103 protein-coding genes, 2 tRNA genes and 3 rRNA genes (2 of these 108 only partly in view) are annotated in these 111398 nt (G+C 61.5%); 52 read left to right on the top strand and 56 right to left on the bottom strand.

Features of this window, described 5'->3' with window-relative positions:
• Positions 1 to 782 carry the 5' portion of an MIP/aquaporin family protein gene (locus tag OZ911_RS22780; protein ID WP_016488788.1) on the bottom strand. 70 nt of this gene lie to the left of the window's left edge, so 782 of the gene's 852 nt are visible here — the first part of the coding sequence; its start codon is at positions 780 to 782; the stop codon falls past the left edge of the window.
• A gap of 303 nt (positions 783 to 1085) precedes the next feature.
• Between OZ911_RS22780 and ybaK the strand changes: the two genes are divergently transcribed.
• Positions 1086 to 1556 carry a Cys-tRNA(Pro) deacylase gene (gene ybaK, locus OZ911_RS22775; RefSeq protein WP_016488787.1) on the top strand — a complete coding sequence of 157 codons (471 nt, stop codon included), beginning with the start codon at positions 1086 to 1088 and terminating at the stop codon, positions 1554 to 1556.
• A 34-nt stretch (positions 1557 to 1590) separates the two neighbouring features.
• Here ybaK and OZ911_RS22770 read toward each other — a convergent pair whose 3' ends face one another.
• Both OZ911_RS22770 and argF read right to left on the bottom strand, forming a co-directional pair.
• On the bottom strand, positions 1591 to 2700 hold the full coding sequence (locus tag OZ911_RS22770; RefSeq protein ID WP_016488786.1) for an ABC transporter ATP-binding protein: 1110 nt from the start codon (positions 2698 to 2700) through the stop codon (positions 1591 to 1593).
• Positions 2697 to 3617: an ornithine carbamoyltransferase gene (gene argF, locus OZ911_RS22765; protein WP_016488785.1), complete on the bottom strand. Its 921-nt coding sequence runs from the start codon at positions 3615 to 3617 to the stop codon at positions 2697 to 2699. The genes OZ911_RS22770 and argF overlap by 4 nt, the downstream gene beginning before the upstream one ends.
• 374 nt (positions 3618 to 3991) lie before the next feature.
• Between argF and OZ911_RS22760 the strand changes: the two genes are divergently transcribed.
• Together OZ911_RS22760 and grxD are read left to right on the top strand one after the other, a co-directional pair.
• Complete coding sequence (locus OZ911_RS22760) at positions 3992 to 6100, top strand: molybdopterin-dependent oxidoreductase (RefSeq protein WP_060520013.1); 2109 nt, start codon at positions 3992 to 3994, stop codon at positions 6098 to 6100.
• A 91-nt stretch (positions 6101 to 6191) separates the two neighbouring features.
• A complete protein-coding gene (grxD, locus tag OZ911_RS22755) occupies positions 6192 to 6527 on the top strand; it encodes a Grx4 family monothiol glutaredoxin (RefSeq protein WP_016488783.1) in 336 nt (111 codons plus the stop codon).
• Positions 6528 to 6584: 57 nt separating this feature from the next.
• Here grxD and bfr read toward each other — a convergent pair whose 3' ends face one another.
• Together bfr and OZ911_RS22745 are read right to left on the bottom strand one after the other, a co-directional pair.
• A complete protein-coding gene (bfr, locus tag OZ911_RS22750) occupies positions 6585 to 7058 on the bottom strand; it encodes a bacterioferritin (protein ID WP_016488782.1) in 474 nt (157 codons plus the stop codon).
• A 201-nt stretch (positions 7059 to 7259) separates the two neighbouring features.
• The gene (locus OZ911_RS22745; protein WP_016488781.1) at positions 7260 to 7478 is read right to left on the bottom strand and encodes a bacterioferritin-associated ferredoxin; all 219 of its coding nucleotides are present in this window, start codon (positions 7476 to 7478) and stop codon (positions 7260 to 7262) included.
• 224 nt (positions 7479 to 7702) lie between these two features.
• Here OZ911_RS22745 and OZ911_RS22740 point away from each other — a divergent pair, with 224 nt between their 5' ends.
• Positions 7703 to 8305: a peroxiredoxin gene (locus OZ911_RS22740; RefSeq protein WP_012273884.1), complete on the top strand. Its 603-nt coding sequence runs from the start codon at positions 7703 to 7705 to the stop codon at positions 8303 to 8305.
• Positions 8306 to 8464: 159 nt separating this feature from the next.
• Here the strand turns inward: OZ911_RS22740 and rnt are convergent, their stop codons facing one another.
• Together rnt and pyrC are read right to left on the bottom strand one after the other, a co-directional pair.
• A complete protein-coding gene (gene rnt, locus OZ911_RS22735; RefSeq protein ID WP_217435874.1) occupies positions 8465 to 9112 on the bottom strand; it encodes a ribonuclease T in 648 nt (215 codons plus the stop codon).
• A gap of 23 nt (positions 9113 to 9135) precedes the next feature.
• Positions 9136 to 10182 carry a dihydroorotase gene (pyrC, locus tag OZ911_RS22730; protein WP_016488778.1) on the bottom strand — a complete coding sequence of 349 codons (1047 nt, stop codon included), beginning with the start codon at positions 10180 to 10182 and terminating at the stop codon, positions 9136 to 9138.
• Positions 10183 to 10312: 130 nt separating this feature from the next.
• Here pyrC and OZ911_RS22725 point away from each other — a divergent pair, with 130 nt between their 5' ends.
• Both OZ911_RS22725 and OZ911_RS22720 read left to right on the top strand, forming a co-directional pair.
• Positions 10313 to 11266 (top strand): flagellar protein MotY, encoded by a 954-nt coding sequence (locus tag OZ911_RS22725; protein WP_016488777.1) that lies wholly within the window; start codon positions 10313 to 10315, stop codon positions 11264 to 11266.
• A 185-nt stretch (positions 11267 to 11451) separates the two neighbouring features.
• Positions 11452 to 12669 carry an argininosuccinate synthase gene (locus OZ911_RS22720; RefSeq protein WP_016488776.1) on the top strand — a complete coding sequence of 406 codons (1218 nt, stop codon included), beginning with the start codon at positions 11452 to 11454 and terminating at the stop codon, positions 12667 to 12669.
• Between the two features lie 70 nt (positions 12670 to 12739).
• Here OZ911_RS22720 and OZ911_RS22715 read toward each other — a convergent pair whose 3' ends face one another.
• Positions 12740 to 13222: a hypothetical protein gene (locus OZ911_RS22715; protein WP_016488775.1), complete on the bottom strand. Its 483-nt coding sequence runs from the start codon at positions 13220 to 13222 to the stop codon at positions 12740 to 12742.
• Between the two features lie 369 nt (positions 13223 to 13591).
• Between OZ911_RS22715 and OZ911_RS22710 the strand changes: the two genes are divergently transcribed.
• The gene (locus tag OZ911_RS22710) at positions 13592 to 14215 is read left to right on the top strand and encodes a response regulator transcription factor (RefSeq protein WP_016488774.1); all 624 of its coding nucleotides are present in this window, start codon (positions 13592 to 13594) and stop codon (positions 14213 to 14215) included.
• 55 nt (positions 14216 to 14270) lie between these two features.
• On the opposite strand, the gene OZ911_RS22705 is transcribed toward OZ911_RS22710, so the two are convergent.
• The 7 genes from OZ911_RS22705 to metG all read right to left on the bottom strand — a co-directional run bounded on the left by OZ911_RS22705 (position 14271) and on the right by metG (position 19957).
• Positions 14271 to 14447 carry a PA3496 family putative envelope integrity protein gene (locus OZ911_RS22705; protein ID WP_016488773.1) on the bottom strand — a complete coding sequence of 59 codons (177 nt, stop codon included), beginning with the start codon at positions 14445 to 14447 and terminating at the stop codon, positions 14271 to 14273.
• 103 nt (positions 14448 to 14550) lie between these two features.
• Positions 14551 to 15189, bottom strand: coding sequence for an endonuclease III (nth, locus tag OZ911_RS22700; protein WP_023048365.1), 639 nt, complete (start codon positions 15187 to 15189; stop codon positions 14551 to 14553).
• A 4-nt stretch (positions 15190 to 15193) separates the two neighbouring features.
• On the bottom strand, positions 15194 to 15718 hold the full coding sequence (locus OZ911_RS22695) for an Rnf-Nqr domain containing protein (protein ID WP_016488771.1): 525 nt from the start codon (positions 15716 to 15718) through the stop codon (positions 15194 to 15196).
• The gene (locus OZ911_RS22690) at positions 15711 to 16313 is read right to left on the bottom strand and encodes an RnfABCDGE type electron transport complex subunit G (protein WP_016488770.1); all 603 of its coding nucleotides are present in this window, start codon (positions 16311 to 16313) and stop codon (positions 15711 to 15713) included. Before OZ911_RS22690 ends, OZ911_RS22695 begins: the two co-directional genes overlap by 8 nt.
• Positions 16310 to 17284: an RnfABCDGE type electron transport complex subunit D gene (locus OZ911_RS22685; protein WP_023048366.1), complete on the bottom strand. Its 975-nt coding sequence runs from the start codon at positions 17282 to 17284 to the stop codon at positions 16310 to 16312. Before OZ911_RS22685 ends, OZ911_RS22690 begins: the two co-directional genes overlap by 4 nt.
• Complete coding sequence (locus tag OZ911_RS22680; RefSeq protein ID WP_023048367.1) at positions 17281 to 17829, bottom strand: Rnf-Nqr domain containing protein; 549 nt, start codon at positions 17827 to 17829, stop codon at positions 17281 to 17283. Before OZ911_RS22680 ends, OZ911_RS22685 begins: the two co-directional genes overlap by 4 nt.
• A gap of 88 nt (positions 17830 to 17917) precedes the next feature.
• Positions 17918 to 19957 (bottom strand): methionine--tRNA ligase, encoded by a 2040-nt coding sequence (gene metG, locus OZ911_RS22675; protein WP_023048368.1) that lies wholly within the window; start codon positions 19955 to 19957, stop codon positions 17918 to 17920.
• A gap of 158 nt (positions 19958 to 20115) precedes the next feature.
• Between metG and apbC the strand changes: the two genes are divergently transcribed.
• A complete protein-coding gene (gene apbC, locus OZ911_RS22670) occupies positions 20116 to 21210 on the top strand; it encodes an iron-sulfur cluster carrier protein ApbC (RefSeq protein WP_023048369.1) in 1095 nt (364 codons plus the stop codon).
• 185 nt (positions 21211 to 21395) lie between these two features.
• On the opposite strand, the gene OZ911_RS22665 is transcribed toward apbC, so the two are convergent.
• A complete protein-coding gene (locus OZ911_RS22665) occupies positions 21396 to 21605 on the bottom strand; it encodes a cold-shock protein (protein WP_016488765.1) in 210 nt (69 codons plus the stop codon).
• Positions 21606 to 21933: 328 nt separating this feature from the next.
• Here OZ911_RS22665 and dcd point away from each other — a divergent pair, with 328 nt between their 5' ends.
• Entirely contained in the window at positions 21934 to 22500 is a 567-nt protein-coding gene (gene dcd / locus OZ911_RS22660; protein ID WP_003258001.1) for a dCTP deaminase, read from the top strand.
• A 94-nt stretch (positions 22501 to 22594) separates the two neighbouring features.
• Entirely contained in the window at positions 22595 to 22822 is a 228-nt protein-coding gene (locus OZ911_RS22655; RefSeq protein ID WP_016488764.1) for a hypothetical protein, read from the top strand.
• A 6-nt stretch (positions 22823 to 22828) separates the two neighbouring features.
• Here OZ911_RS22655 and pdeM read toward each other — a convergent pair whose 3' ends face one another.
• The 7 genes from pdeM to OZ911_RS22620 form a co-directional block, all read right to left on the bottom strand.
• Positions 22829 to 23479 carry a ligase-associated DNA damage response endonuclease PdeM gene (gene pdeM / locus OZ911_RS22650; RefSeq protein WP_023048370.1) on the bottom strand — a complete coding sequence of 217 codons (651 nt, stop codon included), beginning with the start codon at positions 23477 to 23479 and terminating at the stop codon, positions 22829 to 22831.
• Positions 23476 to 25938 carry a ligase-associated DNA damage response DEXH box helicase gene (locus tag OZ911_RS22645; RefSeq protein WP_023048371.1) on the bottom strand — a complete coding sequence of 821 codons (2463 nt, stop codon included), beginning with the start codon at positions 25936 to 25938 and terminating at the stop codon, positions 23476 to 23478. The genes pdeM and OZ911_RS22645 overlap by 4 nt, the downstream gene beginning before the upstream one ends.
• A gap of 66 nt (positions 25939 to 26004) precedes the next feature.
• Entirely contained in the window at positions 26005 to 27120 is a 1116-nt protein-coding gene (locus OZ911_RS22640; RefSeq protein ID WP_070086455.1) for a succinylglutamate desuccinylase/aspartoacylase family protein, read from the bottom strand.
• A gap of 134 nt (positions 27121 to 27254) precedes the next feature.
• A complete protein-coding gene (locus OZ911_RS22635) occupies positions 27255 to 28913 on the bottom strand; it encodes an ATP-dependent DNA ligase (protein WP_016488760.1) in 1659 nt (552 codons plus the stop codon).
• The gene (locus OZ911_RS22630) at positions 28910 to 29926 is read right to left on the bottom strand and encodes a ligase-associated DNA damage response exonuclease (protein WP_016488759.1); all 1017 of its coding nucleotides are present in this window, start codon (positions 29924 to 29926) and stop codon (positions 28910 to 28912) included. The genes OZ911_RS22635 and OZ911_RS22630 overlap by 4 nt, the downstream gene beginning before the upstream one ends.
• Positions 29927 to 30033: 107 nt before the next feature.
• Positions 30034 to 32475, bottom strand: a complete 2442-nt coding sequence (locus OZ911_RS22625) for a penicillin acylase family protein (RefSeq protein WP_070086456.1) — start codon at positions 32473 to 32475, stop codon at positions 30034 to 30036.
• Positions 32476 to 32578: 103 nt separating this feature from the next.
• The gene (locus OZ911_RS22620; RefSeq protein WP_016488757.1) at positions 32579 to 33919 is read right to left on the bottom strand and encodes an aminotransferase-like domain-containing protein; all 1341 of its coding nucleotides are present in this window, start codon (positions 33917 to 33919) and stop codon (positions 32579 to 32581) included.
• A gap of 172 nt (positions 33920 to 34091) precedes the next feature.
• Here OZ911_RS22620 and OZ911_RS22615 point away from each other — a divergent pair, with 172 nt between their 5' ends.
• Genes OZ911_RS22615 through OZ911_RS22600 form a run of 4 tightly spaced genes read left to right on the top strand, consistent with a single transcriptional unit; the run spans position 34092 to position 37697 of the window.
• Positions 34092 to 34805 (top strand): serine O-acetyltransferase, encoded by a 714-nt coding sequence (locus OZ911_RS22615; protein ID WP_023049356.1) that lies wholly within the window; start codon positions 34092 to 34094, stop codon positions 34803 to 34805.
• Positions 34802 to 35590 carry an alanyl-tRNA editing protein gene (locus OZ911_RS22610; RefSeq protein ID WP_016488755.1) on the top strand — a complete coding sequence of 263 codons (789 nt, stop codon included), beginning with the start codon at positions 34802 to 34804 and terminating at the stop codon, positions 35588 to 35590. Before OZ911_RS22615 ends, OZ911_RS22610 begins: the two co-directional genes overlap by 4 nt.
• Positions 35587 to 36798, top strand: a complete 1212-nt coding sequence (locus OZ911_RS22605) for an MFS transporter (protein WP_016488754.1) — start codon at positions 35587 to 35589, stop codon at positions 36796 to 36798. The genes OZ911_RS22610 and OZ911_RS22605 overlap by 4 nt, the downstream gene beginning before the upstream one ends.
• Positions 36795 to 37697, top strand: a complete 903-nt coding sequence (locus tag OZ911_RS22600; RefSeq protein WP_023049357.1) for a pyridoxal-phosphate dependent enzyme — start codon at positions 36795 to 36797, stop codon at positions 37695 to 37697. Before OZ911_RS22605 ends, OZ911_RS22600 begins: the two co-directional genes overlap by 4 nt.
• 24 nt (positions 37698 to 37721) lie before the next feature.
• Here OZ911_RS22600 and OZ911_RS22595 read toward each other — a convergent pair whose 3' ends face one another.
• The 4 genes from OZ911_RS22595 to OZ911_RS22580 are packed head-to-tail and all read right to left on the bottom strand — an operon-like array spanning position 37722 to position 39394.
• A complete protein-coding gene (locus OZ911_RS22595) occupies positions 37722 to 37925 on the bottom strand; it encodes an SEC-C metal-binding domain-containing protein (RefSeq protein ID WP_019471879.1) in 204 nt (67 codons plus the stop codon).
• A gap of 7 nt (positions 37926 to 37932) precedes the next feature.
• Positions 37933 to 38418, bottom strand: a complete 486-nt coding sequence (locus tag OZ911_RS22590) for an LEA/WHy family protein (RefSeq protein WP_031312595.1) — start codon at positions 38416 to 38418, stop codon at positions 37933 to 37935.
• A 2-nt stretch (positions 38419 to 38420) separates the two neighbouring features.
• Entirely contained in the window at positions 38421 to 38897 is a 477-nt protein-coding gene (locus OZ911_RS22585; RefSeq protein ID WP_016488750.1) for a YchJ family protein, read from the bottom strand.
• Between the two features lie 2 nt (positions 38898 to 38899).
• A complete protein-coding gene (locus tag OZ911_RS22580; RefSeq protein WP_024717443.1) occupies positions 38900 to 39394 on the bottom strand; it encodes a DUF6231 family protein in 495 nt (164 codons plus the stop codon).
• A 159-nt stretch (positions 39395 to 39553) separates the two neighbouring features.
• On the opposite strand from OZ911_RS22580, the gene OZ911_RS22575 reads away from it, so the two are divergent.
• The 4 genes from OZ911_RS22575 to OZ911_RS22560 all read left to right on the top strand — a co-directional run bounded on the left by OZ911_RS22575 (position 39554) and on the right by OZ911_RS22560 (position 42179).
• Positions 39554 to 40246 carry a PA1041 family peptidoglycan-binding anchor lipoprotein gene (locus OZ911_RS22575; RefSeq protein WP_016488741.1) on the top strand — a complete coding sequence of 231 codons (693 nt, stop codon included), beginning with the start codon at positions 39554 to 39556 and terminating at the stop codon, positions 40244 to 40246.
• An 88-nt stretch (positions 40247 to 40334) separates the two neighbouring features.
• Entirely contained in the window at positions 40335 to 41054 is a 720-nt protein-coding gene (locus OZ911_RS22570) for a PA1041 family peptidoglycan-binding anchor lipoprotein (protein WP_016488740.1), read from the top strand.
• Between the two features lie 98 nt (positions 41055 to 41152).
• On the top strand, positions 41153 to 41428 hold the full coding sequence (locus OZ911_RS22565; RefSeq protein WP_016488739.1) for a DUF1145 domain-containing protein: 276 nt from the start codon (positions 41153 to 41155) through the stop codon (positions 41426 to 41428).
• Positions 41421 to 42179, top strand: coding sequence for a collagen-like triple helix repeat-containing protein (locus OZ911_RS22560; protein ID WP_070086457.1), 759 nt, complete (start codon positions 41421 to 41423; stop codon positions 42177 to 42179). Before OZ911_RS22565 ends, OZ911_RS22560 begins: the two co-directional genes overlap by 8 nt.
• 102 nt (positions 42180 to 42281) lie before the next feature.
• Here OZ911_RS22560 and OZ911_RS22555 read toward each other — a convergent pair whose 3' ends face one another.
• Entirely contained in the window at positions 42282 to 42746 is a 465-nt protein-coding gene (locus OZ911_RS22555; protein WP_016488737.1) for a CopD family protein, read from the bottom strand.
• A gap of 97 nt (positions 42747 to 42843) precedes the next feature.
• On the opposite strand from OZ911_RS22555, the gene dinG reads away from it, so the two are divergent.
• The 5 genes from dinG (at position 42844) to pdxH (ending at position 50304) form a co-directional block, all read left to right on the top strand.
• Entirely contained in the window at positions 42844 to 44988 is a 2145-nt protein-coding gene (gene dinG, locus OZ911_RS22550) for an ATP-dependent DNA helicase DinG (protein ID WP_023048791.1), read from the top strand.
• Between the two features lie 80 nt (positions 44989 to 45068).
• A complete protein-coding gene (locus tag OZ911_RS22545; protein WP_070086458.1) occupies positions 45069 to 47303 on the top strand; it encodes a beta-galactosidase in 2235 nt (744 codons plus the stop codon).
• Between the two features lie 109 nt (positions 47304 to 47412).
• Positions 47413 to 48558 carry an EstA family serine hydrolase gene (locus OZ911_RS22540; protein WP_016488734.1) on the top strand — a complete coding sequence of 382 codons (1146 nt, stop codon included), beginning with the start codon at positions 47413 to 47415 and terminating at the stop codon, positions 48556 to 48558.
• 99 nt (positions 48559 to 48657) lie between these two features.
• Positions 48658 to 49638 carry an OmpA family protein gene (locus tag OZ911_RS22535; protein WP_016488733.1) on the top strand — a complete coding sequence of 327 codons (981 nt, stop codon included), beginning with the start codon at positions 48658 to 48660 and terminating at the stop codon, positions 49636 to 49638.
• Positions 49639 to 49656: 18 nt separating this feature from the next.
• Positions 49657 to 50304, top strand: coding sequence for a pyridoxamine 5'-phosphate oxidase (pdxH, locus tag OZ911_RS22530; RefSeq protein WP_016488732.1), 648 nt, complete (start codon positions 49657 to 49659; stop codon positions 50302 to 50304).
• Positions 50305 to 50343: 39 nt separating this feature from the next.
• Here the strand turns inward: pdxH and OZ911_RS22525 are convergent, their stop codons facing one another.
• Positions 50344 to 50577: a hypothetical protein gene (locus OZ911_RS22525; RefSeq protein WP_016488731.1), complete on the bottom strand. Its 234-nt coding sequence runs from the start codon at positions 50575 to 50577 to the stop codon at positions 50344 to 50346.
• 147 nt (positions 50578 to 50724) lie between these two features.
• On the opposite strand from OZ911_RS22525, the gene OZ911_RS22520 reads away from it, so the two are divergent.
• A complete protein-coding gene (locus tag OZ911_RS22520) occupies positions 50725 to 51189 on the top strand; it encodes an outer membrane lipoprotein (RefSeq protein WP_009684613.1) in 465 nt (154 codons plus the stop codon).
• Positions 51190 to 51258: 69 nt separating this feature from the next.
• Here OZ911_RS22520 and nhaA read toward each other — a convergent pair whose 3' ends face one another.
• The 8 genes from nhaA to OZ911_RS22480 form a co-directional block, all read right to left on the bottom strand.
• Positions 51259 to 52434 (bottom strand): Na+/H+ antiporter NhaA, encoded by a 1176-nt coding sequence (nhaA, locus tag OZ911_RS22515; RefSeq protein ID WP_016488730.1) that lies wholly within the window; start codon positions 52432 to 52434, stop codon positions 51259 to 51261.
• A gap of 251 nt (positions 52435 to 52685) precedes the next feature.
• The gene (locus OZ911_RS22510) at positions 52686 to 54293 is read right to left on the bottom strand and encodes an NAD(P)/FAD-dependent oxidoreductase (RefSeq protein WP_023048583.1); all 1608 of its coding nucleotides are present in this window, start codon (positions 54291 to 54293) and stop codon (positions 52686 to 52688) included.
• 103 nt (positions 54294 to 54396) lie between these two features.
• Positions 54397 to 55071 carry a COG3650 family protein gene (locus OZ911_RS22505; RefSeq protein ID WP_016488728.1) on the bottom strand — a complete coding sequence of 225 codons (675 nt, stop codon included), beginning with the start codon at positions 55069 to 55071 and terminating at the stop codon, positions 54397 to 54399.
• Positions 55072 to 55307: 236 nt separating this feature from the next.
• Positions 55308 to 56009 (bottom strand): ABC transporter ATP-binding protein, encoded by a 702-nt coding sequence (locus OZ911_RS22500; RefSeq protein WP_003254879.1) that lies wholly within the window; start codon positions 56007 to 56009, stop codon positions 55308 to 55310.
• Between the two features lies 1 nt (position 56010).
• Complete coding sequence (livG, locus tag OZ911_RS22495) at positions 56011 to 56778, bottom strand: high-affinity branched-chain amino acid ABC transporter ATP-binding protein LivG (protein WP_016488727.1); 768 nt, start codon at positions 56776 to 56778, stop codon at positions 56011 to 56013.
• Positions 56775 to 58031, bottom strand: coding sequence for a high-affinity branched-chain amino acid ABC transporter permease LivM (locus OZ911_RS22490; protein ID WP_016488726.1), 1257 nt, complete (start codon positions 58029 to 58031; stop codon positions 56775 to 56777). The genes livG and OZ911_RS22490 overlap by 4 nt, the downstream gene beginning before the upstream one ends.
• On the bottom strand, positions 58028 to 58951 hold the full coding sequence (gene livH / locus OZ911_RS22485; RefSeq protein WP_008097482.1) for a high-affinity branched-chain amino acid ABC transporter permease LivH: 924 nt from the start codon (positions 58949 to 58951) through the stop codon (positions 58028 to 58030). The genes OZ911_RS22490 and livH overlap by 4 nt, the downstream gene beginning before the upstream one ends.
• A 185-nt stretch (positions 58952 to 59136) precedes the next feature.
• Positions 59137 to 60252 (bottom strand): branched-chain amino acid ABC transporter substrate-binding protein, encoded by a 1116-nt coding sequence (locus OZ911_RS22480; protein WP_023048582.1) that lies wholly within the window; start codon positions 60250 to 60252, stop codon positions 59137 to 59139.
• 359 nt (positions 60253 to 60611) lie between these two features.
• Here OZ911_RS22480 and OZ911_RS22475 point away from each other — a divergent pair, with 359 nt between their 5' ends.
• Together OZ911_RS22475 and OZ911_RS22470 are read left to right on the top strand one after the other, a co-directional pair.
• Positions 60612 to 60923, top strand: a complete 312-nt coding sequence (locus OZ911_RS22475) for a DUF2288 domain-containing protein (protein WP_016488723.1) — start codon at positions 60612 to 60614, stop codon at positions 60921 to 60923.
• Positions 60924 to 61093: 170 nt separating this feature from the next.
• Positions 61094 to 61981, top strand: coding sequence for an NAD(P)-dependent oxidoreductase (locus tag OZ911_RS22470; protein WP_023048581.1), 888 nt, complete (start codon positions 61094 to 61096; stop codon positions 61979 to 61981).
• On the opposite strand, the gene OZ911_RS22465 is transcribed toward OZ911_RS22470, so the two are convergent.
• A complete protein-coding gene (locus OZ911_RS22465) occupies positions 61881 to 64145 on the bottom strand; it encodes a putative bifunctional diguanylate cyclase/phosphodiesterase (RefSeq protein ID WP_016488721.1) in 2265 nt (754 codons plus the stop codon). The genes OZ911_RS22470 and OZ911_RS22465 overlap by 101 nt on opposite strands.
• Positions 64146 to 64438: 293 nt before the next feature.
• Positions 64439 to 67285, bottom strand: coding sequence for an RNA polymerase-associated protein RapA (rapA, locus tag OZ911_RS22460; RefSeq protein WP_268968478.1), 2847 nt, complete (start codon positions 67283 to 67285; stop codon positions 64439 to 64441).
• Positions 67286 to 67447: 162 nt separating this feature from the next.
• Between rapA and OZ911_RS22455 the strand changes: the two genes are divergently transcribed.
• From OZ911_RS22455 to OZ911_RS22425, 7 genes are all read left to right on the top strand, one after another.
• Positions 67448 to 68143 (top strand): M949_RS01915 family surface polysaccharide biosynthesis protein, encoded by a 696-nt coding sequence (locus OZ911_RS22455; RefSeq protein WP_016488719.1) that lies wholly within the window; start codon positions 67448 to 67450, stop codon positions 68141 to 68143.
• 63 nt (positions 68144 to 68206) lie between these two features.
• Entirely contained in the window at positions 68207 to 68536 is a 330-nt protein-coding gene (locus tag OZ911_RS22450; RefSeq protein ID WP_016488718.1) for a hypothetical protein, read from the top strand.
• 67 nt (positions 68537 to 68603) lie between these two features.
• Positions 68604 to 68765, top strand: a complete 162-nt coding sequence (locus tag OZ911_RS22445; protein ID WP_016488717.1) for a hypothetical protein — start codon at positions 68604 to 68606, stop codon at positions 68763 to 68765.
• A gap of 135 nt (positions 68766 to 68900) precedes the next feature.
• Positions 68901 to 69017: a cytochrome c oxidase subunit CcoM gene (gene ccoM, locus OZ911_RS22440; protein ID WP_016488716.1), complete on the top strand. Its 117-nt coding sequence runs from the start codon at positions 68901 to 68903 to the stop codon at positions 69015 to 69017.
• Positions 69018 to 69232: 215 nt separating this feature from the next.
• Positions 69233 to 71221, top strand: a complete 1989-nt coding sequence (locus OZ911_RS22435) for an FUSC family protein (protein ID WP_024717441.1) — start codon at positions 69233 to 69235, stop codon at positions 71219 to 71221.
• On the top strand, positions 71208 to 71414 hold the full coding sequence (locus OZ911_RS22430; RefSeq protein WP_016488714.1) for a DUF1656 domain-containing protein: 207 nt from the start codon (positions 71208 to 71210) through the stop codon (positions 71412 to 71414). Before OZ911_RS22435 ends, OZ911_RS22430 begins: the two co-directional genes overlap by 14 nt.
• A 12-nt stretch (positions 71415 to 71426) precedes the next feature.
• Positions 71427 to 72296 (top strand): efflux RND transporter periplasmic adaptor subunit, encoded by an 870-nt coding sequence (locus tag OZ911_RS22425; protein ID WP_023047377.1) that lies wholly within the window; start codon positions 71427 to 71429, stop codon positions 72294 to 72296.
• Positions 72297 to 72441: 145 nt separating this feature from the next.
• On the opposite strand, the gene OZ911_RS22420 is transcribed toward OZ911_RS22425, so the two are convergent.
• Positions 72442 to 73200, bottom strand: a complete 759-nt coding sequence (locus tag OZ911_RS22420) for an SDR family NAD(P)-dependent oxidoreductase (RefSeq protein ID WP_024717440.1) — start codon at positions 73198 to 73200, stop codon at positions 72442 to 72444.
• Positions 73201 to 73311: 111 nt separating this feature from the next.
• On the opposite strand from OZ911_RS22420, the gene OZ911_RS22415 reads away from it, so the two are divergent.
• Together OZ911_RS22415 and OZ911_RS22410 are read left to right on the top strand one after the other, a co-directional pair.
• Positions 73312 to 74229 carry a LysR family transcriptional regulator gene (locus OZ911_RS22415; protein WP_060520066.1) on the top strand — a complete coding sequence of 306 codons (918 nt, stop codon included), beginning with the start codon at positions 73312 to 73314 and terminating at the stop codon, positions 74227 to 74229.
• 159 nt (positions 74230 to 74388) lie between these two features.
• Positions 74389 to 74712, top strand: a complete 324-nt coding sequence (locus OZ911_RS22410; protein ID WP_023047378.1) for a DUF2025 family protein — start codon at positions 74389 to 74391, stop codon at positions 74710 to 74712.
• 34 nt (positions 74713 to 74746) lie between these two features.
• Here OZ911_RS22410 and OZ911_RS22405 read toward each other — a convergent pair whose 3' ends face one another.
• The 4 genes from OZ911_RS22405 to OZ911_RS22390 are packed head-to-tail and all read right to left on the bottom strand — an operon-like array spanning position 74747 to position 79567.
• Positions 74747 to 77332, bottom strand: coding sequence for a bifunctional diguanylate cyclase/phosphodiesterase (locus OZ911_RS22405; protein ID WP_023047379.1), 2586 nt, complete (start codon positions 77330 to 77332; stop codon positions 74747 to 74749).
• Positions 77333 to 77383: 51 nt separating this feature from the next.
• The gene (locus OZ911_RS22400) at positions 77384 to 78457 is read right to left on the bottom strand and encodes a diguanylate cyclase (RefSeq protein WP_024717439.1); all 1074 of its coding nucleotides are present in this window, start codon (positions 78455 to 78457) and stop codon (positions 77384 to 77386) included.
• Positions 78458 to 78464: 7 nt separating this feature from the next.
• Positions 78465 to 78674 (bottom strand): hypothetical protein, encoded by a 210-nt coding sequence (locus OZ911_RS22395; protein WP_139138834.1) that lies wholly within the window; start codon positions 78672 to 78674, stop codon positions 78465 to 78467.
• The gene (locus tag OZ911_RS22390; RefSeq protein WP_016488707.1) at positions 78671 to 79567 is read right to left on the bottom strand and encodes a formate/nitrite transporter family protein; all 897 of its coding nucleotides are present in this window, start codon (positions 79565 to 79567) and stop codon (positions 78671 to 78673) included. The genes OZ911_RS22395 and OZ911_RS22390 overlap by 4 nt, the downstream gene beginning before the upstream one ends.
• Before the next feature lie 457 nt (positions 79568 to 80024).
• Between OZ911_RS22390 and OZ911_RS22385 the strand changes: the two genes are divergently transcribed.
• From OZ911_RS22385 to OZ911_RS22320, 14 genes are all read left to right on the top strand, one after another.
• Positions 80025 to 81561: ribosomal RNA gene (locus tag OZ911_RS22385) — 16S ribosomal RNA — on the top strand.
• An 85-nt stretch (positions 81562 to 81646) separates the two neighbouring features.
• A tRNA-Ile gene (locus tag OZ911_RS22380) sits at positions 81647 to 81723 on the top strand.
• A 24-nt stretch (positions 81724 to 81747) separates the two neighbouring features.
• Positions 81748 to 81823 (top strand) — tRNA-Ala (locus tag OZ911_RS22375).
• Positions 81824 to 82067: 244 nt separating this feature from the next.
• Positions 82068 to 84960, top strand: a 23S ribosomal RNA gene (locus tag OZ911_RS22370).
• Between the two features lie 134 nt (positions 84961 to 85094).
• Positions 85095 to 85210 (top strand): 5S ribosomal RNA (gene rrf / locus OZ911_RS22365).
• The 16S, 23S and 5S rRNA genes sit together here with 2 tRNA genes alongside, the layout of an rRNA operon.
• A 354-nt stretch (positions 85211 to 85564) precedes the next feature.
• Positions 85565 to 87208, top strand: a complete 1644-nt coding sequence (locus tag OZ911_RS22360; RefSeq protein WP_268968476.1) for an acetolactate synthase large subunit — start codon at positions 85565 to 85567, stop codon at positions 87206 to 87208.
• A 654-nt stretch (positions 87209 to 87862) separates the two neighbouring features.
• Positions 87863 to 88759 carry a nitrilase family protein gene (locus OZ911_RS22355; protein WP_023047843.1) on the top strand — a complete coding sequence of 299 codons (897 nt, stop codon included), beginning with the start codon at positions 87863 to 87865 and terminating at the stop codon, positions 88757 to 88759.
• Between the two features lie 10 nt (positions 88760 to 88769).
• Entirely contained in the window at positions 88770 to 89924 is a 1155-nt protein-coding gene (locus tag OZ911_RS22350; RefSeq protein WP_023047842.1) for a hypothetical protein, read from the top strand.
• Entirely contained in the window at positions 89921 to 90910 is a 990-nt protein-coding gene (locus OZ911_RS22345) for an asparaginase (protein ID WP_023047841.1), read from the top strand. The genes OZ911_RS22350 and OZ911_RS22345 overlap by 4 nt, the downstream gene beginning before the upstream one ends.
• A 91-nt stretch (positions 90911 to 91001) precedes the next feature.
• Positions 91002 to 91553, top strand: a complete 552-nt coding sequence (locus OZ911_RS22340) for a UPF0149 family protein (protein ID WP_016488699.1) — start codon at positions 91002 to 91004, stop codon at positions 91551 to 91553.
• 166 nt (positions 91554 to 91719) lie between these two features.
• Positions 91720 to 92349 (top strand): glutathione S-transferase family protein, encoded by a 630-nt coding sequence (locus OZ911_RS22335; protein WP_016488698.1) that lies wholly within the window; start codon positions 91720 to 91722, stop codon positions 92347 to 92349.
• Between the two features lie 27 nt (positions 92350 to 92376).
• Complete coding sequence (locus tag OZ911_RS22330; protein WP_016488697.1) at positions 92377 to 94413, top strand: pyridoxamine 5'-phosphate oxidase family protein; 2037 nt, start codon at positions 92377 to 92379, stop codon at positions 94411 to 94413.
• Between the two features lie 88 nt (positions 94414 to 94501).
• The gene (locus tag OZ911_RS22325; RefSeq protein WP_070086852.1) at positions 94502 to 95398 is read left to right on the top strand and encodes a LysR family transcriptional regulator; all 897 of its coding nucleotides are present in this window, start codon (positions 94502 to 94504) and stop codon (positions 95396 to 95398) included.
• A gap of 157 nt (positions 95399 to 95555) precedes the next feature.
• Positions 95556 to 96851 carry an MFS transporter gene (locus OZ911_RS22320; protein ID WP_016488695.1) on the top strand — a complete coding sequence of 432 codons (1296 nt, stop codon included), beginning with the start codon at positions 95556 to 95558 and terminating at the stop codon, positions 96849 to 96851.
• 133 nt (positions 96852 to 96984) lie between these two features.
• On the opposite strand, the gene OZ911_RS22315 is transcribed toward OZ911_RS22320, so the two are convergent.
• The 8 genes from OZ911_RS22315 to OZ911_RS22280 all read right to left on the bottom strand — a co-directional run bounded on the left by OZ911_RS22315 (position 96985) and on the right by OZ911_RS22280 (position 105058).
• Positions 96985 to 97854 carry an aldose 1-epimerase gene (locus tag OZ911_RS22315; RefSeq protein WP_016488694.1) on the bottom strand — a complete coding sequence of 290 codons (870 nt, stop codon included), beginning with the start codon at positions 97852 to 97854 and terminating at the stop codon, positions 96985 to 96987.
• 24 nt (positions 97855 to 97878) lie between these two features.
• Complete coding sequence (locus tag OZ911_RS22310) at positions 97879 to 98802, bottom strand: EamA family transporter (RefSeq protein WP_016488693.1); 924 nt, start codon at positions 98800 to 98802, stop codon at positions 97879 to 97881.
• Positions 98803 to 98956: 154 nt separating this feature from the next.
• Positions 98957 to 100237 (bottom strand): TRAP transporter large permease, encoded by a 1281-nt coding sequence (locus OZ911_RS22305; RefSeq protein WP_016488692.1) that lies wholly within the window; start codon positions 100235 to 100237, stop codon positions 98957 to 98959.
• Positions 100238 to 100765, bottom strand: coding sequence for a TRAP transporter small permease (locus tag OZ911_RS22300; RefSeq protein WP_003254832.1), 528 nt, complete (start codon positions 100763 to 100765; stop codon positions 100238 to 100240).
• A 66-nt stretch (positions 100766 to 100831) separates the two neighbouring features.
• The gene (locus tag OZ911_RS22295; protein WP_016488691.1) at positions 100832 to 101803 is read right to left on the bottom strand and encodes a TRAP transporter substrate-binding protein; all 972 of its coding nucleotides are present in this window, start codon (positions 101801 to 101803) and stop codon (positions 100832 to 100834) included.
• A gap of 64 nt (positions 101804 to 101867) precedes the next feature.
• Complete coding sequence (locus OZ911_RS22290; RefSeq protein WP_016488690.1) at positions 101868 to 102749, bottom strand: glucurono-1,5-lactonase; 882 nt, start codon at positions 102747 to 102749, stop codon at positions 101868 to 101870.
• A gap of 25 nt (positions 102750 to 102774) precedes the next feature.
• The gene (locus OZ911_RS22285) at positions 102775 to 103581 is read right to left on the bottom strand and encodes an NAD-dependent epimerase/dehydratase family protein (protein WP_023047838.1); all 807 of its coding nucleotides are present in this window, start codon (positions 103579 to 103581) and stop codon (positions 102775 to 102777) included.
• A 238-nt stretch (positions 103582 to 103819) separates the two neighbouring features.
• Complete coding sequence (locus tag OZ911_RS22280) at positions 103820 to 105058, bottom strand: OprD family porin (RefSeq protein ID WP_004577198.1); 1239 nt, start codon at positions 105056 to 105058, stop codon at positions 103820 to 103822.
• Positions 105059 to 105777: 719 nt separating this feature from the next.
• Between OZ911_RS22280 and OZ911_RS22275 the strand changes: the two genes are divergently transcribed.
• Complete coding sequence (locus tag OZ911_RS22275; RefSeq protein ID WP_023047837.1) at positions 105778 to 106017, top strand: type II toxin-antitoxin system RelB/DinJ family antitoxin; 240 nt, start codon at positions 105778 to 105780, stop codon at positions 106015 to 106017.
• Positions 106007 to 106294 (top strand): type II toxin-antitoxin system RelE family toxin, encoded by a 288-nt coding sequence (locus OZ911_RS22270; protein ID WP_023047836.1) that lies wholly within the window; start codon positions 106007 to 106009, stop codon positions 106292 to 106294. The genes OZ911_RS22275 and OZ911_RS22270 overlap by 11 nt, the downstream gene beginning before the upstream one ends.
• Before the next feature lie 301 nt (positions 106295 to 106595).
• Here OZ911_RS22270 and OZ911_RS22265 read toward each other — a convergent pair whose 3' ends face one another.
• The gene (locus OZ911_RS22265; RefSeq protein ID WP_023047835.1) at positions 106596 to 107132 is read right to left on the bottom strand and encodes a BRO-N domain-containing protein; all 537 of its coding nucleotides are present in this window, start codon (positions 107130 to 107132) and stop codon (positions 106596 to 106598) included.
• A 424-nt stretch (positions 107133 to 107556) separates the two neighbouring features.
• Between OZ911_RS22265 and OZ911_RS22260 the strand changes: the two genes are divergently transcribed.
• A complete protein-coding gene (locus OZ911_RS22260) occupies positions 107557 to 108030 on the top strand; it encodes a hypothetical protein (protein WP_134792775.1) in 474 nt (157 codons plus the stop codon).
• A gap of 86 nt (positions 108031 to 108116) precedes the next feature.
• Here the strand turns inward: OZ911_RS22260 and OZ911_RS22255 are convergent, their stop codons facing one another.
• From OZ911_RS22255 to OZ911_RS22245, 3 genes are all read right to left on the bottom strand, one after another.
• The gene (locus tag OZ911_RS22255) at positions 108117 to 109367 is read right to left on the bottom strand and encodes a ribonucleotide-diphosphate reductase subunit beta (RefSeq protein WP_016488688.1); all 1251 of its coding nucleotides are present in this window, start codon (positions 109365 to 109367) and stop codon (positions 108117 to 108119) included.
• A gap of 505 nt (positions 109368 to 109872) precedes the next feature.
• Positions 109873 to 110007, bottom strand: coding sequence for a hypothetical protein (locus OZ911_RS22250; RefSeq protein WP_023048542.1), 135 nt, complete (start codon positions 110005 to 110007; stop codon positions 109873 to 109875).
• 139 nt (positions 110008 to 110146) lie between these two features.
• On the bottom strand, positions 110147 to 111398 hold the end of the coding sequence (locus OZ911_RS22245; protein WP_016488686.1) for a ribonucleoside-diphosphate reductase subunit alpha. The gene runs 1628 nt beyond the window's last position; only the last 1252 of its 2880 coding nucleotides appear in the window; the start codon falls outside the window, past its right edge; its stop codon occupies positions 110147 to 110149.

Genomic DNA, 111398 nt, shown 5'->3' with positions numbered 1-111398 from the left:
TTGCGGGCAATCAGGCCGCGATAGGTCGCGGCACCCAGGCAGGCGCCAAGGATCGGTGCGAACACCGGAACCAGGAAATACGGTATGTCCCGACCGCCAGTGAAGGCGATTTCACCCCAACCGGCCAGGAAGGTCATGAGTTTTGGCCCGAAATCGCGGGCAGGGTTCATGGCAAAACCGGTCAGCGGGCCCATGGCGCTGCCGATCACCGCGATCAGCAGGCCGATCAGCAGCGGGGCCATGGCGCCACGTGGCAGGCCGTTGTTGTCGTCAGTCAGGGCCATGATCACGGCCATCAGGATAGCAGTGATCACTACTTCAACCAGGAACGCCTGGCCGGTGGACAGCGACGGGTGCGGGTAGGTGGAGAACACCGAGGCCAGCTCCAGGCTGGCTTCGCTACCGCGCAACATCGCATGGGCCTGTTCGAAATCGAAGAACAGATTGCTGTACAGGGTGTAGACCAGCGCCGCGCCACAGAACGCGCCGCATACCTGGGCCAGCATGTAGAAGGGCAGCTTGCGCTTGTCGAAACCGGCGAACAGGGTGAGGGCGATGCTCACCGCCGGGTTCAGGTGCGCGCCGGAAATGCCGGCCGTGAGATAGATCGCCATGCTTACGCCGACGCCCCAGATGATGCTGATCTCCCAAAGGCCGAAACTGGCGCCGGCGACCTTGAGCGCGGCAACACAGCCGGTGCCGAAGAAGATGAGCAGGGCAGTGCCGAGAAACTCGGCCAGGCATTGGCTGGACAGCGTGGGTTGGCGTAGAGCAGTCGTCATGTATGACCTCGTTTTTTTTGTTGTGAGGCGCGTGGCGCTCGACAGCAAAGCCCGGTGTCGATCCCCATTGACCCCGGGCAGATACAGGAAACGCACCTTAAAAGTGCGCCATTTGTTCAGATGCGAAAAAATATAGACAAGAAACGCTGATGTCAAAGGTCGAAAGTGAACGACCAGTCACGAAATGGCCCGTAAAATCAGCCGCGGATCCCCGTACTAGAGGCGCGCGATTGTGGTGCGCTGGCTGGGATGTGGGATTTGTCCTAAAGTAGCCGCCGAGCCGTCCCAGACCGGAGCCTTTGCATGACCCCCGCCCTAGACCTGTTGAAGAAGCATCGCGCCGAACACCGTGTGCACAGTTATGAGCATGACCCCAAGTCGGCTTCTTACGGTCTGGAGGCAGCGGAAAAGCTTGGCCTGGACCCGCAGCAAGTGTTCAAGACCTTGTTGGCGAGCAGCGAGAAAGGGGAGTTGCTGGTAGCGGTGGTGCCTGTGGTGGGTACCCTGGACCTCAAAGCCTTGGCCCACGCTGCCGGGGTAAAGAAATGCGAGATGGCAGACCCGGCGGCGGCGCAGCGGGCTACGGGTTATCTGGTAGGTGGGATCAGCCCGTTGGGGCAGAAGAAGCGCCTGCGCACCTTTATTGATGACTCGGCGCAAAATTTTGCAACTATCCATGTCAGCGCCGGTAGGCGCGGGTTGGAAGTGGAGTTGGCGGCGGCGGTGCTGGCCGAGCATACCCAGGGCAAGTTTGCCGGGATCGGCAGAGGCTGAGATCTGGGCCGCAAAGCGGCCCAGGAATCTGCAATCAGGTCGCGGAACTGTACCGACGCACGCCATTCTCCTGCTGCGGCAACTGCGCCGCAACGCTGCCAGGCACCGGGAACAGCACCAGGTGATCAGCTTGCACCTCAATCCCCACATCCTCACCGACCTCATGGTCGTTATGGCTAGGGAAGATTGCTTCCAGCTGGCTGCCGGTCGGCAATTGCAGGCGGTACAGGGTCGATGCCCCCAGGAAGCTCTTGCCGATGATGTTCGCCTGCAGCGCGCTGCCGGGTGCATGCACGATATCGTCGGGGCGCAGCAGCACGTCCACCGAACTGCCGGGCGCCATGATGTAGGCACGGTTGCCGCGCAGTTCACCCAGCTCGGTATTGACGGCCTCGTGGCTGCTCATCTGGCCACGGATGAAGTAGCCCTGGCCAATGAAGCTGGCCACGAACGGCGTCTGTGGTTCGTGGTAAAGGTTGTAGGGCGTGTCCCACTGCTCCAGGCGCCCCTCCTTGAACACACCGACCTGATCGCTGACGGCAAAGGCTTCTTCCTGGTCATGGGTAACCAGGATGGCGCTGGTGCCACGGCTTTTGAGGATATCGCGAACCTCATGGCTCAGGCGCCGACGCAACTCCACGTCAAGGTTGGAGAACGGCTCGTCGAGCAGCAGCAACTGCGGTTCAGGCGCCAGCGCGCGGGCCAGGGCGACCCGTTGCTGCTGGCCACCAGACAGCTCATGCGGGTAACGCCCGCCCAGGCCCCCCAGCTTGACCAGTTCGAGCATCTCTTCGATGACGGCGGCCTGGCGTGGGTGCTTGGCGATGCCAAAGGCAATGTTCTGCGCCACGGTCAGGTGCGGGAACAGCGCGTAGTCCTGGAACACCATGCCGATGCGGCGCTTTTCCGGGGCCAGTGTGAAGCCAGCGCGGGAAATGACCTCGCCGGCCAGCTGGATCTCGCCTTCATGCACCGGTTCGAAACCTGCAATGGCGCGTAGCGTGGTGGTTTTCCCGCAACCGGATGAACCCAGCAGGCAACCGATGTCGCCTGCGTTCAGGTGCAGGTTGAGGTTCTGGACGATGCGCTGGTCGCCGTAGCCGCAGGCGAGGTTGCGCAGGTTGAGCAGTAGGGGTTGACTCATGCGTGGTGGTAAGCCGGTTCTACAAGAAATTCGAGAAGCGCCTTCTGTGCATGCAGGCGGTTTTCAGCCTCGTCCCAGGCGACCGAACGTGGGTCGTCGAGCAGGTCCTGGCTGATTTCCTCGCCACGGTGGGCGGGCAGGCAGTGCATGAAGAGGACATCGGGTGCCGCCAGGTCGAGCAGTTCGCGGGTGACCTGGTAAGGCGCGAAATGCGCCAGGCGCCGTGCAGTTTCCTCCTCCTGCCCCATGGAAGTCCAGACATCGGTAACCACAAGGTGTGCGCCACGCACGGCTTCCTTGGCATCACGGATGATCTGTACGCGGTCACCGCCCAGCGCCATGAAGCGCTGATCCGGCTCGTAGCCTTCTGGGCAGGCGATGCGCAGCTGGAAATCGAACTGCCTGGCGGCCTCGATGTAGGAGTTGCACATGTTGAAGCCATCGCCGATCCAGGTCACGGTCTTGCCCTGGATCGAGCCGCGGTGCTCGAGGAAGGTCTGCATGTCGGCCAGCAGTTGGCACGGGTGCGACTCGTCGGACAGGCCGTTGATCACCGGTACGCGCGATTTGGCGGCGAACTCGGTCAGGGTGCTGTGGGCGTGGGTACGAATCATCACCACATCGACCATGCTCGACAGCACGATGGCGCTGTCACCGATCGGCTCGCCACGGCCCAGCTGGGTGTCGCGTGGCGACAGGAAGATGGCCTGGCCGCCCAGCTGGATCATGCCAGCCTCGAACGACACGCGGGTACGGGTCGAGGATTTCTCGAAGATCATGCCCAGCACGCGGTTCTTCAGGGGCTCGAACAGCACGCCTCGTTTGCGCAGGTCCTTCAGCTCGATGCCGCGGCGGATCACCCCGAGCAATTCGTCGGTGGTGAAGTCCAGCAGGGAGAGAAAGTGCCTAGCGCTCATGATTGACTACCTTATCTGCAACGGTATGCAGGTCGACCGTATGGTTTTTTTTGACAACGGGATTGACCTGCGGCGTAAGCCGCACGGGGCGGACGAAAATAGGGAAAGGCGCAATACTATAAGTAAATGTCGCCTGAAGCCAAGGGGGAACAGCGGCCTGATTGCAAAGGGTGTTGCAAAGGGTGTCTTCACCCGGCGGCCTGTGCTGTTTTTTATTTGCTACACGAGGTTGTACAGGGCTTGCTGGCAATTTGGCAAATGGCTGTCGCAAATCGTGTGCCTGATGTCGGTGGATTCACGCGGCGAAGGGCGCTGGCGGGGGGCTGGGACCGGGCGCATAGTCACTGTTCGACAACAACAAGGCAGAGGCGGCCATGACCAAGACCCTGCATCACCGTGCCTGTCACCTGTGCGAAGCAATCTGCGGGTTGAACATCGAAGTCAGCCATGAAGCTGACGGGCAGGCGCTAATCAGCTCGATCAAGGGCGACCCCCAGGACCCGTTCAGCCGTGGCCACGTCTGCCCCAAGGCCGTCGCCTTGCAGGACATCCAGAACGACCCTGACCGCCTGCGCCAGCCCCACAAGCGGGTAGGGGAGCGCTGGCAGGCCATCGGCTGGGACGAGGCCTTTGCCCTGGCCGCCGAAAAGTTGTGGGCGGTCCAGCAGGCTCACGGGCGCAATGCCGTGGCGGTCTACCAGGGCAACCCAAGCGTGCACAACTACGGTTTGATGACCCACAGCAACTACTTCCTCGGCCTGCTCAAGACACGCAACCGTTTCTCGGCCACCTCGGTGGACCAGCTGCCACAACACCTGGTCAGCCACCTGATGTATGGCCATGGCCTGCTGCTGCCGATTCCGGATATCGACCACGCCGACTTCATGCTGATTCTTGGCGGCAACCCGCTGGCCTCCAACGGCAGCATCATGACCGTGCCCGATGTGGAAAAGCGCCTCAAGGCCCTGCTTGGCCGGGGCGGGCGCCTGGTGGTGGTGGACCCTCGGCGCAGCGAAACGGCGGCCATGGCCGATACCCACCTGTTTATCCGCCCGGGCGGAGATGCGGCCTTGTTGTGCGGCCTGCTCAACACCCTGTTCGAGGAAGGCCTGGCGCAAGGTTCGCACTTGCCGATCAACGGCCTGCAGCAGGTGCGCGAAGCGCTTGCACCGTTCAGCGCCGAAGCCATGAGCACGCACTGCGGTATTGCCGCCACGCAGATTCGCCAGCTGGCACGGGACTTCGCCGCGGCAGAAAAAGCCGTTTGCTATGGCCGCATGGGCGTTTCGACCCAAGCCTTCGGCACCCTCTGCCACTGGCTGGTGCAACTGATCAACCTGGTAACCGGCAACCTCGACCGTGAAGGCGGCGCTTTGTGCACCGAGCCCGCTGTCGACCTGGTGGCTGCCACCTCCGGCGGCCATTTCAACGCCTGGCAGAGCCGGGTGTCGGGCTTGCCCGAGTACGGCGGCGAGCTGCCTGTGGCGGCCCTGGCCGAAGAGCTGCTTACACCGGGCGAAGGGCAGGTTCGCGCCTTGGTGACAGTGGCCGGCAACCCGGTGCTGTCCACGCCTAACGGCCGTCAGCTGGATGCGGCACTGCAAGGCCTGGAGTTCATGCTCAGCATCGACCTCTACATCAACGAAACCACGCGCCATGCCGACCTCATCCTGCCGTCCACGTCGTCGCTGGAAAACGACCACTATGACAGCACCTTCAATTTGCTGGCCGTGCGCAACGTCACCCGCTTCAACCGGGCGATTCTGGCCAAGCCGGACGGGGCGTTGCACGACTGGGAGATCTTCGTCGGCCTGGCCCAAGCGTTTGCCAGGCGTGCCGGGCTTGAATTGAAGCCGACCTTGGCACCTGCGCAGATGATCGATCTGGCCTTGCGCAAGGGGCGCTATGGCCAAGCAACACCTTGGCGCCTTTCCCTCGCAACACTGGACGATCATCCGCACGGCCTGGACCTGGGCCCTTTACGCAGCAACCTTGCTGCACGCCTGGCGACTGCCAGTCAGGCTGTCGAGGCCGCACCCCAGGTGTTGCTGGACGACCTGCGCCGGCTGACGCAACTGGCACCTCCTGTACCGGGTGAACTGCTGCTGATCGGCCGCCGCCATGTGCGCAGCAACAACTCGTGGATGCACAATTTCCACCGTCTGGTGAAAGGCAAACCACGGCATCAGCTGTTGATGCACCCGCAAGACTTGCAGCAACGGCAACTACAGGACGGCCAGCGGGTGCGTATCCGCTCGCGTACGGGTGATCTCGAAGTCGAGGTGCAAGCCTGCGAGGACATGATGCCCGGTGTGGTCAGCCTGCCCCATGGCTACGGTCATGCTCGTCAGGGTGTGCACCTGCAGATCGCCCAGGCGCAAGCCGGCGTGAGTGCCAACGACCTGACCGACGAGCGCTTTCGCGACCCGGTGTCCGGCAACGCTGCGCTCAATGGCGTACCTGTGCAGGTGGAGGCCGCGTAAGGAACAGTAAGGCCGAGCACGCTGCTCGGCTTTCCGTTACAATGCGCCACCGTGCCGACAACAGCGTCGCAAAGTTAAGCCGAGGTGCTACATGGATATCATCGAAACGATCAAAGAGCAGATTGCCAACAACACCATTCTGCTTTACATGAAAGGCTCGCCGAATGCCCCGCAGTGCGGGTTCTCGGCCAAGGCATCGCAAGCTGTGATGGGTTGTGGCGAGAAGTTCGCCTACGTCGACATCCTGCAGAACCCGGAAATCCGTGCCAACCTGCCCAAATATGCCAACTGGCCGACCTTCCCGCAGCTGTGGGTAGCCGGCGAGCTGGTTGGCGGTAGCGATATCATGCTGGAAATGTTCCAGAACGGCGAGCTGCAGACCCTGATCAAGGACGCTGCTGCCAAAGCCAAGGCTTCCGAAGCCTGATTTTCCGGCAAGCATAAAAAAACCCGCTGATCGCGGGTTTTTTTATGGGGCGAATATTTACTCTTCGCCCATCTGCGACTGCAGATAATTTTCGATGCCGATCTTGTCGATCAGACCCAGTTGGGTTTCCAGCCAGTCGATATGCTCTTCCTCGGATTCGAGGATATCTTCGAGCATGTCACGCGAGCCGAAGTCGCCAGCGGTTTCGCAATGGGCAATGGCTGCCTTCAGGTCGGCCAGGCCTTTCTTTTCGAGCTTCAGGTCGCACTCGAGCATTTCCTTGGTGTGCTCGCCGATCAGCAGCTTGCCCAGGTCCTGAACGTTGGGGATGCCTTCGAGGAAGAGAATACGCTTGATCAATTTGTCAGCGTGCTTCATCTCATCGATGGATTCCTTGTACTCGTGCTTGCCGAGTTTGTTCAGGCCCCAATCTTCATACATGCGTGCGTGCAGGAAGTACTGGTTGATCGCGACCAGCTCGTTTCCGAGGATCTTGTTGAGATGCTGGATGACGCTTACGTCGCCTTTCATTTCGGGTTCCTGCCCTGTAGAAGTGTGCCAATACAGTGAAGTTTGAGCCCGATACTTAAGAGTGTCAAACCTAAGTTATTGAATAATAAGTGAAAATTAATAGGAATAAGAATGTTTGTGAACCGCGTTGGAGCGCTAACTTATTGAATTTAAGGCATAAAAAAACCGGACACAGGGTCCGGTTCTTGGAATCAGGGGCTTTCAGGCTGCGGTAAATTCCACGGGGTAAGGCAGGGCTGCCTGGCTGACCTGCAGCTCGGTCAGGGTCTCGCGGACCACTTCCTTGGCCAGGCAGGCGCATTTGCCACACTGGCTTGCGACATTGGTCGCGGCTCGCACTTCCTTGTAACTGCAGCATCCTTCATAGATCGCATCGCGGATCTGTCCGTCGGTGACGCCGACACAAAGACACACATACATAAGGGCTGACCATCGCGGGTTGAGTCGATGGATGGGAGCTTAATGTGAATGAGAATGCTTGTCAAAGTGCTTTCTGAAAAGGCCGTGCTTGAGCGACCGGTGGTTGTCTGCCTGATGGATTCGGCCTGTCATCAGAAGCCGTGTATGATGGTCGGCCTTTGTTGGATGTCGGGCAAGCCCGTCTGGCCCGGCAAACGGTTTTTCACCCTCATCAGGAGATTACAATGAGCGTACTCGTTGGTAAGAAAGCCCCCGATTTCACCGTTCCAGCCGTGCTGGGCAATGGCGAGATCGTCGACAGCTTCAACCTGGCTTCGGCCATCAAGGGCAAGTACGGCCTGGTGTTCTTCTACCCGCTGGACTTCACCTTCGTCTGCCCGTCCGAGCTGATCGCCCTGGACAACCGCATCCCTGACTTCCAGGCGCGCAACGTCGAAGTGATCGGCGTGTCGATCGACTCGCACTTCACCCACAACGCCTGGCGTAACACCCCGGTCAACAACGGCGGCATCGGTCAGGTGAAGTACACCCTGGCTGCCGACATGACCCACGAAATCTGCAAAGCCTACGACGTAGAGTCCGAAGGCGGCGTGGCCTTCCGTGGCGCCTTCCTGATCGACACCAACGGTGTTGTACGCTCGCAGATCATCAACGACCTGCCACTGGGCCGTAACATGGACGAGCTGCTGCGCTTGGTCGACGCCCTGCAGTTCCACGAAGAGCACGGCGAAGTCTGCCCTGCCAACTGGAAAAAAGGCGACAAAGGCATGAACGCTTCGCCAGAAGGCGTTGCTGCCTACCTGAGCGAGAACGCCGGCAAGCTGTAATTGCCGCTCGCATAAAAAAACCGGCCCTCGTTGGCCGGTTTTTTTATGCCGTTCTGTGCCGGCCTCTTCGCGGGCGCGCCCACTCCCACCGATTCTCTGCATGCCTGACGGCAAAGGTGAACCTGTGGGAGCGGGCATGCCCGCGAATGCTTTTGCAGTTCAATCGTTGAAGTCGCGCCAGCCGCCCATCTCTTTCCAGCGGTTGACGATGCCGCAGAACAGCTCGGCCGTCTTCTCGGTGTCATAACGCGCCGAGTGCGCCTCACGCCCGTCGAAGTCGATGTCCGCGCTCTGGCAGGCACGCGCCAGCACGGTCTGGCCATACGCCAAGCCCGCGAGGGTAGCGGTGTCGAAGCTCGAAAACGGGTGGAACGGATTGCGCTTCAGGTCGTTGCGCGCCACCGCCGCATTGAGGAAGCCCAGGTCGAAGCTGCTGTTGTGGCCGACCAGGATCGCCCGCTTGCAGCCATTGGCCTTGAGTGCCTTGCGTACACCGCGGAAGATATCGGTCAGCGCGCTTTCCTCGCTAACAGCCATGCGCAGCGGGTGGTCCAGCTTGATGCCGGTGAACTCCAGTGCGGCGGCTTCGATATTGGCGCCCTCGAACGGTTCCACTCGGTGGAAGTAGGTGTGTTCGGGGAACAGGAAGCCTTTCTCGTCCATGCCGATCGTGACGGCGGCAATTTCCAGCAGCGCATCGGTGGCGCTGTTGAAACCACCAGTCTCCACATCCACCACCACCGGCAGGTAGCCGCGGAAGCGCTCGGCCATCGGGTGGCGCGAACCGCTGCTGCCCTGGGTGTCCATGTCGTCTTCGTAGAGGTCTTCGCTCACGCGTTTTCCTCCAGCAGGCGCCAACGTAGTTTTTCACCGGCGCGCAGCGGGATCACGGTCTGCTCGCCAAACGGCAGGCTGTCCGGGGCGGTCCATTCTTCACGCACCAGGGTAATGGTGTCGGTGTTCGCTGGCAGGCCGTAGAAGGCAGGACCGTGCAAGCTGGCAAAGCCTTCGAGCTTGTCCAGCGCGTTACGCTGTTCGAACGCTTCGGCGTACATTTCGATGGCCGCGTATGCGGTGTAGCAACCGGCGCACCCGCAGGCGGCTTCCTTGGCGTGACGGGCGTGCGGTGCCGAGTCGGTGCCCAGGAAGAACTTCGGGTTGCCGCTGGTGGCCGCGTCCAGCAGCGCCACCTGATGGGTGTTGCGCTTGAGGATCGGCAGGCAGTAGAAGTGCGGGCGAATGCCGCCAACCAGCATGTGGTTGCGGTTGTACAGCAGGTGCTGTGCAGTGATGGTCGCGCCGACGTTGGCCGGGGCCTCGGTGACGAACTGAGCGGCATCGCCGGTGGTGATGTGTTCGAACACCACTTTCAGCGTCGGGAAGCGCTCGACCAGACGACGCATGTGCTCGTCAATGAAGCGCTTCTCGCGGTCGAACACGTCGATCTCGCTGCGGGTTACTTCGCCATGCACCAACAGTGGCATGCCGACTTCCGCCAGCGCCTCGATGGCCGGGAAGATGTTGTCGATGCTGGTCACGCCCGAGTCGGAGTTGGTAGTGGCGCCGGCCGGGTACAGTTTGGCGGCGTACACGATGCCGCTGGCCTTGGCCGCGCGGACATCCTCGGGGCTGGTGCGGTCGGTGAGGTACAGCACCATCAGCGGCTCGAAGCGGCTGCCGGCAGGGCGGGCGGCCAGGATGCGCTCACGGTAGGCACTGGCCTCGTCGGCATTACGCACCGGAGGAACCAGGTTTGGCATGATGATGGCACGGGCAAAAGTGCGCGCCACGTCGCCAACGGTGTGGGGCAGGACGGCACCATCGCGCAGATGGATGTGCCAGTCGTCGGGGCGCAGGAGGGTCAGGCGATCGGACATTGGGGATTCCAGGCGGGTCGAACTCAAGCCCCAATGCTACCGGAAAAGCCTGGGGCGAGCACGGCTATCAAGTTTTCCGGCCAGCGTCCGATAGCCTGCAGGTAAGCCGTCAGAATTTGTGGAGCCGCCCGTGCGCCAGCGTTACCTCACCCTGTTGACCCTGTTCGCCAGCCTGCCGGCCGGTGCACTGACTTTTCAGACGCGCATGGAAAATATTGCCTGGAAGGTCGAGGGCGACCCGTTCGAGTGCCGTCTGATCCAGCCGATAGAAGGTTTTGGTAGCGGTGAGTTCGTGCGTCGGGCAGGTGAACAGCCCGTTTTTCAGCTACGTTCGGACAACAATGTACTGGGTGCAGGTACAGCCAGCCTGCTGGCGGCGGCGGCGCCGTGGCAGCCTGGGCGGGGTGATATCAACCTGGGCAACGTGCGGATGGCCCGCACCGGTGTGCTGTTCAGTTCTTCCCAAGGCCAGGCCAGCCGCCTGATCAACGGCTTGCTCGACGGGCGTAGCACAGTGGTGCGCAACTACACCGGTGAGGCCGGAAGGCCAATTGAGGTACGCGTTCTGCCGGTCAGCTTCGCCAAGGCCTACAGCGACTATCTGGTCTGTGCCGGCAAGCTGCTGCCTATGAATTATGATCAGGTGCGCCAGACCCAGGTGGGTTTCCCCGGGGGCGGCACCGAGCTGGACGCGTCGGCGCGTGCACGGCTGGATGTGATCCTGGATTACATCAAAGCTGACCCGACGGTGAACCACATCGAGCTCGACGGCCACTCCGACAACAGTGGCAACCGCCTGACCAACCGAGACCTGTCGCGCCGTCGTGCGCTGGCTGTGGCTGATTACTTCAAGGCCCATGGATTGACTGAAGAACAGATCACGGTGCGCTTCCATGGCGAGCAGTACCCGTTGGTGAAGAACAACAGTGCGGCCAACCGGGCACGCAATCGCCGGGTAAACATCGAGCTGGATCGGGTTTCGGTGGTTGAGAAACCTGTGGAAAAACCGGCTGAGCCAGCGGCGCCTGCCGCCCCAGCACCAGCCAACCCGGCTGCTGCCGCGCCGGGGGCGAAGGCACCCTGAGATCGGGGGGGGCCTTCAGGTGTTTGCCACGACATTTCCAGCGCCTGTGAGATGGTCATGCATACCCCCGTCGCCCTTCCGACAGTTCTTGTCGCTTTGTCGTCAGAAGCTGTCGCCCCACTGTAAATTTTTCCGCAAGGCCGTTAGAATCGACCCCTTTCCGTACAACCCCGTGGAGTGATGGCATGGCGGACGTAAAAAAGGTCGTACTGGCGTATTCCGGCGGCCTTGATACTTCGGTGATTCTCAAGTGGCTGCAGGATACCTATAACTGCGAAGTGGTGACCTTCACCGCTGACCTGGGTCAGGGCGAAGAGGTCGAGCCGGCCCGTGCCAAGGCCCAGGCAATGGGTGTTAAAGAGATTTACATCGACGATCTGCGCGAAGAGTTCGTGCGTGATTTCGTGTTCCCGATGTTCCGCGCCAACACCGTCTACGAAGGCGAGTACCTGCTGGGTACTTCCATTGCCCGCCCGCTGATCGCCAAGCGCCTTATCGAAATCGCCAACGAAACCGGCGCTGACGCCATTTCCCATGGCGCTACTGGCAAAGGCAACGACCAGGTTCGTTTCGAACTGGGTGCATACGCCCTGAAACCAGGCGTCAAGGTTATCGCCCCGTGGCGTGAGTGGGACCTGCTGTCCCGCGAAAAACTGATGGACTACGCCGAAAAGCATGGCATTCCGATCGAGCGCCACGGCAAGAAGAAGTCGCCGTACTCGATGGACGCCAACCTGCTGCACATCTCCTACGAAGGCGGTGTCCTGGAAGATACCTGGACCGAGCACGAAGAAGACATGTGGCGCTGGAGCGTCTCGCCTGAGAATGCCCCGGACCAGGCCACCTACATCGAGCTGACCTACCGTAACGGTGACATCGTTGCCATCGACGGCGTCGACAAGAGCCCAGCCACCGTTCTGGCCGATCTGAACCGTATCGGTGGTGCCAACGGCATCGGCCGCCTGGACATCGTCGAGAACCGTTACGTCGGCATGAAGTCGCGTGGCTGCTACGAGACCCCTGGCGGTACCATCATGCTCAAGGCCCACCGTGCCATCGAGTCGATCACCCTGGACCGCGAAGTCGCTCACCTGAAAGATGAGCTGATGCCGAAGTACGCCAGCCTGATCTACACCGGTTACTGGTGGAGCCCGGAGCGTCTGATGCTGCAGCAGATGATCGACGCCTCCCAGGTCAACGTGAATGGCGTAGTGCGCCTGAAGCTGTACAAGGGCAACGTCACCGTGGTCGGCCGCAAGTCGGATGACTCGCTGTTCGATGCCAACATCGCCACCTTCGAAGAAGATGGCGGCGCGTACAACCAGGCGGACGCTGCCGGCTTTATCAAGCTGAACGCTTTGCGCATGCGCATTGCTGCCAACAAGGGCCGTTCGCTGCTCTGATTGCTGGCGCGTGTCTTGAAAACCCCGGCTTAGGCCGGGGTTTTTTATGTGCTCAGAAAAGTTTGGGCATTCAGTGCTCGTCGTTCACGACGTGGCCATCAAGTGCACTGATGGACAGCTGCGCACATTGACGTCTGTCCAGGTTGCAAAAGCGCCAGGTTCGCGCCGGTAGGGGAGGTTGGGCAAGTGCAGAAAGCAGTTGCTGCTCCATCATGCGATTGGCGTCGGGGCCGGAAAACATGAATGTGACAGGCTCCCCTTGAACTGCTTCGCGGGCACCGTCGGCCATTGCAGGCGTGGCCACGCTATTTTCAGCCAGCGTGGTGCCGTTCGCCGCCCTGTCGGATGATGGACTGTAGAACGACTTGTAGTTGAAATTGAGCGTCAGGAAGAACAGCGCAGTCAGAAAGAATGGGAAACCCACCAGAAACCAGGTGTAGAGCTTCTGGCTAGACTCGCTAAGAAACGGAAGTGTGGCAAGGGCAGAGGCTTCGATTATCCCCGCGAAGATGGCAATGATCGTCAGCGGGGCGACAGGTTGTGCTTGGGTCATTTGGGCCGTCTCCAGCAGTTTTAGCCATCTTTACCTACCGTTGCGCTCAACTAAATACCGGATTGATTTCCGGGCGAGGAATAATCGCCAAATAGCCCGATAGCTCGGACTTTTCACCTTTTTCGAATTGGCTCTTTCTTCAAGTGAGCGTCAGTTTTCAACTGGTGCGCACCTGCAGCCCAATGCTACCGTCAGTTTGGGAATAAAGATTTTAGTTGTTACAACTATCGCCGTTATTTGTAGGAAATTTCTCTAACTTATGTAGGTTTCATCTGCTCATGAGTTTCGCCGAGAATTCGCCGCGCCATCGGGCGCCCTGTCGGTTATCGTGGCGTGCCAAAGCAAAAATAATGAATCAATGGATATCGCATGAATAAAGTGCTTATCGTGGATGATCATCCGGTCATACGCCTGGCCGTGCGCATGCTGATGGAGCGGCATGGGTACGACGTCGTGGCGGAGACCGACAATGGGGTGGCTGCACTGCAACTCACTCGGCAACACTTGCCGGATATCGTGGTGCTCGACATTGGAATCCCCAGGCTGGATGGCCTGGAGGTTATTGCGCGCATGGCCACTTTCAGCCCAGGCAGCAAGGTGCTGGTGCTGACGTCGCAGGCTCCCGGCAACTTCTCGATGCGCTGCATGCAGGCGGGGGCATCGGGTTACGTCTGCAAGCAGCAGGAACTCACCGAGCTCCTGAGCGCCATCAAGGCCGTGTTGTCGGGTTACAGCTACTTCCCCAATCAGGCCCTCCATGCGTCGCGTGGCAGGGGAGGGGGGAGCGAGACGGATATGGTAAACCGTCTCTCGGCGCGCGAGATGACGGTGTTGCAACAGCTGGCGCGGGGGCGCTCGAACAAGGAAATTGCCGACAGCATGTTCCTCAGCAACAAGACGGTCAGCACCTACAAGTCCCGCCTGTTGCTAAAGCTCAATGCGCGGTCGCTGGTTGACCTGATCGAGCTGGCGCAGCGGCAAGGGCTCAACTGACTGCCGGCCCGCAAAGCCTCCATTCAGGAGGCTTTGCCAGTGCTCCGCAGCCGCACTACAGGTCGTAGTCGAAATCGGCCAGCTGCTTTTGCAGGCGCCGTTCTTCCAGCATGTTGTCGATGGTGCGGCGTTTGCTCAGGTTGGTCTTGGCGATCTCCACCTGGGGTTCCGCTTCATCTTCTGTGGCAACAAAATCATCTTCGATCGACAGTTCGTCTTTATCGGTGCTCATGAGTCGCTCCAAGCCAAGGGGCCATTGGCCGTCCTTATAACCAGAAAGCAGACGTCGGTAAAAAAGATTTTTTCAATCGCTCGAGTGGTTTCAAGCTATCGGCTCAATCGTCGCTGGTCTTATGCTTGTATTCGCACAAGTCCTCGATCCGGCAACTGCCACACCTTGGCTTGCGTGCCTGGCAGACATAGCGCCCGTGCAGGATCAACCAGTGATGGGCATCGAGCAGGTAATCCTTTGGCACGAACTTGACCAGTTTCTTCTCTACCTCCAGCACCGTCTTGCCTGGCGCAATGCCTGTGCGGTTGCTGACCCGGAAGATATGGGTATCCACGGCCATGGTTGGTTGGCGGAATGCAGTATTGAGCACCACGTTGGCGGTCTTGCGGCCAACGCCGGGCAGTGCCTCCAGGGCTTCGCGGGTCTGCGGCACCTGGCTGCCGTGCTGCTCTATCAGCATGCGGCAGGCTTCGATGACGTTCTTGGCCTTGCTGTTGTAAAGCCCGATGGTCTTGATGTATTCGCTCACGCCCTCAACGCCCAGGGCATAGATGGCCTCCGGGGTGTTGGCGACAGGGAACAGGCGGGCGGTGGCCTTGTTGACGCCGACGTCGGTGGATTGCGCGGACAGCGTCACGGCGACCAGCAGTTCGAACGGCGTGGTGTAGGCCAGTTCGGTCTTCGGGTCGGGGTTGTCTTCGTGCAGCCTGCGAAAGATCTCCAGGCGTTTGGCGGCATTCATGAAATCAGCGCTTTCCTTGACGACGTGGGTGGGCGGGGCCCGGACGCAGGCGATTGTACAAGGCCAGCAGCAGTCCGAGCAGTAGCAGTGCGCCGGGGGCCAGGCTGGCCAGGTGCAGGCCGGCCAACTGGGCCAACCCTTGGCGGCTGGCACCGAGCAGCAGGCAGATGGCAAGCATGGCACCAAGGTGCCTGACCAGCAGGCGCCAGCGCCCCTGGCTGGGTAGCAGGTGGTCGTAAACCAGGCATTGCAGGCAAAGCAGCGCAGGATAGTGGCCCAGGGCAATGGCCAGTGGCAGTAGCCACGCACGCAGGGCCAGTTGCAGGCAACTGGCCAGGGCGGCCAACAGCAGCAGGCTTGCCAGCATGTACGCCCAGGTGGCCAGCCGCTGGCGCAAGGGCGCCAGCAGTAATTGGTGCAGCGTGCTCATCAGTATCGCGCACACGCCAATGGCGGCGCCCTCTCGCAGTGTGCCGGTGGCGCCAAGCACGGGCACAAGGCTTGCGGCCAGCCAGTAGACGCTATTCATGCGTGGGGGCCTCCAGCAGCAAGTTGCGCTGCTCATCGAAATAGCTCAGGCCTTCCTGCAACGCTGTGATCACTGCCCGTGAAGTCACGGTTGCGCCGGCCAGTTGGTCAAAGTCACCGTGGTCCCGCTTCAGCGCCCAGTGGTCGCCCAGCTGACGGTTGGCAAACTGCCCCAACCAGTGCACCTGCGGGTCTCCCAGGCGTGCGCCCAACCCTGGGGTTTCCTGCTGCTCGACCACTTGGCTACCGATCAGGCGGCCGTCTGTGCCGATGGCAATGCTCAGCACGATCGGCCCGGCATACCCTTGGGCTTGGGTGATCAGGATGATGGCGGTTGGCTCGCCTGCTCGCGTTGCGCGGTAAGCTGCCAGGATACGACTGTTTGGCCGCTGTGCGGCGGGCATGGCCAGGGGGGTGTCCAGTGGCTGGTTGTCGTAACTGCCTTCAGGCAGCACCGCCAGCCGCTGGCGGCTTTGCAGTTGCTTCTCGGCGCTGGCGACGGCAGTACTGGTCCATTGTCGCCATGCCAGTGTGACAGACACAGCCAGTGCCACGGTTAGCAGCAGCAGGCCTGCATCCCGCGCCAGGCGGCTCATCGGGTGGCCTGCTGATGCAGCAGGGCCAGGCGCTCAAGGCTCGGTGCCATGAGGTTCATCAGCAGGATGGCGAAAGCTGTGCCATCCGGGTAGCTGCCCCAAGTGCGAATCAGGTAGATCAGCAGCCCTGCTCCTAAGCCGAAGCCCAGCTTGGCCCACTCATTTTTTGGGCCGGAGACGGGCTCGGTGGCAATGAAGAACGCCGCCAGCATGGTCGACCCGGAGAACAGGTGCAGCAAAGGTGAGCCATTGGAATCCGACCCCGAACCGTTCCAGCCCAACAAACTGAACACGAACAGCCCTGCCAGCAAGCCCGCGGGCGCATGCCAGCTGATCACCTTGCGCTGCAGCAGGAACAGGCCGCCGAGCAGGAACGCCAGGTTGGCCCATTCGCTTTCCCTCCCGCCAATACTGCCAAAACCTGGGTGACTGGCGAATAGCTCATCAATGGTGAGGCTGCGGTTGTGGCGCAGGCCATCGAGCAGCGTAGGGCTGGCCCAGGCATCAATGTGCTCGCTACCCGCAAATGCCTGCTGCAGGCTTTCCATCAGGCCCGGTGCAGGCCCCGGCCAATGGTTCATGTGCAACGGGAAGCTCAGCAGTACAAAGGCATAACCGACCATGGCCGGGTTGAACAGGTTGCGGCCGACACCGCCAAAGGCCTGTTTGCCGATACCGATGGCAACGCTTGTGGCGACCACCGGCAACCACCATGGCGCCAGGGTAGGAAGTGCGCACGCCAGCAACACAGCGGTCACCAGAGCGCTGCAGTCGTCTAACGCCGGCTTCAGTGCTTGCCCGCGCATTGCCAGCAGCAGGGTTTCGCACAGCAAGGCGGCGCTGGTGCAGAGCAACAGGTTCACCAGAAAACCCCAGCCATGGAGCCACAGCAGCGTCAGCAGGCCAGGTACGCAGGCCAGCAAGACCAGGCCCATGCTGGTGCGTAGTCGCGGGTCAGGGCTGGTATTCATTGCGCAAACAACCCATTGAAACCGGATAACGCCATGGCCATTACCCCGGCACCGATCAATTCGATGGGCAGGCCGCGCAGTACGCCGGGGATATCGGCATGGGCACTGCGCTGGCGCAGGTCGGCGAGCAAGGCCAGCGCCAGCCAGAAGCCGCCACCGCCCAGCAGGCCTAGCAGCAGTGTGGCTGGCCAGGTGCTGTCGTCGCTGGCCAGCCGCAGCGCCAGCCCCAGCGCTGCGCTGTTACTCAAGAGCAGTGCTGGCAACCCCGTTACGGGCCAGTTCGGGCGCCATTTGGCCAGCAGCCATGGCACGCCCCAGGCGAGCAGCGCCAGCCAGGGCAACAATACGAAAAGGGCAAGGTCGTGGATGTGCAATGGAGCAAGCACCCCTCGCACCAGCAACTGAGCACCGATCACGCCCAGCGCAATGCATAGCGCGCAGGCCAGGCCATGCACATGCAGGTGCAGCCTGGAGACTGATGGTTGCAGCAGGCACAGGTGATTGACCAGGGCGGCGCTGATCAGGACCAGGATGTAGTCGCTCATGAGATGACGATAGCCGGGAATCATGGTGATTGTCCGGCAATCAAGGCGCAGAGGGAACTGCCCCGGCACAAAGGCCGGGGCAGGGCTGTTACTTGATGCGCTGGCCTGGCTTGGCGCCGCTGTCCGGGCTCAGCAGGTAGATTTCTTCACCGCCAGGGCCGGCCGCCATGACCATGCCTTCGGACACGCCAAAGCGCATCTTCCGTGGCTTGAGGTTGGCTACCATCATGGTCAGGCGGCCTTCCAGCTTGGACGGGTCAGGGTAAGCCGACTTGATACCGGAGAACACGTTACGGCGCTCGTCACCGATGTCCAGGGTCAGTTGCAGCAGCTTGTCGGCACCTGCCACCGCTTCGGCCTTGACGATCAGTGCCACGCGCAGGTCAACGGCAGCGAAGGTGTCGAATTCGATTTCTGCCGACAGTGGGTCCTTGCTCAGCTCGCCGTTACCCGCCGGGGCCTTGGCTTCGGCGGCCAGCAGGTCCTCCTTGCTGGCTGCGACCATGGCTTCGACCTTGGCCGGTTCGATGCGGCTCATCAGTGCCTTGAACGGGTTCAGCTGGTGGTTTTCCAGGCGCGACTGGTGGTCGTTCCAGGCCAGCGGGGCAACGTTGAGGAAAGCCTCGGCGTCGGCAACCAGCACGGGCAGCACTGGCTTGAGGAAGATCACCAACTGACGGAACAGGTTGATGCCCTGGGCGCAGATGGCCTGTACTTCATCCTGCTTGCCTTCCTGCTTGGCCAGCGACCACGGTGCTTTGTCGGCGATCCAGGCGTTGGCGCGGTCGGCCAGCGCCATGATCTCGCGCATGGCGCGGCCAAAATCGCGGCCTTCGTAGGCTTCGGCGATCGACGGGGCAGCGGCCAGGAAGGCCTCGGTCAGCTCAGGTGCGGCATCGCCGGCCACCATCACGCCTTCATTGCCTTTGTGGATGAACCCGGCGCAGCGGCTGGCGATGTTGACCACCTTGCCCACCAGGTCGGAGTTGACCTTCTGCACGAAGTCTTCCAGGTTCAGGTCCAGGTCGTCGACGCCACGGCCCAGCTTGGCTGCGTAGTAGTAACGCAGGTATTCCGGCTGCAGGTGGTCAAGGTAGGTGCGGGCCTTGATGAAGGTGCCGCGGGACTTGGACATCTTGGCGCCGTTTACGGTCAGGTAGCCGTGCACGTTGACCGCAGTCGGCTTGCGGAAACCGGCGCCTTCGAGCATGGCGGGCCAGAACAGGGCGTGGAAGTTGACGATGTCCTTGCCGATGAAATGGTACAGCTCGGCCTTGGAGTCTTCTTTCCAGAAGGCGTCGAAGTCCAGCTCGGGGCGGCGTGCGCACAGGTTCTTGAAGCTGGCCATGTAGCCGATTGGCGCGTCCAGCCATACGTAGAAGTACTTGCCTGGTTCGCCCGGGATTTCGAAGCCGAAGTACGGCGCGTCACGTGAGATATCCCACTCCTGCAGGCCGGAGTCCAGCCATTCGGCGAGTTTGTTGGCCACGGCGTCCTGCAGGGTGCCGCTGCGGGTCCACTGCTGCAGCATCGCCTGGAAGTCTGGCAGCTTGAAGAAGAAGTGCTGTGAATCACGCAGTACCGGGGTGGCCCCGGAAATCGCCGACTTGGGGTTCTTCAGCTCGGTGGGCGCGTAGGTCGCGCCGCATTTTTCACAGTTGTCGCCGTACTGGTCTTCGGCCGCGCACTTGGGGCAGGTGCCCTTGATGAAGCGGTCGGCCAGGAACATGCCCTTTTCCGGGTCGAAGTACTGGGTTACCGAACGGGTGGCGATGTGCCCGGCTTCACGCAGGCGCGTGTAGATCAGGCTCGACAGTTCGCGGTTTTCTTCGCTGTGGGTGGAGTGGAAGTTGTCGAACTCCACCAAAAAGTCGGCGAAGTCGCCGCTGTGCTCGGCCTGAACGTTGGCGATCAGCTGTTCCGGGGTGATGCCTTCTTTTTCGGCGCGCAGCATGATGGCCGAGCCATGAGCGTCGTCGGCGCACACGTAGATGCACTGGTTGCCGCGCATTTTCTGGAAGCGTACCCACATGTCTGTCTGGATGTACTCGAGCATATGGCCAAGATGGATGGATCCATTGGCATAGGGCAAGGCGCTGGTGACGAGAATCTGACGTGGCTCGGACATGGTGGCTCGGCTACTTATCTGGCGACGGGGTAAAAATAAGGATGATCGGCCACTATAAAGGGCTGGCGAAGATATTTCACCCCGCATGCGCATCTGCTGACGATTGACGGGTTAGGATAGGCGCCTGTTCTACATCAAGTTTGCCAATGGGAGTCTCCATGAGTGCCGTCACCCGTGCCGCCGTTGAAGGCGTGCTTCGCCAGTACACCGACCCTTATCTGAACCAGGACCCGGTCAGCGCCGGTTGCGTGCGCGCCATCGATATCCAGGGCGGTCAGGTCAGCGTGCAGTTGCAGTTGGGGTATGCCGCCGGGCTGTTCAAGAACGGCTGGGCCCAGGTGCTGCAGACCGCCATCGGCAACCTCGAGGGCGTCAGCAGCGCCCAGGTGTCGATCGATTGCCAGGTGGCCGCGCACAAGGCCCAGGCCCAGGTACCGGCCATGGCCAACGTCAAGAACATCGTCGCCGTGGCCTCGGGCAAGGGTGGGGTGGGCAAGTCGACCACCGCGGCCAACCTGGCCTTGGCCTTGGCCCGCGAAGGCGCGCGGGTGGGTATTCTCGATGCCGACATCTATGGCCCAAGCCAGGGCGTGATGTTCGGTATCGCTGAAGGCACCCGCCCACAGATCCGTGAGCAGAAGTGGTTTGTGCCGATCAAGGCCCATGGTGTGGAAGTCATGTCCATGGCGTTCCTCACCGACGACAACACGCCGATGGTCTGGCGAGGCCCGATGGTCTCCGGTGCGCTGCTGCAACTGGTGACCCAAACCGCCTGGGACGACCTGGATTACCTGGTGATCGACATGCCGCCGGGTACCGGCGATATCCAGCTGACGCTGGCGCAGAAAGTGCCGGTGGCCGGCTCTGTGATCGTCACCACTCCGCAGGACCTGGCGTTGCTGGATGCCAAGAAGGGCGTGGAGATGTTCCGCAAGGTCAACATCCCGGTGCTCGGCGTGGTCGAGAACATGGCCGTGCATATCTGTTCAAACTGTGGTCATGCCGAGCATCTGTTCGGCGAAGGCGGTGGTGAGAAGCTGGCGAGCCAGTATGGCGTCGACCTGCTGGCCTCGCTGCCGTTGTCGATGCTGATCCGCGAGCAGGCCGACAGCGGTAAGCCCACGGCGATTGCCGAGCCGGAAAGCCAGATTGCCATGGTCTATCAGGAACTGGCCCGCCAGGTGGGTGCACGCATCGTACTGCAGGAAGCAGCCGCACCGGCGATGCCGAGCATTACCATCAGCGAAGACTGACGCATTTCCTGTGGGAGCGGCCTTGTGCCGCGAAAGGGCCGCAAAGCGGCCCCGGCAATATGTGGTTGGATCACCTATCTTGGGGGTGCTTCGCACCCCTTTCGCGACACAAGGCCGCTCCTGCACAGGCATAAAAAAACCCGCCAGAAGGCGGGTTTTTTTGAAAGCTAGGAAGCGAGATCGACTTAGGCGATCTGAACTTCTTCAGCCTGCATGCCTTTCTGGCCGCGGGTAGCGACGAAAGTAACAGCCTGGCCTTCTTTCAGGGTTTTGAAGCCGTCAGCTTGGATGGCTTTGAAGTGCACGAACAGGTCGTCACCCGACTGAGGGGTGATGAAGCCGTAGCCTTTCTCATCGTTGAACCACTTAACGGTACCGGATTGGCGATTGGACATTTTTCTGTCTCCTTGGACAATTTAATAACGGTCAGGAAAAACCCTGCCCGGGACTGAGCGCAAAGAGAGCAGAAAATTCAGCGATGGGCCGATCAGGATCGTGCATCAAACTAGAGATTCTCGGTGTCACGTGCAGCACAGTGGCGTCACCTTACCCCACTTTCCGCAACCTGCCAATGGTCTGGAGAAGCTTTAGGCAAATTCGGATCGACGGCGGCTGCAGCCTCCGCCCGGCGCGGGATGCGGCATAGAACTTTAACCTGCGCGCCGGGACCGGTAAGATGCGCCTCACGATTTTTACCACGCAACTCTTCAGGACACCCCCGCCATGAGCATCAAATCGGACAAGTGGATTCGCCGCATGGCGCAGGAACACGGCATGATCGAACCGTTCGTCGAGCGCCAGGTGCGCGGCGAACAGGACAGCCGGGTCATTTCCTTCGGTGTTTCCAGCTACGGCTACGACGTGCGCTGCGCCGACGAATTCAAGGTTTTCACCAATATCAACTCGGCCACCGTCGACCCCAAAAACTTCGACGCCGGCAGCTTTGTCGATATCAAGAGCGACGTGTGCATCATCCCGCCGAACTCCTTCGCCCTGGCCCGCACTGTCGAGTATTTCCGCATTCCGCGTGACGTGCTGACCATCTGCCTGGGCAAGAGCACCTACGCCCGCTGCGGCATCATCGTCAACGTCACCCCGCTCGAGCCCGAGTGGGAGGGCCACGTGACGCTGGAGTTCTCCAACACCACCACGCTGCCGGCGAAAATCTACGCCAACGAAGGCGTGGCACAGATGCTGTTCCTGCAGTCGGACGAAGAGTGTGAAGTGTCCTACAAGGACCGTGGCGGCAAATACCAAGGCCAGCGCGGCGTTACCCTGCCACGTACCTGAACCGACAAACGCGGGGAATTACCCGTGGCTTTGGCACTCCAACGCTGTAATGCCGATGCGCATGATGCGTATCGGCTTACGTCAGGAGCAGCCAATGAAACTCCATCCCGCAATCAGTGCCAAGCTGGCAGGCCTGCAGCCCAACCACGTCGGGTTGTTGCCCTGGTCACTGCTGGCGCACCCGCTGCCGATGCAGGCGGGGGGCGTGCCGCACCAGCCTGGTCCCGATACGCCACAGCCCCCGCAGCCAGGCGATACACCTCTTACGGAGCCAGGCGAACCCACCTTGCCTGACGAGCCGCCTCCGGCGCCTGTCGCCTGAGCGCATTTACACCGGCCAGACGCGCCCCGCGCCAGACAGGTAGATCTTGCTGGCGTCGGCTGGCGTAATTTCCCAGCCACCGGTGAATTCACCAAATGCCGGCAGCAGGCTCACGCGGGCATCGATCAGGAAGCAAGGCAGGCGCAGTCGTTGGCGAGCCTTGCCGCGCAGGACGAAGACCGGGTGAACATGGCCTGCCAGCACCGGATGGGTGGGGTGTGGTTGAGGTTCGTGCTGTAGCGCGAACGGTTCCAATAGCCAAGGTTCATCTTGCACTTCAATGCGCAGCGAAGCGGGGGGATCGCCTGCGTTGCGATCATGGTTGCCGCGTATCAGGACTATTTGCAGATTTGCATGCCGTTCCCGCCAATCATGCACCTTGGCCAGTGTCGCCGGGGCGCGTGCCGTTCGGGCATGCAGAAAATCGCCCAGAATGATCAGCAGCTCACAGTCATAAGCCCCCAGCAGGCTATCAAGCCGCGCGAGTGTGGCCTGCGTGGTGCCGCGTGGTACCGGCTGATGGAGGGCGCGGTAGCTGGCGGCCTTGCCGATGTGCACGTCTGCTACCAGCAGAGCGCGGCGGGCAGGCCAGTAGATGGCTTTGTCGGGGAGCAGCCAGAGCGTTTGGCCACAGTGGGTGATGGGCTGATGATTCATGGTTCAGTCGGGCCCATTGACGCAGCGCTTTCCAGCTCAGCCACCATTCGCGCAATCCGGTCCGCCAGTTTTTCGGTGCTCAGCGTCTCGCGCATGCCTTCCACGAGCAACGCAAATGCCAACGGTCCCGGCCGCTTCAACATACGCAGGTCCAAGCGCAGGCTGCCCATTTTCAGCAATTGCTGATGCAGCCGGTCAATTTCCAGCTCCTCTCTCAGCACCTCGTCCCGCGCCTGGCCCAGTAGCAGGTTGTCAGCGTCATGCTTGCGGAAAACCTCGTAGAACAGCCCACTGGATGCCTGGATCTGCCGGGTACTTTTCTGTGCTGCCGGGTATCCGCCAAAAACCAGCCCGGCGATCTGGGCGATCTCACGAAAACGCCGCAACGCCATTTCTCCCGCATTCAGGCTAGCCAATACATCCTCCAGCAGGTGTTCGGTAGCAAGCGCCTGCGGCAAGTACGCTGCCCAGTCCACGGTGCCAGGGCTGAGCAGCTCGAACCCATAATCGTTGACGGCAATCGATACCGACAGCGGCTGCACGCGGCTGACCCGCCACGCAATCAGGTTGGCCAGGCCCAGATTGGCCATGCGCCCGGCAAACGGGTAAAGGAACAGGTGCCAACCCTGGCGGGATTTGAACGTCTCGGCCAGCAGCGTGCCTGTCGTGGGCAACGCCGACCATTGAGCCTGTAGCGCCAGCAGCGGGCGCACCGCGCGCATCTCCGGGCCCTCGAAGCGCTCATGGGCTGCGGCATCGAGTTGTTCAACCAGCGCGTCGGCCAGTTCGCTGGAGAGCGGCATGCGCCCGCCATTCCAGCGCGCCACCGCAGCCTTGCGCGCAGTACTGCGACGCACATAGGCCGTCATGTTTTCCACCCGTACCAGTTCCAGCACTCGCCCGCCAAATACCAGCGTATCGCCCGGGCGCAGGCGGGCGATGAACGCTTCTTCGACACTGCCCAGCGTTTTGCCCCCGCCGCCCTTGCTCCAGTATTTCAACTGCAGGTGGGCATCACTGACAATGGTGCCGATGCCCATGCGGTGACGGCGCGCCAGGCGTTCACTGGCCACGCGATAGGTGCCGTCCTCCTGGCGTTCAACACGCTGGTAATCAGGGTAGGCGCTGAGTGAGCCTCCGCCGTGGCAGACGAAGTCCAATGCCCATTGCCACTGGTTGTCGCGCAACTCGGCGAACGCCCAGGTGCTGCGCACTTCGGACAGCAATTGTGCTGCGCGAAAACCACTGCCCAAGGCCATGCTGACCAGGTGCTGCACCAGGACGTCCATGCACAGGCGTGGCGAGAAGCGCGCTTCAATGTGCCCGGCTGCCAGTGCCTGGCGGGCTGCTGCTGCTTCCACCAGTTCCAGGCTGTGAGTAGGCACCAGGGTTATTCGCGAGCGACGCCCCGGTGCATGACCGGAGCGACCGGCCCGCTGCATCAGGCGGGCAATACCCTTGGCCGAGCCGATCTGCAGCACCCGCTCCACCGGTAAAAAGTCCACGCCAAGGTCCAGGCTGGACGTACAGACCACTGCCTTCAGGCTGCCCTGCTTGAGGCTGCGCTCGACCCAGTCACGGGTGTCCCGGGCGAGCGAGGCATGGTGCAGGGCAATCAGCCCGGCCCAATCGGGGCGGGCGTCAAGCAGGGCCTGGTACCACAGTTCGGCCTGGGCACGGGTGTTGGTAAATACCAGGCAACTGGCACTGGCGTCGATCTCATGGCTGACCTGCTCGAGCATCTTGAGGCCCATGTGCCCGGCCCAGGGGAAGCGGTCAATCGCCGCCGGCAGCAGGGTATCAACCTGCAGCGCCTTGTCCTGGCGGCCCTGCACCAGCAGGCCACCTTGTGGCAGGAGTACCTCCAACGCGTGTTGCAGGTTGCCCAGCGTGGCAGAGAGACCCCAGGTGGGCAGCCCGGGGTGCCACCGGCGCAGGCGGGCGAGGGCCAGTTGCAGTTGTACCCCGCGCTTGTTGCCCAGCAGTTCGTGCCATTCATCCACCACCACCAGGCGCAGCGTGGCGAAGTCTTCGCGGGCCTGTGCCCGGGTCAATAGCAAGGTGAGGCTTTCGGGGGTGGTCACCAGTACACTGGGCAGGCGCCGTGCTTGCCGGGCGCGTTCGGCGCTGCCAGTGTCGCCGCTGCGCACCCCTATGCTCCAGGGCAGCTCGAGCTCATCAACGGGCGCTTGCAAGGCACGGGCAGTGTCGGCGGCCAGGGCTCGCATGGGTGTCACCCATACCACCTGCAGAGGTACAGGTTGGCGGCCCTGTGGCAGGGCCTTGAACGCACGTAGCGCGGCGAGCCATACCGCGTAGGTCTTGCCTGCGCCGGTACTGGCATGTAACAGGCCAGACTCGCCACGTTCCACGGCTGCCCAGACACGTCGCTGGAAAGCGAACGGCTTCCAGCCGCGTTTGGCGAACCAGGCATTGGCAAGGTCAGTGGCGGTGGGCATGAGGCAGTGGTCCGTCCAAGGTTGTGCTTCTACAGACCAGCCGCCAGTGGCAATGGTTTTACCGAATCAGTTGCCCAGCAGATAGCCGCTGCGGCATACCTGCTCGCCGGCCACATGGGCGATGACCATGCCCGCGGTTGCCATGCGCCGCACGCTGCGGGCGTACAACAGGCCTGGCTGGCTGTTGCGTACGGCGGTCACCCGGTCGCTGAGCGGGTCGATGATTTCTGCGATCAACTGACCGGCTTCCAGGTGCTGCCCTGGTTTGGCGTGATACACCAGCAAACCGCCCAGTGGCGTCGACACCGGCTCGACAGCAGCCAGCGCAGTGGCGGGGTTGAGCAAGGCCGGCAAGGCGGGGCTGGTGCCCTCGATAACACCCGCGTGGGTCAGGAAGTCGATTATCGCCTGGCAATCCTGGCTGGCCAGGTCATGGCTGACATCGGCCTGGCCACGCAGTTCGACAGTCACCGAGCAGCAGCCCAGCGGGATAGGGAAGCGCTTGCCGAAGCGTTGCTGCAACTGCCACCAGACCAGGCTGAAGCATTCGTCGAACGACTGCCCGCCCGAGTCGGTGGCCAGCAGGCTGGCCTGGGCGCCCAGGTAGCGGGCCAGCGGCTCGATCTGCTGCCAGGCGTCGGGCGTGGTGTACAGGTGCTCGACCGCCTCGAAATCGCAATGCAGGTCCAGCACCATGTCGGCGTCGCAGGCCAGGCGCTGCAGGATCAGGCGCTGCGCCTGCAGGGGCGTGCGGGCCGGGTGTGCCTCCAGCCCTCGGCGCAGGTATTCGCGAATCAGCGCAACGTTATGCACCGGGTCCTGAGTCAGGTGTGTTTCGATCTGGTCGCCAATGGTGTCCGACAGGTCGACGAAGTTGCGGTTGAAGTTTTCGCCGCTTTGCAGTTCGAAGCGCCCCAGTGGCGCATCCAGCAGCACTTGTTCCAGGCCGACCGGGTTGGCCACCGGTACCAGGACGATTTCACGCTGCAGGCGGCCCTGTTGTTCAAGTGCCATCAAGCGGTGTTTGAGGTGCCAGGACACCAGCATGCCTGGCAGCTCGTCGGCGTGCAGCGAGGCCTGGATATAGACCTTGCCGCCACCACGGGGGCCGAAGTGAAAGCTGTGCAGTTGGCGGGTGATGCCCGGAACGGGTGAGAGCAGGTCGTGGGTTGAATGGTGCATGGCGGTCCTGGATGCGTGGCGAATACGGTCTGCGACACGGGTCGGCTCAAAGATAGAAGCATAATTTTTGGCCTTGCGCCTGCATCGCTTTCGCTCCGTTGATCGCACTGGCTTCTTCGCGGGCCAGAATTGCCTCAGGCCAGCAATGCCTGCAAGGTTGCCAGGTCATCCGCCTCTTCCACCGGCTTGTCCAGCCGCCAACGCAGCATGCGTGGAAAGCGCACGGCGATGCCGCTTTTGTGGCGCTTCGATAAAGCGATGCCTTCAAAGCCCAGTTCGAACACCAGCGTCGGCGTCACGCTGCGCACCGGGCCGAAGGTTTCCACCGTGGTCTTGCGAATAATGGCGTCGACCTTGCGCATTTCTTCGTCACTGAGGCCGGAGTAGGCCTTGGCAAAGGGCACCAGTGCGCGGCCCGGTGTGCCGGCCGGTGCATCCCATACGGCAAAGGTATAGTCGCTGTACAGGCTGGCCCGCCGACCGTGGCCGCGCTGGGCGTAGATCAGCACGGCATCGACGCTGAACGGGTCGATCTTCCACTTCCACCAGGTGCCCATGTCCTTGGTGCGCCCCACGCCGTACAGGGCTTCACGCTGCTTGAGCATCAGGCCCTCGACACCCAGGCTGCGTGATTGCTCGCGCTGGCGGGCGAGGTCAGCCCAGTCGGGGCCTTCGAGCAGGGGCGAAAGCAGCACCGGGGCCAGTGGGTGGTCTTGTACCAACTGTTCCAGCTGCCGGCGGCGTTCGTGCTGCGGCCGGTTGCGCCAGTCCTCGCCTTGCCACTCCAGCAGGTCGTAGGCTTGCAGTACCACCGGTGCATCGCTCAGCAATTTCTTGCCCAGTGTCTTGCGGCCGATGCGCTGCTGTAGCAAAGCAAAGGGCTGTACCGCCAGTTCAGCGGGGGTATCGCCTGGCTTCCATACCAGGATTTCACCATCCAGCACGACGCCATCGGGTAACGTCTGCGCCAGGCTGTGCAGCTCGGGGAAGCGATCGGTGACCAGCTCCTCACCACGCGACCAGACCCACAGCTGGCCTTCTCGTTTGACCACCTGGGCGCGGATACCGTCCCATTTCCACTCGATTTGCCAGGCGCTAGGTGGCCCGAGCAGTGCGTCGAACTGTTCGGTTGGCGCTTGCAGCGGGTGCGCCAGGAAGAACGGGTAGGGCAGGCCGCCGCGCTGGCTGTGTTCATCGGCCGACTCGGCGGCAATCAGCTTTTCATAGCTGGCGGGCGTGGGGCGGTGGCTGATATCGGTGTAGCCGACCATCCGCTGGGCGACGCGTTTGGCGTCCAGCCCGGCCAGTTGCGCCAGGGCACGGGTGACCAGCAGCTTGGACACGCCTACGCGAAAACTGCCAGTGATCAGTTTCAGGCACAGCATCAGGCTGGGGCGGTCCAGCTGCGCCCACAGCGGCTGCAGGCGCTGTTGAGCCTGCTCTGGTGGTAGCCCGCGCAGGGGCAGCAAGTACTGCTCCACCCAGGTGGCAAGGCCTTCATCGCTGCCCTCGGCGTGGATGGGCAACAACAGCGAAATGGTTTCGGCCAGGTCACCCACTGCCTGATAACTTTCTTCGAAGAGCCAGTCCGGTAACCCGGCCCTGGCCATTGCCTGTTCGCGCAACAGGCGAGTGGGCACCAGCTGGCGTGGGCGTCCGCCGGCCAGAAAGTACACGGCCCAGGCCGCATCTGCGGCGGGAGCACTGGCGAAATACTCGCGCAGCGCCTCTAGCTTGGCGTTGCTGGAAGTGGTCGCATCCAGGCGCAGGTACAACGTGGCGAAGGCTTTCATAGTGTGGGTTCGGTAGTGATAACGTCGTCCTCGTCGCCGTATTCGGTGGCGAAGGCGCGGGCATCAAGGCCTTGCTCGTTGAGGTAGCGCACCAGCACGTTGACCGAGCCGTGGGTGACCATCACCCGTTCGGCGCCCGTCTGGCCGATGGCCCACAGCAGGCCGGGCCAGTCGGCATGGTCCGAGAGCACGAAGCCCCGGTCTACGCCGCGGCGCCGGCGGGTGCCGCGCAGCAGCATCCAGCCACTGGCGAACGCATCGCTGTAGTCGCCGAAGCGGCGCATCCAGCTGCTGCCGCTGGCCGAGGGGGGCGCCAGGACCAGCGCCTGGCGCAGCAAAGGGTCGTTGCGCGGTATATCGCCGGCATAGCGCGTTTCTGGCAGGTGTACGCCGGCGTCCCGGTATACCCGGTTGAGGGGTTCGACGGCGCCATGAACGAGGATCGGGCCGAGGCTGGGGTCCAGCCCATGCAGAATCCGCTGGGCCTTGCCGAAGGCATAGCAAAACAGCACGCTGGCCTTGCCCTGTTCGCTGTTGGCCCGCCACCAGGCATTGATGCCGGCGAAGATGTCGGCCTGGCTGGGCCAGCGGTAGATTGGCAGGCCAAAAGTGGATTCGGTGATGAAGGTGTGGCACGGCACCGGTTCGAAGGGTGTACAGGTGGCATCGGGCTCAACCTTATAGTCACCTGAGGCGACCCAGACTTGGCCCTGATGCTCCAGGCGCACCTGCGCCGAGCCCAGCACATGGCCGGCCGGGTGCAGGCTCAGGGTCACGCCATGGTGTACCAGGCGCTCGCCGTAAGGCAGGGTCTGCAAGTTGATGTCTTGGCCCAGGCGGCTACGCAGGATGCCGGCGCCGGGGCTGGCGGTCAGATAATGGCCATTGCCGGTGCGTGCATGGTCACCGTGGCCATGGGTGATCACGGCGCGGTCCACGGGCCGCCAAGGGTCTATGTAGAAATCACCGGGCGGGCAGTAGAGGCCTTCGGGGCGGGCGATGACGAGGTCCATGGCATGGGCGCCGGTTTGGAGTTACCAGTTAGGAGCCATGCTGGAGAGAGGAAGTTCGACCGAGAATGGTTGGGGCTGCCAAGCAGCCCCGAAAAAGGCGATGGCGTTTATTTGCCGGGCACCAACGTGAGCCGCGGGTTGCCATATGCCCTGCCAAAATTCTGCGGCTGTAGCGGCAGGTTCATGAAGCGCCCTTTGAACCACGCATCCAGCCCGTCACTGTAATGTGCGCTGGCCGGGTTGCCCGACTGCCCGCTGCTGGTCAGCACCTGCAAAGGTTCGGCCTGGCCGAAGTCGACGATCATCCGCGCCGAGGCCGGCAGGCGGGTGTCGAAGTCGCTGCCCCAGGCGTACGGCGTGAGTGCCAGGGTAGTGAGGTCGCCGCCTGCCGCCAGCGGCGAACGGCTGGTGGCATCGCCCAAACCATGATAGGCCGGTGCCGGCCAGCGGTATTGGTGCAGCTTGCCCCACTGCCAGGCGCGGCGGTCTGCGCCCAGTTGTGCGGTGCCGGCATCCACCGCGCCAGCCAGGCTGCGGGCGAGGATGGTGGGCTTGTCTTCTTTCTGCGGGGTGCTGCGGTCATCCCAGAACGGGCTGTCATCGCGACCGAGCAAGTGATCGGCCTGCGCCGAGAAGGACAACCGTGCATTGTTGACGAAGGCCTGCCAGGCCGGGCCGGACTCCGGGCCAAGGTCGTCGAGGAACGTCTGTCGTGCCACTTCCTGAAGGAACAGCTCATACAGCGCTGCATCAGCCGACACCGTGCTCAGACGGCCGTCGAACGCCTTGAGCCGGGCCAGCGCATCTTTGGCCTTGTCGCGCTGGGCGGCGGGCAGCGCATCGATCGCCTGCTTCAGTGGCTGGGCCATGCCGGGGGCATCGAACATCTGCTTGAGCTTGCCGGCCAGCAGGGTCACCTGGTCGTTCTGCATTGCCATCAGGCTGCGGCTGTCGTGGCGGCCATTGCCGGCCAGCTGGGCCAGGCGCTCAGCGCGTTCCGGGTAATACCAGGTGCTGGACAGCTGCATGCCATAGCCTCGCGGCAGGCTGCGCTGGTTGGCGTGGCCGATCCAGCCGGCAGGTGGGTCCTGGTCGTAGGGGTGCAGCATCGGGTCGGCATAGCCGTCCCAGTCATAGCGCCCGTCCCAGCCGGGCGAGGGCAGCAGGCCCTGGCCTTCACGGCGATTGGGGTAGCGGCCGCTGACCTGCCAGCCGATGTGTTCAGGTTCGGCGAAGACGAAATTGAGGGCAGCAGCAGTCACTTCACGGGTACTGTCGAAGGCGCGCTCCACGTTCTTGGCCCGGGTCAGGTCAAACAGCGCATCCAGGCTGCGGTCGCCCTTGAACTGCGGCAGGTTCAGCGCCAGGCCCAGGCGGGCGTTGTCGGGTTGGGCCAGCACGGTGCCATGGCGAGTGTCGTACATCACCTCGCGCAGCGGGCGCTGGCCACGGACAAAGAAGGTTTCGCTACGGGCGCGGGCCGGCAGCCATTTGCCATCGGCCAGGTAACTCAGCTGGTTGCCCTGACGTCGCAGTTGCTCCAGGTACAAGTCCTGGTTGTCGGCCATCACGGCGCTGCTGCTCCAGGCCAGCTTGCCGTTGTAGCCGGCCAGCACGATTGGCAGGCCGGGTAACGACAGGCCGGCGACCTGGTACTTGCCAGTGTGGATTTGCACCGGGCTCAGGGCCCAGGCGGCACGGCTGTCGCTGGCCAGCAGGCTCTTGCCACTGCGGCTGCGCTGCGGCCCCAGCGCCAGGTTGGCCGAGCCCGGGCTGCCGAGCAGGCCAAGGTCGGCCAGTTTCTGGCTGGCGGCCGCCAGTGCGTGAAGGCCCGGCAGCTGGCTGGCCAGGTTCAGGCCCTTGAGCTTGTCCACTTCGCCTTGAGCCAGTGGCTCATCCGGGGCGCCGGGCAGCAGCCAGGCCAGTTTGTCACTGCCGGCCTTCTCTGCCAGGGTCAGGGCGCTCAGTTCTTCCTGCAGGTTCACCGACTGGCTGAACGCGTACAGGCAGAAGATCAGCGCCGAGTCCTCAGGCTTCCAGTATTCGGGGCGATAGCCACTGTTGGCCAGACCGGCCGGCAACTTGTCGCGGTAGCGGAACAGGTAGGCGTTGACCCCGCGTGCATACACTTCGAAGAAGCGCTTGAGCCGTGGCGATGCGTCGGCGTATTGCTGGGCGGCGCTCTGCTTGAGGTTGGCAGCGCGCATCAGGCGGTCGATGTCCAGCGCGTCGCTGCCGGCCAGTTCGGCCAGGCGACCCTGGGCGAGCAGGCGCATGGCAACCATCTGTTCGATGCGGTCGCCGGCGTGCACATAGCCCAGACTGAACAGCGCATCATGGAAGCTGCTGCTTTCGATCAGCGGCGCGCCCATCGCGTTGCGGCGCACCGAGACGTTTTGCGCCAGGCCCTTGAGTGGCTGCACGCCGCTGGTCGGTGGCACGCTGTCCTGGTGGCCGCCCGTCTGGCAGCCGGCCAGCCCGAGCATACCGAGCAGCGTTGCGGCGGTTGCAAACCGCAGGCGTAAGGGAGGAAAGGCGGGGGCGGCCATGACAAGGGCTCCTGCAAGGCGAGGCGGGTTTCGAAAGGCGCTAAGGTAGTAAGCGCGCAGGCGCCATGCAAGGTCCTATGTCGGTTTATTTACCTGCGCAGGCTCAAACGTTGAAGTGGTCTGCCAGCGTGTCGGAAAAATGCGTGCAGTTGATGCGCGCATAGCGCCGGTAGTCACGGGTGACTGCGAACGCAGAGCCGGGCATCAGCAGGATCTTGTTCTGCTCCAGTTTGCGTACCAGAGGTTGCAGGTCTGGCAGGTCCGGGTGATAGACCCAGAGGAACATGCCCCCTTGCGGCGCGATCTCGAACTGCCAACCGCGCTCAAGCAACAAGCGTTGGGTCTGAACTTGTTGCCGTATCAGGCGCTGCTGCACATCCTTCATATGCCGGGCATAGGTGCCATCCGACAATATGGTGTTGACGAATCGCTCGCAAAACGCAGGCACGGCTACGCAGGTCAGCAGTTTCAGGCGGGTGAGGGGTTCTATCAGGTCTTGCGAGCAGGCGATGAAGCCCACGCGTAACGAGGCGGACAGGCATTTGGAAAAACTGCCGATGTAGATGACCCGGTCAAGGTTGTCCAGTTCGGCGAATGTCTGGCGCACGGCAGGGCTGAAGTCGCCATATACATCATCCTCGACCACGTAGAACTCGTGCTCCACTGCCAGGCGCAGCACGCTGAAGGCGTTGTGCGGGCTGATGTTGCTGCCGGTGGGGTTGTGGAAGGTGCTGTTGCAGAAAAACGCCTTGACCTTGTGCCTGGCCAGGTGGCTTCTCATTTCCTCCACGTCCGGCCCGTCCTGGGTCCGCCGAATGCCGACAACGTGCCCGCCCGCCAGCTGGATCAGCTTGATCAGGTTGCCGTTGCCCGGCTCATCGACGAAAACGTGGTCGCCTGGCTTGATCAGCAAGCGGGCGACCAGGTCCAGGCCTTGGGTAGCGCCTAGCGTCGTCAGCAACTGGTTGGGGCGGGCTTCGACACGGGTCAGCCGTTTCATGTGCACACACAGCTGTTTGCGCATGGGCAGGTAACCCTGGATATCGCCATATTCTGCCAGCGAACTTTGCTCCAGCCGCGCCGTGCGCCGAATCGCCTTGGCCAGCAGTTCGGTGTCCCGCCATGCGGGGGGCAACCAACCGCTGCCCAGTTTGGTGTAGTGCTGGCCGCCTTGCAGCAGACGGAACAGCGGGTCTCCGGCCATGCACTCGGGCTCGTGGATCACGCTGGTTTGCCGGGTGCGGTTTGCGACGAAGTAACCGCGACCGGGCGAGGCCGTCAATACACCTTCGCTGACCAGCTGGGCATAGGCCGATACGACGTCGTGGTAACTGAAGTCGACCGCTGCTGTCAGCTTGCGAATGGAGGGCATGCGTTGCCCGGGCAACCATTCGCCTGCATCCAGGCGTTGTTTTAACAGGTGATGAAGGCTGCAGGGGTTCATGGCAGGTCCGAAACCGTTAGAAAAAAAAGCCTAACAGTTAACGGAAATGCTTGTCGACTGTTCGTTTGCTAATGGCCAGTACATGCCACTATCCCCTTGTCGGAACTTTCGGCTGCCAGCAACGGCGGCACTTTTAACGTCTGTGCAGACCAGATAACTGGATATCAAGCCCATGCAGATTATGGACATGCAATCAGCCGTCATTGCCAGGCTTCCTGTGCCTGACGAACTGGCCTCATTCAAAGTTGTGAAAAACCTTGTGACCTCGGCGTTATTGGAGTGCTGCTCAATCGATGAGTTCGAGGCACTTGTTCAAACATCAGTGATTGAAAGTGTTTCAGAACAGGCGCATGCCGATTTACAGGCCTTTGCCCAGAAAGACCCGGCTGCTGGCCGTGACCTGGTGTTCATTGCAAGGACCTATACCTCTTATTCTGCAGTTCTGCATTATCGGCTTGCCCATTGGATATATAACAATACTGCTTCTACCTACGGCGCTGGTGGCCAATGCCTGGCCGCGATGATCTCCAGGCGCGGGAAAATGCTCTCGGGTGCGGAAATCCATTTCCGCAGCCGTATCGGTGCGCGTTTCATCATCGATCACGGCATGGGCACCGTCATTGGTGAAACCTCGACCATTGGTGACGATTGCTACGTGCTGGGCGGCGTCACGCTGGGCGCTCGCGGCATCAGCGACAACCCTTCGAGCCCTCGCCATCCAACCCTCGGCAACCGGGTCCAGATCGGCGCTTTCGCCAGTGTACTCGGCGCTATCCATGTGGGTGACGGCGCCTTTATAGGGCCTGGCTGCATTGTTACAAAAGACGTACCTGCGGCTGCCCGGGTGCAGGTTAAAACATCATTGCAGGTGGTACTGGAATCATGAATGCTCTGAACTATGAAGTGCTACGCAATACTGAAAAGCTGTATTACAAAGACCAGTATCTGGCGGGCGCAAGTACGCAAGTAACGCGGGTGCACAGTGACGGTATCGAGTTGCAAAGTACCGTGGCCTATCCAGAAGGTGGTGGCCAGGAGGCAGACGTCGGCACCATTGAACTACCGATCGGTACCGTGCGCTTTGTCTGGGTAAAAAAACTTTATGGCAGCCCTATTCGCCTGGAAGGTTTCAAGGGCGGAAAACTGGGCGGCATCATTATTCACAGCCTGCACCCTGATGACTTGCATCTGCTGGACGAAGTCACCGTTGGCATGCCGGCCCGCGTCACTATCGATACTGAACGGCGCGAACGGTTGACGCTGTCTCACAGTGCCAGTCACTTCCTGTATGCCGCGGCGATCAGCCTGCGAGAAGAATTGAAACAGTGGACCATCGGCTGCCACATCAAGGAAGACTCTGCGCGGTTCGATTTTCTGGTTGAGGACGCCTTCACTGCCGAAGACGTGGTTGAGATAGAGCGGCGTGCAAATGAGCTGATCGCCTGCAATGCGCCCATCGAGCACTACGCGGTGCAGGGCCTGGAAGACGCGCGGTTGTGGACCTACAACGGCATCGAAATCCCGTGTGGCGGCACACACCTTGAGTCGCCTGGTCGCATCGGGCGCCTATCCGTGCGGCGCAAACGCCTGGGCAAGGGCAAAGAGCGGCTGATCTGTGTGTTCCCGGATGCCGAAATCGATCTGTCCACCTATCACGAGCCTGCACTATGAACAGCACACTCCCGCGGCGGACCTACCTGTACTTCAGCGCACAGTCGATCAACCTGACGACCGCCGTCATGTCCGTGACCATGGCCGCCATTGTCGGTGCGGCCTTGGCACCCGCTGCTGCGTGGTCCACCGTGCCCTACGGGTTCCAGTTCCTGTGCCTGATGCTGGCGACCTACCCCGTCTCCAGGTTGATGAGCCGTATCGGTCGCAAGAAGGCCTTCATGCTGGGGGCGATCCCTTTGGCGGCTTCTGGTATCAGCGGTTATCTGGCTGTGGAGTACCAGCAGTTCCAGCTGCTGGTGTTGAGCCATTCGGCGTTGGGCGTGTATATCGCCTTTGCCAACTTCAACCGCTTCGCGGCCACTGACAATCTGGCCCAGAGCCTCAAGCCCAAAGCCCTTTCACTGGTTGTGGCGGGGGGCGTGATTGCCGCAGTGGTGGGGCCGACACTGACCGAATGGCTCAGGGACGTTGGCGGGTACCCGCTGTTTTCGCTGTGTTATGCCTCGTTTGTTGGCCTGGCGGTGATTTCGCTGATGATTGCCGTTTGCCTGCCCAACGATGCCGGCACCGCCAAGGCTCGTCAGCACGCGGAAAAATCGGCCACTCCCCGCGCCGAACCGTTCAGCCCGGCCGTGAAAGTTGCCATGGCGGTGGCGGCACTGAGCTACGGGATCATGAACCTGCTCATGATTCAGGCATCGATGCACATGAAACACATGCATGAGGACTTCTCTGACGTGCGCCTGGCAATCCAGTGGCATGTGGTAGCCATGTTTGCACCGTCGTTTTTCACCGGCGCAATCATCCAGAAGCTGGGCATCAAGACCACTATCTGTGCCGGGTTGGCCCTGTTGATCGGATGCTCGGCGCTGAATATCTGGTCGCACAGCTACGCCATGATGACCCTGGCGCTGATTGCCCTCGGGCTGGGCTGGAACCTGACCTATGTGGGCGGCGGCGCATTGCTGGCCCAGGCGCTGCAGAACAGCCCGGCAGCGATGCAGATGCAGGGCAAGAACGACTTGGCCATTGCCATATTGGCAACCGTCGGAGCCTTCAGCCCCTCACTGTTGCTGAGCACGGTTGGCTGGGATGGCACCAACGCTATCTGCATGGCCCTTTGCATCGGTTTGCTTTTCGCCACTGCTGGCCTGCTGCAGAACAAGGCCTGCCTGCACACTTCCATGGAAGGTAGCCGCAAATGAGCGAACTCATCAGCGTCAGCGAACGCATCTACACCAAACTGGAAATGAACAACCCAGGCGGTAGCCACAAGTACCGGGCAGCCCGGCTCATCGTGGAACATGCCTTGCGCAATGGCGACATCATCCCAGGTGTGACGACGGTCATCGAAAAAACCGGTGGCAGTTTCGGTTTCGGCTTGCTGGCGGCCTGCCACAAATACCAGGTTGCCGTGGAGCTGGCGGTAGGGCTTGGCTTCAGCCAGACCAAACGGGACTTGCTGGAGTGTTTTGGTGCCAGGCTGATCGGCAAGGAATTGCTGGTGGCCGGTGCCACGCCCAAGGATGTCGTGATGCATCACCTGGATAACCAGGTCGCGCTGGGCAAGTCCTATTTCTATACCGATCAATTCAACAACCCGGTGGGCATTGAAGCCCATCGTTACCAGACGGCCAGCGAACTGGCCGTGCAATTGACCAACGTCGGGGCTGGGCGGGAAATCCTGTTTGTCGGCTGCGCCGGCACTGGCGCAAGTTTTACAGGTATTACCCTGGGGCTGAAGGACCACGGTTTCGAGGTGTCGACGGTGTTGGTCGACCCCAGCGGTTGTGATTCAAGGGCGGGTGTGTTCACCGACCATCGCTTTGAAGGCATGGCGGTGGGTGTTTGCCCACCCTTCATGGACTGGTCGCTGGTGGACGAACGGGCTCAGGTGCAGCACGCCGAAATGCTGGCCGCACAGCGCTGGTTCTACATGCAAAGTGGCATTTTCGTGGGGAATACCGCCGCAGCCTGCCTCGCTGTTGCCCAGCGCATGGCACAGCACCCGCGGTATGCCGCGACCACCCTGGTCACCATCGCCTATGACGCGGGGCTCTGGTACCAGGACTTGCTGGGGGCGACCCGGCGAAAGGCCGCGTAGCAGGTTTTTAATCGAGCCAGTCGATCAGGCGCCGTGGCACTTCTTGAACTTTTTCTCGCTACCGCAAGGGCAAGGGTCGTTACGGCCAACGTCCTTCAGGGCGTTGCGTACCGGCTCCTGGTGGCCGTGGTTGCAGTGCGGGCCGTGTACATGGCCATGATCGTGGTGGTGGTCATGATCATGGTCGTGGTTGCAGTCAGGGCCATGAACGTGAGGTTGTTGGGACATTGCAGGGTTACTCCGGGATGTGATCGCCGGGGATTATCTCACCACTGCGCGATAAGTGCAGGTCCCGATGGATGAGCAGCCCGGTCGCCAGCTCGCCCTGCAGGGTGTAATGCAGCGGCTGCTTGCTTCTGAGCAGCTTGGCCAGTGGCTTGAGGTGCTGCCACAGGTTGGTTCGCGCGGTAATCTTGAAGGTGCGTCGGGCGTGCCCGCCCACGCTGCGCCATACGCTGGCTTCATCCTGTACCAGCAGCAGGTCGTTGAGGCGTATTGCATACGACAGGTTGCGGATGAACAGGCGGCTGTCATTGGGGTTGTCGACCCGCACGTGCAGCACGAACTCTTGCTCCAGCAACCTGGCCTTGACCGTTTCGACCTCGATCAGGTGCACTTCGGGTTCGCGCCAGTCGTCACCCCCCCAACTGGCGCAGCCCGCCAGCAACGCCAGGCATGCCATCAGGGTGCAGGGCATTAGCAGACGGGCGCGGGTCATCATGGTCAGCTCCCCACGTAACTGGCGCAGCATTTCTTGAACTTCTGCCCGCTGGCGCAAGGGCAAGGGTCGTTACGCCCGGCCTTCAGCCCGACCGTAGGGTCGATGAAGTACCAGCGCCCGGCATGCTGGACGAACGCCGAACGTTCACGGTGCTGGTGATCGCCATCCTGGTCGTGCCAGCGTGCGGTGAAGGTGACAAACCCGTGCTCCGGCTGGCCGCCCAGCACTTCGGCGCCTTCCACCTCCAGCCCCAGCCAGGTGCTCTGGGCGCTCCAGGCAGCCATGGCGGCTTTGTCCAGGTCGGCTTGCTGGGCCGGCAGGGTGGTGGCGACCAGGTAGTCGACCAGGCCCAGCACGTAGGCACTGTAGCGTGAGCGCATCAGCGCCTGGGCATCGGGTGCCGGGGTGCCGGCATGGTAATGCCCGCAACAGGCGTCGAGCAGGTTGCCACTGCCGCAAGGGCAGACCGAGACACTCATCATCACCACCAGTACTTGCCGAAGTTTTCAGGATTGGCCCAGAACCGGGCGTTGAGCCAGTCCGGGACCTGCTTGTAGTCATGTAGATCATAGGTGAACAGGCTTAATACCTGCTGGTCACGGCGGAATTTCTCGCTGGCCGACAGGGCCAGGGCAAAGAAGTCAGTATCTTGCCAGCCGCAGGCGGTCAGGTCGGTCAGCACCGCGACCCGGCTGGCATTGAGGTTGCGAATGCCGCCGAGCAGTTCCAGGCCGGTGCGCTTGGGCAGGTGTTCCAGGCAGTCCACCAGCACCGCCAGGTCAAAGCGTTGTGCCGCCAGTTCGGCCGGCAGCGGGCCCGGGGCTGCAGTGGCAATAGTCACCTGGGGGTGCGCCTGGGCGAAGGCATCCAGCGCCGGAAAGCGCGTGCCGACCAGCAGCAGGCGTTGTGGGGTGAAGCGTTCGAGCAGGGCCGCGAGGGCCTGCTGCGGGGTGCGTTGGGAAAAACCGTCGGTCATTGCCAATCCTCGTTCAAGTCGTCCAAGACTAGCGGGCTGCGGCGTGCGGGCAAAGAGGCTTGTGACCATGTCGTGGCTTATTGCTGGCAGGGTTCGAATGCCCGGTCTTTACTCCCAGAGATCGGCCTTATGCCGATTCCCCCTAGGAGAAGCAATGAAATGAGCATAGTACGCACAGCGTTACCCCTGGTACTGCTCACCAGTGTGTTGACTGGTTGTGCAGGTTTGCAGAAAACCGACTGGCCGAAATGTGCCGCCGTCGGGGGTGTAGGTGGCGCCGCATTGGGCGCTATTGAAAGTTCCAGCTGGGCTGGCTGGGGTGCGTTGTTGGGCGGTGGCCTGGCGGCGGGCTATTGCTGGGCCCATGGCGATGGTGACGAGGATGGCGACGGCGTGCCGGACAGCCGTGACAAGTGCCCGGGCACACCCCGTGGTGTGCAGGTCGATGCCAACGGCTGCCCGCCTGAGCCGGTAGCAGTGGTGGAGGAAGTGGTGGTGCAGAAGGAAGAGGTCATCGTCATCCGCGATGTGCACTTCGAGTTCGATTCTGCACGCCTGACCGCCCGTGACAAAGAGCGCCTCAACACCATTGCCACGCGCCTGAAGCAGGAAGCGCCCTCCGCCCGCCTGAGCGTCAGCGGCCATACCGACAGCGTTGGCTCCGATAGCTACAACCAGAAACTGTCCGAGCGTCGGGCCCACTCGGTGACCGATTACCTGGTCGAGAGCGGTGTACCGCGCAGCAGCTTCGTTTCGGTGGTCGGCGCTGGTGAAACCCAGCCGGTGGCGGACAATGCCACGGCCGAGGGGCGTGCCATGAACCGCCGTACCGAAATCAAGATCCAGCGGTAGACGGTGTGCGCCCGTGCCTTGAGCAGTGGCACGGGCGCGTCTTCATGCCGGTCAGCCGTTCGTGGCCAATGACACAGGAGCATTCAGCATGAGTGTGACGTCGAAGGCGGCGCTGCCGCTGTTGGTGGCTGCCAGCCTGCTCGCGGGCTGTGCAACCCACAGCGATGGTGGCGCGCCGCTCAACCAAAGGACCTGGCCCATCTGCAGCCTGCTGGGAGGCCTGGTCGGGGGCGGCCTGGGCGCTATTGAAAGCTCCACTTGGGCCGCAGGTGGCGGCGCTCTGGGCGCCATTGCCGGGGGGTTGATCTGTTACGCCCAGGACGGTGACGAAGATGGCGACGGCATTTTCGACCGCCGCGATCATTGCCCCGATACTCCCGCCAACACTGCAGTCGACCATATGGGTTGCCCGCTGAAGGAGTACCCCGCAGCGCCGCCTGCCACTGTACCTGAGCCCTCGCCGGAGGTGATCATCCTCGATGACAACGGCGCGGTGATGTTTGCCTTCGATTCCGCCGACCTGACCTCGGCGGCGCAGCAACGGCTGCAAGGCCTGGTGGCGAAACTCGACTCACCGACCATCGCCAAGGTGAGCGTGATCGGACACACCGACAACGTGGGTTCCGACAGCTACAACCAGGCGCTTTCCGAGCGCCGTGCCAGCAGCGTTGCCGAGTACCTTATCAGCCAGGGCCTGGAACCGGGCAAGGTCACCAGCCAGGGCCGTGGAGAAAGCGAGCCTGTCACTGATAACGAAAGCGAGGAGGGCCGCGCGCGCAACCGACGAGTGGAGCTGCACCTCAACTGAGCGGTGCTGGCGCCTGCCTTGGCATTGCAGTTAATGTTGGTCGCATGGCCCGCTCGAACGGGCTGTCTCGACAAAACAACAATTTATAGGGGCGGGGTATGAAGTTCATCCTGGGCCTGGGCAAGGTTCTGACGGTCGCTTTCTGGGGTGTGGTGTTGTTCAATCAATTGATGCCACAACCTTTGCCCTTCAATCTGTTGATCAATGCCGCCGGCATCGTCCTGTTCAGCTTGCACCTCCTCGAAGTGCTGTTCTTCAATGGCAGCTTGCGTGGGCGCAGCCACCGCTGGTTCGACCGTTTGCAGATCCTGTTGACGGGTATCTTCCATGTCATGTCCATTCCCCGTGCGCAGGAGGCGCCCCGAAATGCGTAATTTGATGTTGCTGGCCATGTTGGCCGCTCCCTTGGCCCAGGCTGAAAGCCTGGAAGTCGCCGCCAATTCCATGCTGCGCCTGCCCGACAAGTCGGCCAGCGTGCATTTCACGCACCTGCGTGTCGCCGATGCGGCAACCCTGCTGCTGCCAGCCTCGCTTGCGCAATTGACGGTCGATCACCTGGAACTGGGCCGTGATGCGCGTATCGCCATTGCACCCTCCGACAGCCCCCTGGTCATCGAGGCGCGTAGTGCGAGGTTGGGTGAAGGCAGTGAATTCAGTGCCCCCGGAGCGGCGGGTAGTTATCAGCGGGCAGCTCGGCCAGGCCGCAGCCTGGACCTGAAACTGGCTGAAGTGGATGCCGAGCGGGTGGCGATCGATGCCCGTGGTGGCGCGGGGGCGCCGGGTTATGTGGGCCTTGATGGTGGCAACGGGCAGGCGGGTGGTTGCACCTGGGGCCAGGCCAGCCGTGGTGCCAATGGCGATGACGGCGGCAACGGGCACGATGGTGCGCCGGGCGGGCGCATCCGCCTCAGCGTGCCGCAGGGGTTCGCGCAAGAGCGCGTTGTCGTGCGCCTGGAGGGTGGCGCCCCAGGCAAGCCCGGGGCGGCGGGCAAGGCGGGTAAAGGTGGGGCTAGCAAGGGTTGCCTGGTGTACAGCACCGATGCTGGCGCCAATGGCCGGCCAGGGCAGCCTGGGCAGCCCGGCCTGGCAGGCGCCGCAGGTGAGCTGATTCTGCAACACCTGTAAACCTTTTTGGCTGCGAAGTTCTCGCCAGGGAAATTGCAGCGCCTATGCGATCGAGCGCCGCCCGCGCGGCGCTCGATCTATCTCCAACGCATAACTCAGCTGTCAGATCATCAGGCGCGAGCTGGCCACAGCAACCACGGCCAGGCCCAGCAGCAGGTTGACCCCCACCATCCGCCGAATGCGCCCGAGCACCGCCGCCCCCGTCGGCCAGTCCTCGGCTTGGACCGCCGTCTTCAACTCCGGCAGCAGCAACGCCTGAATGCGCATGAACAAGGCAAACATGACGATGCCCCCACCGATCATCACCTGTACGTACTTCGGTGCAGTCTCGAAACCGCTGAAACGCAAGTGCAACATGCCGATACCACTTATCGCCAAGATCGCCACCGCCAGCCAGACCCAGCCAAAGAAGCGTCGGAAAACTTCCACCCACAGCCGCAGCCGCGCAGGCCCTTCAAGGGCCGCAACCGTTGCCGGGCGCAGCACCAGCCAGGCGAAGAACATGCCGCCGACCCATACCAGGGCAGCCAGAACATGCAGTGTGTAGGGCAGGGCAAAGGCGAGCATCCGGATCTCCATGCGGCATAAAGGGCAATAGCGGGGTATGATAGCCGCCCATGCGAAACACTGAAAATATATCCAGCCCTACGGGCGCCTGCAGACCATGATCAGCAACGAACTCAAAGCCACCATCCAGGGCGCCTACTCGCGTTTTCTCGAAGCCAAGAGCCTCAAGCCCCGCTATGGCCAGCGCCTGATGATCGCCGAAGTGGCCAAGGTACTGGGCGACATTGCCTGCGACGATGAAGGCCGCCGCGTCGGCGAGCCTGCCGTGGTTGCCGTCGAGGCGGGCACCGGTACCGGCAAGACGGTGGCCTATAGCCTCGCCGCCATCCCGGCCGCCAAGGCAGCCGGCAAGCGCCTGGTGATTGCCACCGCCACCGTGGCCCTTCAGGAGCAGATCGTCTTCAAGGACCTGCCCGACCTGATGCGCAACAGCGGGCTCAATTTCAGCTTCGCCCTGGCCAAAGGCCGTGGCCGCTATCTGTGCCTGTCCAAGCTCGACATCCTCCTGCAGGAGGGCCACGCCCAGTCGGCTACCGCTCAGCTGTTCGAGGAAGAAGGCTTCCGCATCGAAGTCGACGAGCGCAGCCAGAAGCTGTTCAACAGCATGATCGAGAAGCTTGCCGGCAACCGCTGGGACGGCGACCGTGACAGCTGGTCAGAAGCCCTGGAAGACCAGGACTGGGCCCGGCTGACCACCGACCATAGTCAGTGCACCGGCCGACACTGCCCGAATTTCCAGCAGTGCGTGTTCTACAAGGCCCGTGAAGGCATGGGCAAGGTCGACGTGATCGTTACCAACCATGACATGGTGCTGGCCGACCTGGCCCTGGGCGGCGGTGCGGTGCTGCCTGACCCGCGCGACACCGTGTATGTGTTCGACGAAGGCCATCACCTGCCAGACAAGGCCATCGGCCACTTCGCCCATTATTCCCGCCTGCGCTCCACCGCAGACTGGCTGGAGCAGACCGCCAAGAACCTGACCAAGCTGCTGGCCCAGCACCCGCTGCCCGGCGATCTGGGCAAGTACATCGAGCAGGTCCCAGAGCTGGCGCGGGAAGTGCGCACCCAGCAGCAGTTCATGTTCACCCTCTGCGAGCAGGTGGCCGACTTCCGTCCCAGTGAAGACACCGAGGGCCGTGAGCGCCCCCGCTATCGCTTCGAAGGCGGCGTCGTGCCGGAGCAGCTGCGCGAAGTGGGTATCGAGCTGAAGAAGGGTTTTGCCCGCCTCAACGATCTGTTCACCCGTCTGGCCGACCTGCTCAAGGAAGGCATGGACGGCGAGGTCAACATTGGCATCGCCAGCCACCAGGCCGAGGAGTGGTACCCGTTGTTCGGCAGCCTGGTCACCCGTGCCCAGGGCAACTGGGAACTGTGGACAGCCTTTACCGCCGAAGACCCGCAAGACAGCCCGCCCATGGCTCGCTGGCTGACGTTGGCCGAAAGCGGGGCGATGTTCGACATCGAAGTCAACGCCAGCCCCATCCTCGCTGCCGAAATGCTTCGCCGCAGCCTGTGGAGCGTTGCCCACGGCGCGTTGGTGACCTCGGCGACGTTGACCGCGCTGGGTAAATTCGACCGCTTCCGCATGCGCTCGGGTTTGCCGCGTGACGCGGTCACCTGTGTGGTGCCCAGCCCGTTCGTGCACGGCGACGCCGGTCTGTTGCGGGTGCCCGACCTCAAGGCCGACCCACGCGACGCAGCGGCGCACACCGCCGCCATCATCCGTGAGCTGCCGAACATCGTCGAAGATGCCCGCGGCGCACTGGTGCTGTTCTCCTCGCGCAAGCAGATGCAGGACGTGTTCGATGGCCTGGACCGTGACTGGCGCAAGCTGGTACTTATCCAGGGCAACCTGTCCAAGCAGGAAACCCTGAACAAGCACAAGGCGCGGGTCGACGATGGCCAGCACAGCGTGCTGTTCGGCCTGGCAAGCTTTGCCGAGGGTGTCGACCTGCCTGGCGCCTATTGCGAGCATGTGGTGATTGCCAAAATTCCGTTTGCCGTGCCCGATGACCCGGTCGAAGCCGCGCTGGCCGAGTGGATCGAGGCCCGTGGCGGCAACCCGTTCATGGAAATTGCCGTACCCGACGCCTCGCTGAAGCTGATCCAGGCCTGCGGTCGCCTGCTGCGTACCGAGCAGGATCGCGGTGTCATTACCTTGCTTGACCGGCGCCTGGTCACCCAGCGCTATGGCAAGGCTATTCTCAATGCGCTGCCGCCGTTCCGGCGGGAGATTTGCTGACCGCCGGGGCACTTGCTTCGGCACGTCGTACATTACTCAGTCCAGGGCCCGTGAGTGGCCTGAAGGAGAGCCCCAGCCTTATGGTCCGCCTCACCCTGCCCGCCGTTTTCGCCCTGCTGTTCAGCTCGCCCTTGCTGGCTGGGCAGCAGACGCTGTTCAGCTTCGTGCGCCCGGCCTCGGTGGTCAATGTGGCAACCGAGGATGCCGGCATGCCCCAGTACAACGCCGAGCAGACGGCCGAAGGCGAGGTGTTGCGGCGTGTGGTGTTCAACCCGGCCGAGCGGCCGACCCTGCGGCTGAGCCCGCAAGGTGGGGCGTGGGACTGGTCCGCCGGGCAGTTCCTCACCTTGCGCCTGCAGAGTGGCATGGACTGGGCGCTGACAGTGGATGTCACGGTGCAAGGCAGCGATGGCGGCACATTGACCAGCCGGATTGACCTGCCGGCCGGTCCCGCGCAAACCGTGATGGTGCCGCTGACGGCCAGCTCGCCGCTGAGCCAGGGCATGCGCGCCGGGCCGCCCATGCCGTGGAGCCATGGCGGCCAGCGCTTGCTGCTGACCAGCAGCGCTGGCGCGGTGGACCTCAAACAGGTGGCCTCGGTCAGCCTGAGCATCCCCAACCCCAAGGTGGCGCAGAGCCTGCTGATCGAGCGGGTGGGGATCCAGGATGACGACCTGGCCTACAAGGCGGCGTACCAGGATCTGATCGATGCCTACGGCCAGTCCACTCGCGGCAATTGGCCCGAGAAGGTTGCCAATGACGAGCAGCTCAAGGCGGCCGATACGCGTGAACAGCAGCAGCTCAAGGGCTGGCTGGCTGAGCGGGGCAGGCAGCAACTGGACGGCTACGGCGGGCTGCTGGCCGGGCCGGCGTTCGAGGCCAAAGGTTTTTTTCGCACCGAAAAGCGTGATGGGCGCTGGTACCTGGTAACGCCGGAGGGCCACCCGTTCTATTCTTTGGGGGTGAATGCCGTCGCCGCAGACGGCGGGCGTACCTACGTCGCCGGCCGTGAAGGCATGTTCAAGGCGTTGCCGGGCGAGGGCGATGCGCTGGCCGCATTCTACGGCGAAGGCAACAACGACGATGGCAATGCCTCGTCTCAAGGGCGCAACTTCAAGCAAGGGCGTTGGTTCGATTTCTATGCCGCCAACCTGCAACGTACCTACGGCAAACCCTGCCCGCCGGCCGCTGAAGGGCAGCCCGTTAATTGCCCGCCACAGGTACTGGACGCCGCCCGCTGGCAAACGCATGCGCTCGACCGTTTGCAGGCCTGGGGTTTCAACACGGTCGGCAACTGGAGCGAGCCCGCTCTGGGCCAGGCCAAACGTATGCCCTACACCTTGCCGCTGTCGATCGTGGGTGATTACGCCAGCATCAGCACTGGCATGGACTGGTGGGGCAGCATGCCCGACCCGTTCGACCCGCGTTTTGCCATGGCCACCGAGCGCGCAGTGGCCATTGCTGCCCGAGATCACCGTGACGACCCTTGGCTGATCGGCTACTTCGCCGACAATGAACTGGCCTGGGCTGCCCCCGGCAGCGACCCTAAAGCACGGTATGGCCTGGCCTACGGCACTTTGCGCCTGACCACAGATGTACCGGCCAAGCGCGCCTTCCTCAAGCAGCTGCGCGACAAGTACCGTAACCAGCAAGGGCTGTCCAAGGCCTGGGGCATCGAACTGGCCGCCTGGGAACTCATGGAAGACCCGGGCTTCGAAGCACCGCTGCCCGACCCGGAACATCCGGAAATCGAGCGCGACTACCAGCACTTCCAGCAAGTGTTCGCCGAGACCTACTTCAAGACCATTGCCGACTCACTGAAGTGGCACGCCCCCAATCACCTGCTGCTCGGTGGTCGCTATGCGGTCAGCACGCCGGAGGCGGTCAAGGCCTGTGCCGAGTTCTGCGATGTACTCAGCTTCAACTTCTATACCCTCAAGCCACAGGACGGCTACGATTTCGCCCGCCTGGCCGAACTGGACAAGCCGGTGCTGGTGTCCGAGTTCCAGTTCGGCTCGCGTGATCGCGGGCCATTCTGGCCGGGGCCGCTGGAGCTGGCGCGGGAAGAAGACCGCGGTCCGGCCTATGGCAACTTCCTCAAGGCGGCCCTGGCGCAGCCGATGATCGTTGGCGCGCACTGGTTCCAATACCTCGACCAGCCAGCCAGTGGTCGGCTACTTGACGGCGAGAACGGCCACCTTGGGCTGGTGGCGATCACCGATGTGCCGTACCCGGGTTTTGTCGACGCCGTACGCAAGGGCAACCTGCAGGCGATGGCCCAATTGCGCACCCAGCTGGAAAAACAGGCGCCCTGAGCACAAGCTACCGTTCGTCGCGACCATTTGGCCCAAGCCAGTTTGCAAAACACCTAACTACTGAAACAATGCACACCTTTTTTGGACATGGTCGTACGGAGTACAGCGGGTGCAGATCCAGGGTCACTATGAGCTGAAGTTCGAAGCCGTGCGCGAAGCCTTTGCCGCGCTGTTCGAAGATCCCCAGGAGCGTGGCGCTGCGCTGTGCATCCAGGTCGGTGGCGAAACCGTCGTCGACCTGTGGGCCGGCAGTGCCGACAAGGATGGCCAGCAGGCCTGGCACAGCGACACCATCGCCAACCTGTTCTCCTGTACCAAAACGTTCACCGCGGTCACCGCCCTGCAACTGGTGGGCGAGGGCAAGTTGGCCCTCGATGCCCCTGTGGCCAACTACTGGCCCGAGTTCGCCCAGGCTGGTAAACAGTCGATCACCTTGCGCCAGCTGCTCAGCCACCGCGCCGGGTTGCCGGCCATCCGTGAGTTGTTGCCGGCCGAAGCCCTGTATGACTGGGGGACCATGGTCAATGCCCTGGCGGCTGAAACGCCATGGTGGACGCCGGGTCGCGAGCACGGTTATGCCGCCATCACCTACGGCTGGCTGATCGGCGAGCTGATTCGCCGCGCCGATGGCCGGGGCCCTGGCGACTCGATCGTGGCCCGTACCGCTCGCCCGTTGGGGTTGGACTTTCATGTTGGCCTGGCAGATGAGGAGTTCTACCGCGTGGCGCATATCGCCCGGGGCAAAGGCAACCAAGGGGATGCCGCAGCGCAGCGCCTGCTGCAGGTGACGATGCGCGAACCCGAGGCGCTGTCGACCCGTGCTTTCACCAACCCGCCGGCGATCCTGACCAGCACCAACAAACCGGAATGGCGGCGTATGCAACAGCCAGCGGCCAATGGCCATGGCAATGCCCGCAGCCTGGCGGGTTTCTATGCCGGGTTGCTGGACGGCAGCCTGCTCGAATCCGAACTGCTTGATGAACTGACCCGCGAGCACAGCCTCGGACAGGACCGCACCTTGCTCACCCAGACCCGCTTTGGCCTGGGCTGCATGCTCGACCAGCCCGACGTATCCAATGCCACCTTTGGCCTGGGTGCCCGTGCCTTCGGCCACCCAGGGGCCGGTGGCTCGGTTGGTTTTGCCGACCCGGAGCATGACGTGGCCTTCGGTTTCGTGGTCAATACCCTCGGCCCGTATGTGCTCATGGATCCCCGAGCACAGAATCTGGTACGTGTCCTTGCCGACTGCCTTTGATCGGGTAATGCGGGTATTGCCCCACCCCTTTGACTATCCTCAATGCCAACGCCTCAAGTGTGTTGGCAAAATATCTTTCAATTTCATGGTGTATCGCTGATGTCTTCACATAAAACCTTAGCACTCGCCCTGTGCCTGACCGCCGTTACCGGCTGCGCCAGTCATTCCCCGGACGGCTCCAAGGAAGGTGGCTCCAGCTGGTGGCCTTTTGGTTCGGACAAGGTCGCCGAGCAGGAAGTGAAGGCAGCCGTCACTGAAAACGTGGCCAAGGCTGATGCCAAGTCCGATAGTGCCAGCCGCTGGTGGTGGCCGTTCGGCGGTGATGACAAGCAAGCCAAAGGGCCGGTTGTGCCGAAGATCGACCAGAAGGCCACCCAGGCCTGGCTGGACGAGTACGAGCCCAAGCTGCGCGAAGCCATCAAGGACAGCAAGCTGGAACTGGAGCGCCGCGACAATGTGCTGGCGGTCACCCTGCCGGTGGACAGCTCGTATAACCCCGATCGCCCGAACATGCTGCTGCCAATGACCCTCGGCCCGATCACCCGCGTGGCCAAGACTGTCGAAGGTGACCCCAAGACTGCCGTGCTGGTACTGGGCCATGCCGACACCAGCGGTGCTAGCGCTGCCAACCAGAAACTCAGCCTGGAGCGCGCCGCCTCGGTGTCGGCCATCTTCCGCCTCAGCGGCTTGCAGCGTGACCGCCTGACCCTCAAGGGCATGGGCTCGGTCATGCCACGTGCCGCCAACGACAGCCCCGAGGGCCGTGCCCTGAACCGCCGCGTGGAAATGCTGCTGACCCCGCAGAACACCATGGTCGCGCTGCTGGCCAAGTACCAGCAGGCCACTCCGGCACCTGCACCTGCCTCGATGGTTGCGGTGCAAGATGCCAAGGCTCCTGCCGCCAAGGCTGTCGACAGCAAGCCAGCAGCAAAGAAGCCCGCGCCGAAGAAACCCGTCGCCAAGGCCAAGGCCCCTGCCAAGACCACGGCCAAGAAGAAAGCCGCGCCGGCCAAGCCAGTCGCCAAGAAAGCTACCGCTGACAAGAAAGTAGCTGCCAACAGCCCTGCGAAGACCAACTGATCGTCAAGGAACGCAGCAATGACCCAATCCCTGGCCGATATGCGCCGCGACTACACCCGTGATGGCCTGGCCGAAGCCCAGGCACCGGGGGAGCCGTTTGCCCTGTTCCACCAGTGGTTTGCCGATGCGGTGAAAACCGAGCAGGTACCCGTGGAAGCCAACGCCATGACCCTGGCCACTGTGGACGGCGAAGGCCGCCCGCATTGCCGTGTACTGCTGCTGAAGGGGCTCGACGAGCAGGGTTTCACTTTCTTCACCAACTACGAAAGCGCCAAGGGCCAGCAACTGCAAGCCAACCCCTTTGCCGCCATGACGTTCTTCTGGCCGGCGCTGGAGCGCCAGGTGCGTATCGAAGGGCGAGTGGAAAAGGTCACCGCCAAGGAGTCGGACGACTACTACCAGGTGCGCCCGCTGGGCAGCCGCCTGGGGGCCTGGGCTTCGCCGCAAAGCCGGGTGATTGCCGGTCGTGAAGAGCTGGAAGGTTTGGTCAAGGCCACTGAAGCGCGCTTCTCCGACACCCAGCCGCACTGCCCTGAACATTGGGGTGGGTATCGCCTGTTGCCTGAGCGCATCGAGTTCTGGCAGGGGCGGGCGAGCCGCCTGCATGACCGGTTGAACTACCGGCTGGTGGATGGGCAATGGCTGCGCGAGCGGCTGGCACCCTGAGGATTTGGGGCCGCAAAGCGGCCCCAGTGATCCATCAGACTACCCCGGATACCCCGCCGCCTCCCGCTCCAACCACTCTGCCAGTTGCTTGCGCCCCACCTTCTCCTGCCGCGCCTGCGCCAACCTTTCCAGCATGTACTCACGCTTTTCAGGGTCAGCCCCCGCCAGCGACAACGCCAGGTCACGGTCCATCCAGCGGCGCATACGCACGTATAGCCACCCGTGGAAATAAAGCCCCGCAACGGTGGTGACCACGACGATGAAGTAATCCATGGCTATCCTTGGTCTCAATTGAAGAGCCTATGGCACAACCGCCCAGGCTGTACCCCGGCTGAATGAAACCAATTTTATTACGTTTGTACCGTGACAGCCGTCAACGTGCAGCGTCTAATGAGCACCTGAATTATGGAGACTTTACCCATGCGTAAATCCGCTTTGCTGGTGGCGACTTTTACCACCATGTCGTTGCTGCTGGGGGGCTGTGCCTCGAGCCTGACCGGTGACAGCTACTCCCGTGATGAAGCCCGCCGCGTGCAAACCGTGCGCATGGGCACCATCGAATCCCTGCGCCCGGTCAAGATCGAGGGTACCAAGACCCCGATCGGCGGTGGCGCTGGCGCCATCGTCGGTGGCGTGGCCGGCAGCGCCGTGGGCGGCGGCCGTGGCAGCATCGTTGCTGCCGTGATCGGTGCCGTGGCCGGTGGCCTGGCGGGTTCCGCTGCCGAGGAAGGCCTGACCCGTACCCAAGGCGTCGAAATCACCGTGCGTGAGGACGATGGCAGCATGCGTGCCTATGTGCAGGCCGTGCAGGAGAATGAAATCTTCCGCGTCGGCGACCGTGTGCGCATCATGACAGTTGACGGTACCAGCCGCGTCTCGCACTGACCGTAGCGCAGCAAAAGAAAACCCCGACATGGCGGCTGCCAGTCGGGGTTTTTTTATGCCTCAGCCAAGTCAACCAGCACTGTTTTTTCGGCTGGCCAGGGCGGTAACGGCGTAGCCGATCACTGCGGCGAAGAACGAGCCGGTAAGGATCCCCATGCGATCCATGCCCGCGTAATCACTGCTGCCTGGTGCAAAGGCGAGTGAGCCAACAAACAGGCTCATGGTGAAGCCAATACCGCAGAGTATCGCCACCCCCAGTATCTGCCCCCAGCCAGCACCCGCAGGCAGCGCTGCCAGGCGCAGCTTGACCGCTACCCAAGTCAGGCCGAAAACGCCCACGGTCTTGCCCATCAGCAGGCCAATCGCAATGCCCATCGGCACCGGGTGGGTGAAGCTTTCCACGGTCATGCCTGCCAGTGAGACGCCAGCATTGGCGAAGGCAAACAGCGGCAGGATCGCATAGGCAACCCAAGGGTGCAGGGCATGCTCAAGGGACAATAGCGGCGAAGTCTCGGCGTTGCGTGTACGCAGCGGGATACACAAGGCCAGGGCGACACCGGCCAGCGTGGCGTGCACGCCGCTCTTGAGTACGCAGACCCACAGGATCAGGCCAACGATCATGTACGGCCCAAGCTTGACCACCCCAAGCCGGTTCATCGCGATCAGCACCACCAGGCAGGCCGCTGCCAGCAGCAGCGATACGCTCGACAAGGTGCCTGAGTAGAAAAGGGCGATGACGATGATTGCACCAAGGTCGTCAATGATCGCCAGGGTCATCAGGAACAGCTTGAGCGAAACCGGTACGCGTTTGCCCAACAGGGCCAGCACGCCGAGGGCGAAGGCGATGTCGGTGGCGGTGGGGATCGCCCAGCCGGCCACGGCCGCCGGGTTGTCACGGTTGATGAACCAGTAGATGAGCGCCGGCACCACCATGCCGCCCACAGCAGCAGTGGCGGGCAGGATCACCTGGGAGGGCTTGGACAGGTGACCATCGACCACCTCGCGTTTGACCTCCAGGCCAATGAGCAGGAAGAACAGGGCCATCAGGCCGTCATTGATCCACAGCAACAAAGGCTTGGCGATATTCAGCGCGCCGACCTGGACGGCGACGGGGACGTCGAGCAGGCCGCTGTACAGATAGGACAGGGGTGAGTTGTTGATGATCAGGGCCAGAACGGCGGCGGCGATCAGCAGCAGACCGCTGGCGGCTTCAAGCTGGAAGAATCGGGTAAACAGGCTACGCACGGGCTATAGGCTCTCCATGAGCAGTTTACGAAGGGTACGGGCGTACACCCTAGCCTGTGACGATATGCTTTCAAACAAAAACTATATTCGTTTTTGTTATATGGTGTTGCTGTCTGGGCTGAGTGAAGCCTAGATGCAGATGGGAGGAAAGGGGGGAGGGAAAGGCTGGTGTTTGGGTCGGATATTTCTGATCCCTGTCAGGGCCTCTTCGCGGGCCAGCCCGCGAAAGGGCCCTTGCAGGCGATACAAAATTACAGGCCGAGCATGTCCCGCGCTACCGCCTCGGCGATACGAATACCGTCCACACCCGCCGACAGGATGCCGCCCGCATACCCGGCCCCCTCACCTGCCGGGAACAGGCCTTTCAGGTTCAGGCTCTGGTAGTCCTCACCCCGGGTAATCCGCAGGGGCGACGAGGTACGCGTCTCGATCCCGGTCAACACTGCATCATGCAGGTTGTAGCCTTTGATCTGCCGGTCGAACGCTGGCAGGGCCTCTCGGATCGCTTCGATGGCGAAGTCCGGCAGGCTTGGTGCCAGGTCACCCAGGGTCACGCCCGGTTTGTAGGATGGCTCGACACTGCCCAGTGCGGTCGATGGCCGGCCGGCGACAAAGTCACCCACCAGCTGCGCCGGGGCCTGGTAGTTGCTGCCGCCGATTACGTAGGCGTGGGCTTCCAGACGCTCTTGCAGTTCAATACCGGCCAGCGGGCCGCCCGGGTAGTCGCGCTCGGGGTCAATGCCGACGACGATACCGGAGTTGGCGTTGCGCTCGTTACGTGAGTACTGGCTCATGCCGTTGGTCACCACGCGGCCCGGCTCGCTGGTAGCGGCGACCACGGTGCCACCCGGGCACATGCAGAAACTGTACACCGAGCGGCCATTCTTGGCGTGGTACACCAGCTTGTAGTCGGCAGCGCCGAGTTTCGGGTGGCCGGCGTATTTGCCAAGACGCGCCTTGTCGATCAGCGTTTGCGGGTGCTCGATACGGAAGCCGACCGAGAACGGCTTGGCTTCCATGTAGACGCCTTTGGCATGCAGCATACGGAAAGTGTCGCGGGCACTGTGGCCAAGGGCCAGGACTACATGGCGCGAGTGCAGTTGTTCGCCACTCTCCAGCACCACACCGGTCAGCTGGCCGTCTTCGACCAGCAGGTCGGTGACCTTCTGCTGGAAGCGCACTTCTGCGCCGAGGGCGATCATGTCCTGGCGCATCTGCTCGACCATGCCGGTGAGGCGGAAGGTGCCGATGTGCGGTTTGTTGATGTACAGGATCTCGTCCGGCGCACCGGCCTTGACGAACTCTTCCAGCACTTTGCGGCCGTGGTGCTGCGGGTCCTTGATCTGGCTGTACAGCTTGCCGTCAGAGAAGGTGCCGGCGCCGCCTTCGCCGAACTGCACGTTGGACTCGGGGTTGAGCACGCTTTTGCGCCACAGGCCCCAGGTGTCCTTGGTGCGCTGGCGCACTTCCTTGCCACGTTCGAGGATGATCGGCTTGAAGCCCATCTGCGCCAGCAAAAGGCCGGCAAAGATGCCGCAGGGGCCGAAGCCGACCACGATAGGGCGTTCCTGGATGTCGGCCGGGGCGTGGCCGACGTATTTGTAAGTCACGTCCGGTGCCGGGCCGATGTTGTGATCGTCGGCGAACTTGCTGAGCAGTTCGGCTTCGTTGCTGGCTTCGAGGTCGATGGTGTAGATGAACAGCAACTCGCTGTTCTTCTTGCGCGCATCGTAGCTGCGCTTGAACAGGTTGAAGCTGAGCAGTTGCTCGTCGCGGATGCCCAGGCGCTGGACGATGGCTTCACGCAGTGCTTCGTCGGGATGGTCCAGGGGCAGCTTGAGTTCGGTGATTCGTAGCATGGCAGGGTCCAGTATCCCGGCCATGGGCGGCCGGCGGCTTTACACAAACCGCCAAGTATAAGCTGTTAGCCGCCCCGACTGGCAGGTTAAAAGTGCCCGACGATCAGTTGTCGCGTGCGCCGCCGTAGTAGCCGCAGCCCTGCAGGGTCTTGCCGTCAATGCGCAGTTCGGCACGCAGGTGGTGGACCGCGCCAGTGGCGCTGTCTACGCAGCGCTGCGGCGCGACCCACAGTTCCACGTGCTGGCCGTTGGCTTCGCTGGTGAGGGTCAAGCCGCCACCGGGTACTTCCTCTTCAAGGAACGGCAAGGGCAGGGGCTCCTGTCCGACTCGGCTGAGGACCATGCCCTTGCCGCTGGCCTTGATGTCCCAGTCCGGCTCGTGGCCGTTGGCGCGCAGGGTCAACTGCTTGAAGTTGGGGTCTTCGCAGGCGCGGGTGGAAGGTTCCAGGCGGTACAGGCGGCGTACTTCCAGCTGGCCATCATTGTTGGCCTGCTTGCTGCCGGTAAGGCGCCCACGGACGTCGGCGAACAGCTTGTCGTTGGCGTCCTTGGCGAGGTTGCCGGCCTCCTGCAGGATGCCGGTAGCGCCGACGTCGTTGATCACGAACGTGCGGTTTTCGCTGCACGGCTTGAACAGCAGCTGGCCACCGGCCGCCCGCAGTTCGCCCTGCATGCGCGTGGTGCCGATGTTCGGGTCGCTTGGCGCTTCAGCCATGAGCTGGCAGCCGGCGAACAGGGGCAGCAGGGCAGTGAGCAGCAGGGTGGGGGTGAGGCGCATCGGGCGAACTCCGGGAATCTTTGGTAAAGAGCTGGCCACGTTACTCAGGCCGGCGGTGGATCTCAAGTTAATGGTTACCCGTGCGGGCGCCTTCGCGGGTAAACCCGCACCTACAGGTACTGCTCAGTTTCCAAAGGCCGTGGGTTTCCTGTGGGAGCGGGTTTACCCGCGAAAGGGCCGGCACTGGCAATGCATTTCTGGCAGGCATAAAAAAGGGCCCGAAGGCCCTTTCCCATTTAACCGCCGAGGTACGCGTCGCGCACCTTCGGGTCGGTCAGCAGTGCTTCACCCGTCCCTTGCATCACCACCCGACCGTTCTCCAGTACATACGCGCGGTCGGCGATCTTCAGCGCCTGGTTGGCATTCTGCTCCACCAGGAACACCGTCACGCCATCACGGCGCAGCTGTTCGATGATGTCGAAGATCTGCTGGATGATGATCGGCGCCAGGCCCAGTGAAGGTTCGTCGAGCAGCAGCAGCTTGGGCTTGCTCATCAGCGCACGGCCAATGGCAAGCATTTGTTGCTCGCCACCGGACATGGTGCCGCCGCGCTGGATGTAACGTTCCTTCAGGCGCGGGAACAGTTGCAACACCTTGTCCAGCTGCTCCTGGTAGTCGCCCTTGTCGGTGAAGAAACCGCCCATGGCCAGGTTTTCCTCGACGGTCAGGCGGGCGAACACGCGCCGCCCTTCCGGCACCACGGCAATGCTCTTGCGCATGATGTGCGAGGACGGCTGCCCGACCAGCTCTTCGCCCAGGTACTTGATGCTGCCACTGTGCGCCTGCGGCGAGCCGCACAGGGTCATCAGCAAGGTCGACTTGCCGGCGCCGTTGGCCCCGATCAGGGTGACGATCTCGCCCTGGTTGATCTCCACGTTGACGCTGTGCAGCGCCTGGATCTTGCCGTAGAAGGTGGAAACGTTTTCGAACTTCAGCATTTTACGCTTCCCCCAGGTAGGCTTTGATCACATCAGGGTTGTCGCGGATCTCTTCCGGTGTGCCGTGGGCCAGGGGGGTGCCCTGGTTGATCACCACGATATGGTCGGAAATGCTCATCACCAGCTTCATGTCGTGCTCGATCAGCAGCACGGTGACGTTGTGCGACTCACGCAGGTAGGCGATCAGTGCCTTGAGGTCTTCGGTTTCCTTCGGGTTCAGGCCCGCCGCAGGTTCGTCGAGCATGATGATGCGCGGCTGGGTCATCATGCAGCGGGCGATTTCCAGGCGGCGTTGCTGGCCATAGGCGAGGGTGCCGGCGGTACGGTTGGCGAATTCGGTCAGGTTGACCTTTTCCAGCCAGTACTGCGCGCGTTCCATGGCCTCCTTCTCGCTGCGGCGGAAGCTCGGGGTCTTGAACAGGCCGGCGAAGAAGTTGGTGTTCAGGTGACGGTGCTGGGCGATCAGCAGGTTTTCCAGCGCGGTCATGTCCTTGAACAGGCGCACGTTCTGGAAGGTCCGCACCACGCCCTTGCGGGCGATCTGGTGGCCGGCCAGGCCCTGGATCGGCTGGCCATCGAGCAGGATGGTGCCGCCGCTGGGTTTGTAGAACCCGGTCAGGCAGTTGAACACCGTGGTCTTGCCGGCGCCGTTCGGGCCGATCAGCGCCACCACCTGTTTTTCCTTGACGGTCAGGGCCACGCCGTTGACCGCCAACAAGCCGCCGAAGCGCATGCTCAGGCCGCTGACTTGCAGAATTTCGCGGCTCATCGACGCAGCTCCATGTGTGGACGTTGCATAGGCAGCAGGCCTTGCGGACGCCAGATCATCATCAACACCATCAGCGCACCGAACATCAGCATCCGGTATTCGCTGAACTCACGCATCAGCTCGGGCAGCAGGATCATCACGATGGCCGCGAGGATCACGCCCAGTTGTGAGCCCATGCCGCCAAGCACGACGATGGCGAGGATGATTGCCGACTCGATGAAGGTGAACGACTCCGGCGTCACCAGGCCTTGGCGCGCTGCGAAGAAGCTGCCGGCGAAACCGGCGAAGCAGGCACCCAGGGTAAACGCCGAGAGCTTGATCACGGTCGGGTTCAGGCCCAGCGCACGGCAGGCGATCTCGTCTTCACGCAGGGCTTCCCAGGCGCGGCCGATTGGCATGCGCAGCAGGCGGTTGATGACGAACAGTGCCAGCAAGGCCAGTAGCAGTGCCACCAGGTAGAGGAAGATGACCTTGTTGATCGAGTTGTATTCCAGCCCGAAGAACTCGTGGAAGGTCTGCATGCCCTCGGCGGCACGGCGTTCGAAGGTCAGGCCGAAGAACTCTGGCTTGGGGATGTTGCTGATGCCGTTGGGGCCGCCGGTCCAGTCGGTGAGGTTGCGCAGGAACAGGCGGATGATCTCGCCGAAGCCGAGGGTCACGATCGCCAGGTAGTCACCGCGCAGGCGCAGCACCGGGAAGCCAAGCAGGAAGCCGAAGGTGGCGGCCATCAGGCCGGCAATCGGCAGACATACCCAGAAACTCCAGCCCAGGTAGTGCGAGAGCATGGCGTAGCTGTAGGCGCCGACGGCGTAGAAGCCGACGTAACCGAGGTCGAGCAGGCCCGCCAGGCCGACCACGATGTTCAGGCCCAGGCCCAGCAACACGTAGATCAGGATCAGCGTGGCGATATCGACCGCACCGCGCGAGCCGAAGAACGGCCACACCAGTGCCGCAACGATCAGACCAACGATCACATAGCGCTGGGTCTTGGGCAGGGTCAGGTAATTGCTGACGGCCGGCGGGATCAGCTTGCGATCCGAGCGGCGGTTCATCACCGAACTCCACTGCTTGTCGAACAGCACGCGCAGGAACATCAGCACCGAGCACACGGCGATGATGCTGATGGTGAACGAGCCCTGGCTGTGCACGACCAGGCTGATGCCATCGATGCTCAGTTTCAGGCCCAGCACCGGGAAGGCCACCGCCCAGACCAGCAAGGCGCTGAAGAACGCCTGTTTGAGATTTTTGTTCATACTTTTTCAACCTCCGGGCGGCCCAGGATGCCGGTCGGCCGGAATAGCAGGACAAGCACCAACAAGCCGAATGCCACCACGTCCTTGTACTGGTCGCCGAAGATGTCGGCGCCAAACGCTTCGGCCACGCCCAGCACCAGCCCGCCGAGCATCGCGCCCGGAATGCTGCCGATGCCACCCAGCACCGCCGCGGTGAAGGCCTTGAGGCCTACCAGGAAACCGGCGTTGGGGTTGATCACTCCGTACTGCATGCTCAGCAGCACGGCCGCTACGGCGGCCAGGGCGGCACCGATGACGAAGGTGAGGGCGATGATGTTGTTGGTGTTGATGCCCAGCAGGTTGGCCATCTTGATGTCCTCGGCGCAGGCACGGCAGGCGCGGCCCAGACGGGAGCGAGAGATGAACAGGGTGAGCAGGGTCATGGCTACCAGAGTGACCACGAACACCAGGATCTGCATGTAGCTGATCAGAACTTCCTCCGCGCCGCCCGGCCCGAACGAGAAGCTTCCGGGGATCAGGTTGGGGATGGACTTGTCCTTGGAGTCTTGCGAAAGCAAGACGGTGTTCTGCAGGAAAATCGACATGCCGATGGCGGAAATCAGCGGGATCAGACGGTTGCTGTTGCGCAAGGGGCGGTAGGCAACCCGTTCGATACTGTAGCCATAGGCACTGGTGACGAAGATCGTCGCGACGAAGGCAACGGTCATCAGGATCGGCAGCGAATGGATACCCATCATGGCCAGGCCCGCGAGGGCGATGAAGGCCACATAGGAACCGATCATGTACACCTCGCCGTGAGCGAAGTTGATCATGCCAATGATGCCGTACACCATCGTGTAGCCGATGGCGATCAAGGCATAGGTGCTGCCGATGGTCAATCCATTAACCAGTTGTTGGAAGAAATGGTAGATCTCAGGCATTACAGCGCTCCTAAAAACCTGATTTGCATTTCGCTGGCGGGGGTATGCCAGGAAACCGCGGGTGACGGTTTTAAGATTTTCAGGTGGGCTAGCCCCCGGATCGCGGGGATCGGGCCCATGAACCTCATAAAACAAAGCCCACTGCTCGCACAGTGGGCTCGTAAGTCAGCTATTTAGTCACGCAGTTACTGAGGGGAGACTTCGGTCTTCGGCTTGCCGAAGTGCCATTCGTAGACCACGAACTTGAAGTCTTTCAGGTCGCCTTTCTCGTCATACGACAGGGTGCCGGTAGGGGTCTTGAAGGAGCCGGCATGGATGGCCGCTGCCACTTTGTCGGTATCTTCGGACTTGGCCGCCTTGATGCCTTGTGCGATCAGCTCGACAGCCGAGTAGGCAGGGAACACGAACGGACCGCTTGGGTCCTTGCCGTCAGCCTTGATGGCGTCGACGATCTTCTTGTTCTCCGGGTCGGCATCGAACGACTTCGGCAGGGTGACCAGCAGGCCTTCGGAGGCGTTCTGGGCGATCTGCGAGATCGAGTCGTTACCCACGCCCTCTGGGCCCATGAACTTGGCTTTCAGGCCTTTTTCCTGTGCCTGGCGCAGGATCAGACCCAGCTCTGGGTGGTAGCCGCCGTAGTACACGAAGTCGACATTGTTCTGCTTGAGCTTCTGGATGATCGAGGAGAAGTCCTTGTCACCCGCGTTCAGGCCTTCGAATACGGCAACCTTGGTACCCTTGCTTTCCAGGGTCTGCTTGACGGCGGTGGCGATGCCTTCACCGTACTGTTGCTTGTCGTGCAGGACGGCAACGACCTTCGGCTTGACGTGGTCGGCGATGTAGTTGCCGGCGGCCGGGCCCTGGGCGCTGTCCAGGCCAATGGTGCGGAAGATCAGCTTGTAGCCACGGGCGGTGATTTCCGGCGAGGTGGCGGCCGGGGTGATCATGATCACGCCTTCGTCTTCGTAGATGTCGGATGCAGGCTGGGTAGAGCTGGAGCACAGGTGGCCGATGACGAACTTGACGCCGTCGTTGACCACTTTGTTGGCGATTGCCACGGCCTGTTTAGGGTCGCATGCGTCGTCGTATTCCTTGGCTTCGAGCATCTTGCCATCGACGCCGCCCGCGGCGTTGATATCCTTGATGGCTTGATTGGCGCCGATGAACTGCATGTCGCCGTACTGGGTCACAGGACCCGTCTTGGGACCGGCGATGCCGATCTTGATGGTATCGGCGGCAAACGAATGGCTGGCTACCCCGGCCAGTACCATTGCGGCGAACAGCTTGGAAATCTTGATCATAGTGCTCCACTCATTCTGTTGTAATTCTTATAGTCCTGGCGGCCAGGGCTACAGACCGGGCGGGATTTGCGGCGTGGCCATGCCAACGCGCAAGCCCACCTTCCCCCGGAACATGTCCCGGAACTGTACCGGTACAGTGTAGAGCGCTGTTCGAGCGCTTGAAAAGCGTTCAAAAAGTGCCTGTTTCCTGGGTTGTCGCTTGTTCGACAGAAAGATACAAAAAGGCGCCATCAAATTGCCTGTATCTGCGACCCCGCCCCACAAGTTCGGGGTCAATCGACCAAATTACATATTTGAAACCGGGTTTTTCTGCAAAAATGCCGACCTTTTTTATTGGCCGATTTTTGCGGATACCACCCATGACTGATCAAACAAGCACCCTCTATGCCAAATTGCTTGGCGAGACAGCAATCATCGAGTGGAAAGCGCTGGAGCGTTTCTGGGCCAAGGGTGACCTGATTTGGGTCGACCCCAGCTTGGACCTGATCACCGTTGCCGAGGCAATGGCCGAGAATCGCGGCGAAATCTTCGCTAAGTGGCGTAGTGATGGCACCGTTGGGCCGGTGTCGGCCGAGCAGGCGCTGGACCTGCAAAGCCGCGATCCAGAGATCTGGGCGGTGGTGGTTTCGCCGTTCATCGTGATCCAGGTGAAGCGTCCGGTTGAGGCGTGATCTTTTTTGGTGCGCAAAAATGCGCAGCAGCTCCGTTTTGGTGCTCGAAGGCGTTCAAGGCGGGTAGAGGTAAGTAACAATTCGGCGTGGCGGTAACAGTTTACGGGATGCGTAATATGCCCACCGTTCTGGCCAGCCTGGAAAACAATTCGAATAGTCAGGAGTCATTCATGAGCACTGCATTGCCTTCGCTTGGATTTGCCGGCATCGGCCTGATGGGCCTGCCCATGTGTCGACGCCTGTTAGCGGCTGGCTACCCGCTGACCGTGTGGAACCGCAGCCCGGACAAGTGCGCCGCGCTGGTCGCCGCCGGCGCGCGCCTGGCCAACAGCCCCGCCGAACTGTGCCAGGGCAGCGATATGGTATTGCTGTGCCTGGCCGATACGGCCGTGGTGCGTGAGGTGGTGTTCGGCGAGCAAGGGATTGCCCAGGGTGGGCGCAGCGGCCAGTTGCTGATCGATTTCTCCAGCCTGGAACCCACCGCCACCCGTGAAATGGCCGCCGAGCTCGCGGTACTGTGTGGCATGGCCTGGCTGGATGCTCCGGTGTCCGGCGGCACGCCAGGTGCCGAGGCCGGTACCCTGGCGATCATGGTTGGCGGTGAAGCGGCCGACCTGGAACGTGCACGGCCAGTGCTGCAGGTGCTGGGTCAGCGTGTGACGCACATGGGGGCGGTGGGGGCGGGGCAGGTGACCAAGGCCTGCAATCAGATGATCGTGGCATGCAATGCCCTGGTCATTGCCGAAGTGGTGGCGTTGGCCGAGCAATCCGGGGTGGACGCGACGCTGATCGCCGAAGCGCTGGCCGGTGGTTTTGCTGATTCCAAGCCGCTGCAGATCCTTGCACCGCAAATGGCTGAAAGCCGCTTCGAGCCGATCAAGTGGCACGTGCGCACGCTGCTCAAGGACCTCGATGGCGCAGTGAAGTTTTCCCGTGAGCAGGGGGCGGCGACGCCGCTCAGCGGCCTCGCCGCGCAATTGATGCGCCTGCACGGTAGCCAGGGTTACTTGCAAAAAGATCCGGCGACCCTTGTAGAACTTTACCGCAACAAGGGATGAGTACCTGGCTTTGGCGCTGCAGCCGCTCCAGTAGTGGCCGTAGCTCGGCCAGCGGTACCGGGCGGCCCAGCAGGTAGCCCTGCAGATAGTCACAGCCATGGTCTTGAAGGAAAGCCTGCTGTTCGGCGGTTTCCACGCCTTCGCTGACGACCTGCAAGTGCAGGGTATGCGCCATGACGATTATCGCCTGGACGATCTCGCGATCCTTCTGGCTGCCCGGCACATCCTGCAGGAAGCTGCGATCGATCTTCAGTACGTCCAGCGGCAGGCGCTTGAGGTAGGCCAGTGACGAGTAGCCAGTGCCGAAGTCGTCGATTGACAGCGCCACGCCCAAGGCACGAACGCGCTTGAGCAGGTTGACGGTACGCTGGATATCGCCCATCAGGGCATTTTCGGTCACTTCCAGCTCCAGGTGCCGGGGTGCGAGCCCTGTGTGGAACAGCGCTTTCTCCACTTCGTTGGGCAGCTCGTCGTGGCTCAAGGTTACTGCCGAGCAATTGACCGTCACCTTGATATCGCCATAACCGTGGCGGTGCAGGTGTGCCAGGTCGGCACAGGCGTGGCGCATTACCCAGAGGTCAAGGTCGATGATCAGACCATTGGCTTCGGCAATGCCGATGAAACGGTCGGGCCCCAGCAAGCCGTGCTGCGGGTGATGCCAGCGCACCAGGGCCTCGAGCTTGGCCACCTGCCCGCTGCGCATGTCGAAGATGGGTTGGTAATGCACGCACAACCCACGTTCTTCGAGCAGGGCGATGCGCAGTTCTTCTTCGAGTTGCAAGGCGAGGGATGCCTGGTTTTTCAGGGTTTCGTTGAAAAAGTGCAGGCCGTTACGCCCACTGTCCTTGGACTGGTAAAGGGCCAGGTCGGCATGTTTGAGCAGTTCTTCGGCGCTGGTGCCGTCGTCGGGGAAGATGCTGATGCCAATACTGGTGGTCATGACCATGCGCCGACCACCCAGGTCGATGGGTTCTTTCATCCGTTGCATGATGCGTTGTGCCAGGTGGCGCGCTTCGTCGCAGTTGCTGAGGCTGGTGACCACGCAGAACTCGTCGCCGCCCAGGCGTGCGACCAGGTCCTGATGGCGGGTGGCGGCCTTGATGTGGCTGGCGATCACCTTGAGCAGTTCGTCTCCAGCGTCGTGGCCAAGGCTGTCGTTGATGCGCTTGAAGTGGTCGATGTCGAGGAACATGACTGCCAGGCGGTTTTCAGTGGCGTGGTGTTCGGCCAGGCGCTCTTCGAATACCTGGTTGAAGCCACGGCGGTTGACCAGGTTGGTCAGGGCATCGTAGTGCGCGGCCTGCTGCAGCGATGCGCGGGCCTGGTCCAGTTGGCTGAGCAGCACGTTGACCCGGCGCAGATCGTGCTCCTTGCTCTGCAGCTTCTTGTCGGCCAGTGCGGCGCTGATGCTGGCGCCACTGATCAGCAGGGTGATGAAGCCGATGCCCAACCCCAGTTGCAGGCTGTTGTCGGCGGAGGGCAGGCGCAGCGCGGTGTCGGGCGGGATCACCAGGGTCATGGCCGACATCGCGGTGAAATGGGTGGCGACGATGCCACCGGCCATCAGCAGACTGGCGCCGTACTTCATTGCCTGGTGCAGGGTGCCGCTGCCATTGCTGAAGTACCGGGCCAGGTATAACGCAGCCAGGCCGGTGAGCAGGGCAATGGTGGCAGAGGCCAGCAGCAGGCCAGTCTGGTAATACTGCTGGGCGCCGGTGTCCATCGCAGCCATGCCGACAAAGTGCATCAGGATAATGCCCATGCCGATCAGTACGGCGCTTTGCAGGAAGTGCTGCACGCGCATCTGGCTGCGGTCGAGGCTGCGCATGGTCACCCAGGCGACGGCCAGGGCGATGAGTAGCGAAAGAATGGTCAGGGAAACGTCGTAGTGCACCTCTATCGGTGCCTGGAAGGCCAGCATGCTGATGAAGTGCATGGCCCAGATGCCACCGGCCAGGCAGCAGGCGCCAAGCATGTGCCATTGTCGGTGGGCAGTGGGGTCTTCGCTGTGGGACTGGCGCTCGGCCATGTCCAGGGTCGCGAAGCAAGCCGCGCAGGCAACGAAGTAGGCGAGCAGGACCAGAAACGGTTCATGGCGGCAATCGATAACGATGTGCCCGAATGCCGGAAGGTCGGCGAACAGTTGCAGCCCCAGCCATTCCATTGATTGCCCCATGATCGAGTTTTCACTCGTCTGCGCTACAGCCCTGTGCAGACTGTCCAGAGGCAGTATAGGAAGAGGTGTTTAAGCCTTCCTGAATAATGGCAGTTTGATTTCTACGATTTGGTTATCAACCCAATCGCCAGCAGGCATAAAGAGGGACATATAGGTGTAGGCGCAGCCTTGTGCTGCGAAGAGGCCGTATGCCTCACAACAATCTTGTGGGGCATACGGCCTCTTCGCAGCACAAGGCTGCGCCTACAGATGGTGGTCAGGCCACCAGCGGGCGTGTCAGATCAGCCCGCTACCAGTACGCGAATGGCTTCCAGGCGCAAGGCAGCCTTGTCCAGCATCGCCGGACCCTCTTCGCGCTGCTTGCGCAGCGCGTCGATCTCGCTGTCGCGCACGCTTGGGTTGACCGCTTGCAGTGCCACCAGGCGAGCCAGCTCTTCGTCGGCCTCAGCCGCCAGGCGGCGCTGGGCTTCGGCTACGCGCTCGACGTGAGTGGGCATGATCTTCTCTTCACCGCCACTGATGCGCTTGGCCAGCACGTCACGCTGGGCCTGGACAAACTTGTTGGCGCTGGCGCGCGGTACGCTTTCGAGCTGCTCGTTGAGGGTTTCGAAGGCCACGCGGGCGGCCAGGTCGTTGCCGTTGGCGTCGAGCAGGCAGCGCAGTGCCGCCGGCGGCAGGTAGCGGCCCAGTTGCAGGCTGCGCGGTGCCACCACCTCGCTGACGAACAGCAATTCGAGCAGTACAGTGCCCGGCTTGAGTGCCTTGTTCTTGATCAGTGCCACGGCGGTGTTGCCCATCGAACCGGACAGCACCAGGTCCATGCCGCCCTGCACCATCGGGTGCTCCCAGGTGAGGAACTGCATGTCCTCACGCGACAGCGCCTGGGCACGGTCGTAGGTGATGGTCACGCCTTCGTCGTCGCCCAGCGGGAAGCTGGCATCGAGCATCTTTTCGCTCGGCTTGAGGATCAGTGCGTTCTCGGAATGGTCTTCGCTGTCGATGCCGAAGGCGTCGAACAGGGTTTCCATGTAGATCGGCAGGGCAAACTGGTCGTCCTGCTCGAGAATGGCCTCGACCAGCGCCTGGCCTTCGCCGGCACCGCCGGAGTTGAGCTCCAGCAGGCGGTCGCGGCCAGTGTGCAGTTCGGCTTCCAGGCGCTCGCGCTCACTGCGGGCGTCAGCCACCAGGGTATCCCAGGCCTTGCTCTCGCCACCTTCAAGCAACGGCAGCAGGCGCGGGCCGAACTGGTGCTGAAGGGCGTTGCCGGTGGGGCAGGTGTTGAGGAAGGCGTTAAGGCCCTCGTGGTACCACTGGAACAGGCGCTCTTGCGGGCTGCCTTGCAGGTACGGGATGTGCAGCTGGATGGTGTGCTTCTGGCCGATCCGGTCAAGGCGGCCGATGCGCTGTTCGAGCAGGTCTGGGTGCGCGGGCAGGTCGAACATCACCAAGTGGTGGGCGAACTGGAAGTTGCGGCCTTCGCTGCCGATCTCCGAGCAGATAAGCACTTGCGCACCGAACTCTTCGTCGGCGAAGTAGGCGGCGGCGCGATCGCGTTCGAGGATGTTCATGCCTTCATGGAACACCGACGCCGGAATGCCGGAGCGCACGCGCAGGGCGTCTTCAAGGTCCATGGCGGTTTCGGCGTGAGCGCAGATCACCAATACCTTGGTGCGCTTGAGCATCTTCAGCGTGTCGATCAGCCAGTCGACGCGTGGGTCGAAACGCCACCAGCGCTCGTCGTCAGCCACATCGCCCTGGGCCTGGAAGGCAACTTCCGGGTACAGCTCGGCGTGCTCGCCAGCAGGCAGGTCGCGGTATTGCTCAGGTGTGGCCAGCGGGTAAGGGTGCAGCTGGCGCTCAGGGAAGCCCTGGATCGCCGCACGGGTGTTACGGAACAGGACGCGACCGGTGCCGTGGCGGTCCAGCAGTTCGCGGATCAGGCGTGCGCTGGCCTGGCTGTCGCCGTCGCTGACCGCCGCCAGCAGGGCTTCGCCTTCGGCACCCAGGAAGCCCTGGATGGTGGCGTGGGCCTCGGGCGACAGGCGGCCTTCGTCGAGCAGTTCCTGCACGGCTTCAGCCACTGGGCGGTAATTCTCGCTCTCGGCGCGGAAGGCCGCCAGGTCGTGGAAACGGTTAGGGTCGAGCAGGCGCAGGCGCGCGAAGTGACTGTCCTGGCCAAGTTGCTCGGGGGTGGCGGTGAGCAGCAGCACGCCCGGGATCACCTGGGCCAGTTGCTCGACCAGGCCGTATTCGGCACTGACCTGATCTTCGTGCCAGACCAGGTGGTGGGCCTCGTCGACTACCATCAGGTCCCAGCCAGCAGCAAACAGTGCGTCCTGGGCCTTTTCGTCGTCGACCAGCCATTCCAGTGCAACCAGCGCAAGCTGGGCATCCTCGAACGGGTTGCTGGCGTCGCTTTCGATAAAGCGCTCGGCATCGAACAGGGCTACCTGCAGGTTGAAGCGGCGGCGCATTTCCACCAGCCACTGGTGCTGCAAGTTTTCCGGCACCAGGATCAGCACGCGGCTGGCGCGGCCTGACAGCAACTGGCGATGAATCACCAGGCCGGCTTCGATGGTTTTACCCAGGCCCACTTCGTCGGCCAGCAATACCCGCGGGGCGCTGCGGTCGGCGACTTCGCGAGCAATGTGCAACTGGTGGGCGATCGGTTGCGCGCGGCAGCCGCCCAGGCCCCACAGCGCTGACTGCATCTGCTTGCTGGTGTGCTGCAGGGTGTTGTAGCGCAGGCTGAACCACGACAGTGGGTCGATCTGGCCGGCGAACAGCCGGTCGCTGGCCAGGCGGAACTGAATGAAGTTCGACAGCTGGGTTTCTGGCAGGGTACGCGGCTGGTTTTGCCCGTCCAGACCGTGGTAGACCATCAGCCCGTCGATGTCATCGACCTCGCGCACGGTCAGCTTCCAGCCCTCGAAGTGGGTGATCTGGTCACCTGGCGAGAAGCGCACGCGGGTCAGCGGCGCGTTGCGCAGGGAATACTGGCGCGTGTCGCCAGTGGCCGGGTAGAGCACGGTCAACAGGCGGCCATCCTGCGCCAGGATGGTACCCAGGCCGAGCTCTGCTTCGCTGTCGCTGATCCAGCGTTGCCCCGGTTGATACTGCTGCGCCATACTGCCTGAACTCCCGCGATGAAAAAGCCGATTATGTTAACGGATCGGCCGGTCAGACCAAAGTGCGAACGCACCGAAAGATGCCGAACGACAACAGGAAGTAAGTCAGTCTAGCCGTTTCATCGCCTCGCACCGTGCAGCTGACGAGGGCCCCGGACCAACATGCCTGCCAACCACCGCTGGATCAGCGCTTCCATGGCCGTGGGCAGCTTGCTGCTGCTGAGCGCCTGCGAACAGAAAAACTTCGAGGCCTTGCCCGCCATCCCGATGGAACAGCTTGAAGTACTCGGCGTGCAGACGCCGATCAAGAGCGTGCATTTTCGTGACCGCGACGGTGAAGGCCTGTTGGTGTTGAGCCGCAGCGATGGCCAGGCCAGCGACCCGGAAAGCGAACAGGAAGTGGACAAAGTGGTACTCAAGGCCACCTTGTACGGGCGTACTGCCGAAAGCGATGCATTCAAGGCACGCTGGCAGATCGAGCAGGAAACCACTTGCCCTGGCCTGGACCTGGACGTGGACTTCTATACCGACGTCAGCGATGTCGGCGACCTGAACAAGGACGGTATCGCCGAGGTTACGGTGGCCAGCCATGCCTTCTGTGGTGGCGGCATCGACCCGCACGACATCGCCATCGAAATGCGTGAAGGGCAGGCCAGCTACACCATCACTGGCCAGTCGCTGATCAGCCCGGCGGGTGAAGAGCCGATTGGCGGTGAGCGCAATGACAGTGCCTCGCTCAAAACCGCGCCACAGGTGCTTCGCGATCACATGGATGCCGTCTGGCAGCAGGTTTACAAGCGGCCGTGGAGCGAAGCCGGCCCGCCAGGCGACGACGACCTTGACGACGAAGCCGAGTAATTGTTGTCCATGACATCAAGGTAAACTCGCGCCTGCCGATACAGGGGGCATAGGAGAACGTCCATGCTGCCGCCAATCATTCCGCTCAGTGCCGCCCCGGTGACCTCGCAACAGGACCCGGTCAAGCCGACCCCGGACATCAAGCCGGTGGTACCCACGCAGCCTGCGTCCGGCGAAAGTGCCATCGATCTCAAGCAACAGCGCGACCCGCAGGCGCAGGCGTTGTTGCTGCGCGATGAGCAGCGTCGCCAGCAGCAACGTGGCAAGCAGGGCGGCCAGGACCGCTACAGTGCCTTGCCAGGTGACGAGGTCAATGCCGACAACACCGTGCCGGTCGCGCCACTGATGGACGAGCACGTGCGCCAGGGGCTGCTGGTGGACATCGAAGTCTGACGCAGGGCTGGTCAGCGCCTGCGCCTGGCTTCATCATGCAAGCCTCAGTTGATCGTCGAGCCCACCCATGAGCCAAGACAACCTCATCGATTTTGATGCCGAACGCGCCAAGCGTGTCCACGACCTCAAGGAAAAGCGCCTGAACGACATGCGCAACGCGTTCGAGCAGGCTCTGCCGTTGAGCACCAGCAAGAAAAAGAAGCCCAAGGGCAAACCGAAGAAGCGCTGAAACTTGACGCAGGTCAACCCTGCACCCGCCTCGCGTGCCCGGCCCCGGGCACCATTGACCCTGGTCAATTTTCTCCATCCCCACATTGGTTAACGTGCACCCATCGGACAACGGCAAACGAATGGGGAGGCCCGCATGTTCTTCGACAACGTGGTTATCGCCGGTGTGGTAACGGTCGGGTTGATGGTGGCCTTCTTTGCCGGTCTGGGCATTTTCATCTGGAAGGACTCGAAAAAGCGCAAGCCGCGCTGACCTTCCCGGTACACGAGCACGCAAGGCATTTAGGGCGACTTCGGTCGCCCATTTTTTTGCCTGCGATTTAAGTGTTGCCGGTGCCGGCTCTTTCGCAGCACAGGCTTACCAATGTCTCAATAAAGATGATTAGCTAGCTAATTAATCGTTTGAGCTTTATCCTGCTCACCATTGTCTATCTTTTCAGTACGACCATCCCTCGCAAGGTCCGCCTAGTGCCCATCACCTTTCAGGCCCTGTTCGCCCCCAGCAGCCTCGCCCTCAAATTCGCCGTCAAGACCCTACTCGGTGGCGGTCTGGCGTTGTGGCTGGCAATGCGCTGGGGCCTGGAGCAACCGTCCTGGGCACTGATGACCGCCTTCATCGTCGCCCAGCCGCTGTCAGGGATGGTGGTGCAGAAAGGCCTGGCGCGGTTGGCCGGCACCTTGGTCGGTACCGTCATGTCCGTGGTGTTCATCGGCCTGTTCGCCCAGACCCCTGGGCTGTTCCTGTTTACCCTCGCCCTGTGGCTGGCCTTGTGCACTGCGGCCTCGACCCAACTGCGCAGCGCCTGGGCCTATGCCTTCGTGCTGGCTGGCTACACTGCCGCGATTATTGCCTTGCCGGCCATCGACCACCCGCTGCAGGTCTTTGACCAGGCTGTGGCGCGCTGTACCGAGATCTGCCTGGGCATTTTCTGCGCCACTGCAAGCAGTGCGTTGCTCTGGCCAATGCGGGTGGAGCAGCAATTGGCCGGGCAGGCCCGACAGGCATGGCAGAACGGCCTGCAGGCTGCCAGCGCCATGCTTGGCGGGGCAGACGAGGCACGCAAAGGCTTGCTGGAGAGCCTGGGGCGTATCGTTGCTATCGACAGCCAGCGTGAACATGCCTGGTTCGAAGGCAATCGCGGTCGCCAGCGAGCCCGCGCGATCCGTGGCCTGAGCCAGAAGCTGATGGTGCTGTTGCGGATCTCGCGCTCGGTGCGGCGGCAGTGGCAGCATCTGGATGAGCGTGAGGCAGCGCACCTGGCACACTGGCTGGACGAGGTGCGCGCGCTGCTGCTCGAGCCCGACCGGCCCAGCCTGTTACTGCTGCGCCAGCGCATCTGGGATGCGGCCCATGATGACCAGATCAGTTCGGCGGAGCACTTCTGCCTGGCGCGCATGGCCTTGTTGCTGGATTACGCCATGGCCGCCAGCCAGGCGCTGGAGGATGTGGAGGCGGGCAGGGCGCCCAAGGATGTGTCGCAGGGCCTGGCCGTGCACCGCGACTGGTCCCTGGCATTGCTGTTCGGTTCACGCAGCGCACTGGCCTTTCTGGTGATGAGCGGCTTCTGGCTGGCGACGGCGTGGCCTTCGGCGCCGGGTGGCCTGGTGTTGACCTGCGTGGTCTGCAGCCTGTTCGCCAGCCGCGAGAACGGCGCGCAGATTGGCCTGAGCTTCCTGCGCGGCATCTTCCTGGCGATACCCGCGGCGTTTCTGGTCGGGCAGATCCTGCTGCCGCAATGGAGCAGCTTTGCCATGCTTTGCCTGGGCATGGGCGTGCCGTTGTTTCTCGGCGCATTGGGCATGGCCCACCCACGTACCGGGGCCACTGCAACGTCTTATTGCCTGCACTTCATTGTGCTGGTGTCCCCGCTCAACGTCATGCAGTTTGGTGTGGCGACCATGCTAAACAGTGCGCTGGCGATGCTGGTAGGGGTGTCGGCAGCGGTAATGGCCTTCCGTTTGCTGGTGTTCCGCCACCCGGCCTGGCTGGGCCGGCGCCTGCGGGCAGCCACCCAGAGCGACCTGGTGCGCCTGACCCGGCGCGACCTGCGCGGTGCCGACAGCTGGTTTGGCGGGCGCATGGCCGACCGCCTGATGCAACTGGCCCGGCAGGCTGGCGAGCTGCCCGAAAGCGAGCGCAAGCGCTGGGACGACGGCCTGCATGGGTTGGATATCGGTGATGAACTGGTGCATCTGCGTATGTGCCTGGCGGTCGCCCAAGCCCCCTTGGGGCGCGCCGAGCGCGAGTATTTGCAGCAGGTAGAGGCGGTACTGGCCAAAGGGCCGGGCGCCGGGCGCGGGCATCGCCTGGACGCCGCCAGTGAACAATTCATAGCCGCCTTGCGCCGGCTGCCTGCCAGTGACCCGCTGCGGCTGGCCGAAGGTGCGGTGCTGCAATTGCAGAAAAGCTGGGGCAAATGGTGCCGCTGGCAGGAGGACGCCTATGGGGTTGCATGAATGGGAAGTGGGCGGCGTGCTGCTCAGCCCGTTTCTGCTTTATGTGTTGCTGGCCCTGCTGCTCACCGGCGTGCTGCGCCTGGTGGTGCAGGCGACGCCGTTGGGGCGCTGGATCTGGCATGAAGCGTTGTTCGACGCAGCGCTGTTCGTTTGTGTGTTGTTCCTGGTGGTGAGGCTGCTGGGAGCTTTATAAAGGAGTGTTTCAATGCGTGCGGCCGTACGTACCCTGGTGACGCTGTGTGTGGTGGCTTTGGCCGTGTTGGCCGGCTACCAGCTGTGGCAGTACTACATGCTTACGCCCTGGACCCGCGATGCCCGTGTGCGTGCCGATGTGGTGGTGATTGCCCCTGACGTGTCCGGGTGGGTACGTGAGCTCAAAGTCCATGACAACCAGCAGGTCAAGGCGGGTGACCTGTTGATGAACATCGACCGCGAGCGCTTTCAGGCTGCCTTCGACCAGGCACGTGCGGTGACTGAGACCCGCGCCCAGCAACTGCGCTTGCGCGAGCGTGAGGCCGCCCGGCGCACCGCCCTGGGGCCAGAGGCGATCAGTGCCGAGTTGCGTGAAAACGCCCAGATCAATGCTGCTATCGCGCGCGGTGAACTGCATGAGGCCGAAGCGCAGTTGCAGGTTGCCAAGATCAACCTGGCGCGCAGTGAAGTGCGCGCGCCGCGCAGCGGGCATATCACCAACCTGCGTCTGGCCGAGGGCAACTACGTGAACACCGGGGAATCGGTCATGGCCCTGGTGGACGATTCAACCTTTTATATCCAGGCCTATTTCGAAGAAACCAAGCTGCCGCGTATTCGTGTGGGAGACACGGTGAAAGTCTGGCTGATGGGCGCCGGCGAACCCATGCAAGGGCATGTGGAAAGCATCAGCCGCGGCATCACCGACCGCAACAGTAACCCCGACAGCCAGTTGTTGCCGGAGGTGGAGCCTACTTTCAACTGGGTGCGGTTGGCCCAGCGCATACCCGTAAGGATTCGCCTGGACCAGGTACCGGAAGGGGTGACGCTGAGTGCAGGCATGACCGCGAGCGTGCAGGTGCATGAGGACCGGGGCGAGCAGTGATGGTGCTGCCTTGTTAGCCTGTAGGAGCAGCCTGGTGCTGCGAAGAGGCCAGTACCGGCAATGTAGTTGTGTTGGCCATGCCGGCCTCTTCGCAGCGCAAGGCTGCTCCTACAGGTACGGCGCATCGCCTAGCGTGCCGTGAGGCTCATAGGAACATGCCGCCCGACACTTCCAGCCGTTGCCCGGTAATCCAGCCATTGCCGTCTTCCAGCAACAGCGCAATCGCTGCCCCGATGTCATCCGGCAAGCCCACGCGGCCCAGCGCCGTATTGCCGGCAATGTATTCATTCACCTGCTGGTTATCCCGCACCACGCCGCCGCCGAAATCGGTCTCGATCGCCCCCGGCGCCAGAATGTTCACGCGAATGCCACGCGCGCCCAGTTCCTTGGCCTGGTAGCGGGTCAGCACCTCCATTGCGCCCTTCATCGCGGCATAGGCGGCATACCCCGGCAGCGCAAAGCGTGCCAGGCCGGTAGAAATGTTGACGATACGGCCATTGTCGACCAACAGGGGCAGCAGGCGCTGGGTGAGGAAAAAGGGTCCTTTCAGCTGAATATTCAGCAACTGGTCGAACTGCGCCTCGCTGGTTTCGACGTACGGCACATTCAGCCCGATCCCGGCATTGTTCACCAGAAAGTCAAAACGCTCGCGGCCAAAGTGCTGCTGCAGGGTGCTGCCAAGGCGCTCGGCGAAGCTGGCAAAACTGCTGCTGTCGCTGACGTCGAGTTGCAGCATGGCCGCTTTCGCCCCGGCCTGCTCCAGTCGGGCAACTACGGCCTGGGCTTCGTCTGCCTTGCTGTGGTAAGTGCCAATTACATCGATACCGCGTGCGGCCAGGTGTTCGGCAGCGTTACGGCCAAGGCCGCGGCTGGCGCCAGTGATCAGGGCAATTTTGCGCGTCATGTTCAAAGCCTCAGGCTGGGTGGATGTGGTCAGCTTATTGGTCGGCTCGAGGCTGTTAAATCCGGTAAAAATGGAAATACTGTTCGACAGAACCGGATAGCCGAGGCCCAAATGAACAAGCTGGAGTTGTTGCGCACCTTCGTGCGGGTGAGTGAGGTCAGCAGCTTCACCCTGGCTGCCGAGAGCCTGAGGCTGCCACGCTCGACCGTGTCAGAGCAGGTAAAGGCACTGGAGCGCTTGCTGGGTACGCAGCTGTTCAACCGTACTACCCGCAGGGTGCAGGCGACCCAGGATGGCGCCTTGCTGTACGAGCGTAGCAAGGACCTGCTGTCAGGCATGGATGAGATCGAGAGCCTGTTCAGCGCCGACGATGCCGAGCTGGCCGGGCGCCTGCGCATCGACCTGCCGACCATGATGGCGCGGCGGGTCATCATCCCGGCGTTGCCGCAGTTTCTGCAGCGCTTTCCGCGGCTGGAGGTGGAGCTCAGTTGCACTGACCGCCAGGTTGATTTGCTGCGCGAGGGGTTTGACTGCGTGATGCGCATAGGTGCCCTGCATGATCTGGATGTGGTGGCGCGGCCGGTCGGGCAACTGAGCATGCGCAACTGTGCGAGCCCCGCCTACCTGGCCCGCTACGGCGTGCCGCAGACGCCGCAGGAACTGGCGGGGCACCAACTGGTGCACTACGTGCGTACCTTGGGGGCGCGCAGTGCCGGTTTCGAATACCTGCAAGGTGGTGAGCTGCAATACCAGGCCATGGCTGGTGTGGTTACGGTCAACAACGCCGAGGCGTACTCGGCGGCCTGCCTGGCCGGGCTGGGGTTGATCCAGGTACCGGCGGTGGGTGTGGCCGAGCATTTGCAGCGAGGCGAGCTGGTTTCGCTACTGGAAGACTGGCAGGCCCCGGCCATGCCGGTGTCACTGCTGTACGCCCGGCAACGGCACGTGCCGCGCCGGGTTCAAGCGTTCATGCAGTGGCTGGCGGCGGTGCTGGCGTCGCAGGTCGACCCTGCACCAAGTGAACATTGAGCCAGGTGCCGGCCACAGGTAAAGGCGTGCGGGGTAAGCACGAAAACCCTTGGCGAACGGCCTGCCACTTGCGTTAGGCTGCCGTTTGCGAGTTGCCCGGTAGAGGCGACCGATTCCGCCAGGCGTGCGTATCTTTCGATTTCATTGCGAGGTTACGTCATGGCCATCACTTCCCAGGACATCTGCAACGCCGCCGACCAGCTCAAAGGTTTTGTCGGTTTTCATGGCAAGCGCGGCGTTCATATCGTGCGGTTTTCCGAGGACTCGTTCGGCATGGACGTGGCCGACGACAGCATTACCCCCTGCAGCGAGTTTGTCTGGCGTCCCGAGCAAGGGCAGCGCATGGCGCTTTGCCGTGAGCGGCTGGCGCTGCTGCTGGAGCAGCATGTGGATGACCGCCTGAACATTGCTGAGCCACTGCGCGCCTACCTGCGCCGCCGGGATCTGCCAGACATCGTGGCCGAACGCACCGTGCAGCAATAAACCCGGCCCTTATAGGAGCAGCACAAGGCTGCTCCTACAAGGGCTTTGCAGTGCTATGGGATGTCTGGTGCAACAACGCCGCCACCCCGGCACTGTCCAGCGGCCGGCTCATGTAAAAGCCCTGCACCTCATGGCAGCGGTCTTTCTCCAGTGCCTTGAGCTGCTGTTCGCTCTCTACCCCCTCGGCAGTTACCGTCAACCCCATCGCCTCACCCAGGTTGATGATGGCCTGGACCACGGCGCGGTCTCTACCGCCGCTGCTGTTCAGGCCATTGATGAAGCGTTTGTCGATCTTGATGCTGTCGAACGGGTAGGTACGCAGATAACCCAGCGACGAGTAGCCGGTGCCGAAATCGTCCATATTCAGGCGCACGCCAAGCTCTTTGAGTGACAGCATGGTGCCTAGCGCGCCCTCGATGTCGTTGAGCATCACGTTTTCGGTAATTTCCAGTTCCAGGCGCTGGGCCGGGAAGCTGGTGTCCAGCAGGACCTCGCGTACGTCGGCGACCACGTCGCTGCGCAGGAACTGCGCAGGCGACAGGTTCACCGAAACCAGAATGTCGGCGGGCCAGTCGTGGGCAGTGCGGCAGGCTTCGCGCAGCACCCAGCGGCCCAGCGCGACGATGATGTCGCTTTGCTCGGCCAGCGGGATGAAGGTATCCGGCCCCAGCAACCCTTCCTGTGGGTGTTGCCAGCGCAGCAAGGCTTCGACCGCGACGATGCGTCGGTCGCTGAGGCGGTAGCGTGGCTGGTAGTGCAGCTCGAACTCCTGGTTGCGCAATGCCCGGCGCAAGTCGTTTTCCAACTGGCGACGGTACTGGATCTGCTGGTTCATTTCGGCGGCGAAGTAGCGCCAGGTATTCTTGCCATCGGCCTTGGCCTGGTACAGGGCGATGTCGGCGCAGCGGATCAGTTCGCCGGCATCGAAACCCTGGGTGCGGGTCTGTGCCACGCCGATACTGACGCCGACGTGCAGCAGTTGGCTGTCGAAGGTGATGGGGTGCTGCAGCAGGTCGATCAGGCGTGCGCAGAAGCGGTCGACTTCGCTGCGGTTGTCCATGCCGCTGAGGACCAGAATGAACTCGTCGCCGCCCAGGCGTGCGACCAGGTCGCCATCGCGGGTGGTGTCGCGCAGGCGCGTCGCCACTTCCTGCAGCACGGCATCCCCGGCGGCATGGCCGAGGGAGTCGTTGATCGGCTTGAAGTTGTCCAGATCCAGCAACAGCAGTGACAGTGGCGGCGAGTCATTGCCCCGCAGCAGGGCCTGCTCCAGGTGCCTGGCGAGCTTGTTGCGGTTGGCCAGCCCAGTGAGAGGGTCGTGCAGCGACAGGTGCTGGATGCGCGCGTGGGCGTCGACTTCGTCGGTGATGTCACTGGCGGTGCCACGAAAACCGATGGGTGTGTCGTCATGCCAGATGGCGCGGGCCGAAATCCTGCAGTAGCGGTTCTGGCCATTCTGGTCGCGGTAAGTACAGCGCAGGTTGGCCAGTTGCTCGGGGTCTGCGTTGGCCAGGGCGTCCAGCCAGGGTGAGAGCGGGGTGGTATCGCAGGCCAGCAACTGGTTGAGCGGGTGCCCCAGCCAATCGTCCACCGCGTAGCCGGTAACATTGGCAAAGCGCTGTGACAGGTATGTCAGGCGCTGTTGCCGGTCAGTTTCCCAGATCCAGTCGGATGCCGACTCGGCCACTGCGCGAAAACGCTGTTCGCTAGCCTCCAGGGCCTGGTTGCTCTGCTGCAAGTGCGAAAGCGTCAGGCCGATCGCCCGCGAGCTGCGCAAGGTCAGGCGGAACAGGTAAAGCATGATCAGGCCAAGTATCAGCAGCGCGCTCAACAGGGCTGGCATTACCGCCCACAGCAATTGGTGCCCCGGCAGTGGGCTGCTCCAGGACAGGTGATAGCCGGTGTCACCCAGGTCGATACGCAGGTGGTCATGCTGCTGCATATCTTCCTTTTCCACATGCATGCGGGTCAGCCCGGCACCTTTGCCCAGTTGTGCCAGTTTTTCTTCGGTCAACTGGTCGACGAACAGCATCACGGGTGCCTGGCTTACCTCACTGTCGGTGACGTCGCGGTCCGGGCGTATGGCTGCGGCACTGAGTACCGCCGGCCAGCCATTGAACAGCACGAAACGGGTTATCTGCTCGCGGGGAATTGCGGCTGCACGGGCCTGGTCGAGGATCGGCTGGAGCGTTGCGTCTATATAGGTGTTGGCGCCTGCCTGGGTGGGCTGGCCTTTGAACAAGGCGTAGGTGGTACGGTCGTTTTCCACCACGAACACCCCTTCGTAGCCGCTGGCGCTGTACAACGATTCACCTACATTCTTCTCCTCGTAGGCCCAATGCCAGTCGGCGTGGCCTGCCAGGTGCTCGAAGGCCGCATCCCATACGGCGTAGCTGGACAGAAACTGGCGTGAGGCCAGCAGACGCTGTTCCAGCGCCTGCGTCGCATGGAACGCGCTACGCTGGCGCTCCTGCTTGTCGAGCGTGGTCGCGATATTGAACAGGGCGCCGAGGATGACCAGGCAGGCCAGGCCGTACACTGTGCTGAAACCGGCAATCAGGTGGCGCACCTGAAAGCGCGGCGTAGGGCTTGCGGGTGGAAGGTTGGCGGTCCTGGCCATGCGCGAGCAGCTCCTTCAAGCAGCCTCCCGCCGGGCAGTCAGGCAGGGGGTTCAATCAGGATAGGCCAGCCTGAGCGTGGCAGCCTCGCTGCGGGCAAAATTGACTTGGTCACGGCCTGCGTGCTTGGCGGTGTACAGTGCCTTGTCCGCCTGTTCCAGCCAGTGTTCCGGTGATTGCAGGCCAGCCTGGAATGCTGACAGGCCGATGCTGAGGCTGATGCGCAGGTGCGGCAACTGCGGATTACGGTAGTTGGCGACACGTTCGCGCAGGCGCTCCATGGCTTGGCAGGCCTGGGCTTGGCTTGTGTCCGGCAGGATCACGCAAAACTCGTCTCCGCCGTACCGCCCGGCCTGGTCGCCCTCGCGCAAATTTCGCCGTAGCTCGGCACTGAGCTGGCGCAGTACACAATCGCCGACCACGTGGCCGAAGGTGTCGTTGATAGTCTTGAAATGGTCGATGTCGATCAGGGCTATGACCGCCTGCCCCTGTTGTTGTCTACAGGCCTGGAACTTCAGCAGCAGCAGGTCTTTCCAGGCACCATGGTTGAGCAGGCCGGTCAGGCTGTCGGTCAGGCTGAGCGCGCTCAGCCGGCGTTTGTGGTCGGCCAGCTTGATCGCCAGCTGGTAGCACACCCAGCCCAGGGCAAGCGGGTACAGCGTCAGCATAGGGAGGCAAGCATAAACTTGCAGGGGCGTTGCATGCAGCTGCAGGCCGGGGCCGAGGACCAGAACGGCGACAAGCATGCCGGCCAGTTGGGCCATTGCCCCGCGCACGACCAGCCGCTTGCCCCCGGCAGCAACGTTGTTCATGGTCATCATCGATAGCACGGTCACGCTCGGCAAGGGATTGAAGTGCATGGCGGCGGTCCAGAATCCGCCCATCAGTGAATCAAGCAGCAAGTTGCGCTGTTCCGCCTGGTAAGGGGCTGGCGAGCGGGTGGCCCAAAAGTAAGCCACGTGCGGCCACAGCAGCCCGTTGACCAGCATCAGCCCCCATATCCACGCAGGCGGCGCCAGCGGCGCCATGCCAGCCATGACGCTGAGCAGGCCAATGCCCATGCCTATAATGCGCGGCAGGTAGATGCGCTTGACGAATGAAAGGCCTTTGCCGCTGCTGTTTTCCATCATGTTGTCATTCTTCTGCCGGTATACCGTTTATCGCATAACTCACGTGAATATTGTTGAACACTGTTTCATCGGCGAAAAATGACCTTGCAAGCCAATTCACGGTAGATCCGATCCCCGGCAGGTGGCACGAAGGCTTTTCTGTTGCTTGGGGTATTGCAGGCACATGCTGCCGGCGCAGATTTTGCGGGTCCGGCAGCGGCACGCCAAGCTTCAATGCTTGTCGTCCCTGCTGCGCGCTGGCCTGGCTTCGTGGTCTTTCAATAATTGCGAGGGCGGCTTGCCGCTGTCACTGCGTACCTGAGCATGGCTGATCAGGCCGAAGATCAAGCTGCCACCAATAATATTGCCGGCCAGGGTAGGCAAGGCGAATTGCAGCAAGAAACTGCGCCAGGTCTCGTCGCCGGCCCAGACCAGATAAGACACCTCGACTGAACCCACTACTATATGGGTGAAGTCGCCAAGGGCCATCAGGTAGGTGATCAGCAGGATGATCCAGATCTTGGCGTGCTCCATGGATGGAATCATCCAGACCATGGTGGCGATCATCCAGCCCGAGACGATGCCTTTGGCAAACATCTGGCTGATGTCGTTCTTCATGACCTTGCGGCCGATCTCGAGGAAGGCCACATCCGTCTTGCTGTCAAAGATCGGCAGCTCCAGCATCACCCAGGCAACCAGCAGGGTACCGGCCAGGTTGCCGAGCAACACCACGCCCCACAGGCGCAACAGGCGGCCGAAGTTGGCCAGGGTCGGGGACGTCATCACTGGCAGCACGGCGGTGAGGGTGTTTTCGGTAAACAGTTGCTGGCGTGCCAGGATAACAGCGAGAAAACCGGCGCTGTAGCCGATGCTGGCAATCACCTGCGCACTGTCACCGTCCGGCAGGCGGGCGTAAAACAGCCCCATGGCCATCATCGACAGCCCCATGGACAAGCCGGCGGCCAGCGCCGACCACCACAGCGCGGCGAGCGTACGCTCCAGCTCCTGGTCGCCCTGGTAGCGGATGATCTCGTGCAGCACTGCCGCCCGCGGCGGCTGGTTGTGGCTGACTTCCTGCTCTTCATCTGCAGACAAGCCCGGGGTTTTCTCGTTTTGCGCATCGCTCATGGCCACTACGCTCCGTGGGGGGGATTCATTACAGATCCGCTGCGCTTTCATTAGTTGCGAGGTGGGTACTAAACACGCTTGGAAAGTTTTTTAGATCAAGGTGTTGACTCTAATTTCAAAGCGCGTATTATTCGCCTCCTCGCAGCGACAAACGCTTCGAGGCAAGCGGTAAGTGTTTGAAGTTGTTAGCTTTCGAAAGAAAGTGGATGTAAAAAACTTCAAAATAAACGCTTGACAGACTCTGAGGAAAGCGTAGAATGCGCGCCTCGGTTGAGACGAAAAGCTCTTAACCAAACGCTCTTTAACAAATCGAATCAAGCAATTCGTGTGGGTGCTTGTGAGTACGGACTGATAGTCAAAAAGATTATCAGCATCACAAGTGACCATGCGAGAAATCACATAGTCATTTGAGATTGCTGAGCCAAGTTTAGGGTTTCTTAAAAACCCAAGCAGTATTGAACTGAAGAGTTTGATCATGGCTCAGATTGAACGCTGGCGGCAGGCCTAACACATGCAAGTCGAGCGGATGAGAAGAGCTTGCTCTTCGATTCAGCGGCGGACGGGTGAGTAATGCCTAGGAATCTGCCTGGTAGTGGGGGACAACGTTTCGAAAGGAACGCTAATACCGCATACGTCCTACGGGAGAAAGCAGGGGACCTTCGGGCCTTGCGCTATCAGATGAGCCTAGGTCGGATTAGCTAGTTGGTGAGGTAATGGCTCACCAAGGCGACGATCCGTAACTGGTCTGAGAGGATGATCAGTCACACTGGAACTGAGACACGGTCCAGACTCCTACGGGAGGCAGCAGTGGGGAATATTGGACAATGGGCGAAAGCCTGATCCAGCCATGCCGCGTGTGTGAAGAAGGTCTTCGGATTGTAAAGCACTTTAAGTTGGGAGGAAGGGCATTAACCTAATACGTTAGTGTTTTGACGTTACCGACAGAATAAGCACCGGCTAACTCTGTGCCAGCAGCCGCGGTAATACAGAGGGTGCAAGCGTTAATCGGAATTACTGGGCGTAAAGCGCGCGTAGGTGGTTTGTTAAGTTGGATGTGAAAGCCCCGGGCTCAACCTGGGAACTGCATCCAAAACTGGCAAGCTAGAGTACGGTAGAGGGTGGTGGAATTTCCTGTGTAGCGGTGAAATGCGTAGATATAGGAAGGAACACCAGTGGCGAAGGCGACCACCTGGACTGATACTGACACTGAGGTGCGAAAGCGTGGGGAGCAAACAGGATTAGATACCCTGGTAGTCCACGCCGTAAACGATGTCAACTAGCCGTTGGAATCCTTGAGATTTTAGTGGCGCAGCTAACGCATTAAGTTGACCGCCTGGGGAGTACGGCCGCAAGGTTAAAACTCAAATGAATTGACGGGGGCCCGCACAAGCGGTGGAGCATGTGGTTTAATTCGAAGCAACGCGAAGAACCTTACCAGGCCTTGACATGCAGAGAACTTTCCAGAGATGGATTGGTGCCTTCGGGAACTCTGACACAGGTGCTGCATGGCTGTCGTCAGCTCGTGTCGTGAGATGTTGGGTTAAGTCCCGTAACGAGCGCAACCCTTGTCCTTAGTTACCAGCACGTTATGGTGGGCACTCTAAGGAGACTGCCGGTGACAAACCGGAGGAAGGTGGGGATGACGTCAAGTCATCATGGCCCTTACGGCCTGGGCTACACACGTGCTACAATGGTCGGTACAGAGGGTTGCCAAGCCGCGAGGTGGAGCTAATCTCACAAAACCGATCGTAGTCCGGATCGCAGTCTGCAACTCGACTGCGTGAAGTCGGAATCGCTAGTAATCGCGAATCAGAATGTCGCGGTGAATACGTTCCCGGGCCTTGTACACACCGCCCGTCACACCATGGGAGTGGGTTGCACCAGAAGTAGCTAGTCTAACCCTCGGGAGGACGGTTACCACGGTGTGATTCATGACTGGGGTGAAGTCGTAACAAGGTAGCCGTAGGGGAACCTGCGGCTGGATCACCTCCTTAATCGACGACATCAGCCTGCTGATGAGCTCCCACACGAATTGCTTGATTCATTGTAAAAGACGATGCTGTAAAGCGACCCTGTTATAGGTCTGTAGCTCAGTTGGTTAGAGCGCACCCCTGATAAGGGTGAGGTCGGCAGTTCAAATCTGCCCAGACCTACCATTACATGGTTTAGCCGTAGAATACGGGGCCATAGCTCAGCTGGGAGAGCGCCTGCCTTGCACGCAGGAGGTCAGCGGTTCGATCCCGCTTGGCTCCACCACTTTCGCCGTACGCAGTAGCTAGTCAGAACTTAGAAATGAACATTCGTGAATGAATGTTGATTTCTGACTTTTGTCAGATCGTTCTTTAAAAATTCGGATATGTGATAGAAATAGACTGAACACCAGTTTCACTGCTGGTGGATCAGGCTAAGGTAAAATTTGTGAGTTCTGCTCGAAAGAGCGACGTGCGAATTTTCGGCGAATGTCGTCTTCACAGTATAACCAGATTGCTTGGGGTTATATGGTCAAGTGAAGAAGCGCATACGGTGGATGCCTTGGCAGTCAGAGGCGATGAAAGACGTGGTAGCCTGCGAAAAGCTTTGGGGAGTCGGCAAACAGACTGTGATCCAGAGATCTCTGAATGGGGGAACCCAGCCAGCATAAGCTGGTTATCTTGTACTGAATACATAGGTGCAAGAGGCGAACCAGGGGAACTGAAACATCTAAGTACCCTGAGGAAAAGAAATCAACCGAGATTCCCTTAGTAGTGGCGAGCGAACGGGGACCAGCCCTTAAGTTGGTTTGAGATTAGTGGAACGCTCTGGAAAGTGCGGCCATAGTGGGTGATAGCCCCGTACACGAAAATCTCTTATCAATGAAATCGAGTAGGACGGAGCACGAGAAACTTTGTCTGAATATGGGGGGACCATCCTCCAAGGCTAAATACTACTGACTGACCGATAGTGAACTAGTACCGTGAGGGAAAGGCGAAAAGAACCCCGGAGAGGGGAGTGAAATAGATCCTGAAACCGTATGCGTACAAGCAGTGGGAGCCTACTTTGTTAGGTGACTGCGTACCTTTTGTATAATGGGTCAGCGACTTATATTCAGTGGCGAGCTTAACCGAATAGGGGAGGCGTAGCGAAAGCGAGTCTTAATAGGGCGTTTAGTCGCTGGGTATAGACCCGAAACCGGGCGATCTATCCATGGGCAGGTTGAAGGTTAGGTAACACTGACTGGAGGACCGAACCGACTACCGTTGAAAAGTTAGCGGATGACCTGTGGATCGGAGTGAAAGGCTAATCAAGCTCGGAGATAGCTGGTTCTCCTCGAAAGCTATTTAGGTAGCGCCTCATGTATCACTGTAGGGGGTAGAGCACTGTTTCGGCTAGGGGGTCATCCCGACTTACCAAACCGATGCAAACTCCGAATACCTACAAGTGCCGAGCATGGGAGACACACGGCGGGTGCTAACGTCCGTCGTGAAAAGGGAAACAACCCAGACCGTCAGCTAAGGTCCCAAAGTCATGGTTAAGTGGGAAACGATGTGGGAAGGCTTAGACAGCTAGGAGGTTGGCTTAGAAGCAGCCACCCTTTAAAGAAAGCGTAATAGCTCACTAGTCGAGTCGGCCTGCGCGGAAGATGTAACGGGGCTCAAACCATGCACCGAAGCTACGGGTATCACCTTTTGGTGATGCGGTAGAGGAGCGTTCTGTAAGCCTGTGAAGGTGAGTTGAGAAGCTTGCTGGAGGTATCAGAAGTGCGAATGCTGACATGAGTAACGACAATGCGAGTGAAAAACTCGCACGCCGAAAGACCAAGGTTTCCTGCGCAACGTTAATCGACGCAGGGTTAGTCGGTCCCTAAGGCGAGGCTGAAAAGCGTAGTCGATGGAAAACAGGTTAATATTCCTGTACTTCCAGTTATTGCGATGGAGGGACGGAGAAGGTTAGGCCAGCCTGGCGTTGGTTGTCCAGGTTTAAGGTGGTAGGCTGAAATCTTAGGCAAATCCGGGATTTCAAGGCCGAGAGCTGATGACGAGTTGCCTTTAGGCGACGAAGTGGTTGATACCATGCTTCCAAGAAAAGCTCCTAAGCTTCAGATAACTGGGAACCGTACCCCAAACCGACACAGGTGGTTAGGTAGAGAATACCAAGGCGCTTGAGAGAACTCGGGTGAAGGAACTAGGCAAAATGGCACCGTAACTTCGGGAGAAGGTGCGCCGGCGAGGGTTAAGGACTTGCTCCGTAAGCCCATGCCGGTCGAAGATACCAGGCCGCTGCGACTGTTTATTAAAAACACAGCACTCTGCAAACACGAAAGTGGACGTATAGGGTGTGACGCCTGCCCGGTGCCGGAAGGTTAATTGATGGGGTTAGCGCAAGCGAAGCTCTTGATCGAAGCCCCGGTAAACGGCGGCCGTAACTATAACGGTCCTAAGGTAGCGAAATTCCTTGTCGGGTAAGTTCCGACCTGCACGAATGGCGTAACGATGGCGGCGCTGTCTCCACCCGAGACTCAGTGAAATTGAAATCGCTGTGAAGATGCAGTGTATCCGCGGCTAGACGGAAAGACCCCGTGAACCTTTACTATAGCTTTGCACTGGACTTTGAATTTGCTTGTGTAGGATAGGTGGGAGGCTTTGAAGTGGGGACGCCAGTTCTCATGGAGCCATCCTTGAAATACCACCCTGGCAACTTTGAGGTTCTAACTCAGGTCCGTTATCCGGATCGAGGACAGTGTATGGTGGGTAGTTTGACTGGGGCGGTCTCCTCCCAAAGAGTAACGGAGGAGTACGAAGGTGCGCTCAGACCGGTCGGAAATCGGTCGTAGAGTATAAAGGCAAAAGCGCGCTTGACTGCGAGACACACACGTCGAGCAGGTACGAAAGTAGGTCTTAGTGATCCGGTGGTTCTGTATGGAAGGGCCATCGCTCAACGGATAAAAGGTACTCCGGGGATAACAGGCTGATACCGCCCAAGAGTTCATATCGACGGCGGTGTTTGGCACCTCGATGTCGGCTCATCACATCCTGGGGCTGAAGCCGGTCCCAAGGGTATGGCTGTTCGCCATTTAAAGTGGTACGCGAGCTGGGTTTAGAACGTCGTGAGACAGTTCGGTCCCTATCTGCCGTGGACGTTTGAGATTTGAGAGGGGCTGCTCCTAGTACGAGAGGACCGGAGTGGACGAACCTCTGGTGTTCCGGTTGTCACGCCAGTGGCATTGCCGGGTAGCTATGTTCGGAAGAGATAACCGCTGAAAGCATCTAAGCGGGAAACTTGCCTCAAGATGAGATCTCACTGGGATCTTGAATCCCCTAAAGGGCCGTCGAAGACTACGACGTTGATAGGTTGGGTGTGTAAGCGCTGTGAGGCGTTGAGCTAACCAATACTAATTGCCCGTGAGGCTTGACCATATAACACCCAAGCAATTTGCTAGCGCAGATTGCGGTGGTGAAGATGATACGAACCGAAAGTTCGCAACGAACCACAAATATCGCATATCCGAATTCGCTGGGCTGTCCATCTGGACATTCTGGCTACAGAATTTCTTGACGACCATAGAGCATTGGAACCACCTGATCCCATCCCGAACTCAGCAGTGAAACGATGCATCGCCGATGGTAGTGTGGGGTTTCCCCATGTGAGAGTAGGTCATCGTCAAGATTCATTTCGCAAAACCCCTATCTGCGCATGCAGGTAGGGGTTTTGTCTTTGTAAGCAAAAAAATTCTGCCCTGCCCGGACCCCTGTGGGAGCGGGCTTGTCCCGCGAACACGGGCGAAGCCCGTGCCATTCACCTCGCTGCTTGTTTCGCGGGCACGCCCGCTCCCACAGCGACCGCGTATGCTTTCATAGTCGCTGCGACAATATTGCAGTCACATTAACGTGACTTTCCCGTACCTACCCTACGTCAAGACTTTGATTCAGGGCACTCCTGCCCCTGAACCTGGTGATGCCAGCGCACCGTGCTGCGCATTTCCGGACTTCCACCGTCCCATCACTTGAGGTAGCAAGCAAGATGGCCAAGGCCGCCGATGTCGTTGTGCAATGCCTGGAAAACGAAGGTGTCGAGTATGTGTTCGGCATTCCCGGTGAGGAAAACCTCGACCTGCTCGAATCCCTGCGCAAGTCGAAGATCAAGCTGGTACTGACCCGCCACGAGCAGTCTGCAGGCTTCATGGCTGCCACCTACGGCCGCCTGACCGGCAAGACCGGCGTCAGCCTGTCCACCCTCGGCCCCGGCGCCACCAACCTGGTCACCGCCAGCGCCTACGCCTACCTGGGCGGCATGCCGATGATGATGATCACCGGCCAGAAGCCGATCAAGAAGTCCAAGCAGGGCCGCTTCCAGATCATTGACGTGTGCGGCATGATGGACCCCATCACCAAGTACACCCACCAGTTCGCCTCGGCCGACAACATCCCGGCCCGCATGCGTGAAGCCTTCCGCCTGGCCGAAGAAGAAAAGCCGGGTGCGGTACACCTGGAACTGCCGGAAGACATCGCCGCCGAGCAGACCGACGCACTGCCGATCCCGCGTAGCCTGCACCGCCGCCCGCTGGCCGAACACAAGACTGTCGAAGCGGCGGTGGAGAAATTGCAGAACGCCCGTAACCCGATTCTGGTGATCGGTGCCGGTGCCAACCGCAAGATGACCGCCAAGGTCCTCAAGCAGCTGATCGACAAGACCGGTATCCCGTTCATCACCACCCAGATGGGTAAAGGCGTGGTCGACGAGCGCCACCCGCGCTTCCTGGGCAACGCTGCGCTGTCGTCGGGTGACTTTGTTCACCGCGCCGTCGAAGCCGCCGACCTGATCATCAACATCGGCCACGACGTGATCGAAAAGCCGCCGTTCTTCATGGTCCGTGGTGGTACCGAAGTCATCCACATCAACTTCCGCTCCGCCGAAGTCGATGCCGTGTACTTCCCGCAGGTCGAAGTGATTGGTGACATCGCCAACGCCGTGTGGCAGATCAGCGAAGCGCTGAACGACACGTCGCACTGGGACTTCACCCGCCTGCTGGCCATCCGTGAAGCCAACGAAGCGCAGATCGCCGAAGGGGCTGACGACAACCGCTTCCCGGTCTACCCGCAGCGCCTGGTGGCCGACATCCGTCGTGTACTGCCGTCCGAAGGCATCGTTGCCCTGGACAACGGCATCTACAAGATCTGGTTCGCCCGTAACTACAAGGCGCACAAGCCGAACACGGTGCTGCTGGACAACGCCCTGGCGACCATGGGCGCCGGCCTGCCATCGGCCATGGCGGCACACCTAGTGCACCCTGACCGCCCGGTGATCTCGGTGTGCGGGGACGGCGGCTTCATGATGAACAGCCAGGAACTGGAAACCGCAGTCCGCCTGGGCATGCACATCACCGTGGTGATCCTGCGTGACGATGGCTACGGCATGATCCGCTGGAAGCAGGCCAACATGGGCTTCACCGATTTTGGCCTGGACTACGGCAACCCGGACTTCGTCAAATACGCCGAAGCCTACGGTGCCAACGGTCACCGCGTGGAAAGTGCCGAAGGCCTGCTGCCACTGCTGGAACACTGCATCAAGACCCCGGGCGTGCACGTGATCGACTGCCCGGTCGATTACAGCGAGAACGACCGCATCCTCAACAGCGAGCTGCGTGAGCGTGCGCTGGCGGTGTAAGGCATAACGCCCGCATCGTAACTTCAAGCTGGCATCCACATGAGCCTTGCGGTTCTGTGGGTGTTGGCGGGTGGTGCATAACCACCCCTGAACTGATCTCGCAATTGGTCATTCTCAGGTTCTTCAACTCATGGAGAACACCAGAACATCACAGTTGGTTCTATAAGATTGCAGGGGATTGCCGTTTCAAGGACCTGCCTATCTGGGGCTTGCGGCCCTGGACGAAAGCTTCTTGTATCTGGACGTCGGCATGGGAGGGATCTCGCTTTATGACCACCTTCTGAAAAGAGCTGACGGGCTGCTGACAGATACGTCCGTGTGCGCGGTGCAGAGGCTGGAAAATGGCCGGGTCAGGGTCGGATATCGCCTTCTCAGTTGACGCCGGGTGGATCGAGCCGTGTTTGCGCACGGCAATTGATACGGTCATCAACCTCTGCAACAACACTTCAGCGCAATTCAATGGTGGCTTTACCCTTAAGCACTACCCACATTATCAGGTTGGGAAATAGCGGCGTACGGGGCATTTTGTAGGGGGAGTCCTACTGCGATCATGCGATTGCCCTACGGTCCCATAGGACCCTCCTGACTGTCCCTCCCAAGCCCAACATCGCTTTACTGGTGTCCTTCCAAAACAACCACAAAAAGGAAGCCGCCATGTCTGAGTCCTGTTCCCCCGTCAGCCCTGTACGTATCGCTGTCATCCAGTACGACCCCCAGGTCGGTCTTGAGCATTGTGAGCGCAACTTGGGTAATGGTCTGGCACTGGCCCGGCGCGCAGCACGCGAAGGCGCCAACCTGATAGTGCTGCCTGAGCTGGCCAATACCGGCTACACCTTCAACTCCCGCGCCGAAGCCTATGCCCATGCAGAGACGCTGCAGGACGGCCCCAGTCTGAAAGCCTGGGCAGACTTCGCCAGGGAATACCAGGTTTACCTGGCCGCAGGTTTTTCCGAGCACGACGGGCTGAAGCTCTACGACAGCGCCGTACTGTTTGGCCCTGAAGGCCGGCTCGGGCACTACCGTAAGGCGCACCTCTGGAACCAGGAAAAACTTTGGTTCACCCCCGGCGATCTGGGGTTCCCGGTATTCGAGACGCCGATTGGCCGTATCGGCCTGCTGATATGCTGGGACATATGGTTCCCGGAAGTCCCGCGTCTGATGGCGGGGCAAGGCGCCGACATCATCTGCAGCCTCAACAACTGGGTATGGACCCCGCCACCCTTGTTCGATGAAGCAGGGCGCTGCATGGCCTCGTACCTGACCATGACCGCAGCGCATGTCAACAACGTTTATATCGCCGCCGCGAACCGTGTCGGGAGCGAGCGGGGCGGGCGCTTCCTGGGGGGCTCGCTGATCGCCGGTACCAATGGCTGGCCGATCGGCGAAGTGGGCAGTGCAGAGGCCGAAGAAATTCTCTATGCCGATGTAGATCTGAGCAGTGCACGCTCGGCGCCGATCTGGAACAACCTCAACGACCTGCCGCGGGACCGGCGTATCGACCTCTACGATGCCAATCTTGGTTACCGCTTGCACGCGCCAATGCCACGTTGAGGAGTCGCAAATGAACACGCTACTCTTCTCAGGACAGCAGCGTTGGCCTGTGTTGATTTTTGCCTGTCTGCTGCTGGCGCTCGTTGCGAGCCTTGCCCATGGGCAATGGCCGGATTATGCAGTAATGGTGGCGACGCTCGATCAGCCCCTGAGCCGCTTGCGCTGGATCGTCGGTGATATCAGTGAGGTGGCATTCTACAAGCATGAGCTGCCCGCACTGGGCCTGCTGCTGGGCGCTTGCCTGGCGCACTGGGCCCACGTGCGAGGGTACCGCTGGCAGGGCTTTGCGATTTGCTATGGCAGCGGGTTATGGCCATGGGTGTTCACCAGTTCGTTCCTGGGCTTGCTGCTCAGCCACGCGTTGTGGGGGTGGACCTTGGCCAGTGGCAACTGGCAACCCACCTTCGTCGCCTTCGTGTCATTGCCGGCCGCCATGGTGTTGCTGTTTGGTGCGGGCTGGCGGGTGACGGTCACGGGGGCGGTACTGGGGGCTCTACTGGTCACACCGGCCAGCCTGCTGATAGTCAACTACCTGTGCTATCCCCTGCAATTGCCAGTGGTAGTTGGCAACGTGAGTGGCATGGCAGTGGCAAGTGTCGTGGCTTTCATCCTGTGCAAGCGCTTCCCTTCCTGGGTACGCCAATGCCGTGAACCCACCCCAGTGGAGCCGGTCGTCAACAAGCCAGACTACGGTGTGGTCTGGACGCTGCGGCGCGTGCTGGCCGATTTCAGCGAAGCGCCTTTTTTTGGCAATGAACTGGCCAGCCTCGGGCTGCTGCTGGGCGTGTTGCTGGCGTACCTGTTGGCCCCGGCTGCACCGTCATACGGTTCGATGCTGGTAATGCAGATAGTGGCCGGGCAGGCCCTGGCATCGCTGGTTGGGGTCGTAACCTGGCGAGGCCAGTGGCATGCCCGCGGGTGGTACCCTACTTACATTCCGATCGTATCGGTCGTCCCGGCCGCATTGCTGACGCATGGCGGCGGCTGGCAAGTGGTGATGGCCAGCGCGGTGCTGGGTGCGCTGGTGGCTCCGCCGCTGGCGGTGGCGATCACGCAGCGCTTGCCTGCTTATGTGCATGGCTACATCGGAAACGTGGTATCGATGGCCATCAGCACCTTGGGGATCGTACCTCTGGTTGGGTTACTTGTGGGGGGAGAAGCATGAGTGAACATTCGAGCCTGCCCAGGCTGTCGATCGCCAGCCTGGGGGGCACAGTCAGTATGCAGGCGGGGGCTGTTGGGTGTGGTGTAACGCCAAGCCTCGACTGCGAGCAGCAATTGCTTAAAGTCCCCCAGTTGCGCGAGATGGCGCAGTTGAACGTAGCTTCACTGTGCCTGGTCCCGAGTGCATCGCTGGCCTTCGCGACGTTGCTGCAAGTGCTGGCATGGGCCCGGTGCGAGGTGGAGCGCGGAGCCCAGGCTGTGGTAGTGAGTCAAGGGACCGACACCCTTGAGGAAACGGCCTATTTTCTGGATCTGCTCTGGCCGTTCGATGCGCCATTGGTGATGACCGGTGCCATGCGCTCGGCCAGCCAGCCGGGCAACGATGGCCCGGCCAACCTGTTGGCTGCGGCTCAGGTTGCATTGGCACCGGGCAGCTGCGGGCGAGGTGTGCTTGTGGTGATGAATGACCAGGTCCACTGCGCGGCAAGGGTTCGCAAGACCGCCAGCATGGCGATAGCGGCATTCGAATCGCCGGGGTGTGGCCCATTGGGCGACGTGGTGGAGGGGGCTGTGCTGTATCACCATTCGCCAGGACGCCGGGAAGTGCTGCCGTTACCGCATCGCACCGACCAGCGCGTTGCCCTCCTGGAAGCCTGCCTGGACGCAGACACGGCGCTGCTGCACGCGGTGGCCACATCGGGTTATGGAGGCTTGGTCATCGCCGGCTTCGGCGCTGGGCATGTCAGCGCGAGTTGGTCCGATGTGCTGGAACACGTGGCGCCCACCTTGCCGGTAGTGGTGGCCACACGCACAGGTAATGGGCCAACCGCCCGGGCAACCTATGGATTTGCCGGTGCAGAGATCGATCTGCAGAAAAAAGGCGTGCACATGGCCGGGCAACTCTGCCCGCGCAAGTGCCGCATCTTGCTGTGGCTGCTGATCGGCACCGACCGGCGACATGAGCTGCAGGACTGGTTGCACGCCTGACCGATCTGCCCGCGCCATGTATCACGCGGGCAGCCCTTGCGGCCTTGCTGTGCTAGGGTGCACACACTTTTGCTTCCCAGGATTCTGACCCATGCTCCCCGTACTCAGCGAAAAAGAACTCGACCGTCTCGAAGACCTGTTGATCACCTACGGCAACGACTATTCCGTGCTGAACCTGGCCGAGCTCAATGGCTTTTTCACAGCACTGGCCAGCTCGCCGGTGACCGTTTTCCCCGAGCAATGGCTGCCCGCAGTGGCCGGTGGCAAGGTACCGAAGTTCAAGAAGCCAGCGCACGAGGAAGCGTACACCGCGTTGATGTTGCGCTATGCCAATCAGGTGAATGAGGAACTGTCTGACAACGTCGACCATTTCGAGCCGCTGTTCGAGGAAACCGAGGGCGAGGCAGGCACGGTGATCGTTCTGGAGGAGTGGTGCTTCGGCTATATGCGCGGCACCCAGGTTGCCGGTTGGGGCGAGTTGCCGCCAGAGCAGGACCCATTGCTCAAGGCCATTTCCCTGCATGGGCTTGAAGATAACTTCGAGCTGCTAGACCAGATGAGCGAAGCCGATATCCAGGACTGTGTTCCGCAGGTGGTCGAGGCTGCACGTGGATTGTTCCGGCATTTCAAGAAGTTGCACTGACCTGATGTTTGTTTGCTAGCGCTGGCCTGCCCGTACTTGAGCAGAGGAAACCATTATTCCGCCCCGCGAAATTATGGTTTCCCTTGCGCGCTGATTCTGCTGCCAGCCGATCCAGTGCAGCATTAGCTCCACCAGCCCATCCCGGTGCTGACCAGGAGCAAAACCCATGTCGAACCCGATCAAGCTCTACAACTTCCCCAAGTCTGGCCATGCCCACCGCATCGAATTGATGCTCTCGCTGCTCAACCTGCCCACCGAGCTGGTGTTCGTCGACTTGGCCAAAGGCGCGCACAAGCAGCCGGATTTTCTGGCCCTCAACCCGTTCGGCCAGGTCCCGGTCATCGATGACAACGGCACGGTGATCGCCGATTCCAATGCCATCCTCGTCTACCTGGCCAAAAAGTACGACAACGGCACCTGGTTGCCCGAAGAACCCGCTGCCGCCGCCCGTGTGCAGCGCTGGTTGTCGGTGGCTGCCGGCCCGCTGGCCTTTGGCCCCGCTGCTGCGCGCCTGGTGACCGTGTTCGGCGCTGCGTTCAACACCGACGAAGTCATTGCCCGTGCCCATACCCTGCTCAAGGTGATCGACGCCGAGCTGGCCAAGGCGCCATTCCTGGCGGGCAGCACGCCCACCATCGCCGACATCGCCAACTACTCGTACATCGCCCACGCCCCCGAAGGCAACGTGTCGCTGGAGCCCTATGCCAACGTGCGCAGTTGGCTGGCACGGATCGAGTCGCTGCCGGGCTTCGTGCCCATGCCACGTACTGTGATCGGGCTGCAGACCAGCGCCTGATACCTCCCCTTCGAGAGGAACGCCACCATGCAACAGCCCCCGGACCACCGCCCCTCGCCCTGGCATGCGGGCGAGAAAACCCTGCAGGAAAAGGCCGGTGTAGCAGAGCGCATGGAGGCGTTCGGGCAAAAGGTCATTCGTGACTACATGCCCGACCAGCACCGTAGTTTCTATCACCAGTTGCCGTTCATGGTCGCCGCCAGTGTGGACGCCTTGGGTCGGCCTTGGGCCACCCTGCTGGAAGGGCCGGAAGGGTTCGTCAGTTCGCCCGACCCTCGCGTGCTGACGATCGACACCACGCTGCCAGCAGATGACCCCGCCACGCCGGGGCTGGTAGCCGGGCAGGCGGTCGGCCTGCTGGGTATCGAACTGCACACCCGTCGGCGCAATCGCATCAACGGGCAGATCCGCCAGGCTGCCGAAGGGCAACTGCAGGTGAGGGTGGAGCAGTCGTTCGGCAACTGCCCGCAGTACATCCAGTTGCGTGACTACACCCGTGTCGCCGAGCCCGCCCAGGCGCGTGTCGATGCGACATCGCTGGACGCCAAAAGCGTCAGCATGATCCAGGCCGCCGACACGTTCTTTGTCGCCAGCTACGTCGAGCAGGGTGACAGCCAGCGCTCTGTGGATGTCTCTCACCGTGGCGGCCGGCCAGGGTTCGTCAAGGTCGAGGGTAATCGGCTGATCATTCCCGACTACGCGGGCAACCTGCACTTCAACACCTTGGGCAACTTGTTGGTGAACCCGCGGGCCGGCTTGCTGTTCATCGACTTCAGCAACGGCAACGTGCTGCAGCTGTGCGGGCGTGCCGAGGTGCTGCTGGACAGCCCGGCCATCCAGGCCTTCGAAGGTGCCGAGCGGCTGTGGACGCTGGAAGTGGAGCAGGTAGTGTGGCGCCCGGCGGCGGTTTCCCTGCGTTGGGCGTTCAAGGAGTACGCACCGACCAGCCTGATGACGGGCACCTGGGCCGAGGCAGATGCACGCCTGCAGCAACGCCAGCGACAGCGTCAATGGCAGGCCTGGCGTGTGCTGCGGGTGGAGCAGGAGAGCCGCGATATCCGCTCGTTCTACCTTGAACCGCCGAGTGATAGCAGTGTGGCCTTTGCGCCAGGGCAACACATTCCGGTGCACGTGCAGATCGACGGTGAGGCCGCGATGATCCGGACCTACAGCTTGTCGAGCGCACCGTCCGATGGCTACCTGCGTATCAGCGTAAAAGCGCAGGGGCCCGCCTCTCGGCACCTGCATGAGCGCGTCAAGCCAGGTGATGTGCTGGATGTGCGCGCGCCTATGGGCAGTTTCACACTGGATGAGCAGAGTACGCGCCCGCTTGTGCTGATTGGCGCGGGTGTGGGGATCACGCCGTTGCTGGCCATGCTGCGTGAGCAATTGAGCAAAGGTCAGGCCCGGCGAATTCATTTGTTCCATGGTGCTCGCAGCCTCGCCGACTTGCCATTCGGGCGGGAACTGGCGGGCCTGCGCCAACAGGCCGGGGGCTTGCTGCACGTTCATCGCGCCCTGAGTCAGCCAGAAGACCATGCCGTGGTCGGGCAGGATTATGAGTTTGTCGGCCGGCTGGGTATCGAGCAGGTCAAGGCGACGCTGGCGCTGGACGACTACGATTTCTACCTGTGCGGCCCGGGCAGTTTCACTCAGGACCTGTATGAAGGGCTGCGTTCGGTGCATGTGCCCGATGCGCGCATTCACGCTGAAGCCTTTGGGCCGTCGACGCTGCGGCGGCACACGGATGCAGGCCAACCTACCTGGCAACAGCCGCCCTCGGCAAGCGAGCCAGTACCCGTGTACTTCGCAGCGTCGGCCAAGGAAGCGCGATGGGTACCGGGCAGCGGCACCCTGCTGGAGCTGGCCGAGGCACGGGGGCTTGCGCCTGAGTTCAGTTGCCGGGGTGGGTCGTGCGGTACCTGCAAGACCAGGCTGGTAAGCGGCCAGGTGCATTATCCGAACCCGCCGGCAGAGCTGCCGGAGGCGGGATCGGTGCTGATCTGTTGTGCGGTGCCGGCGCAGGTGGAGGAGGGGGTACAGGCGCTGGTGCTGGATATCTGATATGCCTGTCCTGGCCTCATCGCCGGCAGGCAGCACAGAACAGCCGAATATCCGATAATCCTGGCACCCCAAATACTCAGGAGCCCGCATGGACCAGATCCACCTGATGAAGGTGTTCGTCGCGGTAGGTGAGCTGGAAAGCTTCGCCGCTGCTGCCCGGCGCCTGGACATTTCCCCGGCCGCCGTCACCCGCGCCGTCAGTGCCCTGGAAGACCAGCTTGGGGTCAAGTTGCTGCTGCGCACTACCCGTAGTGTGCGGTTGACCGAAGCTGGCGGCCGCTACCTGGAGGACACCCGGCATATTCTGGCCAGTATCCATGAGGCCAACGAAGCGGCCGCCGGCATTAACGCCACCCCCAAAGGCGACCTGGCAGTAACCGCTCCGATTCTGTTCGGCAAGAAGTTTGTCATGCCGTGTATCGTCCGCTACCTGCAGCAGTACCCGGACGTCGATGTTTCTGCCTACTTCCTCGACCGCGTGGTGAACATGGTCGAGGAGGGCATGGACGTGGCCGTGCGCATCGGCCCATTGCCCGACTCCGGGTTGAAGGCGTTGCGGGTCGGCAGGGTACGGCGCATGTTGTGTGCGTCCCCCGACTACCTGGCGCGCCATGGCATGCCGAAGCATCCCTCCGACCTGGCCGGGCATGCCGTGATCGGCACCACCAACCTGTCGCCCCGTGCCGGCTGGCGCTTTGGCGTGACTGAAGAGCCAACCCTGGTGCGCATGAAGCCGCGCCTGACGGTGACCAGCAATGACGGGGCGATCGCTGCCGCCAGCGGCGGGCTGGGGATTGCCCGCCTGTTGTCGTACCAGGTGGCAGATGAGCTGGCCAGTGGGCAGTTGCAGGTGATCCTGGCGGAGTACGAGGAGGCGCCCTGGCCGATTCATGTGTTGCATCGCGAGAGCAAGTACGGCTCTGCCAAGGTCAGGGCCTTCATCGACCTGCTAGCGCAGGCGCTGCGGGCCCAACAGCTGGACTGAGGTCGTACAACACGGGGCGAAACATTAAGAAATAATAAGTGTTGTACGACGACCTATGACGTGGCACTCTTTCGCCTGAAACAATTTGTCGCAAATACCGCTGCCGGTGTTCGCGCCAATCGCTCGCCAGTCTAAAAACAAGAAATTCAGGTGAACCATGAAGATGAAAGGCATCCGTTGGTGGATGGTCAGCCTTGTCACGGCTGGGCTCGTCGTCAACTACCTCGCCCGCAACACCCTCTCGGTGGCCGCCCCCACCTTGATGACCGACCTCTCCATCAGTACCGAACAATACGCCAAGATCGTCGCCAGTTGGCAGGTGTGCTACGCCCTCATGCAGCCGGTAGCCGGCTGGTTCATTGATTTCATTGGCACCAAGCTGGGCTTTGCCGTGTTCGCCATGGCCTGGTCGCTGGCCTGTGCTGGCGCGGCCCTGGCCACCGGCTGGCAGAGCATGGCCTTCATGCGCGGGCTGCTGGGCATGACCGAAGCCGCCGGCTTGCCGGCCGGGGTCAAGGCAACCACCGAGTGGTTCCCGGCCAAGGAGCGCTCGGTGGCGATCGGCTGGTTCAATATCGGCTCATCGCTGGGCGCCTTGCTGGCACCGCCGCTGGTGGTGTGGGCGATTCTGCACAGTGGCTGGCAGCTGGCATTCGTGATTGTTGGCGTCTCCGGCATCGTCTGGACCCTGCTGTGGATGCTGTTGTACAAGCACCCGCGCGACCAGAAACGCCTGAGTGATGAGGAGCGCGACTACATCCTGGCCGGGCAGGAAGCGCACTTCAAACAGGACAGCCGCGAGAAGGGCGCGTGGAAGCGCATCTTCAAGGCGCGCAACTTCTACGCCATCGCATCGGCGCGGATCCTCTCCGAGCCGGCCTGGCAAACCTTCAATGCCTGGATTCCACTGTACCTGATGACCGAGCGGCACATGAACATCAAGGAAGTGGCGATGTTCGCCTGGCTGCCGTTCCTGGCTGCCGATATAGGTTGTGTGCTGGGTGGGTATCTGAGCCCGCTGTTCCACCGCTACTTCAAGGTGTCGTTGTTCACCTCGCGCAAGATGGTCCTGGTGTTTGGGGCCAGTTGCATGATCGGCCCGGCCTGCATCGGCCTGGTGGAAAGCCCTTACACGGCGATCCTGTTGCTGTGCATTGGCGGGTTTGCCCACCAGACGCTGTCAGGGGCGCTGTACTCCATCACTTCCGACTCGTTCAGCAAGGACCAGGTGGCCACGGCGACCGGCATGGGCGGCATGTGCGGTTACCTGGGGGCAGCAGCGTTTACCCTGGTGTTCGGGGTGCTTGTCACGCAGATTGGCTACAGCCCGCTGTTCGTGGTGCTGGCGGCGTTCGATATTGTGGCGGCAGTGCTGGTGTGGAAGGTGGCGCGGGAGGTGCGGGGAGATGTATCCAGCAAGCCAATGGTGAGGGCTACCGAGGCATTGGCTTAAGGCGTGAGAATTTGGGGCCGCTTTGCGGCCCATCGCTGGCAAGCCAGGCTCCCACAGGTACTGCGCATCCGGTCGGGTGGGAGCTGGCTTGCCGGCGATGGGCTGCGCAGCAGCCCCCATCAAGGCAACACAATCAAAGGGGTCGATACTGCATCCTGAACCCCAGGCTCATTCCTTCCCCCCGCTGCAACAACCGCAACCCCGGCCGCCCTGGCAGGTGATGCGCATTGACCGGGTGGCTTACCGGTTCAAAGCAGAAAAAACCTTGCCCCTGCGGGCAAAACAGCAAGAATTGCTCAGCCCCGCTGGCACTGCACGCCAGTCGATAACCCGCGCTTGGCTGTTCGATCACACACTCTCCGGGCCAGCCACTGAAGGCATGATCGACCACCGTCTCGGGCAAACGGCCCAAGGCATTGAAGCACCACTGCTCGGGCACCTGGGCCTGGTACGACGGCAAACGCCCGGGCTCGGCCAGCCACACCTTGCGTGCCGTGGCATACAGCTGGGTATCGGGATACCGCGGAAAGTAAGGGTGCAACCCCAAGCCATACCAGGTTGCCGCCTCATCCAGATGGGTGACATGCAGGTCCAGGTTCAGGCACCCCTCGTGCAAGTGCACGTCCAGCGTGGCCAGGTAGGCAAACGGCACTTCACTGTGCAGCGTCAGGCGCGCGCGTCGCTCGCTGTGGTGCTCCACCTGCCAGGCCTGCTGCCAGGCACTGCCATGAATCGGATAAGGGTCATGCCCGGTATTCGGTGCCAGTGGCTGCCAACCCTCGGGCCGGGCAAAACCACCCTCCGCAATACGGTTGGACCAAGGCGCCAGCGGGTAGCAGGCGAGGCGTCGTGGCGTACCACTTTCCAATGCGGCCAGGTCGGAATGGCGCAGCAGCGCTTGCCCGCTCGCTTTCACTTCCCAGTTGACCAGGCTGGCGCCCAGCTCCGGAGCCAGGCTCAGGCGGGTCAGGCGGTCCTGCAGGTGCAGTTCGGTCACAGCCATTCAAGGCTCCTTTCAGATGAACAATCAACTGGCCCGACGGTAGGTGAGCAGCACGATGCCGCACACCACCACGGCGCCGCCGAGTAATTGCAGGGTGCCGAGCTGCTGGTCGAGCAAGGCCCAGCCCAGCAGCAGTGTGGCGATGGGCTCGACGTTCATCACCGGTGCGTTCTGCGCCATGTTCAGCTTTGGTACGCAGACGAACAGCAAGGTGAAGGCCAGGCCATACAGCACCACCAGGCAGGCCAGAGCCACCCAGCCACTGCTGCTGCCCGGCAGTGACAAGCCTGACGGCATCACGCCGCTTGCGCCTGCAACCAGCATGCTGGAGAACACGATCAGCAAGGTCAGCAGGCTGCGCACGGGGCCGCGCACGCTGGCCAGCTTGTGGTCGGTGATCCACAAGGCGCAGGCAAAGGCACAGGCGGCGCCAAAGGCCAGGCTGACCCCAGGCACCCAGTGCGGGTTGGCCACGCCGCTGTCGGCCAGGCGTGCCGGCACATCCAGCGCCAGCACCAGGCCGCACAGGATCAGGCCCATGAACAGCACGGTGCGGCCCGTGGGGCGAGCGCCGCCCAGCGCCCAGGTGAGCAGCGCCAGCAGCATCGGGAAGGTGTTGCCCACCAGCAGCGCCAGGGCTACCGGAATGCGCGCCACCGCCGAGTACAGGCACAGGCTTTGGGTGGCGATCAGCAGGCCGAGCAGCAGTTGCCAGTGCCGGGTGCCTGCGGGCAGGCCCAGCGCCTGGCGTTGCCACAACAGCAGGCAGGCCAGCACCAGCAAGGTGATGCCTGAGCGGCAGAGAATCGCCAGCAGCACGCCGGTGCCGTCATCGAAGGCAATGCGCGCGGCGATGTGGTTGCCGGCGAATGAACAGGCCAGCAGGGCGAGCAGGGCGATGGCCAGTTTGCGCGGGAATAGAGGTACAGCCGAGGAGGGAACAGCCATGTGCAGGATCCATTTGCAGAAAGAACCAGAGGGCTGCTTTGCAGCCCATCGCCGGCAAGCCAGCTCCCACAGGGGTTGCGCAGGGCTGGAAGGCTGCACAATCCTGTGGGAGCTGGCTTGCCGGCGATGGGGCGCAGAGCGGCCCCGATTGCAGTTACAGCACCACGCTAGGCAGCCACAGGGAGATGGCCGGTATGTAAGTCACCGCCATCAGCACCAGGAACAGCGCCAGGTAGAACGGCAGCAGCGCCTTCACCGTCGACTCGATGCTCACCTTGCCGATGGCCGAGCCCACGAACAGCACGGCGCCCACCGGTGGCGTTATCAGCCCGATCCCCAGGTTCACCAGCATGATCATGCCGAAGTGCACCGGGTCTACACCAATACCGGTAATCACCGGCAGCAGGATCGGCGTAAGGATCAGGATCAGCGGCGCCATGTCCATCACCGTGCCCAGCAGCAACAGCATGAAGTTGATGCACATCAGGATCACATAGCGGTTGTCCGACAGGGTCAGGAACGCCGTGGTGATCTTCGACGGGATCTGCATCAGGGTCATCACGTAGCCGAAGCTGGCGGCGAAGCCGATCAGGATCATCACGATGGAGATGGTCCGTACCGTGCGGTGCATCAGCTTGGGCAGGTCGCGCCACTTGTAGTCGCGGTAGATGAACATGGTCACGAAGAATGACCACACCACCGCCACGGCTGCCGATTCGGTCGCGGTGAACACGCCCGACAGGATGCCGCCGAGGATGATGACCATGGCCATCAGGCCCCACAGCGCCTCACCGGCAATCTTCAACGCCTGGCGCAGCGGGATCACTTCGCCCTTGGGGTAGTTGCGCTTCTTCGCGAAGATCAGGCACAGGCCCATCATCACCGCGCTCAGCAGCAAGCCGGGCATCACGCCCGCCATGAACAGCGAGGCAATGGATACCGTGCCGCCCGCCGCCAGCGAGTACAGCACTGAGTTGTGACTGGGCGGGGTCAGCAGCGCCTGCACCGAGCCACTGACGGTCACGGCGGTTGAGAATTCACGCGGGTAACCTTTGCGCTCCATCTCCGGGATAAGCACAGAGCCCACCGAGGCGGTGTCGGCCACCGACGAGCCGGAAATTGCGCCGAAGAAGGTCGAGGCCATGATGTTGACCAGCGACAGGCCGCCACGCACGAAGCCCACCAGCACCCCGGCAAAGGCCACCAGCCGTCGTGACATGCCGCCTTCGGCCATGATTGCGCCGGCCAGCACGAAGAACGGAATGGCCAGCAGCGAGAACTTGTTAACCCCACTGGCCACCTGGATCATCATCGCTTGCAGCGGGATGTCGATCCACCAGGCGCCGATCAGCGCCGACAGGCCCAGGGCGTAGGCCACCGGCATACCGATCAGAATCAGCACGATGAAACTGCCCAACAGAATGAACGCTTCCATTTATGCAGCTCCTTCGTTTTCTTCGACCAGGTCAAAGCGCACGACCTTGCGGTTGCTCTGATCGCCCAGCAGGAGTTTTTCCAGCACGAACACCAGCGTCAGCACGCCGCCGACCGGGATCGGCGCGTAGGTCATGCCCACCCGCACACCGGGCAGCGAGGCCAGCGACTGGTTCCAGGTGGTGATGCACAGCCGGGTGCCGTAATAGGTCATGAACACGCACACCACGATCATCAGCAGTTGTACCAGCAGGGCGACCAACTGGCGCTGCAGCGGCGGCAACCGGTCGGTGATCATCCCCACCGCCATGTGCGCCCCGGCGCGATAGCTGGCGGCGGCACCAACGAAGGTGAACACCACCATTAGCAGGATCGAGACTGGCTCTGGCCAGCTGGAGCCGGTGCCCAGCACGTAGCGGGCGAAGATGCCCCACGGGATGATCAGCGTCATGGCCAGGATCGACAGGCCCGCGATCCAGATGCAGCTGCGGTACAGCGTGTCGTTCACGCTCAGGAAAAGCGATTTCATAGGCATCACCAAAGCGGCAGGGCGGCGGGCGCCGCACTGCCGAGGTCGTCTTGGAAGGGGCTGGTATTACTGGACGGCGTCGATACGCTTCATCAGGTCGGCGTACGGCGCGCCGTACTTCTCGCGTACCGAAGCGGTGGCGTCATAGAACGGCTTTTTGTCCACGGTAATGAACTCGACACCTGCGGCCTTGAGCTTCTCTTCGCTGGCGGCGGACTTGGCATCCCACAGCGCGCGTTCTTCCATCTGCGCCTCACGTGCAACCTTTTTCACCAACGCCTGCTGCTCGGGGCTGAGCTTGTTCCAGGTGGTCTTGGACATCACCACCGGTTCCGGCAGGATCAGGTGGCCGGTCAGGGTGTAGTACTTGGCGCTCTGGAAGTGGTTGTGCTCAAGCAGGGTAGGCGGGTTGTTCTCGGCGCCATCGATCACGCCGGTTTGCAGGGCGCTGAAAATTTCCCCGGTGTCCATGGCGATGCCGTTGCCGCCCATGGCGTTCATCATGTCGATGAACAGCGGGTTGCCCTGTACGCGAATTTTCATGCCCTTGAGGTCTTCCAGGCTGCGTACCGGCTTCTTCGTATAGATGCTGCGCGAGCCGCCGTCCATCCAGGCCAGGGCTACCAGGTTGAAATCGGAGTTGGTGATCTTGTCGAGGATTTCCTGGCCGATCTCGCCGTCGATGATCTTGCGCATGTGATCATGGTCGCGGAACACGAACGGCATGTTGAACACGTTCACATCCGGCACCACCGGGCCGACGATCCCCAGGCTGACGCGGGTCATCTGCACGGCACCGATCTGCGCCTGTTCGATCACTTCCTTTTCCGAACCCAGCACACCGCCGGCAAACATCTTGAAGGTGATGTCGCCATTACTGGCCTGCTCGAGCTTTTTGCCCATGTTCTGTTCGGCGACCACGGTCGGGTAGCCGGCCGGGTGAATTTCGGCGAACTTGATGTCCAGTGCCGAAGCAGGCATGGCCACGCTAAAGGCAAACGGGAGTACGGCAAGGAGTAGCTTGCGTTTGAACGTCATGATGAAACTCCGTGGTTTTTATTATCCGGTTTCGTGTGTGCAAGTGTGGGTGCGGCAAGGGGCGTCAGCCCCGGTAGGCAGGTTCCTCCAGGCCCTTGGTGCCAGGGTTGAGGGCAAATACCCCGCCAGCGAGGGGCTGGTCGCTGAGGTCTGTGCCTGCTGGGCGGATGGAAGTGACGTACAGGGTGTCGAAGTTGGCGCCGCCAAAGGCGCACATTGCCGGCTTTTTCACCGGTACGCTCAGCGAGCGGTCGAGGCGCCCGTCTGGGGTGAAGCGGTGGATCTGCCCAGCATCGTTGCCGCAGATCCAGTAGCAGCCGTCCTGGTCGATGGCCGCGCCATCGGGGCGCCCTGGGTAGCCGCGCATGTCGACGAACAGCCGCTTGTTGTGCGGCGTGCCGCTGTCGATGTCGTAGTCGAAAGCCCAGACCTTCTGCACGTTTGGGTGCGAGTCGGACAGGTACATGCGCGTGCCGTCGGGGCTGAAAGCCAGGCCGTTGGGCACGATCATGCCGTCTTGCTGCAGGTGCAGCTGGCCTTCACCATCATGGCGGTACAGCGCACCCACATGGGCACCTTGCTGCATGTCCAGCAGCATGGTGCCGGCCCAGAAGCGGCCTTGGCGGTCGCAGCGGCCATCGTTGAAGCGCATGCCGGCCTGGGCGTGCGGCACGCTGCTGAGCAGGCGGCTATCAAGGCTGCCGTCGGGCTTGGCCTGGAGCTGGAAGATGCCGCTTTCCATGCCGGCGACCCAACCCTGGCCGCTGCGGGCGATGCAGGCCAGCATCTCGTCACCCTGCCAGACCTGGTGTCTGCCATCGGCCGCTTGCCAGCAGTGCAGCTGGCGGGCGGGAATGTCGACCCAGTACAGGGCCTGCTCGCCTGGGTGCCACACGGGGCTTTCGCCTGTGCTGTTACGGGCGTCAACGATCAATTCACAGTTCATGGCCGTGCCTCCTGGCGTGCGTGGGTCAGTCGAACGGGCCGGCGACGGCGAAAGCGCCGCCCTGGTAGACCATGCTCGGGTCATCTGCGGCGGGCGCCGGCTGGGCTTCTACTGCGGCGCGGAAGGGCTCGGAGCTGTCCTTGGGCACATAGCCAAGGTGCTCGGCATGGCGGTTGTCCCACCACACGGTGCGGTTGTCGGAAGCGCCGTAGACGATGGTGTGGCCAACGTTGGGGGTGAAAAGCCCGCGCTCGATCAGCTGCACCAGGTCGTCATAGCTCAGCCACGTGCAGAGCATGCGTGGGTTCTGGGGCTGCGGGAACGACGAGCCTATGCGAATGCTGACAGTCTCGATGCCGTAGCGGTCGAAGTAGAAACTGGCGACATCCTCGCCGTAGCACTTGGACAGCCCGTAGTAACTGTCGGGGCGACGCGGGGAGTGGGCGTCGATACGCTCATCCTGGCGGTAGAAGCCGATGGTGTGGTTGGAGCTGGCGAAGATGATGCGCTTTACCCCGTGCTTGCGCGCCGCCTCGTAGACGTGGAACACGCCGCAGATGTTGGGGCCGAGAATGTCTTCGAAGGAATGTTCGGTGGACACGCCGCCGAAGTGGATGATGGCATCCACGCCTTCGACCAAGGCATGTACCGCAGCCTTGTCGGCAAGGTCACAGGTGATGACTTCTTCATGCGGGCCCGCAGCGGGGGCCATGGCGCTGATGTCGGAAAGGCGCAGGACCTCGGCGTAGCCTTGCAGGCGTTCGCGAAGGACCTTGCCCAGGCCGCCTGCGGCTCCGGTGAGCAGCAGGCGATTGAGGGGGGTAGTGGTCATGGCCGGCTCTTGTTGTTAATTGTTGTAGGTTGTCGTATGACTTTGCTGATTATTGGCGGTGGGTTCGGGTGTTGTCAATGAGGCCTGCGTCTCTTTATGGCCTGTCAGGCCCCTATCGCCGGCAAGCCAGCTCCCACAGCTACTCCACTTGGCTGGAAATTACTGCGGCCTGGTGGGAGCTGGCTTGCCGGCGATGGGGCAAAGCGGCCCCAATTTCAATCAGTGCCGGTCTTCTCGGTTACAAGAGCGACAGCGGGTAGTTGAAGATCAGCCGGTTCTCATCGAACTCGTTATTGCTGTAATCCCGCCGAATCGACGAATTTCGCCATTTCACGCTCAAGTCCTTGAACGCTCCGCTCTGGATCACGTACGCCAGTTCGGTCTCACGCACCCACTCCTTGCCATCGGTCACGCCCCCGCTATGCACGTCGCGCCCGCTGATGTAGCGGTTCATCAGGGTCAACCCCGGTACTCCGACGGTCACAAAGTTGAAGTCATGACGCACCTGCCACGAGCGCTCGTTGGCATTGTCGAAGCTGGAGTTGTAACTGTCGTTGGCCAAGGTCCCACCGCTGGTGCCGTTTACCCGCATCCAGGTATCACCATCGACTTTCTGCAGCCCCACCCAGAACGTGCTGCCGCCGTACTTGGCCGAGAACATCCCCGAGTAGGTCTTGTTGTCCAGCTGCCCGGCGCGCTCGGAGCCGTCCTCGTCGCCATGGAAGTAACCCAGGTTCGCACCCAGGGTCCAGTCACCCACCGGCTGGCTGTGGCTCAGTTGCAGGTATTGCTGCTGGTACACGTCCTTGAGCACCGCATTCCACAGCCCCACCAGCGTGCGGTCCTGGTTGAACTTGTACTCGCCACCGACGAAGTTGAAACGGTCCGATACGCCGCCGCCGTAGCTCATGTCTTCCATGCTGGCGTCGTTGCGCGGGCTGTTGCCGCGGAACTGGCCGCCGTACAGGGTCAGCCCTGCGATTTCATTGGAGGTCACCTGCCCGCCACGGAAGGTCTGCGGCAACGAGCGACCGTCGTCCGAGCGTAGAATCGGCAGCACCGGCATCCACTCACCGATCTTCAGCTCGGTCTTGGAAATACGCGCCTTGCCCGCCACCGCCAGGCGCCCGTAGTCGTCTGCTGGCTTGCCATCGTCATGGCGCGGCAGCAACGCCGTGCCGTAGGTGCCGCCACCGCCATCGAGCTTGACCGACCACAGCCCCAGCACATCCACGCCAAACCCGATCGGGCCCTCGGTGAACCCCGAACGGGCATCGAGAATGAAGCTTTGCGTCCACTCCTCGGCCTTGCTCTGCGGGTTGCTGGGGTTGGTGAAGTTGCGGTTGATGTAGAAGTTGCGCAGCCCGAGGGTGGCCTTGCTGTCTTCGACAAAGCCCGCGGCCAGGCTGGTGCCCGGCAGGCCGGCGATGACCCCGGCGCCAAGCAGGGCGAAGGGCAGGGTGTGGCAGATTTTCATTATTGTTGTGCTCCCGAAGGGTGTGGCAGCCCGTCCACCGGGCACGCACAAGCGGCCTGCGGCAGGGGCGGGTAGTTAACGGGCCGGTCAGGGCCAGGGATGAATGCGCAGTAACCGGGCGCTACGTACCGGCAGGTGTACGCGAGCTGGCCGGGCGAAGAGGGGTATGCAACAGTTGTGGGTAGAGCGGGATGGGTGTCGACATGGGATCGTCCACTGATTGTTGTTTTTGTTATGTGTTGTCGTACAACTGTGGGCGATTATTAGCAAGTGAGAGGTGAGCTGTCAACGGCTGATAGCTGAGCAGGTAGGGTCCTGGTTGCTGCATTCCACGCGCCGTACGCGGGATATGGTTTACACATCAAATCCGATTGGCTGTGGACCCTGCCGTTAGCCCGCGCTATCTTCAGATCTGGCCTCGCCCTCGACCACGTAGACTGGCATGTCCAGTCCCGGCATCCTCGTTGGTGCCGAACCCCTCCTGTCGGCGTGGGCGGGGCCTCTTCCTTTTTCGCAATGCTCCCCGACTGATATCGAGCGCTCCCTGGCGCCATGGCCGCCAGCTACCTTGGCAAATCTCCCCTGCTACGCGATTCCCTGTAGGAGCGGCCTTGTGTCGCGAAAGGGCCGCACAGCGGCCCCGGCAAACAATCCACCATTGCAGAATCACCAAGATCAGTGCATTGTAATGACAATCGTCTTTACATGAGGGCCAAGTCATGGCTTCCATCAACATCCGCGTCGACGATGATCTCAAAGCCCGCGCCTACAAAGAGCTCGAGCGCCTCGGTGTAACCCCCTCCGAACTCATGCGACAGGCTCTGCAATATGTCGCTGAGCGGGGCAAGCTACCCTTCAGGCCAGTCCTGATGACCGAGGAAGATGAAGACCTCATTGCTACCGTACAAGAGCGACTTGCTTCTGCGCAGCGCGTGAGGGTCCAGCTGGATGACCTATAGCCTCGACTTCGATGCCCGCGCATTGAAAGAGTGGAAGAAGCTGGGCGATACCGTGCGTCAGCAGTTCAAGAAGAAACTGGCAGAGGTCCTGCTAAACCCTCGAATCGAGGCAAACCGCCTTCACTCGCTGCCGGATTGCTACAAGATAAAGCTTCGCAGCAGCGGGTTTAGGCTGGTCTATCAGGTCATTGACCAAGAGGTCGTGGTTTTTGTCGTCGCTGTCGATCGCCGTGAAAGAGACCAAGCTTACAAAAAGGCTGCTGAGCGACTTGAGTAGGCTTCAAGGATTTGGCGGTCCCAGGTCGCAATCTCAACGCAAATCACCGCCTCAAAGCTAGAGCTCTACTTCTGGGGGAGCGGGCATGCCCGCGAAGAATCCGACTCGGTGTATGGCACCGGCTTCGCCGGTGTTCGCGGCGGTTCCACGCCTCGATGAACCTGCTCCCACACGTCCCCCGTCAGCCCAGATTGCTCATGGCCAAGTCGGCTGGACCGGCTTGCCAAGTAACTTCAGCAAACCGCGGTCTCTGTGGGAGCGGGTTCACCCGCGAAGAGGCCTGCACAGGCAAAATTGCTCGCTAAACCCCATGCATCCGCAGCGCCCGCTGCGCACACTCCCGCCAACTCAATTTGCGCTTCTCCACCGGCCCCGGCAGCTCCACTTCCCCAGCCAGCACCACCGGCATATCCCGCATCCTCACCCAAGGCTCACTCTGCCAATACAATAAAGTCGCGCTTCGTCCACCAGGCCAGCACATATGCCCCAGCCGCGGCCCATCGTCCACCCCTTCAGCCTGAGCATCACGCAGCACCGCCACCACCTCATGTGTCAGCCACCGGCGCAAATGGCGGTTCTCCGGCACATGGTGATGCGCTAGCAAGGTATAGGCCCCGGACTCGCTGACCATGGTGGTCTCCTGGTACTTGCCATAGCGCAGCAGCTGCACACTGCGATACTGGTCCGGGTCGAGCTTACGCATGCAGTGTTCGTCGAAGAAGTGCCCGCTCAGCCGGCCGAGTTCGTGAGCGCAGAACCAGGCTTGGGATTCGAGCCAGAGGGTGTGGAGAGGGCGGTTGTGGCGGGTGAAGAGTGTAGGTGTCTTGAGACTGTCCATGTTTGGCCATCCTGAATTGGAGAGCCGTTGCTAACGGGAACGGAATTCCGCTGCGTGTGCGTTCTTAAGCGCGTGATTGGAAGCTAATGAAAAAAAGCCCAGCAGTCAATTGAGTGATGGATCTGGCGCCAATGATGGCTTTGTGATATTGCTTGGCTTCGCTGTTCGAGGTGAATTTTCTATCAGCAATGGAATTGACGAAGTTACAACGATTTCTATAGGTTAGTTAAGGACGGTTGGATGGTGATGATATCTGGGTCAATGATGTAAGCTCCTATTTGAATGAGGTCTTTGGGCTCGGTTCTAAGCATCGGAACTCGGTTCGTTGTTATCGGGGTCAGGCTGATCTTAGTTGGGATCTGAAACCATCAGTCATGCGTGGGCTTCAGGGCGACGCAGAATATGCGATTTTCGAAATGTTCGCGTGAACTTTTCAGATAGTGATTCCATCAGTTTGGTTTGTAATTTAGCTAGGCTCTCTGAGGTTGAGAAAAATTCTATTATCGATTTTGATGAGCGCTCAGATGATGTAGAGGGTTTTAGAGCGCTTGCTGCCATGAAGCGCCTCACCCAGTTTGTTAGAATCGAAAAGCCGTACTTTCTAGACTCGGCTAAGCCTGAGGATTTGTTCAAGTATTTTTTTGTATACCCTGCTAAAAATAATAGACGAGTAATAGCCCAGTCAGGCGCTTTTATAGCTGCTGGCTTATTGAAGTACAAGGGTCTGGAAAAGTCAGTTGGGTTTAATATTAGGAAAATAATTGTGCCGGCTGACAAGAAGTGGTCGATTGTTAAGCAGTTGGATGCGTTAAATATAAACTCTCGCACCATGTTTCCTGAGGTTGAGTTTGCGTCAAAGTATATCAAGGATAAATGGATTAAGCGGCGTGCCTGGTGAAGTGAGTTCTGGTGTTTTTCGAGTTTTCGGAAGTGCCAATAAAAAGGCTGCCAATTGGCAGCCTCCTTGATGCTCAGCCCGGACGATCAGTCCCAGCTCAACGCCCCACCAGTCTGATACTCAATCACACGCGTCTCAAAGAAGTTCTTCTCTTTCTTCAAGTCCATGATCTCGCTCATCCACGGGAACGGGTTGGTAGTCCCTGGATACTCTTCCTTCAGGCCAATCTGGGTCAAACGACGGTTGGCGATGAACTTGAGGTAGTCCTCCATCATCGCCGCGTTCATGCCCAGTACGCCGCGTGGCATGGTGTCACGGGCGTATTCGATCTCCAGCTGGGTCCCTTGCAGGATCATCTGGGTCGCTTCTTCCTTCATCGCCGCGTCCCACAGGTGCGGGTTTTCGATCTTGATCTGGTTGATCACGTCGATACCGAAGTTCAGGTGCATCGACTCGTCACGCAGGATGTACTGGAACTGCTCGGCAACGCCGGTCATCTTGTTGCGGCGGCCCATGGACAGGATCTGGGTGAAGCCGCAGTAGAAGAAGATGCCTTCCAGTACGCAGTAGTAGGCGATCAGGTTGCGCAGCAGCTCTTTGTCGGTTTCGACGGTGCCGGTGTTGAATTCCGGGTCGGAGATGGCGCGGGTGTACTTCAGGCCCCAGGCGGCTTTTTTAGCGACCGACGGGATCTCGTGGTACATGTTGAAGATTTCGCCTTCATCCATGCCCAGCGACTCGATGCAGTACTGGTAGGCGTGGGTGTGGATCGCCTCTTCGAAGGCCTGGCGCAGGATGTACTGGCGGCACTCCGGGTTGGTGATCAGGCGGTACACGGCCAGGGCCAGGTTGTTGGCAACCAGCGAGTCGGCGGTGGAGAAGAAGCCCAGGTTACGCATGACGATGCGGCGCTCGTCTTCGGTCAGGCCGTCCTGGCTCTTCCACAGGGCGATGTCGGCGGTCATGTTGACCTCTTGCGGCATCCAGTGGTTGGCGCAGCCGTCCAGGTACTTCTGCCAGGCCCAGTCGTACTTGAACGGTACCAGCTGGTTGAGGTCGGCGCGGCAGTTGATCATGCGCTTTTCATCTACGGCAACGCGGGCCGAGGAGCCTTCCAGCTCGGCCAGGCCTTCGGCAACGTCGAGGGCGTCGAGGGCAGCCTTGGCACGTTTGACGGCATCGGAGTCAGAAGCGGTGGCCGCACGGGCTTCCAGGGCGGCGGCACCACCGGCGCTGTCGAGCTTGTCGAGGGTGGCGGCGGCAGCGGCCTGCGCAGGGGTGTTGCCTTTGGCGGCTACTTCGCCGTCTTCTTTGTCGAATTCGTCCCAGCTCAGCATGGTTTGGCTCCTGCTTGAGGGTCGCCCTGGGGCAACCGGTTGGATTTAAAGAATGTGATGCCTGACGCAAGGCCGTAACGGCGAATGGACAGCTCGAGAGGCTGACTCTCGTTTACATCTGAATGTGTTCTGGCTTGTACCTGGCCAGGCCTCGGGGAGGGGCCAGGACAATGAATGGCGCTCTTTTCAGAGGGCGCAAAGTATACCGGAATTCGCCTTCGATCGGGGCGCATGTCTTGCGGGCGAGGGTAACTTTTTCGACCGGGTTTGCGTGCGTCCGTTCACGAAATGGCTGTGTTCTTCTACGGGGGGAGAGTGTAGCGCCAACCTATATCTTGTGCCAGTTTAAATTTACAGGCACACCATATAGTGTTTTATGGGCTTATGTTGTGTGTGCCGGCTTCATCGCCGGCAAGCCAGCGCCCACTGGCAGCGCGCCCGGCTGCAGGGCGATGCACTACCTGTGGGAGCTGGCTTGCCGGCGATGAGGCCCGGTCAGGCAACACTAGCTGCGGTGGGTGTGCAGCGTTTCGACAATGTGTGTCTTGGGCTGCTTGCGAGCTTCTTCGACCGAGGTAAAACGACCGGTTTCAGCATTACGACCAATCTTGCGAGTAGTTGCCACTTTTTTCCGCGCCATGGGCTTGCGTCCTTTATAGGGAGGTCTTGTCCTTTTACCGAACCGCGTACGCAGCGGGAAAAGGGCAGGGCTTCTCAGGGACGCGGATACAAAAATGCCGCGCGGGGCGCCCGTAGGCACCCCGCGCGGCATTCAGGCCTTACTGGCAGGCTTCGCAGTCAGGCTCGTCGATCGCGCAGGCCTTCGGCACTGGCGCTGGGCCGGCTGCCTGGACCGGGGCGCTGTCGCCACCGCTGGAAACGGCGTTGAGCTTGCCGGTGTTGATGGTCGACTTCTCGGTGCTGGTTGCAGCCAGGGCACGGAGGTAGTAGGTGGTTTTCAGACCACGGTACCAGGCCATGCGGTAGGTCACGTCCAGCTTCTTGCCCGAGGCGCCAGCGATGTACAGGTTCAGCGACTGAGCCTGGTCGATCCACTTCTGGCGACGGGAAGCTGCGTCGACAATCCACTTGGTCTCGACTTCGAACGCGGTGGCGTACAGGTCTTTGAGCTCTTGCGGGATACGCTCGATCTGCTGCACCGAACCGTCGTAGTACTTCAGGTCGTTGATCATGACCGAGTCCCACAGGCCGCGGGCCTTCAGGTCGCGGACCAGGTACGGGTTGATCACGGTGAACTCGCCCGACAGGTTCGATTTCACGTACAGGTTCTGGTAGGTCGGCTCGATCGACTGCGACACGCCGGTGATGTTGGCGATGGTCGCGGTTGGCGCGATGGCCATGATGTTCGAGTTACGAATACCTTTTTGCACGCGGGCACGCACCGGCGCCCAGTCCAGGGTCTCGTTCAGGTCGACGTCGATGTACTTCTGGCCACGGGCTTCGATCAGGATCTGTTGCGAGTCCAGCGGCAGGATGCCTTTGGACCACAGCGAACCCTGGAAGGTCTCGTAGGCGCCACGCTCGTCGGCCAGGTCGCAGGATGCCTGGATCGCGTAGTAGCTGACCGCTTCCATCGACTTGTCGGCGAACTCGACGGCAGCGTCGGAGCCGTAGGCGATGTGCTGCAGGTACAGTGCGTCCTGGAAGCCCATGATGCCCAGGCCGACCGGGCGGTGCTTGAGGTTCGAGTTACGCGCCTGCGGCACCGAGTAGTAGTTGATGTCGATCACGTTGTCGAGCATGCGCACGGCGGTGTTCACGGTCCGTTGCAGCTTGGCAGTGTCCAGCTTGCCGTCAACGATGTGGTTCGGCAGGTTGATCGAGCCCAGGTTGCAGACCGCGATCTCGTCCTTGTTGGTGTTCAAGGTGATCTCGGTGCACAGGTTCGAGCTGTGGACCACGCCCACGTGCTGCTGCGGCGAACGCAGGTTGCACGGGTCCTTGAAGGTCAGCCACGGGTGGCCGGTCTCGAACAGCATCGACAGCATCTTGCGCCACAGGTCTTTGGCC

The sequence above is a fragment of the Pseudomonas fortuita genome (assembly GCF_026898135.2).
Classification (GTDB): domain Bacteria; phylum Pseudomonadota; class Gammaproteobacteria; order Pseudomonadales; family Pseudomonadaceae; genus Aquipseudomonas; species Aquipseudomonas fortuita.
Note: the sequence above shows the minus strand (reverse complement) of the source record. Positions and strands in the feature narration are given on the sequence as shown.

What these genes read in the sequence shown, in the direction of transcription:
- OZ911_RS22600 (WP_023049357.1), top strand. Translation starts at nt 36,795, where the DNA reads ATGAGCGAACTCATCAGCGTCAGCGAACGCATCTACACCAAACTGGAA.
- OZ911_RS22505 (WP_016488728.1), bottom strand. Translation starts at nt 55,071, where the DNA reads ATGCGCCTCACCCCCACCCTGCTGCTCACTGCCCTGCTGCCCCTGTTC.
- OZ911_RS22420 (WP_024717440.1), bottom strand. Translation starts at nt 73,200, where the DNA reads ATGACGCGCAAAATTGCCCTGATCACTGGCGCCAGCCGCGGCCTTGGC.
- OZ911_RS22740 (WP_012273884.1), top strand. Translation starts at nt 7,703, where the DNA reads ATGAGCGTACTCGTTGGTAAGAAAGCCCCCGATTTCACCGTTCCAGCC.
- OZ911_RS22250 (WP_023048542.1), bottom strand. Translation starts at nt 110,007, where the DNA reads ATGGCGCGGAAAAAAGTGGCAACTACTCGCAAGATTGGTCGTAATGCT.
- OZ911_RS22330 (WP_016488697.1), top strand. Translation starts at nt 92,377, where the DNA reads ATGCAACAGCCCCCGGACCACCGCCCCTCGCCCTGGCATGCGGGCGAG.
- OZ911_RS22605 (WP_016488754.1), top strand. Translation starts at nt 35,587, where the DNA reads ATGAACAGCACACTCCCGCGGCGGACCTACCTGTACTTCAGCGCACAG.
- OZ911_RS22350 (WP_023047842.1), top strand. Translation starts at nt 88,770, where the DNA reads ATGAACACGCTACTCTTCTCAGGACAGCAGCGTTGGCCTGTGTTGATT.
- OZ911_RS22295 (WP_016488691.1), bottom strand. Translation starts at nt 101,803, where the DNA reads ATGACGTTCAAACGCAAGCTACTCCTTGCCGTACTCCCGTTTGCCTTT.
- OZ911_RS22615 (WP_023049356.1), top strand. Translation starts at nt 34,092, where the DNA reads ATGCAGATTATGGACATGCAATCAGCCGTCATTGCCAGGCTTCCTGTG.
- OZ911_RS22525 (WP_016488731.1), bottom strand. Translation starts at nt 50,577, where the DNA reads ATGGATTACTTCATCGTCGTGGTCACCACCGTTGCGGGGCTTTATTTC.
- OZ911_RS22645 (WP_023048371.1), bottom strand. Translation starts at nt 25,938, where the DNA reads ATGCCCACCGCCACTGACCTTGCCAATGCCTGGTTCGCCAAACGCGGC.
- OZ911_RS22315 (WP_016488694.1), bottom strand. Translation starts at nt 97,854, where the DNA reads ATGGCTGTGACCGAACTGCACCTGCAGGACCGCCTGACCCGCCTGAGC.
- OZ911_RS22455 (WP_016488719.1), top strand. Translation starts at nt 67,448, where the DNA reads ATGCCTGCCAACCACCGCTGGATCAGCGCTTCCATGGCCGTGGGCAGC.
- OZ911_RS22310 (WP_016488693.1), bottom strand. Translation starts at nt 98,802, where the DNA reads ATGGCTGTTCCCTCCTCGGCTGTACCTCTATTCCCGCGCAAACTGGCC.
- OZ911_RS22265 (WP_023047835.1), bottom strand. Translation starts at nt 107,132, where the DNA reads ATGGACAGTCTCAAGACACCTACACTCTTCACCCGCCACAACCGCCCT.
- OZ911_RS22635 (WP_016488760.1), bottom strand. Translation starts at nt 28,913, where the DNA reads ATGAAAGCCTTCGCCACGTTGTACCTGCGCCTGGATGCGACCACTTCC.
- OZ911_RS22470 (WP_023048581.1), top strand. Translation starts at nt 61,094, where the DNA reads ATGAGCACTGCATTGCCTTCGCTTGGATTTGCCGGCATCGGCCTGATG.
- OZ911_RS22580 (WP_024717443.1), bottom strand. Translation starts at nt 39,394, where the DNA reads ATGACCGACGGTTTTTCCCAACGCACCCCGCAGCAGGCCCTCGCGGCC.
- OZ911_RS22355 (WP_023047843.1), top strand. Translation starts at nt 87,863, where the DNA reads ATGTCTGAGTCCTGTTCCCCCGTCAGCCCTGTACGTATCGCTGTCATC.
- OZ911_RS22565 (WP_016488739.1), top strand. Translation starts at nt 41,153, where the DNA reads ATGAAGTTCATCCTGGGCCTGGGCAAGGTTCTGACGGTCGCTTTCTGG.
- OZ911_RS22595 (WP_019471879.1), bottom strand. Translation starts at nt 37,925, where the DNA reads ATGTCCCAACAACCTCACGTTCATGGCCCTGACTGCAACCACGACCAT.
- OZ911_RS22410 (WP_023047378.1), top strand. Translation starts at nt 74,389, where the DNA reads ATGGCCATCACTTCCCAGGACATCTGCAACGCCGCCGACCAGCTCAAA.
- pdeM (WP_023048370.1), bottom strand. Translation starts at nt 23,479, where the DNA reads ATGAATCATCAGCCCATCACCCACTGTGGCCAAACGCTCTGGCTGCTC.
- OZ911_RS22715 (WP_016488775.1), bottom strand. Translation starts at nt 13,222, where the DNA reads ATGACCCAAGCACAACCTGTCGCCCCGCTGACGATCATTGCCATCTTC.
- OZ911_RS22340 (WP_016488699.1), top strand. Translation starts at nt 91,002, where the DNA reads ATGCTCCCCGTACTCAGCGAAAAAGAACTCGACCGTCTCGAAGACCTG.
- OZ911_RS22545 (WP_070086458.1), top strand. Translation starts at nt 45,069, where the DNA reads ATGGTCCGCCTCACCCTGCCCGCCGTTTTCGCCCTGCTGTTCAGCTCG.
- argF (WP_016488785.1), bottom strand. Translation starts at nt 3,617, where the DNA reads ATGAGCGCTAGGCACTTTCTCTCCCTGCTGGACTTCACCACCGACGAA.
- OZ911_RS22630 (WP_016488759.1), bottom strand. Translation starts at nt 29,926, where the DNA reads ATGGACCTCGTCATCGCCCGCCCCGAAGGCCTCTACTGCCCGCCCGGT.
- pyrC (WP_016488778.1), bottom strand. Translation starts at nt 10,182, where the DNA reads ATGTCCGATCGCCTGACCCTCCTGCGCCCCGACGACTGGCACATCCAT.
- OZ911_RS22320 (WP_016488695.1), top strand. Translation starts at nt 95,556, where the DNA reads ATGAAGATGAAAGGCATCCGTTGGTGGATGGTCAGCCTTGTCACGGCT.
- OZ911_RS22415 (WP_060520066.1), top strand. Translation starts at nt 73,312, where the DNA reads ATGAACAAGCTGGAGTTGTTGCGCACCTTCGTGCGGGTGAGTGAGGTC.
- OZ911_RS22590 (WP_031312595.1), bottom strand. Translation starts at nt 38,418, where the DNA reads ATGATGACCCGCGCCCGTCTGCTAATGCCCTGCACCCTGATGGCATGC.
- OZ911_RS22620 (WP_016488757.1), bottom strand. Translation starts at nt 33,919, where the DNA reads ATGAACCCCTGCAGCCTTCATCACCTGTTAAAACAACGCCTGGATGCA.
- OZ911_RS22510 (WP_023048583.1), bottom strand. Translation starts at nt 54,293, where the DNA reads ATGCTACGAATCACCGAACTCAAGCTGCCCCTGGACCATCCCGACGAA.
- nth (WP_023048365.1), bottom strand. Translation starts at nt 15,189, where the DNA reads ATGAATGCCGCCAAACGCCTGGAGATCTTTCGCAGGCTGCACGAAGAC.
- bfr (WP_016488782.1), bottom strand. Translation starts at nt 7,058, where the DNA reads ATGAAAGGCGACGTAAGCGTCATCCAGCATCTCAACAAGATCCTCGGA.
- grxD (WP_016488783.1), top strand. Translation starts at nt 6,192, where the DNA reads ATGGATATCATCGAAACGATCAAAGAGCAGATTGCCAACAACACCATT.
- OZ911_RS22585 (WP_016488750.1), bottom strand. Translation starts at nt 38,897, where the DNA reads ATGAGTGTCTCGGTCTGCCCTTGCGGCAGTGGCAACCTGCTCGACGCC.
- OZ911_RS22665 (WP_016488765.1), bottom strand. Translation starts at nt 21,605, where the DNA reads ATGTCCAATCGCCAATCCGGTACCGTTAAGTGGTTCAACGATGAGAAA.
- OZ911_RS22770 (WP_016488786.1), bottom strand. Translation starts at nt 2,700, where the DNA reads ATGAGTCAACCCCTACTGCTCAACCTGCGCAACCTCGCCTGCGGCTAC.
- OZ911_RS22425 (WP_023047377.1), top strand. Translation starts at nt 71,427, where the DNA reads ATGCGTGCGGCCGTACGTACCCTGGTGACGCTGTGTGTGGTGGCTTTG.
- OZ911_RS22390 (WP_016488707.1), bottom strand. Translation starts at nt 79,567, where the DNA reads ATGAGCGATGCGCAAAACGAGAAAACCCCGGGCTTGTCTGCAGATGAA.
- OZ911_RS22290 (WP_016488690.1), bottom strand. Translation starts at nt 102,749, where the DNA reads ATGAACTGTGAATTGATCGTTGACGCCCGTAACAGCACAGGCGAAAGC.
- OZ911_RS22625 (WP_070086456.1), bottom strand. Translation starts at nt 32,475, where the DNA reads ATGGCCGCCCCCGCCTTTCCTCCCTTACGCCTGCGGTTTGCAACCGCC.
- OZ911_RS22535 (WP_016488733.1), top strand. Translation starts at nt 48,658, where the DNA reads ATGTCTTCACATAAAACCTTAGCACTCGCCCTGTGCCTGACCGCCGTT.
- OZ911_RS22305 (WP_016488692.1), bottom strand. Translation starts at nt 100,237, where the DNA reads ATGGAAGCGTTCATTCTGTTGGGCAGTTTCATCGTGCTGATTCTGATC.
- ybaK (WP_016488787.1), top strand. Translation starts at nt 1,086, where the DNA reads ATGACCCCCGCCCTAGACCTGTTGAAGAAGCATCGCGCCGAACACCGT.
- OZ911_RS22705 (WP_016488773.1), bottom strand. Translation starts at nt 14,447, where the DNA reads ATGAGCACCGATAAAGACGAACTGTCGATCGAAGATGATTTTGTTGCC.
- OZ911_RS22555 (WP_016488737.1), bottom strand. Translation starts at nt 42,746, where the DNA reads ATGCTCGCCTTTGCCCTGCCCTACACACTGCATGTTCTGGCTGCCCTG.
- rnt (WP_217435874.1), bottom strand. Translation starts at nt 9,112, where the DNA reads ATGGACACCCAGGGCAGCAGCGGTTCGCGCCACCCGATGGCCGAGCGC.
- OZ911_RS22680 (WP_023048367.1), bottom strand. Translation starts at nt 17,829, where the DNA reads ATGAGCGACTACATCCTGGTCCTGATCAGCGCCGCCCTGGTCAATCAC.
- pdxH (WP_016488732.1), top strand. Translation starts at nt 49,657, where the DNA reads ATGACCCAATCCCTGGCCGATATGCGCCGCGACTACACCCGTGATGGC.
- ccoM (WP_016488716.1), top strand. Translation starts at nt 68,901, where the DNA reads ATGTTCTTCGACAACGTGGTTATCGCCGGTGTGGTAACGGTCGGGTTG.
- OZ911_RS22280 (WP_004577198.1), bottom strand. Translation starts at nt 105,058, where the DNA reads ATGAAAATCTGCCACACCCTGCCCTTCGCCCTGCTTGGCGCCGGGGTC.
- OZ911_RS22685 (WP_023048366.1), bottom strand. Translation starts at nt 17,284, where the DNA reads ATGAATACCAGCCCTGACCCGCGACTACGCACCAGCATGGGCCTGGTC.
- OZ911_RS22520 (WP_009684613.1), top strand. Translation starts at nt 50,725, where the DNA reads ATGCGTAAATCCGCTTTGCTGGTGGCGACTTTTACCACCATGTCGTTG.
- OZ911_RS22270 (WP_023047836.1), top strand. Translation starts at nt 106,007, where the DNA reads ATGACCTATAGCCTCGACTTCGATGCCCGCGCATTGAAAGAGTGGAAG.
- OZ911_RS22760 (WP_060520013.1), top strand. Translation starts at nt 3,992, where the DNA reads ATGACCAAGACCCTGCATCACCGTGCCTGTCACCTGTGCGAAGCAATC.
- livG (WP_016488727.1), bottom strand. Translation starts at nt 56,778, where the DNA reads ATGAGCCGCGAAATTCTGCAAGTCAGCGGCCTGAGCATGCGCTTCGGC.
- OZ911_RS22345 (WP_023047841.1), top strand. Translation starts at nt 89,921, where the DNA reads ATGAGTGAACATTCGAGCCTGCCCAGGCTGTCGATCGCCAGCCTGGGG.
- OZ911_RS22745 (WP_016488781.1), bottom strand. Translation starts at nt 7,478, where the DNA reads ATGTATGTGTGTCTTTGTGTCGGCGTCACCGACGGACAGATCCGCGAT.
- dinG (WP_023048791.1), top strand. Translation starts at nt 42,844, where the DNA reads ATGATCAGCAACGAACTCAAAGCCACCATCCAGGGCGCCTACTCGCGT.
- OZ911_RS22490 (WP_016488726.1), bottom strand. Translation starts at nt 58,031, where the DNA reads ATGAACAAAAATCTCAAACAGGCGTTCTTCAGCGCCTTGCTGGTCTGG.
- OZ911_RS22710 (WP_016488774.1), top strand. Translation starts at nt 13,592, where the DNA reads ATGAATAAAGTGCTTATCGTGGATGATCATCCGGTCATACGCCTGGCC.
- apbC (WP_023048369.1), top strand. Translation starts at nt 20,116, where the DNA reads ATGAGTGCCGTCACCCGTGCCGCCGTTGAAGGCGTGCTTCGCCAGTAC.
- OZ911_RS22610 (WP_016488755.1), top strand. Translation starts at nt 34,802, where the DNA reads ATGAATGCTCTGAACTATGAAGTGCTACGCAATACTGAAAAGCTGTAT.
- dcd (WP_003258001.1), top strand. Translation starts at nt 21,934, where the DNA reads ATGAGCATCAAATCGGACAAGTGGATTCGCCGCATGGCGCAGGAACAC.
- OZ911_RS22465 (WP_016488721.1), bottom strand. Translation starts at nt 64,145, where the DNA reads ATGGAATGGCTGGGGCTGCAACTGTTCGCCGACCTTCCGGCATTCGGG.
- OZ911_RS22300 (WP_003254832.1), bottom strand. Translation starts at nt 100,765, where the DNA reads ATGAAATCGCTTTTCCTGAGCGTGAACGACACGCTGTACCGCAGCTGC.
- OZ911_RS22325 (WP_070086852.1), top strand. Translation starts at nt 94,502, where the DNA reads ATGGACCAGATCCACCTGATGAAGGTGTTCGTCGCGGTAGGTGAGCTG.
- OZ911_RS22720 (WP_016488776.1), top strand. Translation starts at nt 11,452, where the DNA reads ATGGCGGACGTAAAAAAGGTCGTACTGGCGTATTCCGGCGGCCTTGAT.
- OZ911_RS22475 (WP_016488723.1), top strand. Translation starts at nt 60,612, where the DNA reads ATGACTGATCAAACAAGCACCCTCTATGCCAAATTGCTTGGCGAGACA.
- OZ911_RS22255 (WP_016488688.1), bottom strand. Translation starts at nt 109,367, where the DNA reads ATGCTGAGCTGGGACGAATTCGACAAAGAAGACGGCGAAGTAGCCGCC.
- rapA (WP_268968478.1), bottom strand. Translation starts at nt 67,285, where the DNA reads ATGGCGCAGCAGTATCAACCGGGGCAACGCTGGATCAGCGACAGCGAA.
- OZ911_RS22640 (WP_070086455.1), bottom strand. Translation starts at nt 27,120, where the DNA reads ATGCACCATTCAACCCACGACCTGCTCTCACCCGTTCCGGGCATCACC.
- OZ911_RS22655 (WP_016488764.1), top strand. Translation starts at nt 22,595, where the DNA reads ATGAAACTCCATCCCGCAATCAGTGCCAAGCTGGCAGGCCTGCAGCCC.
- OZ911_RS22285 (WP_023047838.1), bottom strand. Translation starts at nt 103,581, where the DNA reads ATGACCACTACCCCCCTCAATCGCCTGCTGCTCACCGGAGCCGCAGGC.
- OZ911_RS22500 (WP_003254879.1), bottom strand. Translation starts at nt 56,009, where the DNA reads ATGCTGAAGTTCGAAAACGTTTCCACCTTCTACGGCAAGATCCAGGCG.
- livH (WP_008097482.1), bottom strand. Translation starts at nt 58,951, where the DNA reads ATGCCTGAGATCTACCATTTCTTCCAACAACTGGTTAATGGATTGACC.
- OZ911_RS22560 (WP_070086457.1), top strand. Translation starts at nt 41,421, where the DNA reads ATGCGTAATTTGATGTTGCTGGCCATGTTGGCCGCTCCCTTGGCCCAG.
- OZ911_RS22275 (WP_023047837.1), top strand. Translation starts at nt 105,778, where the DNA reads ATGGCTTCCATCAACATCCGCGTCGACGATGATCTCAAAGCCCGCGCC.
- OZ911_RS22360 (WP_268968476.1), top strand. Translation starts at nt 85,565, where the DNA reads ATGGCCAAGGCCGCCGATGTCGTTGTGCAATGCCTGGAAAACGAAGGT.
- OZ911_RS22575 (WP_016488741.1), top strand. Translation starts at nt 39,554, where the DNA reads ATGAGCATAGTACGCACAGCGTTACCCCTGGTACTGCTCACCAGTGTG.
- OZ911_RS22405 (WP_023047379.1), bottom strand. Translation starts at nt 77,332, where the DNA reads ATGGCCAGGACCGCCAACCTTCCACCCGCAAGCCCTACGCCGCGCTTT.
- metG (WP_023048368.1), bottom strand. Translation starts at nt 19,957, where the DNA reads ATGTCCGAGCCACGTCAGATTCTCGTCACCAGCGCCTTGCCCTATGCC.
- OZ911_RS22695 (WP_016488771.1), bottom strand. Translation starts at nt 15,718, where the DNA reads ATGAATAGCGTCTACTGGCTGGCCGCAAGCCTTGTGCCCGTGCTTGGC.
- OZ911_RS22450 (WP_016488718.1), top strand. Translation starts at nt 68,207, where the DNA reads ATGCTGCCGCCAATCATTCCGCTCAGTGCCGCCCCGGTGACCTCGCAA.
- OZ911_RS22400 (WP_024717439.1), bottom strand. Translation starts at nt 78,457, where the DNA reads ATGGAAAACAGCAGCGGCAAAGGCCTTTCATTCGTCAAGCGCATCTAC.
- OZ911_RS22480 (WP_023048582.1), bottom strand. Translation starts at nt 60,252, where the DNA reads ATGATCAAGATTTCCAAGCTGTTCGCCGCAATGGTACTGGCCGGGGTA.
- OZ911_RS22445 (WP_016488717.1), top strand. Translation starts at nt 68,604, where the DNA reads ATGAGCCAAGACAACCTCATCGATTTTGATGCCGAACGCGCCAAGCGT.
- OZ911_RS22570 (WP_016488740.1), top strand. Translation starts at nt 40,335, where the DNA reads ATGAGTGTGACGTCGAAGGCGGCGCTGCCGCTGTTGGTGGCTGCCAGC.
- OZ911_RS22430 (WP_016488714.1), top strand. Translation starts at nt 71,208, where the DNA reads ATGGGGTTGCATGAATGGGAAGTGGGCGGCGTGCTGCTCAGCCCGTTT.
- OZ911_RS22335 (WP_016488698.1), top strand. Translation starts at nt 91,720, where the DNA reads ATGTCGAACCCGATCAAGCTCTACAACTTCCCCAAGTCTGGCCATGCC.
- OZ911_RS22690 (WP_016488770.1), bottom strand. Translation starts at nt 16,313, where the DNA reads ATGAGCCGCCTGGCGCGGGATGCAGGCCTGCTGCTGCTAACCGTGGCA.